The sequence below is a fragment of the Acinetobacter sp. CY17 genome (genome assembly GCF_059515825.1).
In genome coordinates, this window is the sequence record NZ_JCAKMX010000007.1 from 1 (window position 1) to 114,609 (window position 114,609).

General features: G+C 41.3%; 116 protein-coding genes, 1 rRNA gene, 2 pseudogenes and 1 riboswitch (1 of these 120 only partly in view). Of the genes and pseudogenes, 57 read left to right on the top strand and 62 right to left on the bottom strand.

The features are described 5' to 3' along the window. The first annotated feature begins 192 nt into the window (after positions 1–192). The 3 genes from rrf (at position 193) to AC5YCI_RS06575 (ending at position 3,705) form a co-directional block, all read left to right on the top strand. Positions 193–307: ribosomal RNA gene (gene rrf, locus AC5YCI_RS06565) — 5S ribosomal RNA — on the top strand. A 373-nt stretch (positions 308–680) separates the two neighbouring features. Then, the gene (locus AC5YCI_RS06570) at positions 681–2,030 is read left to right on the top strand and encodes an MFS transporter (RefSeq protein ID WP_496175304.1); all 1,350 of its coding nucleotides are present in this window, start codon (positions 681–683) and stop codon (positions 2,028–2,030) included. A gap of 397 nt (positions 2,031–2,427) precedes the next feature. Continuing rightward, the gene (locus AC5YCI_RS06575; RefSeq protein WP_496175305.1) at positions 2,428–3,705 is read left to right on the top strand and encodes a glutamate carboxypeptidase; all 1,278 of its coding nucleotides are present in this window, start codon (positions 2,428–2,430) and stop codon (positions 3,703–3,705) included. Between the two features lie 358 nt (positions 3,706–4,063). Here AC5YCI_RS06575 and AC5YCI_RS06580 read toward each other — a convergent pair whose 3' ends face one another. The 5 genes from AC5YCI_RS06580 to ribF all read right to left on the bottom strand — a co-directional run bounded on the left by AC5YCI_RS06580 (position 4,064) and on the right by ribF (position 9,611). Beyond that, complete coding sequence (locus tag AC5YCI_RS06580) at positions 4,064–4,600, bottom strand: NADPH-dependent FMN reductase (RefSeq protein ID WP_496175306.1); 537 nt, start codon at positions 4,598–4,600, stop codon at positions 4,064–4,066. A 93-nt stretch (positions 4,601–4,693) separates the two neighbouring features. Next, positions 4,694–5,176: an FKBP-type peptidyl-prolyl cis-trans isomerase gene (locus tag AC5YCI_RS06585; protein WP_168400716.1), complete on the bottom strand. Its 483-nt coding sequence runs from the start codon at positions 5,174–5,176 to the stop codon at positions 4,694–4,696. Then, on the bottom strand, positions 5,169–5,708 hold the full coding sequence (gene lspA / locus AC5YCI_RS06590) for a signal peptidase II (protein ID WP_496130220.1): 540 nt from the start codon (positions 5,706–5,708) through the stop codon (positions 5,169–5,171). The genes AC5YCI_RS06585 and lspA overlap by 8 nt, the downstream gene beginning before the upstream one ends. Beyond that, positions 5,701–8,547, bottom strand: a complete 2,847-nt coding sequence (gene ileS / locus AC5YCI_RS06595) for an isoleucine--tRNA ligase (protein WP_496175307.1) — start codon at positions 8,545–8,547, stop codon at positions 5,701–5,703. Before ileS ends, lspA begins: the two co-directional genes overlap by 8 nt. Before the next feature lie 62 nt (positions 8,548–8,609). Beyond that, positions 8,610–9,611, bottom strand: coding sequence for a bifunctional riboflavin kinase/FAD synthetase (gene ribF / locus AC5YCI_RS06600; protein WP_496175308.1), 1,002 nt, complete (start codon positions 9,609–9,611; stop codon positions 8,610–8,612). A gap of 202 nt (positions 9,612–9,813) precedes the next feature. Here ribF and AC5YCI_RS06605 point away from each other — a divergent pair, with 202 nt between their 5' ends. Continuing rightward, on the top strand, positions 9,814–10,389 hold the full coding sequence (locus tag AC5YCI_RS06605; RefSeq protein WP_496175309.1) for a 5'-methylthioadenosine/S-adenosylhomocysteine nucleosidase family protein: 576 nt from the start codon (positions 9,814–9,816) through the stop codon (positions 10,387–10,389). 39 nt (positions 10,390–10,428) lie between these two features. On the opposite strand, the gene AC5YCI_RS06610 is transcribed toward AC5YCI_RS06605, so the two are convergent. The 14 genes from AC5YCI_RS06610 to ubiG form a co-directional block, all read right to left on the bottom strand. Continuing rightward, complete coding sequence (locus AC5YCI_RS06610) at positions 10,429–11,082, bottom strand: TetR/AcrR family transcriptional regulator (RefSeq protein WP_496130216.1); 654 nt, start codon at positions 11,080–11,082, stop codon at positions 10,429–10,431. Positions 11,083–11,434: 352 nt separating this feature from the next. Next, the gene (locus AC5YCI_RS06615) at positions 11,435–12,226 is read right to left on the bottom strand and encodes an ABC transporter ATP-binding protein (protein WP_496175310.1); all 792 of its coding nucleotides are present in this window, start codon (positions 12,224–12,226) and stop codon (positions 11,435–11,437) included. Positions 12,227–12,236: 10 nt separating this feature from the next. Further along, positions 12,237–13,052, bottom strand: a complete 816-nt coding sequence (gene ssuC / locus AC5YCI_RS06620; protein WP_496130214.1) for an aliphatic sulfonate ABC transporter permease SsuC — start codon at positions 13,050–13,052, stop codon at positions 12,237–12,239. Further along, positions 13,052–14,227 carry an FMNH2-dependent alkanesulfonate monooxygenase gene (gene ssuD / locus AC5YCI_RS06625; RefSeq protein ID WP_496175311.1) on the bottom strand — a complete coding sequence of 392 codons (1,176 nt, stop codon included), beginning with the start codon at positions 14,225–14,227 and terminating at the stop codon, positions 13,052–13,054. The genes ssuC and ssuD overlap by 1 nt, the downstream gene beginning before the upstream one ends. Positions 14,228–14,242: 15 nt before the next feature. Further along, positions 14,243–15,190, bottom strand: a complete 948-nt coding sequence (locus AC5YCI_RS06630) for a sulfonate ABC transporter substrate-binding protein (protein WP_496175346.1) — start codon at positions 15,188–15,190, stop codon at positions 14,243–14,245. A 49-nt stretch (positions 15,191–15,239) separates the two neighbouring features. Continuing rightward, positions 15,240–16,193 carry a sulfonate ABC transporter substrate-binding protein gene (locus tag AC5YCI_RS06635; RefSeq protein WP_496175312.1) on the bottom strand — a complete coding sequence of 318 codons (954 nt, stop codon included), beginning with the start codon at positions 16,191–16,193 and terminating at the stop codon, positions 15,240–15,242. A 329-nt stretch (positions 16,194–16,522) separates the two neighbouring features. Next, entirely contained in the window at positions 16,523–17,875 is a 1,353-nt protein-coding gene (gene argA / locus AC5YCI_RS06640; RefSeq protein WP_496175313.1) for an amino-acid N-acetyltransferase, read from the bottom strand. Positions 17,876–17,984: 109 nt separating this feature from the next. Continuing rightward, the gene (locus tag AC5YCI_RS06645; RefSeq protein WP_496175314.1) at positions 17,985–18,383 is read right to left on the bottom strand and encodes an RcnB family protein; all 399 of its coding nucleotides are present in this window, start codon (positions 18,381–18,383) and stop codon (positions 17,985–17,987) included. A 194-nt stretch (positions 18,384–18,577) separates the two neighbouring features. After that, positions 18,578–18,952, bottom strand: coding sequence for an RcnB family protein (locus AC5YCI_RS06650; RefSeq protein ID WP_496130209.1), 375 nt, complete (start codon positions 18,950–18,952; stop codon positions 18,578–18,580). 202 nt (positions 18,953–19,154) lie between these two features. Beyond that, the gene (locus tag AC5YCI_RS06655; protein WP_496130208.1) at positions 19,155–19,310 is read right to left on the bottom strand and encodes a hypothetical protein; all 156 of its coding nucleotides are present in this window, start codon (positions 19,308–19,310) and stop codon (positions 19,155–19,157) included. A 157-nt stretch (positions 19,311–19,467) separates the two neighbouring features. Continuing rightward, positions 19,468–19,887, bottom strand: coding sequence for a hypothetical protein (locus tag AC5YCI_RS06660; RefSeq protein WP_496175315.1), 420 nt, complete (start codon positions 19,885–19,887; stop codon positions 19,468–19,470). Between the two features lie 96 nt (positions 19,888–19,983). After that, positions 19,984–20,730, bottom strand: a complete 747-nt coding sequence (locus tag AC5YCI_RS06665; protein WP_496130206.1) for a YciK family oxidoreductase — start codon at positions 20,728–20,730, stop codon at positions 19,984–19,986. A 36-nt stretch (positions 20,731–20,766) separates the two neighbouring features. Next, positions 20,767–21,447, bottom strand: a complete 681-nt coding sequence (locus AC5YCI_RS06670) for an HAD family hydrolase (RefSeq protein WP_496175316.1) — start codon at positions 21,445–21,447, stop codon at positions 20,767–20,769. Further along, positions 21,448–22,161, bottom strand: a complete 714-nt coding sequence (ubiG, locus tag AC5YCI_RS06675; RefSeq protein WP_496175317.1) for a bifunctional 2-polyprenyl-6-hydroxyphenol methylase/3-demethylubiquinol 3-O-methyltransferase UbiG — start codon at positions 22,159–22,161, stop codon at positions 21,448–21,450. Positions 22,162–22,332: 171 nt separating this feature from the next. Between ubiG and AC5YCI_RS06680 the strand changes: the two genes are divergently transcribed. Then, a complete protein-coding gene (locus AC5YCI_RS06680; RefSeq protein ID WP_122900782.1) occupies positions 22,333–22,950 on the top strand; it encodes a thiol:disulfide interchange protein DsbA/DsbL in 618 nt (205 codons plus the stop codon). 36 nt (positions 22,951–22,986) lie between these two features. Here the strand turns inward: AC5YCI_RS06680 and AC5YCI_RS06685 are convergent, their stop codons facing one another. After that, positions 22,987–23,619 (bottom strand): TetR family transcriptional regulator, encoded by a 633-nt coding sequence (locus AC5YCI_RS06685; protein WP_496130203.1) that lies wholly within the window; start codon positions 23,617–23,619, stop codon positions 22,987–22,989. A gap of 125 nt (positions 23,620–23,744) precedes the next feature. On the opposite strand from AC5YCI_RS06685, the gene rph reads away from it, so the two are divergent. Both rph and AC5YCI_RS06695 read left to right on the top strand, forming a co-directional pair. Further along, positions 23,745–24,461, top strand: coding sequence for a ribonuclease PH (gene rph, locus AC5YCI_RS06690; RefSeq protein WP_496130227.1), 717 nt, complete (start codon positions 23,745–23,747; stop codon positions 24,459–24,461). A 122-nt stretch (positions 24,462–24,583) separates the two neighbouring features. Continuing rightward, the gene (locus AC5YCI_RS06695) at positions 24,584–24,787 is read left to right on the top strand and encodes a hypothetical protein (protein ID WP_496175318.1); all 204 of its coding nucleotides are present in this window, start codon (positions 24,584–24,586) and stop codon (positions 24,785–24,787) included. Positions 24,788–24,828: 41 nt separating this feature from the next. On the opposite strand, the gene nadC is transcribed toward AC5YCI_RS06695, so the two are convergent. After that, the gene (nadC, locus tag AC5YCI_RS06700) at positions 24,829–25,674 is read right to left on the bottom strand and encodes a carboxylating nicotinate-nucleotide diphosphorylase (protein WP_496175319.1); all 846 of its coding nucleotides are present in this window, start codon (positions 25,672–25,674) and stop codon (positions 24,829–24,831) included. Between the two features lie 172 nt (positions 25,675–25,846). Here nadC and ampD point away from each other — a divergent pair, with 172 nt between their 5' ends. Further along, positions 25,847–26,437: a 1,6-anhydro-N-acetylmuramyl-L-alanine amidase AmpD gene (gene ampD / locus AC5YCI_RS06705; RefSeq protein ID WP_496130200.1), complete on the top strand. Its 591-nt coding sequence runs from the start codon at positions 25,847–25,849 to the stop codon at positions 26,435–26,437. 69 nt (positions 26,438–26,506) lie between these two features. After that, positions 26,507–28,048, top strand: a complete 1,542-nt coding sequence (gene murJ / locus AC5YCI_RS06710; RefSeq protein WP_496130199.1) for a murein biosynthesis integral membrane protein MurJ — start codon at positions 26,507–26,509, stop codon at positions 28,046–28,048. 30 nt (positions 28,049–28,078) lie between these two features. On the opposite strand, the gene AC5YCI_RS06715 is transcribed toward murJ, so the two are convergent. The 9 genes from AC5YCI_RS06715 to AC5YCI_RS06755 all read right to left on the bottom strand — a co-directional run bounded on the left by AC5YCI_RS06715 (position 28,079) and on the right by AC5YCI_RS06755 (position 33,657). Continuing rightward, the gene (locus AC5YCI_RS06715) at positions 28,079–28,771 is read right to left on the bottom strand and encodes an FKBP-type peptidyl-prolyl cis-trans isomerase (protein WP_496175320.1); all 693 of its coding nucleotides are present in this window, start codon (positions 28,769–28,771) and stop codon (positions 28,079–28,081) included. Between the two features lie 60 nt (positions 28,772–28,831). Continuing rightward, entirely contained in the window at positions 28,832–29,536 is a 705-nt protein-coding gene (gene bamJ, locus AC5YCI_RS06720; RefSeq protein WP_496130197.1) for a BamJ family beta-barrel-assembly machinery protein, read from the bottom strand. A 178-nt stretch (positions 29,537–29,714) separates the two neighbouring features. Beyond that, complete coding sequence (locus tag AC5YCI_RS06725; RefSeq protein WP_496175321.1) at positions 29,715–30,290, bottom strand: DNA-3-methyladenine glycosylase I; 576 nt, start codon at positions 30,288–30,290, stop codon at positions 29,715–29,717. A 24-nt stretch (positions 30,291–30,314) separates the two neighbouring features. Next, positions 30,315–30,560, bottom strand: coding sequence for a hypothetical protein (locus AC5YCI_RS06730; RefSeq protein WP_496175322.1), 246 nt, complete (start codon positions 30,558–30,560; stop codon positions 30,315–30,317). A 15-nt stretch (positions 30,561–30,575) separates the two neighbouring features. Next, positions 30,576–31,106, bottom strand: coding sequence for a M23 family metallopeptidase (locus tag AC5YCI_RS06735; RefSeq protein WP_496175323.1), 531 nt, complete (start codon positions 31,104–31,106; stop codon positions 30,576–30,578). A gap of 39 nt (positions 31,107–31,145) precedes the next feature. Beyond that, positions 31,146–32,180, bottom strand: coding sequence for an A/G-specific adenine glycosylase (mutY, locus tag AC5YCI_RS06740; RefSeq protein ID WP_496175324.1), 1,035 nt, complete (start codon positions 32,178–32,180; stop codon positions 31,146–31,148). A gap of 95 nt (positions 32,181–32,275) precedes the next feature. After that, on the bottom strand, positions 32,276–32,629 hold the full coding sequence (locus AC5YCI_RS06745; protein ID WP_496130192.1) for an HIT family protein: 354 nt from the start codon (positions 32,627–32,629) through the stop codon (positions 32,276–32,278). Between the two features lie 28 nt (positions 32,630–32,657). Then, positions 32,658–33,395 carry a dienelactone hydrolase family protein gene (locus AC5YCI_RS06750; RefSeq protein WP_496175325.1) on the bottom strand — a complete coding sequence of 246 codons (738 nt, stop codon included), beginning with the start codon at positions 33,393–33,395 and terminating at the stop codon, positions 32,658–32,660. A 106-nt stretch (positions 33,396–33,501) separates the two neighbouring features. Then, positions 33,502–33,657, bottom strand: coding sequence for a DUF1328 domain-containing protein (locus tag AC5YCI_RS06755; RefSeq protein WP_122900757.1), 156 nt, complete (start codon positions 33,655–33,657; stop codon positions 33,502–33,504). A 190-nt stretch (positions 33,658–33,847) separates the two neighbouring features. Here AC5YCI_RS06755 and AC5YCI_RS06760 point away from each other — a divergent pair, with 190 nt between their 5' ends. Beyond that, the gene (locus AC5YCI_RS06760) at positions 33,848–34,300 is read left to right on the top strand and encodes a YcgN family cysteine cluster protein (protein WP_496130190.1); all 453 of its coding nucleotides are present in this window, start codon (positions 33,848–33,850) and stop codon (positions 34,298–34,300) included. On the opposite strand, the gene AC5YCI_RS06765 is transcribed toward AC5YCI_RS06760, so the two are convergent. Continuing rightward, on the bottom strand, positions 34,297–36,336 hold the full coding sequence (locus tag AC5YCI_RS06765; protein WP_496130189.1) for a sensor domain-containing protein: 2,040 nt from the start codon (positions 36,334–36,336) through the stop codon (positions 34,297–34,299). The two genes, AC5YCI_RS06760 and AC5YCI_RS06765, sit on opposite strands and share 4 nt — an antisense overlap. Before the next feature lie 323 nt (positions 36,337–36,659). Here AC5YCI_RS06765 and AC5YCI_RS06770 point away from each other — a divergent pair, with 323 nt between their 5' ends. Beyond that, complete coding sequence (locus AC5YCI_RS06770) at positions 36,660–37,931, top strand: replication-associated recombination protein A (RefSeq protein WP_496130188.1); 1,272 nt, start codon at positions 36,660–36,662, stop codon at positions 37,929–37,931. A 202-nt stretch (positions 37,932–38,133) separates the two neighbouring features. On the opposite strand, the gene purC is transcribed toward AC5YCI_RS06770, so the two are convergent. From purC to dapA, 3 genes are read right to left on the bottom strand one after another with little or no spacing between them, the layout of a single operon-like run. Further along, a complete protein-coding gene (gene purC, locus AC5YCI_RS06775; RefSeq protein WP_496175326.1) occupies positions 38,134–38,853 on the bottom strand; it encodes a phosphoribosylaminoimidazolesuccinocarboxamide synthase in 720 nt (239 codons plus the stop codon). A 45-nt stretch (positions 38,854–38,898) separates the two neighbouring features. Continuing rightward, positions 38,899–39,492 carry a lipoprotein-34 precursor (NlpB) gene (locus tag AC5YCI_RS06780; RefSeq protein WP_496175347.1) on the bottom strand — a complete coding sequence of 198 codons (594 nt, stop codon included), beginning with the start codon at positions 39,490–39,492 and terminating at the stop codon, positions 38,899–38,901. A 15-nt stretch (positions 39,493–39,507) separates the two neighbouring features. Then, positions 39,508–40,404, bottom strand: coding sequence for a 4-hydroxy-tetrahydrodipicolinate synthase (gene dapA / locus AC5YCI_RS06785; RefSeq protein WP_496175327.1), 897 nt, complete (start codon positions 40,402–40,404; stop codon positions 39,508–39,510). A gap of 696 nt (positions 40,405–41,100) precedes the next feature. Between dapA and mhpT the strand changes: the two genes are divergently transcribed. From mhpT to AC5YCI_RS06800, 3 genes are all read left to right on the top strand, one after another. Next, on the top strand, positions 41,101–42,366 hold the full coding sequence (gene mhpT, locus AC5YCI_RS06790; protein ID WP_496130225.1) for a 3-(3-hydroxy-phenyl)propionate transporter MhpT: 1,266 nt from the start codon (positions 41,101–41,103) through the stop codon (positions 42,364–42,366). Positions 42,367–42,487: 121 nt separating this feature from the next. Then, complete coding sequence (pncA, locus tag AC5YCI_RS06795; protein WP_496175328.1) at positions 42,488–43,135, top strand: bifunctional nicotinamidase/pyrazinamidase; 648 nt, start codon at positions 42,488–42,490, stop codon at positions 43,133–43,135. Continuing rightward, positions 43,132–44,067 carry a bile acid:sodium symporter family protein gene (locus AC5YCI_RS06800; RefSeq protein ID WP_496130184.1) on the top strand — a complete coding sequence of 312 codons (936 nt, stop codon included), beginning with the start codon at positions 43,132–43,134 and terminating at the stop codon, positions 44,065–44,067. The genes pncA and AC5YCI_RS06800 overlap by 4 nt, the downstream gene beginning before the upstream one ends. 40 nt (positions 44,068–44,107) lie before the next feature. On the opposite strand, the gene AC5YCI_RS06805 is transcribed toward AC5YCI_RS06800, so the two are convergent. After that, a complete protein-coding gene (locus tag AC5YCI_RS06805; RefSeq protein WP_496130183.1) occupies positions 44,108–45,379 on the bottom strand; it encodes a hypothetical protein in 1,272 nt (423 codons plus the stop codon). A 58-nt stretch (positions 45,380–45,437) separates the two neighbouring features. Here AC5YCI_RS06805 and serB point away from each other — a divergent pair. The 3 genes and pseudogenes from serB to AC5YCI_RS06820 all read left to right on the top strand — a co-directional run bounded on the left by serB (position 45,438) and on the right by AC5YCI_RS06820 (position 47,711). After that, a pseudogene (serB, locus tag AC5YCI_RS06810) lies at positions 45,438–46,655 on the top strand (phosphoserine phosphatase SerB). Positions 46,656–46,805: 150 nt separating this feature from the next. Continuing rightward, positions 46,806–47,132, top strand: coding sequence for a hypothetical protein (locus tag AC5YCI_RS06815; RefSeq protein WP_496175329.1), 327 nt, complete (start codon positions 46,806–46,808; stop codon positions 47,130–47,132). Between the two features lie 108 nt (positions 47,133–47,240). Beyond that, the gene (locus AC5YCI_RS06820) at positions 47,241–47,711 is read left to right on the top strand and encodes an SCP-2 sterol transfer family protein (protein WP_496175330.1); all 471 of its coding nucleotides are present in this window, start codon (positions 47,241–47,243) and stop codon (positions 47,709–47,711) included. 35 nt (positions 47,712–47,746) lie between these two features. Here AC5YCI_RS06820 and dtd read toward each other — a convergent pair whose 3' ends face one another. Next, positions 47,747–48,187 carry a D-aminoacyl-tRNA deacylase gene (gene dtd, locus AC5YCI_RS06825; RefSeq protein WP_496175331.1) on the bottom strand — a complete coding sequence of 147 codons (441 nt, stop codon included), beginning with the start codon at positions 48,185–48,187 and terminating at the stop codon, positions 47,747–47,749. Positions 48,188–48,420: 233 nt separating this feature from the next. On the opposite strand from dtd, the gene AC5YCI_RS06830 reads away from it, so the two are divergent. The 3 genes from AC5YCI_RS06830 to AC5YCI_RS06840 all read left to right on the top strand — a co-directional run bounded on the left by AC5YCI_RS06830 (position 48,421) and on the right by AC5YCI_RS06840 (position 50,896). After that, positions 48,421–49,938, top strand: a complete 1,518-nt coding sequence (locus tag AC5YCI_RS06830) for a catalase (protein ID WP_496175332.1) — start codon at positions 48,421–48,423, stop codon at positions 49,936–49,938. Between the two features lie 151 nt (positions 49,939–50,089). Beyond that, on the top strand, positions 50,090–50,560 hold the full coding sequence (locus AC5YCI_RS06835) for an ankyrin repeat domain-containing protein (protein ID WP_496130178.1): 471 nt from the start codon (positions 50,090–50,092) through the stop codon (positions 50,558–50,560). A 138-nt stretch (positions 50,561–50,698) separates the two neighbouring features. Further along, positions 50,699–50,896 (top strand): ribbon-helix-helix protein, encoded by a 198-nt coding sequence (locus tag AC5YCI_RS06840; RefSeq protein WP_496130177.1) that lies wholly within the window; start codon positions 50,699–50,701, stop codon positions 50,894–50,896. A gap of 59 nt (positions 50,897–50,955) precedes the next feature. Here the strand turns inward: AC5YCI_RS06840 and AC5YCI_RS06845 are convergent, their stop codons facing one another. Next, positions 50,956–51,312 (bottom strand): roadblock/LC7 domain-containing protein, encoded by a 357-nt coding sequence (locus tag AC5YCI_RS06845; protein WP_496130176.1) that lies wholly within the window; start codon positions 51,310–51,312, stop codon positions 50,956–50,958. Positions 51,313–51,683: 371 nt separating this feature from the next. On the opposite strand from AC5YCI_RS06845, the gene pncB reads away from it, so the two are divergent. From pncB to asd, 3 genes are all read left to right on the top strand, one after another. After that, the gene (gene pncB, locus AC5YCI_RS06850; protein ID WP_496130175.1) at positions 51,684–52,892 is read left to right on the top strand and encodes a nicotinate phosphoribosyltransferase; all 1,209 of its coding nucleotides are present in this window, start codon (positions 51,684–51,686) and stop codon (positions 52,890–52,892) included. 109 nt (positions 52,893–53,001) lie between these two features. Continuing rightward, a complete protein-coding gene (locus tag AC5YCI_RS06855) occupies positions 53,002–53,838 on the top strand; it encodes a sulfurtransferase (protein WP_496130174.1) in 837 nt (278 codons plus the stop codon). Then, positions 53,835–54,686, top strand: coding sequence for an archaetidylserine decarboxylase (asd, locus tag AC5YCI_RS06860; RefSeq protein ID WP_496130173.1), 852 nt, complete (start codon positions 53,835–53,837; stop codon positions 54,684–54,686). Before AC5YCI_RS06855 ends, asd begins: the two co-directional genes overlap by 4 nt. A gap of 34 nt (positions 54,687–54,720) precedes the next feature. Here asd and phoR read toward each other — a convergent pair whose 3' ends face one another. The 3 genes from phoR to AC5YCI_RS06875 form a co-directional block, all read right to left on the bottom strand. Next, the gene (gene phoR / locus AC5YCI_RS06865; RefSeq protein WP_496130172.1) at positions 54,721–56,079 is read right to left on the bottom strand and encodes a phosphate regulon sensor histidine kinase PhoR; all 1,359 of its coding nucleotides are present in this window, start codon (positions 56,077–56,079) and stop codon (positions 54,721–54,723) included. A 2-nt stretch (positions 56,080–56,081) separates the two neighbouring features. Then, positions 56,082–56,792 (bottom strand): phosphate regulon transcriptional regulator PhoB, encoded by a 711-nt coding sequence (gene phoB / locus AC5YCI_RS06870; RefSeq protein WP_496130171.1) that lies wholly within the window; start codon positions 56,790–56,792, stop codon positions 56,082–56,084. A 159-nt stretch (positions 56,793–56,951) separates the two neighbouring features. Further along, the gene (locus tag AC5YCI_RS06875) at positions 56,952–57,578 is read right to left on the bottom strand and encodes a TetR/AcrR family transcriptional regulator (protein ID WP_496175333.1); all 627 of its coding nucleotides are present in this window, start codon (positions 57,576–57,578) and stop codon (positions 56,952–56,954) included. Positions 57,579–57,695: 117 nt separating this feature from the next. On the opposite strand from AC5YCI_RS06875, the gene AC5YCI_RS06880 reads away from it, so the two are divergent. Further along, complete coding sequence (locus AC5YCI_RS06880) at positions 57,696–58,532, top strand: SDR family NAD(P)-dependent oxidoreductase (protein WP_496130169.1); 837 nt, start codon at positions 57,696–57,698, stop codon at positions 58,530–58,532. Positions 58,533–58,557: 25 nt separating this feature from the next. Here the strand turns inward: AC5YCI_RS06880 and AC5YCI_RS06885 are convergent, their stop codons facing one another. From AC5YCI_RS06885 to AC5YCI_RS06910, 6 genes are all read right to left on the bottom strand, one after another. Then, positions 58,558–59,919 carry an LLM class flavin-dependent oxidoreductase gene (locus AC5YCI_RS06885; RefSeq protein ID WP_496130168.1) on the bottom strand — a complete coding sequence of 454 codons (1,362 nt, stop codon included), beginning with the start codon at positions 59,917–59,919 and terminating at the stop codon, positions 58,558–58,560. A gap of 110 nt (positions 59,920–60,029) precedes the next feature. Continuing rightward, positions 60,030–61,397 carry an MATE family efflux transporter gene (locus AC5YCI_RS06890; protein WP_496130167.1) on the bottom strand — a complete coding sequence of 456 codons (1,368 nt, stop codon included), beginning with the start codon at positions 61,395–61,397 and terminating at the stop codon, positions 60,030–60,032. Positions 61,398–61,482: 85 nt separating this feature from the next. Next, a complete protein-coding gene (locus AC5YCI_RS06895) occupies positions 61,483–62,637 on the bottom strand; it encodes a methionine aminotransferase (protein WP_496175334.1) in 1,155 nt (384 codons plus the stop codon). 71 nt (positions 62,638–62,708) lie between these two features. Next, positions 62,709–64,013 (bottom strand): DUF445 domain-containing protein, encoded by a 1,305-nt coding sequence (locus tag AC5YCI_RS06900; RefSeq protein ID WP_496130165.1) that lies wholly within the window; start codon positions 64,011–64,013, stop codon positions 62,709–62,711. A 13-nt stretch (positions 64,014–64,026) separates the two neighbouring features. Then, a complete protein-coding gene (locus tag AC5YCI_RS06905) occupies positions 64,027–64,584 on the bottom strand; it encodes a CC0125/CC1285 family lipoprotein (RefSeq protein WP_496130164.1) in 558 nt (185 codons plus the stop codon). A gap of 35 nt (positions 64,585–64,619) precedes the next feature. Beyond that, positions 64,620–65,159: a DUF924 family protein gene (locus AC5YCI_RS06910; RefSeq protein ID WP_496175335.1), complete on the bottom strand. Its 540-nt coding sequence runs from the start codon at positions 65,157–65,159 to the stop codon at positions 64,620–64,622. A gap of 211 nt (positions 65,160–65,370) precedes the next feature. Between AC5YCI_RS06910 and gshA the strand changes: the two genes are divergently transcribed. Both gshA and AC5YCI_RS06920 read left to right on the top strand, forming a co-directional pair. Then, on the top strand, positions 65,371–66,948 hold the full coding sequence (gene gshA, locus AC5YCI_RS06915) for a glutamate--cysteine ligase (protein WP_496175336.1): 1,578 nt from the start codon (positions 65,371–65,373) through the stop codon (positions 66,946–66,948). Positions 66,949–66,960: 12 nt separating this feature from the next. Then, on the top strand, positions 66,961–67,461 hold the full coding sequence (locus AC5YCI_RS06920; protein ID WP_496175337.1) for a disulfide bond formation protein B: 501 nt from the start codon (positions 66,961–66,963) through the stop codon (positions 67,459–67,461). Positions 67,462–67,489: 28 nt separating this feature from the next. Here the strand turns inward: AC5YCI_RS06920 and AC5YCI_RS06925 are convergent, their stop codons facing one another. Next, on the bottom strand, positions 67,490–68,821 hold the full coding sequence (locus AC5YCI_RS06925; RefSeq protein WP_496175338.1) for a PGAP1-like alpha/beta domain-containing protein: 1,332 nt from the start codon (positions 68,819–68,821) through the stop codon (positions 67,490–67,492). A 139-nt stretch (positions 68,822–68,960) separates the two neighbouring features. Between AC5YCI_RS06925 and AC5YCI_RS06930 the strand changes: the two are divergent. Continuing rightward, positions 68,961–69,546, top strand: a pseudogene (locus AC5YCI_RS06930) (YqiA/YcfP family alpha/beta fold hydrolase). A gap of 12 nt (positions 69,547–69,558) precedes the next feature. Further along, entirely contained in the window at positions 69,559–71,439 is a 1,881-nt protein-coding gene (parE, locus tag AC5YCI_RS06935; RefSeq protein WP_496130728.1) for a DNA topoisomerase IV subunit B, read from the top strand. A gap of 43 nt (positions 71,440–71,482) precedes the next feature. Here parE and AC5YCI_RS06940 read toward each other — a convergent pair whose 3' ends face one another. The 4 genes from AC5YCI_RS06940 to alc all read right to left on the bottom strand — a co-directional run bounded on the left by AC5YCI_RS06940 (position 71,483) and on the right by alc (position 75,304). Then, a complete protein-coding gene (locus AC5YCI_RS06940; RefSeq protein WP_496130727.1) occupies positions 71,483–72,898 on the bottom strand; it encodes an SLC13 family permease in 1,416 nt (471 codons plus the stop codon). Positions 72,899–72,964: 66 nt separating this feature from the next. Next, positions 72,965–73,702 (bottom strand): sulfite exporter TauE/SafE family protein, encoded by a 738-nt coding sequence (locus AC5YCI_RS06945; protein ID WP_496130726.1) that lies wholly within the window; start codon positions 73,700–73,702, stop codon positions 72,965–72,967. Between the two features lie 42 nt (positions 73,703–73,744). Continuing rightward, complete coding sequence (locus AC5YCI_RS06950; protein ID WP_496130732.1) at positions 73,745–74,251, bottom strand: ureidoglycolate lyase; 507 nt, start codon at positions 74,249–74,251, stop codon at positions 73,745–73,747. Positions 74,252–74,302: 51 nt separating this feature from the next. Next, positions 74,303–75,304 (bottom strand): allantoicase, encoded by a 1,002-nt coding sequence (alc, locus tag AC5YCI_RS06955; protein ID WP_496130725.1) that lies wholly within the window; start codon positions 75,302–75,304, stop codon positions 74,303–74,305. A 196-nt stretch (positions 75,305–75,500) separates the two neighbouring features. On the opposite strand from alc, the gene hpxO reads away from it, so the two are divergent. After that, positions 75,501–76,658 (top strand): FAD-dependent urate hydroxylase HpxO, encoded by a 1,158-nt coding sequence (gene hpxO, locus AC5YCI_RS06960; protein WP_496130724.1) that lies wholly within the window; start codon positions 75,501–75,503, stop codon positions 76,656–76,658. Between the two features lie 150 nt (positions 76,659–76,808). Continuing rightward, positions 76,809–77,288: a DUF1877 family protein gene (locus tag AC5YCI_RS06965; RefSeq protein ID WP_496130723.1), complete on the top strand. Its 480-nt coding sequence runs from the start codon at positions 76,809–76,811 to the stop codon at positions 77,286–77,288. On the opposite strand, the gene AC5YCI_RS06970 is transcribed toward AC5YCI_RS06965, so the two are convergent. The 5 genes from AC5YCI_RS06970 to puuE all read right to left on the bottom strand — a co-directional run bounded on the left by AC5YCI_RS06970 (position 77,265) and on the right by puuE (position 80,594). After that, a complete protein-coding gene (locus AC5YCI_RS06970; protein ID WP_496130731.1) occupies positions 77,265–77,783 on the bottom strand; it encodes a GNAT family N-acetyltransferase in 519 nt (172 codons plus the stop codon). The genes AC5YCI_RS06965 and AC5YCI_RS06970 overlap by 24 nt on opposite strands. Before the next feature lie 94 nt (positions 77,784–77,877). Next, positions 77,878–78,618 carry an outer membrane protein OmpK gene (locus AC5YCI_RS06975; protein WP_168400629.1) on the bottom strand — a complete coding sequence of 247 codons (741 nt, stop codon included), beginning with the start codon at positions 78,616–78,618 and terminating at the stop codon, positions 77,878–77,880. Between the two features lie 99 nt (positions 78,619–78,717). Continuing rightward, on the bottom strand, positions 78,718–79,044 hold the full coding sequence (gene uraH / locus AC5YCI_RS06980) for a hydroxyisourate hydrolase (protein ID WP_496130722.1): 327 nt from the start codon (positions 79,042–79,044) through the stop codon (positions 78,718–78,720). Next, entirely contained in the window at positions 79,037–79,534 is a 498-nt protein-coding gene (gene uraD, locus AC5YCI_RS06985; protein ID WP_496130730.1) for a 2-oxo-4-hydroxy-4-carboxy-5-ureidoimidazoline decarboxylase, read from the bottom strand. The genes uraH and uraD overlap by 8 nt, the downstream gene beginning before the upstream one ends. 94 nt (positions 79,535–79,628) lie before the next feature. Then, positions 79,629–80,594, bottom strand: a complete 966-nt coding sequence (gene puuE / locus AC5YCI_RS06990; protein WP_496130721.1) for an allantoinase PuuE — start codon at positions 80,592–80,594, stop codon at positions 79,629–79,631. A gap of 240 nt (positions 80,595–80,834) precedes the next feature. Here puuE and AC5YCI_RS06995 point away from each other — a divergent pair, with 240 nt between their 5' ends. The 4 genes from AC5YCI_RS06995 to AC5YCI_RS07010 all read left to right on the top strand — a co-directional run bounded on the left by AC5YCI_RS06995 (position 80,835) and on the right by AC5YCI_RS07010 (position 83,446). Then, the gene (locus tag AC5YCI_RS06995) at positions 80,835–81,218 is read left to right on the top strand and encodes an HPF/RaiA family ribosome-associated protein (protein ID WP_496130720.1); all 384 of its coding nucleotides are present in this window, start codon (positions 80,835–80,837) and stop codon (positions 81,216–81,218) included. Positions 81,219–81,331: 113 nt separating this feature from the next. Beyond that, positions 81,332–81,877, top strand: coding sequence for an ankyrin repeat domain-containing protein (locus tag AC5YCI_RS07000; RefSeq protein WP_496130719.1), 546 nt, complete (start codon positions 81,332–81,334; stop codon positions 81,875–81,877). 13 nt (positions 81,878–81,890) lie between these two features. Further along, a complete protein-coding gene (locus tag AC5YCI_RS07005) occupies positions 81,891–82,661 on the top strand; it encodes a transporter (RefSeq protein ID WP_496130718.1) in 771 nt (256 codons plus the stop codon). A gap of 218 nt (positions 82,662–82,879) precedes the next feature. Next, on the top strand, positions 82,880–83,446 hold the full coding sequence (locus AC5YCI_RS07010) for an FMN-dependent NADH-azoreductase (RefSeq protein WP_496130717.1): 567 nt from the start codon (positions 82,880–82,882) through the stop codon (positions 83,444–83,446). Positions 83,447–83,479: 33 nt separating this feature from the next. Here the strand turns inward: AC5YCI_RS07010 and AC5YCI_RS07015 are convergent, their stop codons facing one another. Then, positions 83,480–84,391: an alpha/beta hydrolase gene (locus AC5YCI_RS07015; RefSeq protein ID WP_496130716.1), complete on the bottom strand. Its 912-nt coding sequence runs from the start codon at positions 84,389–84,391 to the stop codon at positions 83,480–83,482. Between the two features lie 151 nt (positions 84,392–84,542). On the opposite strand from AC5YCI_RS07015, the gene AC5YCI_RS07020 reads away from it, so the two are divergent. Then, positions 84,543–84,974 carry a DUF2147 domain-containing protein gene (locus AC5YCI_RS07020; protein ID WP_496130715.1) on the top strand — a complete coding sequence of 144 codons (432 nt, stop codon included), beginning with the start codon at positions 84,543–84,545 and terminating at the stop codon, positions 84,972–84,974. A 38-nt stretch (positions 84,975–85,012) separates the two neighbouring features. Here the strand turns inward: AC5YCI_RS07020 and AC5YCI_RS07025 are convergent, their stop codons facing one another. Both AC5YCI_RS07025 and AC5YCI_RS07030 read right to left on the bottom strand, forming a co-directional pair. Then, positions 85,013–85,369: a Spx/MgsR family RNA polymerase-binding regulatory protein gene (locus AC5YCI_RS07025; protein WP_496130714.1), complete on the bottom strand. Its 357-nt coding sequence runs from the start codon at positions 85,367–85,369 to the stop codon at positions 85,013–85,015. Between the two features lie 401 nt (positions 85,370–85,770). After that, the gene (locus tag AC5YCI_RS07030; RefSeq protein WP_496130713.1) at positions 85,771–86,589 is read right to left on the bottom strand and encodes an exodeoxyribonuclease III; all 819 of its coding nucleotides are present in this window, start codon (positions 86,587–86,589) and stop codon (positions 85,771–85,773) included. A 39-nt stretch (positions 86,590–86,628) separates the two neighbouring features. On the opposite strand from AC5YCI_RS07030, the gene pyrE reads away from it, so the two are divergent. Continuing rightward, positions 86,629–87,279 carry an orotate phosphoribosyltransferase gene (pyrE, locus tag AC5YCI_RS07035; protein ID WP_496130712.1) on the top strand — a complete coding sequence of 217 codons (651 nt, stop codon included), beginning with the start codon at positions 86,629–86,631 and terminating at the stop codon, positions 87,277–87,279. A gap of 73 nt (positions 87,280–87,352) precedes the next feature. Further along, positions 87,353–88,135 carry a DUF8453 domain-containing protein gene (locus AC5YCI_RS07040; RefSeq protein WP_496175339.1) on the top strand — a complete coding sequence of 261 codons (783 nt, stop codon included), beginning with the start codon at positions 87,353–87,355 and terminating at the stop codon, positions 88,133–88,135. Between the two features lie 6 nt (positions 88,136–88,141). On the opposite strand, the gene AC5YCI_RS07045 is transcribed toward AC5YCI_RS07040, so the two are convergent. Then, positions 88,142–88,336: a DUF3565 domain-containing protein gene (locus AC5YCI_RS07045; protein WP_496130231.1), complete on the bottom strand. Its 195-nt coding sequence runs from the start codon at positions 88,334–88,336 to the stop codon at positions 88,142–88,144. Between the two features lie 113 nt (positions 88,337–88,449). Here AC5YCI_RS07045 and gshB point away from each other — a divergent pair, with 113 nt between their 5' ends. The 8 genes from gshB to lpxC all read left to right on the top strand — a co-directional run bounded on the left by gshB (position 88,450) and on the right by lpxC (position 97,824). Continuing rightward, positions 88,450–89,394: a glutathione synthase gene (gshB, locus tag AC5YCI_RS07050; protein ID WP_496130232.1), complete on the top strand. Its 945-nt coding sequence runs from the start codon at positions 88,450–88,452 to the stop codon at positions 89,392–89,394. 322 nt (positions 89,395–89,716) lie between these two features. After that, a complete protein-coding gene (gene murG, locus AC5YCI_RS07055) occupies positions 89,717–90,814 on the top strand; it encodes an undecaprenyldiphospho-muramoylpentapeptide beta-N-acetylglucosaminyltransferase (RefSeq protein ID WP_496130233.1) in 1,098 nt (365 codons plus the stop codon). Positions 90,815–90,826: 12 nt separating this feature from the next. Next, complete coding sequence (gene murC, locus AC5YCI_RS07060; protein WP_496130234.1) at positions 90,827–92,275, top strand: UDP-N-acetylmuramate--L-alanine ligase; 1,449 nt, start codon at positions 90,827–90,829, stop codon at positions 92,273–92,275. A 53-nt stretch (positions 92,276–92,328) separates the two neighbouring features. Further along, a complete protein-coding gene (locus AC5YCI_RS07065) occupies positions 92,329–93,258 on the top strand; it encodes a D-alanine--D-alanine ligase (protein WP_496130235.1) in 930 nt (309 codons plus the stop codon). 3 nt (positions 93,259–93,261) lie between these two features. Then, positions 93,262–94,116 (top strand): cell division protein FtsQ/DivIB, encoded by an 855-nt coding sequence (locus AC5YCI_RS07070; protein WP_496130236.1) that lies wholly within the window; start codon positions 93,262–93,264, stop codon positions 94,114–94,116. A 63-nt stretch (positions 94,117–94,179) separates the two neighbouring features. Beyond that, entirely contained in the window at positions 94,180–95,442 is a 1,263-nt protein-coding gene (gene ftsA / locus AC5YCI_RS07075) for a cell division protein FtsA (protein ID WP_496130237.1), read from the top strand. A gap of 165 nt (positions 95,443–95,607) precedes the next feature. Then, complete coding sequence (gene ftsZ / locus AC5YCI_RS07080) at positions 95,608–96,798, top strand: cell division protein FtsZ (RefSeq protein ID WP_496130238.1); 1,191 nt, start codon at positions 95,608–95,610, stop codon at positions 96,796–96,798. A gap of 123 nt (positions 96,799–96,921) precedes the next feature. Continuing rightward, complete coding sequence (gene lpxC / locus AC5YCI_RS07085; RefSeq protein WP_496130239.1) at positions 96,922–97,824, top strand: UDP-3-O-acyl-N-acetylglucosamine deacetylase; 903 nt, start codon at positions 96,922–96,924, stop codon at positions 97,822–97,824. 97 nt (positions 97,825–97,921) lie between these two features. Here the strand turns inward: lpxC and AC5YCI_RS07090 are convergent, their stop codons facing one another. Beyond that, positions 97,922–98,362 carry a DciA family protein gene (locus AC5YCI_RS07090; protein WP_496130240.1) on the bottom strand — a complete coding sequence of 147 codons (441 nt, stop codon included), beginning with the start codon at positions 98,360–98,362 and terminating at the stop codon, positions 97,922–97,924. Between the two features lie 111 nt (positions 98,363–98,473). Between AC5YCI_RS07090 and AC5YCI_RS07095 the strand changes: the two genes are divergently transcribed. The 10 genes from AC5YCI_RS07095 to recJ all read left to right on the top strand — a co-directional run bounded on the left by AC5YCI_RS07095 (position 98,474) and on the right by recJ (position 111,968). Beyond that, positions 98,474–99,211 carry a M23 family metallopeptidase gene (locus AC5YCI_RS07095; RefSeq protein ID WP_496130241.1) on the top strand — a complete coding sequence of 246 codons (738 nt, stop codon included), beginning with the start codon at positions 98,474–98,476 and terminating at the stop codon, positions 99,209–99,211. Between the two features lie 294 nt (positions 99,212–99,505). Beyond that, positions 99,506–102,208, top strand: coding sequence for a pyruvate dehydrogenase (acetyl-transferring), homodimeric type (gene aceE / locus AC5YCI_RS07100; protein WP_496130242.1), 2,703 nt, complete (start codon positions 99,506–99,508; stop codon positions 102,206–102,208). A gap of 2 nt (positions 102,209–102,210) precedes the next feature. Continuing rightward, positions 102,211–104,160: a 2-oxo acid dehydrogenase subunit E2 gene (locus tag AC5YCI_RS07105; RefSeq protein WP_496130243.1), complete on the top strand. Its 1,950-nt coding sequence runs from the start codon at positions 102,211–102,213 to the stop codon at positions 104,158–104,160. Positions 104,161–104,245: 85 nt separating this feature from the next. Continuing rightward, a riboswitch (yybP-ykoY riboswitch) is annotated at positions 104,246–104,389 on the top strand. 73 nt (positions 104,390–104,462) lie between these two features. Continuing rightward, positions 104,463–105,038 carry a TMEM165/GDT1 family protein gene (locus AC5YCI_RS07110; RefSeq protein WP_496130244.1) on the top strand — a complete coding sequence of 192 codons (576 nt, stop codon included), beginning with the start codon at positions 104,463–104,465 and terminating at the stop codon, positions 105,036–105,038. A 164-nt stretch (positions 105,039–105,202) separates the two neighbouring features. Beyond that, positions 105,203–106,000, top strand: a complete 798-nt coding sequence (locus AC5YCI_RS07115; protein ID WP_496130245.1) for an oxygen-binding di-iron domain-containing protein — start codon at positions 105,203–105,205, stop codon at positions 105,998–106,000. Positions 106,001–106,090: 90 nt separating this feature from the next. Then, positions 106,091–106,456: a YkgJ family cysteine cluster protein gene (locus AC5YCI_RS07120; RefSeq protein ID WP_496130246.1), complete on the top strand. Its 366-nt coding sequence runs from the start codon at positions 106,091–106,093 to the stop codon at positions 106,454–106,456. Positions 106,457–106,673: 217 nt separating this feature from the next. Then, positions 106,674–108,140, top strand: a complete 1,467-nt coding sequence (guaB, locus tag AC5YCI_RS07125; RefSeq protein WP_496130247.1) for an IMP dehydrogenase — start codon at positions 106,674–106,676, stop codon at positions 108,138–108,140. A 126-nt stretch (positions 108,141–108,266) separates the two neighbouring features. Next, entirely contained in the window at positions 108,267–109,598 is a 1,332-nt protein-coding gene (glmM, locus tag AC5YCI_RS07130; protein WP_496130248.1) for a phosphoglucosamine mutase, read from the top strand. Between the two features lie 9 nt (positions 109,599–109,607). Next, the gene (gene pdxH, locus AC5YCI_RS07135) at positions 109,608–110,264 is read left to right on the top strand and encodes a pyridoxamine 5'-phosphate oxidase (protein ID WP_496130249.1); all 657 of its coding nucleotides are present in this window, start codon (positions 109,608–109,610) and stop codon (positions 110,262–110,264) included. Beyond that, positions 110,265–111,968: a single-stranded-DNA-specific exonuclease RecJ gene (recJ, locus tag AC5YCI_RS07140; protein WP_496175340.1), complete on the top strand. Its 1,704-nt coding sequence runs from the start codon at positions 110,265–110,267 to the stop codon at positions 111,966–111,968. 50 nt (positions 111,969–112,018) lie between these two features. Here recJ and AC5YCI_RS07145 read toward each other — a convergent pair whose 3' ends face one another. Beyond that, positions 112,019–112,807 carry a putative porin gene (locus AC5YCI_RS07145; RefSeq protein WP_496130251.1) on the bottom strand — a complete coding sequence of 263 codons (789 nt, stop codon included), beginning with the start codon at positions 112,805–112,807 and terminating at the stop codon, positions 112,019–112,021. Between the two features lie 375 nt (positions 112,808–113,182). Between AC5YCI_RS07145 and prfB the strand changes: the two genes are divergently transcribed. Further along, positions 113,183–114,278, top strand: a protein-coding gene (prfB, locus tag AC5YCI_RS07150; protein ID WP_496175341.1) for a peptide chain release factor 2 whose coding sequence is annotated in 2 segments (ribosomal slippage) — positions 113,183–113,254 and positions 113,256–114,278 — 1,095 coding nt in all. Because the reading frame shifts where the segments join, the coding sequence is not laid out codon by codon here. A 131-nt stretch (positions 114,279–114,409) separates the two neighbouring features. After that, positions 114,410–114,609 carry the 5' portion of an ArsR/SmtB family transcription factor gene (locus AC5YCI_RS07155; RefSeq protein WP_496130286.1) on the top strand. 100 nt of this gene lie beyond the right edge of the window, so only the first 200 of its 300 coding nucleotides appear in the window; its start codon is at positions 114,410–114,412; the stop codon falls past the right edge of the window.

The following is a 114,609-nucleotide window of genomic DNA, read 5'->3' on the forward strand; positions in this document are numbered from 1 at the left end:
GACCAATACTAATTGCTCGTGAGGCTTGACTATACAACACCCAAACAGTTGGTGTGGTAGTCAAAATCACTACAAACAACTTGATTTAGTTAACGTTAACGAACAAAATATACGACTCAGATATACCTGTTAATAACTCATTTGACGAAAGTTAGGCATCTGTAAGACCTGATAAGTAAGCATCCAAGTTGTGCTGGCGACAATAGCAAGAGTGAACCACCTGATCCCTTCCCGAACTCAGAAGTGAAACCTCTTAGCGCTGATGGTAGTGTGGGGTTACCCATGTGAGAGTAAGTCATCGCCAGCTCATTATTCTAAAAATCCCCCGATCAACGATCGGGGGATTTTTTTAGTTTTGAGAATACTTTTATAGAACTCTTAAGTCATTTATTTATATAACATTTTTTATCTCAAGCTATCTATGGTCTTATTGTTTAGTTTTATTTCTATAACAATATGATTTTTATTATTTTTTTATTTAATTTACTTTAAATTTCACTTAAATTTTCAGTTTCATTAAATTTAATCCTATTTTTAAGTTAAAAATCTCTTATTTTAAAGTCTAAAAATACCATAAAGGTATACATATATATTTATAAGGTTTTGGACAAAACTTCAGCTAAAAATCATTGTATGGCCAGAATTTGTATTATACATCCCACAGTTGGAGGTGAGGATTAATGACAGCGCAAACAATGAATGTCAATGCTGTAGTTGATAAAGCTAAATTTAATAAGTTTCATCTGAACGTTTTGTTTTGGTGCTTACTGATTATTTTATTTGATGGCTATGATCTCGCAATTAATGGTGTCGCTTTACCTTTACTGATGCAAGAGTGGGGCTTAACAGCAGTACAGGCAGGTATGCTTGCTAGTACCGCACTGGCGGGGATGATGTTTGGTGCCATGTTATTTGGCTCTTTGGCCGACAAAATTGGTCGTAAAAATGTCATCATGATTTGTATTGTGTTGTTCAGTGGTTTTACTTTTTGGGGTGGTTTTGCTGATACGCCAACAGAATTTGGTGTGCTACGCTTTTTGGCTGGCTTAGGGATTGGTGGGGTAATGCCTAATTTAGTGGCATTAACCTCTGAATATGCGCCACAAAAAATTCGTAGTACCTTAGTGACCACCATGTTTAGTGGTTATGCTGTAGGTGGTGTGATGGCTGCCTTACTAGGTGCATGGTTTACGCCAACTTATGGCTGGCAAATCATGTTTTGGATCGCAGGTATTCCTTTACTTCTATTACCAATTATTTGGAAGTTCTTACCTGAATCCATTATTTTTATGGTAAAGGCGGATAAGCAGGATGCTGCGCGTCAGGTTTTAACTCGTTTAGCACCAGAAGCTGCAGTTACTGCAACTACACAGTTGGAATTGAGTAAGGCCGAAGTACCTGAGTCTGCTACTGTAGCGAGCTTATTTAAAAAAGGTCGTGCTCCAAATACATTGTTGTTTTGGTTAGCATTCTTCATGTGCTTACTGACCATGTATGCGCTAGGAAGTTGGATGCCAAAACTCATGATGGCAGCTGGTTATTCGATGGGTAGCAGTTTATTGTTCTTATTGGCTATGAATGTCGGTGCAGTAATTGGTACGGTGTGTGGCGGTATTTTAGCAGATCGTTTCCATCTTAAGCCTGTATTGATGGTATTAGGCGTGGTAGGTGCAGTAGTACTCAGTTTACTAGGTTTCGAACCACCACAAATTCTACTTTATCTCATGATCGCATTAGCGGGTGCAGCATCTATTGGTTCACAGATCCTATTATACAGCTATGTTGCGCAGTACTATCCACTTGCGGTACGTTCAACCGGCATTGGCTGGGCATCTGCTGTAGGGCGTAGTGGTGCAATCATTGGGCCTATCTTAATTGGTATGTTATTAGGCATGGATTTACCTCATCAATATAACTTTATTGCTGTAGGCTTACCGTTGTTGGTTGTAGCACTTGCAGTAACTTTAATTGCTAAGCAAGATAAAGCTGAAGATGTAGTGGTCAAAGATACTGCTGTAGCACAAAACTAAACTCGCTTGAATAAGTAAAGCCTCAACACTGTTGGGGCTTTTTTTTCGTAAATTAGAATTTTTTGATAAAAGTTTCTGTGTCTTACTTTAGCCAAGTTTTACTTTCAAAAGTAGTCTCATAAAAAAGCCCCGATATCCTATCGGGGCTTTGGGTATGCGGTTGTGTGAGGTATAACTCCTGTCGTACCTATTTATTGCGTCCTGCCAATTCAGTTTTTATTTTTATTTAAGGAAATATCCTATCTCCTGTTACGACTAGAATATGTCATTTCCTGATGGGTCAAAAGAGTCAAAAGACCATAGTCTTTGTACGTAAAAACCTACATGATTTTGGCGTTAATTTTGCTAGATTGAGTCTGTCAAAAATTAAAACTCAAAATCACTAAGGAAAACAAGAATGTTGAGCAAGCGTTACTTAAACCCGCATGTTGTATTGTCATTAGTCTTATTAGGCTGCATGACCAGTACAGTTTATGCTGCAACACCCATGCAAATTAAACAGGCAGCTGAGCAGCAACAGACAGGTTATTTAAAAACTTTAGAAAGCTTAGTCAATATTGAATCGGGCAGTCGAGATTTAGAAGGTTTAAATCAAATGGTCAAGCTTGTAGCAACACGTCTGAAGCAAACGGGTGCAGAGGTCAGTATCTTAAGCGCCAACGATATTTATCGTATGGATGACACGCCTGAGCAAGTCGGGCCTATGCTCAAAGCTGTATTAAAAGGGCAGGGCAAGGGTAAAATTATGCTGATTGCGCATATGGATACCGTTTATCAAAAAGGTCAACTCAAAGATCAGCCCTTTAAAATTGTAGGCGATAAAGTCTTTGGTTTAGGAATTTTAGATGATAAACAAGGTGTTGCTGCAATTATTCACGTATTGGAAACCTTACAGAAATTAAAATTTAAAGATTACGCCAGCATCACAGTACTGATGAATTCTGATGAAGAAATTAGTTCACCGGGTTCACGTAAAATCATTACAGAAACAGCACGTGATCAAGACCTTGTATTGTCATTTGAGGGTGGCGGTAAAGATGGCAATTTACGTTTGGCGACCAGTGGCATTGGTGCGGCATATTTAACTGTTAAAGGGAAAGCCTCGCATGCCGGTGCTAAACCAGAAGATGGTGTTAATGCGCTGACTGAATTGAGTCATCAAATTGCTCAACTACAAGATTTATCCAATCCTAAAACCGGACTAAAATTGAATTGGACTGTGGCTTCAGCCGGAAAAACACGTAATGTGATTCCAGATCTTGCCACTGCACAGGCAGATGCACGCGCATTAAGAGTTGAAGATTTTAATCAGCTCGAGAAAACTTTACAGGCTCGAGTTAAAAATAAAAAACTCCAAGACAGTCAGGTAGATGTGAAATTCGAGCTGCGTCGCCCACCTTTGGCGAGTAATGATAAAGCCATCGCTGTTGCGGCTAAAGCACAAGACATTTATAAAACTGAACTTAATTTACCATTGAATGTGCTTAAAACGGCCACAGGTGGCGGTACAGACGCAGCTTTTGCGGGTCTGAACTCTAAAGCCGCAGTGATTGAAGGTATGGGGTTATCGGGTGAGGGCGCGCATTCTAACGATGCTGAATATGTACTCAAAGACAGTATTGTGCCGCGTTTATATTTAGCAACGCGTTTAATTGTCGAAGCGACAAAAGAGTAGCTTACAAATAAGTAACCCCCGATGTCCTATCGGGGGTTATAGATATTTCATTCGAGACAAGCAACTTTCCTGTCACCATGTTATTTAAATCCTTTTTTATTATTTAGTTTTTAACAATCTGTTGTTCTTTTTAAGTCTTGGAAACTTCCTGTTCCCTATGACTAAAGAATACTGAATAAATGTTAATGCTTATAGCCGTTATCGCCACTAGGCTATGTAAGCATAAGATTACAAAAAATACTTAAGTTGATGTTTTAGCAAAGATCTATATTTTTAGCTATGTAATCTATTGAGATTAAGCTGTAACCGATCTGTATCTATTAAAAAAGCCCTTAACAATTGAAGGGCTTTTTAGTGATTATTTTGCGTATTTCACCAGTTTATCGACTGCAGCATGTAAGGCTTTTTGGTCAAACTCATTGCCTTCGAACACTTCTGCTTTACTACGCGCAAAAATGTCACGAATTTCAATGGTTGCATTGCTATCAATTAAACCTAAGTAAGTTGCAACTTGGCGGATTTGATCGACAGAACGTGAGCCATTGGTCGCGCCATAGCTAATATAAGCGGCAGGTTTGCCTTGCCATTCTTTGCCCAAGTAGTCGAGCGCGTTTTTAAGCGCGGGACTATAACCGTGGTTGTATTCAGGGCTGATGATAATAAAAGCATCACCTTGGGCAATTTTGTCCGCCCACTCTTGTTGTTTTGGTTGATCATAGATTCCCATCATTGGCGGATTTGCACCAGCAAAAATAGGTAAATCCCAAGTTTTTAAATCGACGATTTCGATAGTTAATTCAGGTTGATAAGCTGTAACGGCTTGTTTTGCCCATTCAGCGAGTTTAATTGCAGTACGACCTTCGCGGATACTGCCGACAATAATTTGAATATTCATACTATTTTCCTAAAGTGATAGATAAATGAGAATGGCAAAAATTCTACGCAAATAAAAAGCGCCTGAGCGGCGCTTTTTATAGTAATTTTGCAATTACATGATTTTAATGCCTTGTTGACCGGCAGGCGTGACTTTGAAGATTTCCACTTCAAAAGTAATATTTTTACCTGCTAATGGGTGGTTAAAATCAACTTCAGTGATGTCATCACCAACAGTTTTAACTACGCCATACAGGCTTTGTTTGGCTTTGTCTTCAAATTCGATCATGTGACCTTCAGTTGGACGTTGCTCAAACTTCACCGTATCAAATTTTTGTACGTTTTCAGGATTCCACGGACCAAAAGCATCTTCAGGTGGAAGACTTACGGTACGGCGGTCACCTGCGCGTAAACCAAACAAGGCTTTTTCAAAGCCTGGCAATAAGCTGCCGTCGCCGATTACAAGGCTCACCGGGTTTTCACGGCTACGCGTGTTGTCAATTTCAACACCATCTTCAATCGCAACAGAGAAATGCAGTTCTACTTTAGAACCGTCTTCAATGCGCGTGTCTTCATTGGGATTAATAAAATCAGTCATGTTGTTGTTCCGCAGCTTGAATACGCTTTTTCTCTAGGAAAAAGCTATCAATCAGGAGCAAAATAGTGCCTAAAGTAATGGCACTATCTGCAATATTAAAAGCAGGAAAGTGACTGTTATTGTAATAGACATGAATAAAATCAACCACATAACCTAAAATTACGCGGTCAATTAAGTTACCTACAGCACCGCCCAAAATTAAGGCGATGGCAAGAGGCAATACTTTCAAGTCTTTTGGCATTCGCATCAGCCAAAATACAAAAACAATCGAGACAATTCCTGCCAGCGAGGTAAAGAAATAACGTTGCCATCCACCGGCATCGGACAAGAAACTAAAAGCAGCGCCATAGTTATGTAGCAATGTCCAATTTAAAAAGGGCAGTACAGGGACAGGATCGGCATAATTTAAATGTGCCACCGCAATCCATTTGGTCCATTGATCTAAAATAATCGCAATCACCGCCAAGCCAAGCCACACAAGATTGTGTGCCTTGAATTGGAATAAGCCCTTTTTGTTGTGGGGATTAGGCATATTTTCTCTCTTCGCCTTGGCCTGTAGGAAGGTTGATGATACAACGACCACATAAACCTGGATGTTCAAGATGTGTATTTACATCTGGTAATACATGCCAGCAACGTACGCATTTTTCACCGTCAGCTGCTGAAACTTTTACGTTCAAACCTTCAAGGTCAGATGCTTCACCTTGTGCCGCATCAAATGCATTTACCATCACTTGAGACGTAATCAGAACAAAACGCAGCTCATCGCCTAATTTATCGAGAACAGATTTAAGTTCGTCATTCGCCCAAAGTTCAACTTTCGCTGACAAGTTAGAGCCGACGGTTTTCGCACCACGTGCCGCTTCGATGAATTTATTCACCGCAGATTTCACGTTGATGAGCGTTTGCCATTCAGCTTCAGACACTAAATTCGCAGTTGAAGCGACTGGAATGTCATACCATTCAGCAGTGAACACGTATTTCTCTGATTGCTCAGGAATTAACGGCCAAGCTTCTTGCGCGGTAAAGCTCAAGATTGGTGCCATCCAACGTACAAATGCTTGTACCAAGTGATACAACGCAGTTTGCGCAGAATGACGGGCTGCCGAGTCCGCTTTGGTGGTGTACTGACGGTCTTTGATGATGTCTAAGTAGAAACCACCTAAGTCGTTGATACAGAAGTTGGTTAAAGCGCTAGTGACGATATGGAAGTTCATATCTTCATAAGCTTTCTTAATGGTGTCTTGCACTTCAGACGCACGTTGCAAGATGTATTGATCCAATGCAATCAATTGATCAACTGGCAATGCATCTGTTGATGGTTTGAAGCCATTTAAGTTCGCAAGTAAGAATCGAAGCGTGTTACGGATACGACGGTAACCGTCAGACGCACGGCTAAAGATTTCTTTACCCGCTGTCATTTCATAACGGTAATCCGCAGATGCGATCCAGAAACGTAAACCATCTGCACCCATATCTTTAATGATGTCTTGTGGCGTGATCACGTTACCGATGGATTTTGACATCTTACGACCTTTTTCATCGACCACGAAGCCGTGTGTCAATAAGCCTTTGTAAGGTGCACGTTCATTGATGGCAATCGACGTTAACAATGACGATTGGAACCAACCACGGTGTTGGTCTGAACCTTCAAGGTACAAATCAGCAGGATCAGTTAACTCTTCACGTTCACGCAGCACTGCATAGTGCGTTGTACCTGAGTCGAACCATACGTCTAGCGTGTCACGTACAGCATTGTAGTGTTCTGCATCAGCACCGATGAACTCAGCAGCATCACGGTTATACCAACCATCAATCCCTTCTTGCTCGATCAGCTTAGCCACTTCTTCGATCAACTCAGGCGTACGTGGGTGCAATTCGTTGGTGTCTTTGTGTACGAAGAATGGAATTGGCACGCCCCAAGTACGTTGACGTGAAATACACCAGTCAGGACGACCTTCAATCATTGCTTGAATACGGTTTTTACCCCAATCTGGAACAAATTGGATGTCGTTTTCAATCGCGTTTAATGCACCTTGGCGTAAACCTTTGGCATCCATGCTAATGAACCATTGTGGTGTCGCACGGAAGATAATTGGTGTTTTATGGCGCCAGCAGTGTGGGTAGCTATGTTTGATTGGCTTATGCGCCCAAAGCTTGCCTGACTCGCTTAATGTTTCAATGATTTGCGGATTGGCTTTGTAGATATGTACGCCCGGTAAAATTGGTGATGTTGGTAAATACACACCGTTACCGCCAACAGGGTTATCGACTTTTAAGTTGTACTGTAAGCCAACCTTATAGTCGTCTACACCATGACCTGGTGCGGTATGTACTGCACCTGTACCGCTAGCATCTGTAACGTGTTCGCCCAAAATCACAGGCACTTGGCGTTCAGCGATTAAAGGATGTTGCAGAACAAGATTCTCAAGTTTAGAACCCGTGAATTCAGCAATGACTTCTACATTGTTAAAGCCATAACGTTCAGTTGCAGATTCAACCAGTGATTTGGCAAGAATAAAGTTTTGCGCGGTTTTTTCTTCGCCCGTTGCTTTAACCAGTTGATACTCAAGCTCTGCATGTAGTGCAACCGCTTGGTTAGCAGGCAATGTCCAAGGGGTGGTTGTCCAGATCACGATGTCAGTAGATTCTGAAACAGTCACGCCTAAACGGTTCGATAAATCTGCAAGGTCGACAACCGTAAAACCTACATCAATTGCGTCAGATTTTTTATCTTCGTATTCAACTTCAGCTTCAGCCAATGATGAACCACAGTCTAAACACCAGTTTACAGGTTTTAAACCCGGCTCAATATGACCGGCTTTGGCAATCGCACCCAATGAACGCACGATGTCGGCTTCTTGTTTGAAGTTCATCGTTAAGTACGGATTGTCCCAATCACCGAACACACCCATACGCACGAAGTCTTTCTTTTGCAGCTCAACTTGGGTGTAGGCATATTCACGGCAGGCTTTACGGAAGGTTGATGCATCAACTTTTACGCCCACTTTACCGACTTTTTCTTCGACTTTAAGTTCAATTGGCAGACCGTGACAGTCCCAGCCCGGTACATATGGCGCATCATAGCCATCCATCACACGGCTTTTAATAATGATGTCTTTTAAAACTTTATTGACTGCATGACCTAAGTGGATTTGACCGTTTGCGTACGGAGGGCCATCGTGCAGGACATATTTTTTCTTGCCAATACGCGACGCACGAATCTGCTGATAAATGTTGTCGGCATACCACTCTTCTAACCATTTAGCTTCACGTACTGCGAGATTTGCTTTCATCGCAAATTCAGTACCTGGGAGGTTTAGCGTGGCTTTATAGTCCACTGCATTTTCAGGAGTTTGCTTATCGCTCATGCAAGTTGTCTTCCAATTTTCATTCAGCAAAGCTGAGGCGTTTTTACAATAAATTTAGGGGCTTAAAACGGTAAAGTGGCGTTGCTGCGGCGAAACTCAAGGAGTTTTTCCACATCGTCATCAATGCCCGCCTTGAGTGCTTGTAGCGAAGGATAATCTTTTTCGCCGTGTAAGTAATTCAAGAATGTCACCCGCATTAACAGGCCATACAGATTAGCAGAAACATCGGGAAAATGTACCTCTAAACGCCATTCTGGATGGGCTTGTTTAATCGCTGGTCGGGTACCCACATGGCCTGCACCAAATAGAGCAGTTGGTGCATAACCTTGAATACCCAATTGGCTTGGGTTGTGTTGTTGCACACGTTGTTGCAAGGATTCGGTTTCACACACCACATCCACGCCATAAATTCCGTTTAAGCACGGTTTATGACGATTTAGACGCACGTTAATGGTTGGGAAATCAATGGTACGACCAATTTGATCGCCATACACCACACGTCCAGTAATGCTATAAGGTCGACCAAGTAGTTTGGCGGCTAAGGCCAAGTCACCTTGTTGCAAGGTTTGTCGAATACGAGTTGAACTGACCCGATCACCTTCTAATTGAATAGTCTCTAAATTGGTGATGTCGAAGCCATAACTTTGTAAAAACTCGCTGTCGCCTTGGCGATTTTTACCAAAGTGAAAATCATCTCCTAACACTAAGTGTTGGGAATTCAGTTGAGTTTTAAGTAAATTGGCAAAATCTTCGGCGCTTAAACTACGGAAACGTTCATCAAATTTGGCAATGGCAATGTAGTCCACACCAAGTTCGCTTAAGTACTCAACTTTTTCACGTAAAGATGAAATACGCGGCGGGGCGTCGTAGCCTTTAAAAAATTCAAGCGGTTGAGGTTCAAAGATCATCACCAAACTTTTTAAGTTTTTATTGTGGGCAATTGTTTTTAATTGGCGAATCATTGCCTGATGACCAAGATGTACACCGTCAAAATTACCAATCGTGACGGCAGTTTTTGGCAATTCAGTTGTAGGCGCTAAAGCATTCAGGCGGAGCAGCTTCATGGGCGAATCGTTGAGTTAAAGTAATCTCGCAATATATTGCCATATTCTCACAATTTCGTCTTGTTGTTGTGTTTTTACTCAAAAAATATTTTTTAATTCTATATTTAGCACTACTTGCAATCAACTAAAGTGCTCAAAAGCAAATTTACAGCGCAGTATTTTTTCCATTTAATAAGCGCTCTATCATTAATGAGGAATGCGCATGTCTGATTTGGCATTAATTATGGCTCTACCGAATGAGTCACAAGGTTTATTTGAACAAGCAGGCATTGAGGTGCATTACAGTGGTATTGGCAAAGTCAATGCCGCCTTTAAAGCCTTTGAAGTGATTCAAAATACTGGTTGCAAAACTTTACTCAATTTAGGCACCGCAGGCAGCTCGCATTTTCAAGCCCATGAATTGGTTGAAGTGCTGCAATTTGTACAACGTGATATGGATGTTTCGCCTCTGGGCTTTGACATTGGGGTGACGCCAATGGATACACATTGTCCTGCTGCTATTGAGCTTGAGCCTTATTTCCAAGATTTAAGCCAAGGTATTTGTGGGACAGGGGATAGTTTTGAAACGGGTACGCCAAAGGTGGCTTGTAATTTGGTGGATATGGAAGGTTATGCATTAGCCAAAGTATGTAGCAAGTTAGATGTGCGTTTAATTTCGGTCAAATATATTACTGACGGGGCAGATGGCACTGCGCACCTTGATTGGCAAGAAAATTTATTATTGGGTGCTCAGAAGTTATTGACGTTGTATCAAACCATCGCGTTTCGGCGACCATAGAAGGCTATGGTCGTATGCCAAAAATTATCTGATCGATTATTAATTTTCAGCTGTTGGAAGAGCTGCAATTGGCGCTTGACCATCACGTGGCAAGATACCGTATAGCATCATATGCACAGTGTGTTGAATAATACGCTGCTGCATGCTGCGGTTACGTAAAGTCTTACCCGTCACCATTTCCATTTGCGTCGCAAAATCTGCATAGTTTTGTGTTAAAGCCCAAATATTTAAAATTAACAATTCAGCGTCAATATCTGCAGAGATTTTGCCTTGTTCTTGCCAATTTGAAATCACTTTAGCTTTGCGTTTCACCAGTTTTTTCAGTGGGCCTTTTAAAATGGATAAAATATGTGGTGCACCTTGAATCACTTCTAAAGCAAATAAACGTGATGCTTTAGGTTGCGTACGTGACACTTCAATTTTTTGCATTAAATAATTGGTCAAGGCTTCATCAGGCTCTAAATCTGCCTCAAGCATTTGCAGTGGCGCCAACCATTTTTGCAAGACTGTCGTCAATACTTCGACATACAACGCTTCTTTATTTTCGTAGTAATAAAAAATATTTGATTTGTGCATTTCTGCAAGCTGAGCAATCTCGTCAAGGCTCGCCCCATTAAAACCATATAGGGAGAAAACATCTAAGGCTGCATTAAGCAGTTGATGGCGTTTTTGCGTACTCTTTTTTTGTTCCATTGGCAAATTTAAAGCTTAGAAAAGGGGATAGGAAATTGTACGGCAAATCAGCAAATATTGGCAGACGAATTGTTTATTTATTATACATTTTTGACCGTTTATTATAAAAAAATTGATTTAATATGCGACTTATTCGCCAATGTGAAAATTTTACTCAGAAACGCGGTTAAAAATCTGTCGATTAAATTTATTAGTTTTTTCAATAAGATTAAAAAATACTTTTGCCGAAAATATCAATAATTTTTTGCAATGATATTTAAAGCAGCAAAAGTATTCTAAAGATTCATCGCTTTTAATAAACTTTTACAGCGGATTTGAGTCCGCTATGATTTACAGTAAAAACACTAAAAATTTAGGTGGCTAGCACAGCATTTAAAACTTGTTGTTCAAGTTCAGTAAAGGCCATATTTTTTTGACGTGGGCGCGGTAAGTCGACCTTAAACTGCGCTGAGATATGACCTTTATCTAGCAAAATAATGCGATCAGCGAGTTGCACCGCTTCACTAACATCGTGAGTCACTAAAATCGCGGTAAAGCCTTGCTCATGCCATAGTTTTTCAATCAAATTCTGCATGTCTAAGCGGGTTAAGGCATCGAGTGCGCCGAGCGGTTCATCGAGTAATAAAATACGTGGTTTATGTGATAAGGCACGTGCTAAAGCAGTACGCTGACGTTGACCACCAGAGAGCTGAGTTGGCCACAATGCTGCTTTTTCTTTGAGTCCAACTTTTTCTAACATACTCGATGCATTGGCATGTTGCTCAGCAGGTAAGCCCAATTGCACATTTTTCTCTACGCTACGCCATGGCAATAAACGTGGATCTTGGAACATGACACGAATGTCATCTGAGGTAATACCTTCACGTAAATGACGCGCTGATTTAAACTTGATTTCACCATAGCTTTGCTGTTCCAGATCGGCAATTAAGCGTAGTAAGGTACTTTTACCACAGCCACTACGACCCACAATAGCGATGAATTCACCGGCCTGAATGTGTAAATCTAAATCTTCTAAAACTTTAACGTCGCCATAATATTTATATAGCTGTTCAATTAAAATCTCAGCACCAATCACGGCATTCGGATTAATATCAGGATTTGTCTCTGCATCCGTCACATGACGGCCTAAGCTTAAATCAGTCATCATTTATTCCTTATTTTTGGTAGCCGGCATGCCAGCGCAGTAAATATTTTTCTAAAGCAACAGCCAGTACATCTGCTAACTTACCCAGTAAGGCGTAAAGTAAGATCCCGACTAAAACCACATCTGTTTGTAAGAACTCACGTGCATTCATGGTCATATAACCAATACCAGATTGCGCTGAAATCGTTTCTGCTACGATTAAAAGTACCCAAACCAAACCCAGTGAAAAACGTAGACCAACTAAAATCGAGGGCATTGCGCCGGGTAAAATAATTTCTTTATACAATTGCCAACGTGTTAATCCGTAGCTTTTGCCCATTTCAATGAGCTGTGGATCGACTGAACGAATACCGTGATAAGTATTAATATAAATAGGGAAAAACACCCCAATGGCTACCAAAAATAGCTTGGCCGATTCATCAATACCAAACCACAAAATAACCAGTGGAATTAAAGCAAGGGCAGGGATGTTACGTACCATCTGTAAGGTGGTGTCGAGTAAGGTAGACGCAATTTTTGATGAGCCATTGAGTAGGCCGAGCAGTAAGCCTAGACCACCACCAATTAGTAAGCCCAGTAAAGCACGCCCAGCACTCACTTGTACGTGTTGCCACAGTTCACCGCTGACCAGTAAAGTCCAAAAAGCGCTCACTACAGCAGTTGGTGCAGGTAAGATGCGACTTTCAAGTAAACCAGTACTTGAGGCAAGCTGCCAAATTGCAATGAGGATGACGGGAACCAACCAAGGCAGCAGACGCTGCCCGAGTTGTGTTCCACGTGAAACTTTAGCTTGAGTAAAGCTCGTAGGTGAAACCTTAGTAGACATTAAGCCGGCTCCTGAGTTTTAACCTCTTTCTTGGCCTCATCTGCCACGTAGTTATTTGCTACGATTTCACCAAATGGACCAGTAAGATTAGGTTGAGCTAGTTTTTTACGTGTTTCTAGTGGCAATAATGGGAATACTAATTCTGCAAAACGAATTGACTCTTCAAGATGTGGATAGCCTGAGAAAATAAAGGTATCGATACCTAAATCAGCATATTCTTGAATACGTGCGGCTACGGTTTCAGGGTCACCTACAAGTGCTGTACCTGCACCACCACGCACTAAGCCTACGCCTGCCCAAAGGTTAGGTGATACCTCAAGTTTAGTGCGGTCGCCATTATGCAATTCTGCCATACGACGCTGACCAACCGAATCCATTTGCTTGAATTTTGCCTGTGCTGCGGCAATGGTTGCGTCATCAATATGTTGAATTAACTGCTCCGCTGCTGCCCATGCTTCTTCATTAGTTTCGCGTACAATCACATGTAAACGAATACCATAAGTTAACGTACGACCACGTGCCGCAGCTTTTTGACGTACCACTTCTAATTTTTCTTTCACTGCAGCAGGTGGCTCGCCCCAAGTTAGGTAAGTGTCCACTTGTTCTGCAGCAAGCTCGACTGCATCATCCGATGAGCCACCAAACCAAAGGGGTGGATATGGTTTTTGTACAGGTGGATAAAGTAGTTTGGCATCTTCAACTTGTAAACGTTCACCCTTAAAACTAAAGCTTTCGCCAGTATGCGAACGGCTTAAAATTTCACGCCAAATGGTGGTGTATTCAGCGGCAGTTTTGTAACGTGTTTTATGGTCTTCATATACGCCATCGCCTTTTAATTCTTGCTCATCACCACCTGTGACCAGATTAAGTAACACACGACCACCTGATAAACGGTCCATGGTGGCTGCCATACGGGCAGTCAATGCGGGTGTCGTCACGCCCGGACGTAATGCAACTAAAAACTTAAGATTTTTAGTGGCATCAATCAAACTTGCAGCGGTAATCCAAGGATCTTCACATGAACGACCAGTTGGAATCAAAACACCTTCATAACCTAAATTATCGACTGCAACTGCAATCTGCTTCATGTAGGCATGATCCACTTGACGCGCACCTTTACTGGTACCTAAATAACGACTGTCACCATGTGTTGGAATAAACCAGAAGATTTTCATAATGTTGATCCTTAATTATTGATTTGTCCAAACAGCGTTTTGAATACTGATCGGTTTAGGGATGATATTTAGCGCGCTAAAACGGTCAGCGAGCTCCTGTTGATCACGAATCACCTGTTGATTGAGAGGCTCGGCACCTGATGGATTCGGACGACGTTGAATAAATTTGAGACTTACCTCGGGCGCAAGTCCTGTCGTTTTAGCAAAAATCTCTGCAGTTTCTGGGATGTGTTGTTGTACCCATGCATCGGCAGCATTGACTTGTTGAATAATGCCGCTAATCGCACTCGGGTGATTTTTAAGGAACTCACCTGAAGCTAAATAAAAGGTATAGTTGGGGCTTAAGCCTGTACCTGAACTCAGTACCTTAGCGTGGTCTTCTACTTCTGCTGCTGCGTAGTAAGGATCCCAAATTGCCCAAGCATCAACAGCACCTTTTTGGAAGGCAGCACGTGCATCAGCAGGGCTCAGCCATACCACATTAATATCATTCCAGTTAAGTCCAGCCTTGGTGATGGCCTGTACCAACAAATAATGTGAGCTTGAGCCACGATGTACCGCAACACGTTTGCCTTTTAATTCTGTTAACGCATTAATTTTAGAATCCTTAGGCACCAATATTGCCGACGATTCTGGTTTAGCAGCTTCATAGGCCACATAATGTAATGGCTTGCCACCTGCTTGTGCGTAAACGGGTGGTGTATCACCTGTCGCGCCAATATCAATCGAGCCAACCGCCAACGCTTCTAAAATCTGTGGTCCACCTGGAAATTCATTCCATTTAATGGTTGCATTGGGAAATTGCTGCTCAAGTAATTTTTGTTGCTGGGCAATCACTAAATTAACGGACGCTTTTTGATAACCCACACTAATGGTCTTCACTTCAAGGTCGGTTGCTGCAGTTGCTGTGTGTTGCTGATCAGATTTTTGGCAAGCAGTTAAACCCAGACTTGCGATCCCCATCCCCACAATGGCTAATTTTTTAAATACACCCATGATCATGTCCTAATTTTTATTGACCTTGATTTAAAATCGCGGCTTGAATATTGAGTTTATTTGGAATTAATTTTTGCTGATAAAATGCATCAGCAACATATTGTTGTTCTTGTGCCACTTCTGGCGAGATTGGGCTTACCCCAAAGCCCATACGCCCAATGGAAGTGTTGAGTACTTCAAACTCAAGCCCTGTAGGTTTTTCTAGCAATTTAGCGGCATCGGCTTGATGATCTTTGACCCATTGTGTGGTGGTATTTAAGGTATTCACCACAGTTTTCAAAACGTCAGGATGTTGTTGGGCAAATTCACGATCAGCTAAATAGAATTGATGATTGCTGACTAAGTTTTCACCTGAGACTAAAGTACGTGCGCCAATTTGATGCTCTGCTGCGGCTAAGAAGGGATCCCAAATCACCCATGCATCGACTGAGCCACGCTCAAAAGCGGCACGTGCATCAGATGGAGGTAAGTAAACAACATCGATGTCTTGTAGGCTGAGATTATTTTTTTCTAAAATTTTAAGCAGTAAATAATGAACGTTGGAACCTTTATTCAAGGCAATACGTTTACCTTTTAAATCTTGCACACTTTGAATATCAGAATCTTTTTGCACAATGAGCGCTTCACCCAACGGTGAGGCAGGTTGATTGGCAACATAAACTAAATCTGAATTGGCAGCTTGGGCAAAAATGGGAGGTGCTTCACCTGCTTCGCCAAACACAACACTGCCCACATTTAAGCCTTCTAATAATTGTGGACCAGCTGGAAACTCAACCCATTTGACCTGTACACCTTGTGCTTTTAAGGCGTCTTCTAATACACCTTGCGCTTTCACAATGGGTAAGACACCATATTTTTGAAAGCCAATATTTAAGGTGACATCGTCTTGTTGAGAACCACAGGCACTTAACATCATGGCTGTTGCTACAGCTGAACTAAGAACTAAGCTTTTCGCAATACGGCGTGACATAAAGTGCTCCTGAATTTAGATAATGAACTTGGGCTTAAGCGCATAAACTAAACAAAAGTACTTTTCGAAAAAAATAACTATTCAGGAATTCAACATGAAGAAAAAAGATAAATAAAAAAGTGCAAAACTTATGCAAAAAACTGCTGAATTAAAAAACAAATAATAGATCTTTAAAATTTTATCTATATGAAAAATATAGTAAAAAATTGATATGCAGATAATAAGCTAAGTATATATGGTGGCGAGATAACCAAAGTGAGCTAATTTTTAGGTTTTTTAAGATATAGATATCTCAAATTTAGCTATAGAAAAATTAAAAAAAGCCACATTTAAAGTGGCTTTTTACAAACAATAGAATTGCGCTGGTAGTTATATAAAGCTTGGCGTGCATTTGGTAAATCGTCTACACTGGCATTTTCAAAACCTTGTTCTAAGAACCAGTGCGCGGTGCGCGTGGTTAAAATAAACAACTGGCGAATCCCCATGCTACGTGCTTTTTGTTCGAGGTATTCTAGAATTTGGCTACCACGATTAGATTTACGATAGCTTGGGTGGACTGCAACACAGGCAATCTCTGCCGATGGAATCTCACCGTCTTGAGTGGGAATAGGGTATAAAGCTGCACAGGCCAAAATGGTGCCATCACGTTCAATTACCGCAAATTGATCGATCTCATTTTCTAAACGTTCACGCGAACGATAGACCAAAATACCTTGCTGCTCTAAAGGACGTAACAAGCTAATTAAACCACCCACGTCTTGAATATTAGCAGTACGCACCTCTTCATAATGCGCATCGGTCAGCATGGTGCCAGAACCATCACGAGTGAATAATTCTTCCACCAAAGCACCGTCATAAGCATAAGAAATAAGATGCACACGATGTACACCCTGTGTGGAAGCGGTTTTGGCGCCGCGTAAGTGTAAAGCGAGCTCTGGCTGCGATTGCTGATATTGCTCAATATATTGATCGAGCTGAGTGGTATTAATTTCGCGTTGTAGCTGACCTGATGGATTAATTAAACCGTGTTGTTTACCCAAGAAAATTAGCTTGTCAGCTTTTAAATGAATCGCGGTTTTTGTGGCGACTTCTTCCGCAAGCAAATTAAACACTTCACCTGTAGTGGAATAACCGGTTGGGCCAAGTAACACAATATTATGATTATCTAAATGGCGCTGAATGGCATCATTGTCAATACTACGCACTTCACCCGTGAGCTGAAAATCAATACCGTCATGAATACCATAAGGTTTAGCGGTCACAAAATTACCCGATACCACATCAATTCGCGCACCATACATTGGCGAGTTCGCCAAGCCCATAGAAAGCAAAGCTTCAATTTGCAAACGAATCGAACCGACTGCACCCATAACTGCATTTAAAGAGTTACGTGTGGTAATACGACGTTGCTTATAAAAAGGGGTTTCAATATTGGCTAAATTTAACTGATGATTGATTTGTGGACGTGCGCCATGCACTAAAATTAAGCGAATACCTAGGGAATGCAGTAGGGCAATATCATGAATAATATGCTGAAAATTATCATGCTGAACGGCTTCGCCATCAAACATTAAAACAAATGTTTTGCCACGGTGCGCATTAATATACGGCGCCGAATGACGAAACCAATGCACATACTGCAATGTGGTACTTGGTGTTGGATCAGACGCAGGGTTCGACATAATGAGCTCGTAAAAATCGCAATGAATTATTTTAATGGATTCACACAACAAAAAACACCTGAGTAGGGGGCTCAGGTGTTGAGTTCAGGCTTGAGAGATGAGCTCTAGTTTAGATTACACGCAGAATACGATTGTTCTTTTCGTTGACTAATAAGTAGTCACCATTTACCTTGTACCATTGCTGATTTCTGCCAGCTTTGGCTAAGCCACGCGCATCACGAGAGCTCACTTCAAAGCGTTTTGAGTCATAAGCACGTGATAGGGTTTGACCAACACGGAAGTTGCTCTGATTAAAATGACGCTTGTCATTAAAACGGCGATCATCTTTGTATTTCGCATGCATAGGCGGTGGCGTATGCTTAAACTGCGGACCATGTTTTACCACATGTGCAGGCGGTGGTGCTTTGCGTGGATCAAAACGATGATCAGGGCCTGGACCTGCCATTGCTGCTGAAGTTGCCATTAAAGCGCCTAATGATAGAGCAACTGTTGTTAGAAGTTTTTTCATTGCTTTCACCAAAAATCTATGAGGTTGTATTCCGATGAGTTCAATTTAGAGTAAAAAACTAGATAAACGATGTGGGAAATTTAGGTGAAATGTGAAATATGTGGAGAAAAAAAGAAGAACTGTAACAGTGTAATAAAAACACGCATAAAAAAGCCTAAATGTACAATTTAGGCTAATGGTATTTAAGCGCAATTTTACTGAATTTTGACAATACTATTGGTGTCTGCATTGAGCAAAATATAGTGATTATTAATTTTGTACCACTGCTGATTACGTGCGGGTTTAGGTAGATTATTATCTTTATATTCAACCTTATAACCATCACTACGATAATGTTGTGGCATGACATAACCTGTTTGCCATTTCATATGTTGTAAACGTTTCATACCGCGTTGTTCGCGGGAACGATGTTCAGGCTCATGAACATCACGCTTTTCACGCATTTTTTTCATTTGTGTTTGAGGTGTTTCAGCATAGGATTCGGTGTCAAATTGAGGAGCAGCAGTGAGTGCACTGCTTGCCATCAATGCACTGAAAGAGATGGCGATACCAGCCAATATCTTTTTCATGTTTTGAACCCTCATTTAAAATCTTTTTCAATGCTGCTTACTCTACGCAAAAAATGCAGAGAAACTGTGAAGAATACAGATGAGTTAGTTAAATAAAATAGAGAAACTCAGGATATTATGCGGTAAAAATTGTTGTTTTAGTAGTCGATTGCAAAACTTACATAAAAAATGGCCTCACAGTGGAGGCCATTAGAAGCTGAGCTTAGTTCCAGTGCTCACTAAGCGATTGCAATGAATAAACCGCGCTAAATACATCTTCTGCTTGAATTTGGTCATCTAAGGCAGAAATTAGGTGCTGAGATAATTGTAAATTTTCAATTGAACGAATTGTTTCGATTTTACGTTTTAGATCAGCCATGTGAATGTCCTATCTGTTATTTATGTCTTGCAATGCCATGCACTATAGAATGTAAGTTTTAATTTGAAAAACCGAATATTTTTATAAAAACTATTTAATAAAACGATTAATAGGTGTTAAAAAAAGACCGCGTACGGTCTTTTAAAAGCAAATCTGCTTAGTAAGCATATTTGAGGTCAGTATATTCAGTCAGTGATTTTTGAATATGCGCGTTGATAAATTCAGATACATCAGCTTCAGTCATGGGTTGACCTTGCTTAGTAATCACATGTTCAATCTCAGGTTGACCGTCAATTTTAATGATATAAGTAAAGTTTTTAGCAACTTTATAAGCATCATCTTGCTTCAAAATATGGGTAATATGTTTATAAATATGCTCAAAGTTTAAATCAGTATGTGAAAATATAAACTGATCGAACAGTTTCATATTTTGTCCATTTTCTAAAGCGTGTAATTCATCGACAATGCTGGCTTCAAACTTCATGCCATATTTTTCTGAAATAGGCTGGCCATCAATTAAAAGAGACACCATACCGTCATCTAGGGGAGTGACTGTAATATTACTAAAGTCAGACATATCGATCTCAACGTGTAAATTTAGCCTTTAAGTATGGTGTAAATTGTCTGAAATACAATGCATAAGGCATAGATTTGTTTAAATTTTCTCTGATACTTAGTCCTGTGCATCAATACTGGCGCCATTTAAATGCAGACTATCTTCACCCATTAAATACAAATAAGCGGGCATAATCGATTCAGGGGTGGCTAAAGTTTTTGGGTCTTCATCTGGATAGGCTTTGGCACGCATAGCTGTACGCGTTGCACCTGGATTAATACAGTTAAAGCGCACATTTGGATAGCTATTTTCTTTAGCAAACAGTTGATTGACGGCTTCAATGGCAATTTTTGATACTGAGTACGCACCCCAACGCTCACGTGCTTCACGCCCTACACCAGAACTGGCAAATACCACCGAAGCATTATTCGAACGTTCTAGTAATGGCAAAAGTTCTTGGGTAAGTAAAAATGGCGCACGTAAATTGACTGCCATCACATCATCCCATGCTTCAATTGGGTAGTTAGCAAGTTCAGTGCGTTCACCTAAAATACCTGCATTATGTAAAATACCATCTAATCGCCCAAACTGTTGTTCGAGTGTATCGTAAAGCAGTTCGTAATCTCGCGGTGAAGCACTTGATAATTGCAAAGGTAAAATCGCTGGCTGCGGTGCACCTAAGCTTTCAATTTCATCATAAATAACTTCTAATTTATTAAGGGTGCGACCATGTAATACTACTGTTGCGCCGTGTAAGGCATAACTTAAAGCTGCCGCGCGGCCAATTCCATCACCCGCACCGGTAATTAAAATAATGCGGTCTTTGAGTAAATCTGGACGCGGCTGATACTCTGAATATTTCATGGCAACACCTCCGAGCTATTTATTATCAATCTATTATTAAGTATGCGTTGTTAATACCAATTGGCGGATCTGTTGCTGTAATTCAGCAACATTGTTCACTATACAGTCTGCTTGCCAAGCTGTTAAGTCATCTTTGTGCGCCAATGGTAAATAGCCATAAGCTGCTAAAATGGTGTACATCTGGGCCGCACGTCCTGCATCAATATCACGTGGGTGATCACCCACATAGATACACTCTTCAGGGGCGATCGCAATCTGCTTGGCAGCTAAATACATTGGTTCCGGATCAGGTTTGGTATTGCTTACATCCTCAGGGCAGACCAAGACACTACAACGCTCAGTCAGATTTAAGGCTTGGAGTAAAGCTTCACTTAACCAACGAGGTTTATTGGTGACAATTCCCCAAGGAATCTGTGCCGCTTCTAACTCCTCTAACAGCGGATACATCCCCTCAAATAGGTCAGTATCTACAGCAATATCAGCGCCATAAATGTCTAAAAAACGCTGACGATGTGCCAAAAATACTTCATCAGTCACGTCGAGCTCTGGATAGACCAATTTGACCATGGCACGTGCGCCTTCAGAAACCTGAGTACGAATTAAATCGCCAGCGACAATCTCGCAGCCTTTTTCACGGCACATATTTTGAATAATACGAATAAAGTCGGCTGCGGTATCAATCAAAGTACCGTCTAAATCAAATAAAACCGCTTTCATTTAGGCTTCTTCTTTTACCGTATACACCATGTAGTTCACATCTACATTCGGTGCTAACCAATAGTTTTTGGTCAGTGGGTTATAATGCAAACCAGTCATATCTTTAAGTTTCAAATTGGCAGCTCGAATGTCACGCGCCAGTTCTGATGGCTTAATAAATTTACTGTAATCATGTGTGCCTTTCGCCAGCATACGTAAAATATATTCAGCACCAATAATGGCAAATAAATACGATTTTGGATTACGGTTGATGGTTGAGAAGAACACATGACCGCCCGGCTTAACCAATTTTTGACAAGCTAAAATAATGGATGCTGGATCTGGAACATGTTCTAGCATTTCCATACATGTAACCACGTCATATTGACCAGCTTGTTCTTCAGCCAGTTGCTCTACTGGTAATTGGCGATATTCAATATTGCTGACATTTTCCTGTTCGGCATGTAAACGCGCCACATTTAGTGGTGCTTCACCCATATCAATGCCTAAAACATCTGCGCCACGACGCGCCATGCTTTCTGCCAAAATACCGCCACCACAGCCAACATCGAGCACCTTTTTGCCACTTAAACCGCCTGAGTGTTCATCAATCCAATTGAGACGTAATGGGTTAATCATATGCAGCGGGCGGAACTCAGAATGCTGATCCCACCATATAGCTGCGAATGCTTCAAATTTAGCAATTTCTTGCGGGTCAACATTCAGTTGCGACATGGGTGCCACCTCAATTTAAGTCTTTATAATTTAAACAATCTAGTGTAGCGACTATTTGGAAAAAAGCGATAAAAGCACTAAAAAACTTCACACAATCAAAACTAAATTTGCATAATTGTTTTATAGTATTTGCATAAACTAAGCAGAATTATTTCGAGGATAAATAACTCAATGAAAAAATTTATTTTAGGCAGTATTGCTACAGCAATGTTTGCTATTTCAGGCAGTGCAATGGCTGCTAATTTTGTCGCGGGGAAAGACTATACAGTCGTGCCAAATCCGGGCGTAGTCGATGTAAAAGGTAAAATCGAAGTTCGTGAATTCTTCTGGTATGGCTGTGGTCACTGCTTTACCTTAGAACCACATATGCAAGCTTGGTTACGCAAATTACCCAAAGATGTGAACTTTGTGCGTACACCTGCAGCCATGAACCCAGTATGGGAGCAAAATGCGCGCGGTTATTATGTCGCAGAAGCACTGCAAATTCGTCGTAAAATTCATTTGCCTTTATTCCATGCGATTCATGATAAAGGTCAGCAGATTTTTGACCAAAAGTCTCAAGCACAATTCTTTGTTAAATATGGCGTGCCTGAAGCGAAGTTTAACAGCTTGTATAACTCATTCCCGATTACTGCTAAGGTGAGCAAAGCCAATCAGTTGGCCAAACATTACCAGTTAACTGGTGTACCAGCGGTAGTGGTTAATGGTAAATATATTGTCCAAGGTGATGATGGTAAAGTGGTTCAAGTGGTGAATTACTTAATTGAAAAAGAACGTAAAGCCAAATAAAGCCAAGCGCTAAAAAAGCTGCCTTAAGGCAGCTTTTTATTGCCAATTTTGAATACCACTATAAAGCAATTGAAGCTGTAATAAGGCTTTTTCTCTAAAGGCTTGTTCGGCAAGGTCTCGCTCGGGGGTATCTTCTTCATAACTAAGATCAAGCCATTGCATGGCCCAGCAAAAACTCAAATGAATAAACATTTCAGCAAAGATGTTTAAATTTTTACTGTCCTGAATATGTTTGAAATCTTGCATTTGTTGCATAGTACTTGCGGTGTATTCAACTAAAAATACCACTTCACGTTGCAGTGCTTTACGAATAACCACAGAGCCACTACTACGTTCATGAATAAAAAAAGACCAATAGGCAGGACGCTGTTTCACTGTTTCTAATAATAAGTCGAGACGTGCTTGATGCTCATGTGGATTTTGTAAAGCCAGCTTATAGATCTGACTAAAACTTCCCTTCAAGTAAATCGCCAAATGATCGATTAGCTCTAGACCCAGTTGATCCATATTTTGAAAATGACGATAAAAAGTGGCGGGTGCTAAATTCACCTCACCTGTGATTTCGCGCAAGCTCATACTACTGAAAGTACGACCGCGTTCGCTCAAGCTCAAAACGGCATTAATTAAAGCTTGATGCGTTTGTTGTTTTTGCTCGTCACGAATAGGCATCCACTTAACTCTACAAAATTTAAGCTTAGTCTAGCAAAAAACTGGAAATATTTTGCATCACAAACCGGCAGTTTTAATCTGTTATACTTAAGCGCTAAATTTTTATCCTTAGGACAGCTTCTATGATGCGTATCGACCAACGAACAGCAGATCAATTACGTGACGTTAAAATTACCCGTAACTATACACGTTACGCGGAAGGTTCAGTATTGGTTGAATTTGGTCATACAAAAGTCCTGTGTACTGCAAGTATTGATAATTCAGTACCACGCTTCTTAAAAGGTCAGGGACAAGGCTGGGTAACAGCTGAATACGGTATGTTGCCACGTTCAACCCACACGCGTAGTGACCGTGAAGCAGCACGTGGTAAACAAAGTGGTCGTACTCAAGAGATTCAACGTCTGATTGGTCGTAGCTTACGCGCCATGGTTGATCTTAAAAAGCTAGGTGAACATACGATTACCATCGATTGTGACGTAATTCAGGCTGATGGTGGTACACGTACGGCATCAATTACCGGTGCTGCAGTGGCTTTAATTGATGCAATGAATGTCTTGCTTGAGAAAAAACGCATTAAACAAGATCCACTAAAAGGTTTAGTTGCGGCAATTTCTGTCGGTATTTACCAAGATGAAGTGTTGCTTGATCTTTGCTATGAAGAAGATTCAAACTGTCAAACAGATTTAAACGTAGTCATGACGCAAGCTGGTGAATTTATTGAAATTCAAGGTACAGCAGAAGAAAAACCATTTACCCGTGCTCAATCGAATGCCATGTTAGAAATGGCTGAAAAAGGTATTCAAGAGCTAGTGAAAAAACAACAGCAGGCTTTAGGCTGGTAAGTTAAGCCGATAGCTTAAATCTTTTAAAACGCATCTTCGGATGCGTTTTTTTACATATTTATGCTTAGCATTTTTAAAAAATCTGCTCTAATAAAGTTAAATCACAATAAATAGTCACGCATATGAAAACCATTTTAATTGCTTTAATGGCCATAGCTTTGGCATTTAGTATGACTGCTTGCATGGATCGTGGTGAGGATCGCGATGATGAGCGCACCAGTAGCTTAAATGATCGTCAGGACCACGACCGTGATGATGACAATGATGACGATCGCCGTGATGGTGATCGGAAAGATCGAGATCGTGATGACGACGATGACGATTAAAAAAAGGGTGCTGAGAGCACCCTTTTGATTACAATACGTTTTTATGCATTAAAACGCATAGATAGATCAATGGCTTTGACATCTTTGGTCAGTACACCCATCGAAATATAATCTACGCCTGTACTGGCAACTTCACGTAAATTTTCAATGGTGATATTGCCCGAAGCTTCTAGCTTACAACGACCATTAACATGTTTAACGGCATCAATCATTTGTTGCTGACTAAAGTTGTCTAACATGACAATATCTGCTTGCGCAGCAAGGGCTTGATTGAGTTCGTCCCAAGTTTCAACTTCGACTTCTACTAATTTGCCTGGTGCAATTTGATGCGCTTGAGCAATCGCCTCTGTAATACCACCGGCTGCCATAATGTGATTTTCTTTAATCAAAAAGGCATCAAATAAACCTAAACGGTGGTTTTGACCACCACCAATCGCCACAGCATATTTTTGCGCAATTCGTAAACCTGGTAAGGTTTTGCGGGTATCGAGTAATTTAGTCTTTAAGCCATCGAGCTGTTTGACATAATGCGCAGTTTTGGTCGCTACAGCAGATAAGGTTTGTACAAAATTCAGCGCAGGGCGTTCAACCGTGAGTAAGCTACGCGCAGAGCCGGCTAAGGTTAAAAATACCTCATTGGCTGCAACTTTTTCGCCTTCTTGTTTCAGCCAAGTCACTTGTACATTGGCATCGTAGGCTTGGATTAAAGCATCTACCCAAGGGCGACCTGCAAGAATCATGTCTTCACGGCTAATAATTGTTGCTGTAGCTTGTTCAGCTTCAGGCGTTAGAAGCGCAGTAATATCGCCATCACCAATATCTTCTTGTAAGGCTTGCTGAATGTTGACTTGAATCGCTTGTCGTAACAAAGATTGAGAGATGCTCATGCGAAGTTCCGTATCTTATAACGTCTATCAAAAATTGCGGCTTATATTAGCACTCTTCACTGAAAATGAATGATTTTTTGTACAATTTCTTTGTCATGTTTGAGATTTAAGTCAGAAAGTTTTAGCATGAGCACAGATTTTATTTTCTTGATTTCGCTTTAAAGGACTTTATATGTCACAAGCTGTCAGTTTTGCTGTGCAACATGGTCAGCTCGTAGGCGCACGGCAAGTTCCTTCACCGAATTATAATCAACGCCCTGAAGGCACTGAAATTCAGTTGTTGGTGATTCATAATATTAGCTTGCCGCCCTCCCAATTTGGTGGGGGCTATATTGAACAATTCTTCCAAAACAAATTAGATTGGTCAGTGCATCCCTATTTTCAAAGCATTGAAGGTATGCAGGTTTCAGCGCATTTATTGATTTTGCGTACAGGTGAAGTACTACAATTTGTTAATTTTAATGATCGTGCGTGGCATGCAGGGCGTTCTAGTTATTTGGCCAAAGCAGAATGTAATGATTATTCAATTGGCATTGAGCTTGAAGGTTCGGATGATCAAGCCTTTACTGAGGCGCAATATCAGATCTTAGCTCAAGTCAGCCATGCTATTCGGTTAGCCTACCCAAAAATTGGCCCGCATATCGCAGGACATTCAGATATTGCCCCAAAACGTAAAACCGATCCAGGACCATATTTTGAGTGGCATAAGTTTCGCGAGTTATTAGCCAATCAAGTAACCAATGAATTGGCTGTGAATGACTGATTTTAACCATGCAATTTGAGCATGAGTTTCTTTACAATAGCCTTTCAATTTTATCACTAGGTGGTTCCGATGGCGCTGTGGCGATCGACCTTTATTGTTAGTGCAATGACCATGTTGTCGCGGGTGATGGGTCTAGTCCGTGATGTGGTATTGCTGGGTGTATTTGGTGCAGGCAAAGATTTTGACACCTTTGTTATTGCCTTTCGAATTCCTAACTTTTTTCGACGTTTATTTGCCGAAGGGGCATTTTCACAGGCCTTTATTCCGGTTTTAACTGAATATAAAACTACGCGTACCCATGCCGAAGTACAAATTTTAATTAGCCGAGTGTTTGGTTGCTTAGCCTCGGTCATGAGTTTGCTGACGATTTTTGCCATGGTGGCAGCACCTGCGATTATGTATGTCTATGCACCGGGTTTCCATGACGATCCTGCTAAATTTGCGCTAGCGACGGATATGTTCCGCCTGACGATTCCCTATTTACTGTTTATGTCATTAACCGCATTTGCCAGCAGTATCTTAAATAGTTATGGCTCATTTACCACGCCTGCTTTTGCACCGGTGCTGCTGAATTTGTCTATGATTGCCGGCGCGCTTTGGCTCACCCCCTATATGGCAACCCCAATTATGGCACTCGGTTGGGCCGTGATTGTGGCGGGCTTTTTGCAACTTGCGCTACAAATTCCGGAACTATGGCGTAAAAAATTACTTATTCCACCTAAAATTGACTTTAAACATGAAGGTGTTGAACGCATTTTAAAACTCATGCTGCCAGCATTGTTTGGTGTATCTGTCACCCAAATTAACTTGTTGCTGAATTCGATTTGGGCATCATTTATGCAAGATGGTTCAGTGTCTTGGTTATATAGTGCTGAGCGTATGACGGAGTTACCCCTAGGTTTAATTGGTGTTGCGATTGGTACGGTGATTTTACCGGCTTTATCTGCGCGTCATGCCGAGCAAGACCAAACCAAATACCGCAACATGATGGATTGGGCTGCGAAAATTATTGTGCTTGCTGGTGTACCGGCCAGTATTGCTTTATTTATGCTGTCAACGCCAATTATTCAAACCTTATTCCAGCGCGGGCAATTTACTTTACAAGATACCCAAATGACTGCTTTGGCGCTGCAATGTATGAGCGCAGGTGTACTGTCATTTATGTTAATTAAAGTTTTTGCACCAGGTTTTTATGCGCAGCAAGATACCAAAACGCCAGTACGTGTAGGTCTAATTACGGTGGCTACCAACGCGGTATTAAACGTGGTATTTATTGGCTTATTTAAGTTTATGGGCTGGCAAGAAGAGCATATGGCTTTAGCCTTAGCTTCTTCAGGTTCGGCTTTAGTCAATGCCGGTTTATTGTATTTCTTTTTACATAAGCGCGATATTTTCCGCTTTGGTGCACATTGGAAAAAATTAACCCTGCAATTTGTGATTGCCAATATCGCGATGATTTTAGCGCTGAGCTATGCCCTAACTTGGTATAACGGTGATGTATCGGAATGGCTGCGTGTTGTGCAAGTGATTATTCTATGTGCAGTAGGTGCTATAGCCTATGCTGCAGGCTTATTGATCAGTGGGGTACGTCCACGCCACTTACGTCCATAAACTAAAAAGACCGCTGAGGCGGTCTTTTTTTTAATCTAAAATTTCCAGTAATTCAATATCAAAAATTAAAGTACTGTTGGGTCCAATCACATCGCCTGAACCAATATCGCCATAGGCAAGTTTGGCCGGAATAAAGAAGCGATATTGACTGCCCACTGGCATGAGTTGTACGCCTTCAGTCCAACCAGGAATGACCTGTGAAAGCTTAAACTCGGCTGGCTGTTGACGGGCAATAGAGCTGTCAAAAATGGTGTTATCGAGTAAGCGACCTTCATAATGTACGCGTACAGTCGATGATGCTTTAGGCTTTTGACCCTGAGCACTTTTCAGGACTTGATACTGTAAACCGGATTGGGTGACTTTCACATGGGCTGCTTTGGCATTTTGCGCAAGGAAGTTTTGTCCCACTTGTAAATTTTTGGCAGCTTGCTGTTGGAATTCGACCAAAGCTTTACTTTCTGTTTGCTGGCGATATTGGCTTAATGCTGTTCCCATTTCGGCTGGGGTTAAACTTGGTTTTTTACCGGCAATGGCAGCTTTAAAACCATTTAAAAAGGCGTCAATATCAACGTCTTTAAATACGTCGCCATTATTGCTGGCCATGTTATAGCCAAGACTATAACCAACTTGTTTTTCTAAGCTACTTTTAGGACTAATATCAGCGGCAAAGCTAGGGACGCTCATAACAGCGCTGAGCAAAGCCATGGATAAGATTTTTTTCATTGTTTTATCTCTAAATAAATTAAGGAGAGCGCTAGGCTCTCCTTAAGATGCTGGATTGAATTATTTCACTTCAATCAGTTCAACATCAAAAATTAGGGTACTGTTTGGCGGAATCATGCCTGAAGCACCTTGCTCGCCATAACCTAAGTTACTTGGAATATAAAGCGTGGCTTTAGAACCTTCTTTCATGAGTTGTAAACCTTCAGTCCAGCCTGCAATCACTTGATTAAGCGGGAATTCAATCGGCTCGCCACGTTCAACTGAGCTGTCAAATACTGTACCGTCGACCAATTTACCCGTGTAATGTACCTTCACCACAGAGTTGGCAGTAGGTGATTTACCTGTACCTTCTTGGGTAATTTTGTACTGTAAACCTGAAGCTGTGGTTTGTACGCCTGGCTTGGTTTTATTTTCAGTTAAGAACGCATCGCTTGATGTTTTTGCTTCAGTTGATGCAGCCGCTTGCTGTTCTTGCATCTCTTTTTGGAATTGCTCGTAGGCTTGTTGTAATTGTTCTTCTGTGTATGCCGGTTGAGTACGGGCATGACCATCACGAATACCTGCAACAAAGCTATTTACATCCAACTCAGGTGGAGTTTGATGGGCAACTTCATAACCTAAAGCGTAGCTAATTTTAGCAATCGGTTTAGCATTAGGGTCGGCTTTAGCGCTTAAAGTCGCTGGATTTTGTGATGCATAGTAAACAGGTACTAGAGCAGCACCGCCTAAAAGCACTGCAACAGCGATGGGTAAGGCTTTACTCATAAGTTTTCTCAAAAATTCTCAAGATCAATACGCCTTAATCAGCGTATTTTTATAACGTAACCTAAACAGGTTTACTGATTGAACAATAGCATTAAATATATGCTGATCAAATTAAATAAGCTAGAAGGTTCTGAAATTTAAACACATTTTTTATACATATTATTTTTAAATCAAAGGATTAGCTAGATGGGTGCCGTGACGGATATTTAAAGTGACAGTCGTCGTCGTGGTCATTTACCATCCCTACCGCCTGCATAAAAGCATAACAAATAGTAGGGCCAATAAATTTAAACCCATGGCGCTTTAATGCGTTTGACATTGCAACGCTGGCTTGCGTTTGCGTAACGACAGCTTGTTTGGGATTGACTGCATGATGAGTCGTGTGTTCAGCCGAAAATTGCCATAACCACTCAGGTAAAAAAAAGCCTTTTTTGGACATCGCTTCCCATGCAATGGCATTATCACGAATAGCCGTCAGCTTGGCCAAATGACGAATTAAATTTGGATCTTGTGCTTTAATCGCTAATTCTTGATCTGAGATATTGGCAATATAAGCAATAGGATATTGAAAAAAATGCTGTCGATAGCTGCTACGTTTTTTAAGAACAGTAAGCCATGAAAGTCCCGCTTGTTGACCTTCTAGACACAGTATTTCAAATAGCAGTGGTTCTTGATGGACAGGATGTCCCCATTCAAAGTCATGATAATGTTGATATAAGGGGTCGGTGGAGCACCATGAACAGCGTTTTAACATAGTTGCTCCTCCCAAATGAGCCAACTAGAGTTTAAACTCAACCCACTGATCTTGTTGATTATCCCAAAACCATAGCTGAGCATGTTTTAAATCATTAAAGTCAATCCAAACATCTTTACCGGTTTTTTCGGCAAAACCTGTACTAATTTGTAATGCTTCTTCGCTAATTTCCATGATCCAGCCTTGGTAGCTTTGACCTGCCAATACAATTTTTTGTTGATTGCCTGACTCAGCAAACTCTACCAGACGATTGATCAACGCTTCTGACATGAAAACTTCCTAAAATTAACGTAAATACAAAAATGGATTAACCGCACCACGCCCTTTAGCGTCTAGATAAATGCCGTAATGCAAATGCGGGGCAGTATATTTGGCATTGCCCGTGTTACCTACAAAACCAATGTGTTCACCACAGCGAACATAATCACCAACTTTTAAGTCACGACGATGTCCATCTAAATGAGCATAGTAATGCCAACTTGAACTTGGCCCCAATATCCAAATTACTTTACCACCCAAATTGTTATTACGTAAGTCGGCAATTACGCCTTCAGTCGCACTGAACACTTTTGTGCCACGAGGTGCCATGATATCAATCCCTTCATGGCGACGTCCTTGGCCACGTGCAGCACCCCAGGTATCACGTAGCTGCCCAGTTTGCACCCCCATAACAGGAATAGGGAGTTTTTTTGGCAAAGGCGTATTTTTTAAGTATGCCGCTGGGTCAGCAGGTAGTGCAGGAGGGGCGGGCGGGCGATTACTACAAGCCGCAAATAAAATACTTAAAGCCAATATAGCTAAGGTTTTATACAGCACAGCGCTTCCCTGATTATTATTTTGTCTGTGCTGAATATGTCATAGATTTACTGCATTAATCAATTTCTTCATTGCAGTTGGAATACCCATTTCAGTGGCTGTTTCCGGCTTAAACCAATCACCACCTAACTCAATAGAAAGATGTTCGTGTTGATCAGCATCCACTTCAAAACATATTGCTTCAAGTTGCCAAGTGAAATGCGTAAAGCTATGGCTAATTTCGGTACGCTTGAGGACTTTTTTTAGACCCAGAGATTGGCATAACTGCTGAAACTGCTCTGGCTGTTCAATAATCGGCAAGCACCATAAACCACCCCATAAACCAGTATTGGGACGTTGCTGCCATAACCACTGGTGCTGATTTTTGAGTAATAAGACTTGTGCTGTTTTCACTGGTACTGGCTTCTTGGCTTTTTTAAATGGCAACTGTTGTTCCAAGCCTTGTTGATGTGCCTGACAATGCGCTTGCATTGGACAATATAAACAAAGCGGTTTTTTAGGTGTACATACAGTGGCACCTAGATCCATAATTGCTTGAGTATAATCATGATTTCTTGTGGTTGGGCACAATTGTTCAGCAAGTTGCCACATCTGACGTTCATGCACCGGCTTGGATAAATCATCTTCAATGGCAAAAAAGCGAGCCAGTACGCGTTTTACATTGCCATCCATAATCACGCCATATTGACGTAAACCGAGTGACATTAACGCCCCAGCTGTAGAACGACCAATACCCGGTAGAGCAATCCATTCTTCTAAACTGTTTGGGAAATGCCCTTGGCTGGCCACAATGCCTGCAGCTTTATGTAAATTACGCGCCCGTGCGTAATAGCCTAAACCTGCCCAGTAGGGTGCCACATCATCCCAACTGGCGCTGCCTAAGTCTTGCACAGTTGGAAAGCGGTTCATAAAGCGATCAAAATATTGCAACACTGTTTTGACTTGAGTTTGTTGCAACATAATTTCTGATACCCAAACTTTGTAGGGATCATCTGCCACTTGCCACGGCAAATCGTGCCGGCCATGCACATCAAACCATGCTAATAAGGCATCAGAAAAACTAAATTGACTCATACTGGCTCAAGTTAAAAAATAGCCGCTAAGTATATCGCATAAAAAAAGATGATGCCGAAGCATCATCTGGTTTGCGTCAGATTAAGACGTTGGCTTTAAGCACTCATACCCCATCGCTCATCAAGCTGCAAAGGTTTACCTTGATAGCGTGGAATAATATGTACATGTAAATGCTCAGCTTGTTGCCCAAAGACCGCACCATCATTAAAACCCACATGAAAACCAGCCGGTTGATGACGTAACACCAATTCATTACGCGCTAGTTCTAACAATGACATTAAGCTCTTTCGCTCTTTATCTGTTACTTCAAAAAAAGATGACACATGGCGTAATGGAATAATCACACAATGACCTGGTGAAAGAGGTTTCGGCTCGGGTAAAACAACCCCAAAGTCATTTTTTGCAATCACATCATAATCATCGAAGTCGCAATAGATACAATCTGTCATGGTGATTCTCCTTATATTGGTGTTGGTTTTAAGCTAAACGACGAGCGAGTAAAGCGTACATGGCAGCTAAACTTTCAGCCTCAGCTTGTGCGTTATAGCCTAAATCGACACCATTGGCTTTGGCGCGTTCATCTGCTTGCGGATTGCTAAAGCCATGTTTGGCATCTTCAAATACAATCACTTCATGCTCAACTTTAGCATTGTGCATTTCTGCTCTAAATTTTGCCACATCATCTAAAGTCACCATGCTATCGAGTTCGCCGTGCAAGACTAAAATTTCCGCTTGAACTTGACCTTCTTCGGCAGGGCTTTGTGCACCAAGTGCAGCATGGAACGTAGCAACAGCATGTACAGGTGCACCTGAGCGAGCTAAATCAAGCACCACTTTACCGCCATAACAAAAGCCAATTGCGCCAATTTTATCGGCATTGACTTCAGCTTGTGCGGCTAAAGTGTCGAGTGCCGCAGTTGCACGTTGCACAATGGTTTCAGGTTGAGCAAAGGTTTGTGTCATCCATTCATTGGCTTGATTTGCTGCTGTAGTTGATTTTTTATCGCCATACATATCAATGGCTAAAGCAGCATAACCTTGCTCGGCCAATTCACGTGCGCGTTGTTCGGTATAACTATTGCGTCCCCACCACTCTGGTGCCACTAACACACCGGCAACATTTTGCGCATTTTCTGGAGCGGCAAAATAACCAATTAATTGGGTACCATCTGGCGCAGTATAGTTAATCTCACGTGTCTTGATCGTTAAAGCCATGAAAGTTTTCCTTTTTTCTATATGTTTATCTTTAACTTTAGTTGTACAACATTACACAAAAAAAAAGAAGAAGCAGGCTTCTTCTTTTTTATACTGATTTTGTTGCTTAGACCTTGCGGGAAAAGAAACCAACAATAGCCAAAATTACAGCTACTACCAATAGAATCACGGCAAAATCTTTAGATAAACCGGCAACACCACCAAAGCCAAGCAAGCTGGCAATTAAAGCGATGACGGCAAAAATAATCGCCCAACGAAACATATCTTTTTCCCTCATGTTGTTGTTATCAGATATTTAGTATAGAGAGGCAAAACCGGCTGCATTGTTAGGCTTTTGTTGATTAAATGTTCGATTTACAGGCTTTTTCAAGTTTATTTGCTGCCAATGTAAAGCAATAACTTTATAAGGGATACTGTTATAATAGCATCTACTTTATTCATTTTTTACTTCTATGAGCACTCAACTGCGTCCAGAGTTTTGGAAAAATTATAGCCTTGAGCAACTAAATCCTGCTGAATGGGAAGCGCTGTGTGATGGCTGTGGTTTATGCTGCTTAATTAAATTAGAAGATGAAGAAAGCAATGAGGTGGCCTACACCAAAGTCGCGTGTAAACTACTCGACTGTAGTACAGGGCATTGTAGTGATTATGCAGATCGTTTGAACTATGTGCCAGATTGTATTCAATTAACACCTGAAAAATTACAGCACATCAATTGGTTACCGAGTAGCTGTGCTTATCGGCGTTTAAACGAAAATAAGCCTTTACCTAGCTGGCATTATCTAAAAACTGGTTCGCGTGATAATGTCATTAAGGCGCGTAAATCAGTTGCTGGACGTTGTATTTCAGAACTTGATATAGATGAAGATGAGATTGATGAATATATTGTGCGTTGGGTACGCTAAGGAGCACGCATTATTTTTTCAATGTCTTGAATGGGCATCGGTCTATAAAAATAGAAGCCTTGTCCGGTGGCACATTGGCACTCTTGTAAGGTGCTAACATGTTCAAGCGCTTCAATTCCTTCAGCTAAAATTTCAATTTTAAGTTTTGGGCCAAGCTGAGCAATGGCACTCACAATGGCTAAAATAGCTGGATCGGCATGCATCTTTTCAATAAAACTACGATCAATTTTTAAAATATCAATGGGGTAGTCTTTTAAGCGTGTCAGCGATGAATGACCGGTACCAAAGTCATCTAGTGCAATGCGAATCCCTACCTGTTTAAGCTGTTCTAAAGCACGTAATACATAAGCTGCGCCACGTACTTCTAAGCTTTGCTCAGTAATTTCAATTTCAATCAGGCGTGGATCAATGTCATATTCAGCTAGGCGACTTAAAAGTGATTCTGCATAATTATCGCGTAAGAATTCAACAGGCGCGGCATTAATAGCCACAGGATGTAAAGCAATATTATGACGCAGACAATGCTTTACATCGCTAAACACTTTGCGCTGCATGGTTTCGCTTAAGCGTGTGGCTAACTCATAGTCTTGAAATGCTTCTTCTATATGTGCTGGGGTATGCGTAGATTGTTTGTCATCATGCCAGCGCAAGAGTGCTTCAAAACCAATGATTTTACCTGTGTGTAGATTCACCTTGGGTTGATAATACGGCACAATAGCGTCATTACGTAAAATCTCACGTGCTAAATTAAGCTGCTGTGCGGTATGTTGTAAGCTATGTAACATATGTTCATTAAATAGCAAAATACCACCACGGCCACTTTGCTTTAAATCATTTAAAGCGGTATCCGCACAACGAACTAAATGACATAAAGTACTGGCATCTTCTGGATAGCTGGCACAGCCAATACTGATGCCACCATTAATATATTGCCCTGCATAATAAATAGGGGCATCTAATTGTGCTGCAGCGCGCTGTGCATAATGAATTAAATCTTGTTTAGACGGCAATTCAGGAATAATCAGAGCAAATTCGTCATTACCAAAGCGAGATACAATCAAAGGCTTGGGAAAAGCTTTTCTTAGGCGATATGCAAACACTTTAAGCAGATGATCACCTGCCAAATGCCCAAGTGTGTCATTTAAATTTTTAAAATAATCCAAATCCAACATAATCAGTCCCACAGAAGTGGCATTCATATGGGCTTGATTAAGTGTATTTTCTAATAAACTATTAAATGCTCTACGATTATAAAGCTTGGTGAGATCATCAAAAGTATAGGCATCTTCGAGACGTTTTTCAGTCAAGGTCTGCTGACTCATATCACGAGAAATACATAATATTTCTTTCACCTGACCATCTTCATTGAGCATGGGCGTGAGCAAATTATCCCAATAATAAGGTGCACGACCAAAACGTTGCGTTATAGTGGAAAAACGTGCCTGATAACCTTTTTGTGCTTGAGAGAGGGCTCTTTTGGCTTGCGGCTGAATCTCTTGATCAAGAAGGTTTAACCAAGATAAATTAGATGTTTCTTGATGGGGCATAAGTAAAGCTTCACGCCCAAAGCGATTGATATAATTTAAACGTCCATCTGGGCTAAGCACCTTAATGCAATCAGCACTACTATCTAGGCATTTTTGTTGAGCAATTAATTGCTGTTGTTGTTGTTCTTTTTGCACGATATATTCATGAATATTATCACAACTAATGATCCACTCTAAATCCTGATGTGGGTGTAATTTCACATGAATTTTAAACCATTGATAAGAGTTTTCAATATGGCGAATACGGCACTCACAATCAAAATCTTGATCTAAGAGATGAGATTGCTGCCATAGGCAACGTAAATTTTGCTGATCCTCAGGATGAACAAAATTTTCCCAATTATCATTAGACAACAGATCGACGTCTTGGCCTATATATTGGTAAAGTGTTTGATTACAAAAGTTTTTTTGCGATTTAGTTTTTATCCAAAGCATTTGCGGGACTAAATCTAAGGTTTGTAACATACGCTGCAGTTGATTTTGTAACACATGTAAAGAAGCTTGAGGCTTTGCTGTGAAATCCTGAGAGGGAGAGAGAGCACGCTTGTTAGTGAGCGAGGATTTCATTTTTTTGTTGGTTACACTCTTAAAAAATGGCAAAAATTTGATCACAATATGGACCAAAGTATAACAATAAATGGTTAAATTCTAAATATTGGTATGCTGCTTTTTTACGTATAGCTAACAAAAAAAATCTTATTTTATGATCATAAAATTAAAGTGTTTATCTGATTTATGCGCAATGTAATTTATAGCTATGTATTGAGCTAACATAGTAGACTTTAGCTTAAGTCTACTACAACAATATTGCTATGTCTGACCATATTATTCCTTTACCTGAACGCTTAAGACCACGTGATTTGTCGCAAATTATTGGACAGGATCATTTACTCGCTGAGCATGCGCCACTAAGACAAATGATTGATCAGGGGCATTTACCTTCAATTATTTTTTGGGGCCCACCCGGAGTGGGTAAAACCACCATTGCTTTGTTGTTGGCTCAAGCAGTAGATCGTCCTTTTATTAGTTTATCTGCTCTAAATACTGGGGTTAAAGAATTAAGAGAAGTCATTGCTGATAGTAATGATTTAAGCACTCCTGTGGTGTTTATTGATGAGATTCATCGTTTTAATAAGTCACAACAAGATGCACTTTTGGGCGCGGTTGAAAAAGGTAAGATTACCTTAATTGGTGCAACTACCGAAAATCCGTCTTTTGAAGTGAATAATGCATTATTGTCGCGCTGTCAGGTATACCGGTTAAATAGTTTAGATGACACAGCTATTGAAAACTTGTTACGTCATGCCATTCGTTGTGATGAGTTTCTAAAACAGCGTTTGATTAAAATCGGGGAATTGGATGCCCTGATTCAATTTGCTGCAGGTGATGCACGTAAGGCATTAAATTTACTGGATTTGATTGCTAGCACTTTTGAGCCTGATGTTGAAAATATAATTGATAATGCTGTAGTGATTCGCGTCGCCCAGCAAAATATTGCCCGTTATGATAAGTCGGGTGAGCAGCATTACGATTTGGTGTCCGCCTTAATTAAGTCGATTCGGGGGAGTGATCCTGATGCGAGTCTGTATTGGCTTGCGCGTATGTTAAAAGGCGGTGAAGACCCTGTGTTTATTGCCCGTCGTATGTTGATTGCCGCATCCGAAGATATTGGTAACTCTAATCCAAATGCATTGTTATTGGCCGGTGAGTGTTTCCGTTCGGTGCAGGTCATTGGTATGCCTGAAGCCAGAATTATTTTAGGCCAAACTGTGGTCTATTTAGCCACCAGTGCGAAAAGTAATAGTACCTATTTAGCGATTAATCGTGCGATGGAGTTAGCTGAAAAAACTGCAAACTTAGCTGTGCCGTTGCATTTGCGCAATGCACCAACCAAACTGATGCAAGATGAAGGTTATGGCATCAATTATTTATATCCGCATGACTACCCTGAACATTTTGTCACACAGGACTATTTGCCGCCTGAGTTAAAAGGCACTAAGTTATATCAATCAGCACGTAATAAACGTGAAGTAGAAGCAGAGCGTTTGCAACAGCGCCGCTGGAGCGAAGAACAACAACAATAGAAAACTTAGGTGACACGGATGTCCAAGAACCGCACAGGTATGTCCTGTTTTAGTGTGATAACGCGTTTAATTTTACTTTTTGTGATCTGTTTATGGATTGCGATTTTATATGGTAAGTATGTTGGTTATCAGCCAGGAACGGTGTTTTTATAATCAAAAAAACCGAAGCCAAAGCTTCGGTTTTTTTAGTAAAACTTAATAATTAGATGTCAGATAAGTCGATACCAATACGAGTTGCAACTTCTTCATAAGCTTCAACCACACCGCCTAGGCCTTGACGGAAACGGTCTTTATCTAATTTCTTCTTGGTGTCTTTGTCCCATAAACGGCAGCCGTCTGGAGAGAATTCATCACCAAGAACAATACGGTCGTGGAACACACCAAATTCAAGTTTAAAGTCTACAAGTAGCATATTGCCTTCAGCAAATAATGCTTTAAGTACTTCATTGACTTGATAAGTCAGTTCTTTCATGCGTGCAAGTTGTTCTGCAGTTGCCCAGCCCAATGCAATGGCTTGTGATTCATTCACCATTGGATCGCCAAGCGCATCGTCTTTAAAGAACAATTCGAAAGTTGGTGGAGTTAACTCTTTACCTTCTTCTACGCCTAAACGACGGCATAGAGAACCTGCTGCATAGTTACGAATTACACATTCCACAGGGATCATGTCTAACTTTTTCACTAAAACTTCAGTTGGAGTTAGAAGTTTTTCAAAGTGAGTTTCAATGCCGGCAGCAGCAAGTTTTTCCATGATAAAGGCGTTAAAACGGTTGTTCACCTTACCTTTACGCGCGAGCTGTTCAATCTTTTCACCATTGAATGCCGAAGCATCATCGCGGAAGACTAATACTAAATGATCTGCATTATCTGTTTCATAAACAGATTTAGCTTTACCAGTATAGAGCAAGGTTTGTTTTAACATGAGGGGGAACCTTTTACTTGCAAAAAAAAAGCCTAGACAATCCGACTAGGCTGGCCAATTTTGGTAAATTTGAGTTAACAACTGAGCCGCAACGTCTTTATCGGCAAAACTGCTATCGGCATTGAACACAGCCAGTGTTTGCGTTGAACCAAGAGAGGTGAGTTTAAGTAACAAAGTTTGTCCATCGACTTTAATACTCACTTCATAACGGTCTTTGCTTTGATTGACCACGCTATAGTTAAGGCTGCTTAAAGTGGCAAGGGTATATTGCCAAATCTCGCTTGCTTCGCCTTCCATTTTAAGCAATGGATTTTGATTTCCATCAACAAGTGGGCTTGGGCGTGGTGTAGTTGCAGTTACTGTTGTGTTGGTAGGCTGCGCTGACTGTGGGCGAGGAAGGGCAAAGCGATTGCCTTTAGCATTGGTCAGTACAGGTGCATGCTCTAATGCTAAAGGGTCTACCGCTGGAGCAGGATACAACGGCGTTGCAGGTCGTACCATTGAACCTTCAGGATATTGCAAGGCATTGAGCTCTGTCGCTTCTTTATAGTCTAATGAACCATTTTTAATCGCAACTGAACTACAGCCTGTTAAGCTGATCGCAGAAAGTGCAAGGATAAAACCAAAACGTAATTGCATCATAATTTGCTCTTATTAAATGAGGCCCACTTCTTTAAGTGCTTCACGAAGTGGTGCGCGATATGCTTGAGCCAGTGGTGTAAGAGGTAAACGAATACCTGCTTCTACTAGACCCATTTCATGAAGTGCCCATTTCACAGGAATTGGGTTCGATTCACAAAATAAAATATTGTGAAGATTTGCAATTTTAGCATTTAAAGCTGCAGCCTGTTCATGTTCACCATTTAAAGCTGCTGCGCAGATTTCACTCATGGCTTGAGGGGCAATATTGGCAGTCACTGAAATATTACCACGAGCGCCTTTTTCAAACAGTTGATACGCTGTTGCATCATCACCTGAGTACACGGTCATATTTTTACCTTGTAAACCAGCGATTAATTCTGCACCTCGAGCGACATCACCTGTGGCATCTTTAATCCCCACAATTTGTGGTAGATCAGCAAGACGAATCACTGTGTCATTCTGCATATCTACTCCAGTACGACCTGGCACGTTATACAAAATTTGGGGTAGGTCAACTGCTTCAGCAACTGCCTTATAGTGTTGATATAAACCTTCTTGGGTTGGTTTGTTATAATAAGGTGTTACCAGTAAAGCGGCATCTGCACCAAGCTCTTTGGCTTCTTTGGTCAGTTGAATCGCTTCGTGTGTTGAATTGGCGCCAGTGCCGGCAATAATAGGAATGCGTTTATTGGCAACACGAATGATTTCTTTGATCACTTGTGTGTGTTCCGCCATGCTAAGCGTAGAGGCTTCGCCCGTTGTACCCACTGCAACGATACTATTGGTACCTTGTTCAATGTGCCACTCAACGAGCTTCTCAAGACCCTTCCAATCTACGCTGCCATCTTCAAACATAGGGGTGACGATTGCGACAATTGAACCCTGAATGGTCTGTGCTTGCTGAGTCATTTGCAAAAATATCCTATTTGTCCATCCGAGTACGGTTAGAAAAACATGAATTTGGATGGATTTATTTGTGATTTCTAAGTAAATCAACGTTCTTTTTTGAACGAGTGGCTTACTTAGCTAAATTATGACTGATGAAACGCATAAGAACAATATACTTTTTTCATCGGTGATAAAAACAATGTCTAAAGCGAAAGAAAAAACGAGTTTTTCTACAAATTAAAAGAGTGTGCTTGTTTGACCCCATCAAATTAAAGCAAATTTTGTGGAAAAACTAGGGATTTTCACAATATTTATTACTTGATGATAACGGCAAAAATAGCTGTAACGCTTGCTAGGAGCAGCGTAGCGGCAATTTTAATCTGTTTTTAAGACGAAATAAAGATCAATATAGATATTAAAAATATATATATTGATCTTTATCAATAAACCCTAAATCGCTGTTTAATCTTTCTTAATAATTGATTTTAACTCTTAAACTTTTTTTAGATTTAAGCTAGCTATAGCGCTGTCTTAAACAAAACAGACTAAATTGCTTGGAATCGCTGCTTAATTTTTTGCCCAGATTAATTGCTTTTAAGACTATATAAGAAATTCATAAAAACGATAAATTTCCAATAAATGAGTGAATATACAAGATAAATTTGCTGGGATCTTACACTTATTGATAGCTCGTATCCGCTTGCAGTCTTCGCCATGATGGCGCACGTAAGTTGGCCACTGATTGCAATTAAGGAGTATCCAATGCAAAGATCAGATAACAAACATGCGGTGATTACCGTGGCGATTTGTTTCCTTATTGCCGTAATTGAAGGGCTAGATATTCAGGCTGCAGGTATTGCTGCAGCAGGAATTCGCGAAAGCTTTGGCTTGAATAGCTCTCAACTCGGTGTATTTTTTAGTGCAGGGATTTTGGGTCTACTGCCCGGCGCACTAGTCGGTGGTCGACTTGCAGATCGGATTGGACGTAAAAAGGTTTTAATTCTATCGACTGCAATCTTTGCTGTATTTACGCTCTGCACAGTGTGGGTAAATAGCTTTAACAGCTTATTGGCCGTGCGTTTCTTAGCGGGTGCAGGTTTAGGTGCAGCAATGCCAATTCTGATTACGCTAGCATCTGAAGCGGTAACGCCACAAAATCGTGGTCGTGCGGTAGGTTTGATGTACTGCGGTATGCCAGTAGGTGCAGCCATCTTGTCTCTAATTGCAACTACAGAGTTTGGTTCAGACTGGAAAAACATTTTCTATTTGGGTGGTTTATTACCGATTATTGTGATTCCAATCATGATGTGGTTATTACCTGAATCTAAAGAATTCTTAAAAGCGCAAGACAAAACTGCCACTCAAGCGCAGCCACAAGCATCTTTTAAAGATTTATTTAATACTGAAAACCGTTTACGTACCTGCTTAATTTGGGTGAGCTACTTCTTTACCCTGATGGTGGTTTACATCATGCTAAGCTGGTTGCCATCACTGTTTACTGAGCTTGGCTTTACTCGTCAAGAAGGTGCTACAGCACAGTTCTACTTCATGGTTAGTGCAACGATTGGTACTATTATCTTAGGTATGCTGACTGATCGTTGGAAAAAAGCCTACGTAATTTTACTGATGTACGGCGGTATTTTAGCGGGTTTATTTGCGCTAAATGCAGCCAATGCTTTAACGCAAATGTATTTAGCTTCTGCCTTGGTTGGCGCGTTTGTGATTGGTTGCCAAGGTGTATTGTACGCTTTTGGTGGTATCGTTTACCCAACTGAAGTACGTGCTACAGGTGTGGGTGTAGCTTCTGCAGTAGGTCGTGTTGGCGCAATGCTTGGGCCTGCAATTGCGGGGCAATTATTGGTAGCAGGTTTTGGTGCAGCGGGTGTTATCTCAGCCGCTATTCCATGTATCGTGATTTCAGCGATCTTTATGTTGATCTTAGTTAAACGCATGCAACCGCAACAGGTTTCAGCAAAAGTTTAAAAGCTTTCAACCTTGATATAGCTCACAGCGATGTGGGCTATTTTTTTGCCTAAAAAATTGATAGCGTGTTTACCCTTAGATCAGCTACATTTTGGCAAACATCAATTGCAAGGGATCTGACATGAACCACAACAGCGTATTGTTGGTTGTCGATGTACAAAATGGCTTTACTCCGGGTGGCAACTTAGCTGTGGCGCAAGCCGATCACATTATTCCGATCATTAATCAACTGGCCCAGCAATTTAGCAATGTGGTGCTGACCCAAGATTGGCATCCGCACAATCATATCTCTTTTGCCGAAAATCATGCGGGTAAGCAAGCCTATCAACACATTGAGTTAGATTATGGCACTCAAGTGTTATGGCCGAGTCACTGCGTACAAGGCACACACGATGCAGAGTTGCATCCCGATCTCAATATTCAACATGCTCAGTTGATTATCCGTAAAGGATTTAATGCGCAGATTGATAGCTACTCTGCTTTTCAAGAGGCAGATCGTCAAACTAAAATGGGCCTTGCCAGTTACTTAAAAGAGCGAGGAATTGAGCAGGTATTTGTAGTTGGAATTGCCACAGATTTTTGTGTAGCTTGGAGCGCTATAGATAGTGCGGAGTTAGGTTTTAACACATATGTGATTGAAGATGCTTGCCAAGCGATTGATTTAAACGGTTCATTACAACAGGCATGGCAAGCGATGCAGCACGCTGGAGTAAAGCGTATTCAAGCTGCTGACGTGGCGAGTCAATTGAGCCTAGGTCAACAGCTATGAATGGATTTTTAAGATTTTCTAATATAGTGCAAAAAAGCTTTGCACTTTGGGTGTTGTTATTTGCGGGGCTAGCCATGCTCAGTCCCAATAGCTTTATCTGGCTCAAAAGCTATATTCCATGGATGCTCGGTATCATTATGTTTGGTATGGGCATGACCATGACGCTAGATGACTTTAAAAGCGTGTTGCAAAATCCCAAAGCGGTGGCAATTGGAGTGGCTGCTCAATTTATAATCATGCCAGGTTTGGCATTCCTTCTCTGTAAGCTCTTTAGCTTGCCGCCAGAAATTGCCATTGGCGTGATCTTGGTAGGGTGTTGTCCAGGCGGGACAGCCTCAAATGTGATTACTTATATGGCCAAGGGTAATACTGCGCTGTCGGTGGCTTGTACTTCGGTTTCGACCTTATTAGCACCACTACTCACACCTGCAATTTTTTATCTGTTGGCAAGCCAGTGGATTGAAATTAACGCACTGTCAATGCTGACTTCGATTTTACAAGTAGTGTTATTGCCGATTATTTTAGGCTTGGTGGTGCGGGCAATTTTAAAACAAAAGATTCAATACTATATGCCCGCCATGCCGCTGATTTCTGTAGTGGCGATTGTGGCAATTGTGGCGGCGATTATTGCTGGGAGTAAAGGACAGATTTTGGAATCAGGTTTACTGATTTTAGGCGTGGTGATATTACATAATGGTTTGGGCTATTTAATTGGTTTTTGGATCAGTCGTGTATTAAAACTACCTTATGCTGACAGTAAAGCTGTGGCAATTGAAGTGGGTATGCAAAATTCAGGTTTGGGTGTAGCCCTGGCTGCTGTACATTTTGCTGCTTCCCCTATGACTGCGCTACCTAGTGCTATTTTTAGCTTATGGCACAATATTTCGGGTCCGGCATTGGCCACCTATTGGGCTAGTCGCAAACACAACTAAATCATGAATATAAAAAAGGGATGCAGTGCATCCCTTTTATTTAAGCACCACTCGACTGCTTGCTCTTTAAGATTTCGCTGCGAATATCTTGGGCAATTTGAGCAGTTTCTGCATCCATGCCGCTAATCATAAAGGCATGACGAGTCAGGGCATTACTTGGATTAGGCAGTGCCACTAATTCATAATGGTCACTCAATTCTTTTAGTAATTCATTGGCCAACTGTAAGGCGCTTTCTTTGGCAACCAATTGCTGTACCAAACGTTCTGCGGCTTGTGGGGCTGACAGATGCATAGATGCCACTGCCGTCGACAAAGCAGTACGGGTTTGTAACACAAAGCGTTTATCTTCACGGTAGCGCTTATACAATACTTCTGATAATAACTGGAACACGTTACTAATCATCACCAAGCATTTAACTGCATCTATTTTCTCAGAAGAAACACTCAGCACAGCGCCGTGTTCATTAAAACTTTGTAAAAGCGTGATATCAGGGCTATTGAGCTTGTAGTGTTGTAAACACAAATCAATACTTTTATTTAAAAACAATTGGCATAAATTAAAATAGGGTACAGCAACAGTCGGGCTCACCGAATTGAGTAATTGTTTTGGATCATAAAATTGAATACTCAACGCTACAGCAGAATGATCTAGGGCTAAAGAACGCACTTCTTTGGATTTGGCTTTATTAGGTGTTTGGCTGTTCACTTGGGCTAGGGCTAAAGCTGTATTATGTTTTTCCTGCTCTAAGGCTTGGCTTAAGCTTTGCAATTCGTGTTTTAAGCGCGCTTCATTATTAATGCGCTCTAAATACTCTTTGCGGCTTGGACGCGCAATCGCACGATAAATAAACCACAACAGCGCATGTACCAGCAGTGAAGCTAAAATCGCCAGCCACTGATTACGTAAAATTTCGCCCATACTTGGCTGAATTAAAGTGATTTCAATGCTACCGACCTTCTTCTCATTTTGTAGCGCATCGCGTACAAAAACCTGACCATCACGGGTTTTGGATAAACCACCTGTGGCTAGAACTTGTTGATTAGCATCTAAAATACGAATCGAAGCAACACTTGGATTGGTTGCATAGCGATTAGCAAGCAAGGCCAATGATACGGTATTGGCAGGTTCAAGCTCAGTTAAGCTGTCTGTGACCAATTGACTGGTCATCAGCTGACCCTGATTGGCACGGTTTTCATTGAGCTGATGAGTTGTGGCTAACACCAATAGAAAGGTGTGTAGGGCAAAACTTACAATGAGTAGGCTAGCAAATAGCCCTTGTCTAGGCGCATTCAAGGTAAACTTCCAAGGCAATTCGATTCAATTTCGATGATGATTGTAACAACAGTTGTCTGTTAGACCCGAGTAATTCATGCGAGAAATCATTCTTTTATCATTGTTAGGGTCCGTCCAACTGCCTCAGTTTACTCGATTCAGATAGTGATTGTCCGCTCATTACTGACAAATTCTTACTCTTCGATAAACTGTTATTTACAAATCACTGAATTTAAGCATTATAGTCGCTCTAGAAAATCGAATGACCAAGCACTTGGTGATGAGAAATTCTAATCTAGCACATGAAATAGACCTAACTGTGAGCTTTAAAACCATGTCTCTAATCCCCTCTGAACAGTGGCTAAGTGAAGTACAAAACGCACACTATATTGTCACCGTATTAGCACCAGAATTAACTACTGCTGATGTAGACGCTGTTTCTCAATTGCTTGCTGAACAAGGTTTAACGATTAAAAATAAGGCCCGTTTGACGGGTCTTCCTGTATCTGTAGTCCAAGAAAATCTAGCAGCACGCGCGTGTGTACAATTGACATTAACTGGTCAATTGGCAGATGCACAACTCACCCGTCAAGCCATCTTAGCTTTGTCACAGCAACGTCAGATTGATATTGCCTTGCAAACCAGCGCAGTGTATTGCCAACCCCGTGGTTTAATCTGTTTTGATATGGATTCAACCTTAATTGGTCAAGAAGTCATTGATGAATTGGCAAAAGAAGCAGGTGTAGGCGAAAAAGTTGCTGAAATTACAGAACGTGCTATGCAAGGCGAGCTTGATTTCCAAGCTAGCTTCCGTGCGCGCGTGGCATTATTAAAAGGTATGGATGCTTCTGTACTGGCCAGTATTGCTGAGCGCCTGACTATTAATGAAGGCGCAGCACACTTAATTTCAACTTTAAAAGCCAAGGGTTATCGTACCGCAATCTTATCCGGTGGTTTCCAGTATTTTGCTGAATACCTACAAGCCAAGTTAGGCCTAGATGAAGTACATGCCAATGTTTTAGATATTCAAGATGGCCGAGTGACTGGTGAAGTCACAGGCGATATTATGGATGGTGCACGTAAAGCATTATTCTTAGGTAAAATTGCTGAACAAATGGGCCTTAGCCTTGAGCAGACTGTGGCTGTAGGTGATGGTGCCAACGACTTGCCAATGCTCGGCTTAGCAGGCTTAGGCGTGGCTTACCATGCGAAACCTTTGGTGCGCCAAACTGCACAACAGGCCATTTCTAATGTTGGCTTAGATGGTGTGCTTTACTTACTCGGCATTCATGCTCAAGAAATTCATGCCCTTTAAGTTAGATACAATGAGTAAAAAATGCAGCCTTCTGGTTGCATTTTTTTTGACGACAGATTGTGTCGTAGCAATGCTTTTTTTAGATTTTTTTTAGCGTTGAATTACGCATAATGACCCCAGACCAACGTGTCAACCTTGGTCGAGGAGGTCATGATGATAATTATGCTGTTATTGGCAAGCGCTGTAGTACTGTATTTTTGCACCACAGATCGACGTTACTTATTGTTGGTCTTGGTGGCATTGTGCATTGAGGCGCTGACTTTATGCTTAATGTGGTGGTTGAATCTGCCAAGTACACTGGGTTATATCTTAGGTATAGCAATGTTGGCAGTTGCTATAGTGGCTTTGCTGTGGCGTGAAGATCGCAAAGTACAGCAGCAGGTTAAGCCCAGTCCGATTTATAGGGAACATACCCCTGTTTACGAGGACCAACAGCAGGGCTATTTTGCGCAAGATTTAAAAGATGCTTCCAATTAAGGCATCTTTTAAACACGAAAAATATGAGATTAGCGCTTGTTATACAGAACTTTTTTACAATTGTGCTAGCATGCATAATTTATAAACAATTAAAAATAGGCTGCTTAGATGAAATTTCCAACCCTTCCTGTGGTGAAATTACCGCTTGTTGATGTCAGTACTGACCCATTAGATCTGCTTGTTGCTGGATTAGTACTACGTATGAAGCAAATGTCACGTGGTAATCCAAAGTTTATTGAGCTGATTCAAGAACGCCAATTTCGTTTAGAGATTGCGACAGACAATGGCATGGCACGTCAAATTGTGGTGAATCACGGTGAGATTTCTACCGTTTCAGGACGTGCAGAAGCAGCAGATTTTGTCTTGCAATTTGAAAGCAGTGAACAAGCGGTAAAAACCTTACTTAAAGGTGATACGTCGGCGATTATGACTGGGGTACAAAATGGCTCGATTAAAATGGAAGGTGATTTTAGTTTATTGGTTTGGCTAAATCGCGCAGCGCAGTTAGTTGTTCCTAAACAGGTCAAAAGCAAATACAAACACGTCCGTCGTTTGATTAAAGAAAAAATTGGTCGTTAAACAATAGCCCGCAATTGCGGGCTTAATGTTTAAATTTATTCGATTTCTAGATTAAAGGTCACTGGCCCATCATTAACCAAATGTACTTTCATATCGGCAGCAAAAATACCGGTTTGTACATTTGTGAATTGGCTTTGTGCATAAGCCACCAATTGTTCATAAAGCGCTTTAGCGTCGCTTGGTGGCATTGCAGGGCCAAAGTCTGGCCGTAAGCCTTTTTGGGTGTGTGCCATTAAGGTAAATTGTGACACCAACAATAAACCGCCACCCGATTGACTCACATTCCAGCCCATTTTGCCTTGTTCGTCATCAAAAAAACGATACTTTAGAATCTTATCAATCAGCTTTTTGCCTTTATCTAAATTATCATCTTTACCTAAGCCTAAAAAAACCACAATCCCATGTTCAATTTGGCCGGTGATTTCACCGTCTACCACGACTTTTGCTTCTAAAACTCGCTGTAATAATGCGCGCATAATTCAACCAAAATCATATACTTCTCAACTTGAGCATCATTGTAGCAAAAGCTCATAATCGCCCCTAATGATAAAAAATATTAGTCTTTAAAATTTTGATAAAAACTTGATTTCGCAATTTATTTTGCATTTAAGAAAACGATGAAGCTGATAAAAATTATCATTTTTACCTCTAACTTAAATTTTAGTACCTTATGCCGTGCAGGAAAGGTATTTATTGAGAGATGACATTCATGTTTAAGCGTTCTTTGCTCGTCGCGATGCTTGCAGCAGTGACTGCTGGCACACAAGCTGCGCCATTAACTAAAGATAATGGTGCGCCAGTTGGTGATAACCAAAATTCAATCACCGCAGGTCCAAATGGTTCTGTATTACTTCAAGACGTACAATTAATCCAAAAACTTCAACGTTTTGGCCGTGAGCGTATTCCTGAGCGTGTTGTACACGCACGCGGTACTGGTGCATATGGTGAGTTTGTCGCAACAAAAGACTTATCTGATTTAACCATCGCTTCACTATTTAAAGCAGGGACAAAAACACCTGTATTCTTGCGCTTCTCTACAGTGATTCATGGTAAACACTCGCCTGAAACTTTACGTGACCCACATGGTTTTGCCATCAAGTTCTATACCCAAGAAGGTAACTGGGACTTAGTTGGTAACCAAACGCCTGTCTTCTTTATCCGTGATGCCATCAAATTCCCAGATTTCATCCATGCAATGAAACCAAGTCCAATTGACAACGTTCAAGACGCCAACCGCGTATTTGATTTCTTGTCGAGCCAGCCATGGGCAACTAACATGTTGACTTATGTGTATGGTAACCAAGGTGTGCCAACCAGCTACCGCGAACAAGATGGTTTTGGTGTGCATGCATTCAAATTGTATAACGCCAAAGGTGAATACAAATACGTGAAGTTCAACTTCCGCTCGAAACAAGGCGTGAAAGGTCTAAACGTAAAAGAAGCGGCTGAGTTACAAGGTAAAGACTTCAACCACTTAACTAACGATCTTTACAAAAACATCAACGCGGGTAATTTCCCGAAATGGGATCTTTATATCCAAGTGTTAGATCCTAAAGATCTAGGCAAGTTTGAGTTTGATCCACTAGATCCAACAAAAATCTGGCCAACGAACCTAGTTCCAGAAACCAAAGTCGGTACGTTAACGCTTAACCGTATGCCGAAAAACTTCTTCCAAGAAACCGAACAAGTGGCATTGGCTCCAGGTAACTTGGTTCCAGGTATCGAGCCATCAGAAGACCGTCTACTTCAAGGCCGTATCTTCTCTTACTCAGATACACAAATGTACCGTTTAGGTGCCAACCACCAGCAAATTCCAGTGAACCGTCCATTGGTGAATGTGAATAACAATAACCAAGATGGCTACATGAATGTGGGTGCGACTTCATCTAACGTGAACTACGAACCAAGCCGTATTGAGCCAAAACCATCTACGCCAAAAGCGCGTGCGGTTGAAACGCCACTGTCAGGCACAGTGCAACAACGTGGTGTGAAGGAGCAAAACTTCAAACAAGCAGGTGAATTGTATCGTTCATACTCTGCTAAAGAGAAAGACGACTTAATCATGAACTTGGCAGCTGACCTTGGTAACGTGAAGGATTCAGAAACCAAACACATTATGTTGTCTTACTTCTACAAAGCAGATGCAGACTACGGTACACGTATGACTAAAGCAGTCAACGGTAACCTCGCTACAGTTAAAGCAAAAGCTGCGGCTTTAAAAGACTAATTTCGATTGGTCTAAAGATTGGTGATTGGGGCGCCACATAGGCAATCACCTCCGAAAAGTCCTGTAAAACTCAATTCCTTTCCTGCACCCTAGGGGAGTTTTACAGGCACTTGTTTTTGTTTTATCACTCAAGTTATCTATAGGAACGATCATGAAATTTTTAAAAAGCATGCTGCTGACTGTAGCTTTAGGCTTGGCTGTAGGACAAACGCTAGCACAAACCTCTCAACCTGCTTCACCAGCAGCGCAACAAGAAGTGATTGATTTATTCTTTGCTGCGGCGCGTACGGGGAATCATGAAGTCATTCATGAATTTTTAAAGCATGGTTTTCCTGTTGATGTTAGAAATAAAGATGGTTATACCGCGCTGATGATGGCCACCTATTATGGTCATCAAGACATTGTCACCAGTTTATTAAATCAAGGTGCAGATCGTTGCTTACGTGACAACAAAGGCAATACAGCCTTAATGGGCGCGATTTTTAAATTAGAGTGGTCAATTGCCAAACAGTTGAAAAGTGTAGATTGTGATGTCAATGCCAAACAAACAGGACAAAAAACTGTAGCTGAATTTGCCAAAGTGATAGGCCAAGATCAAAAGCTTAAACAATTGCTAGATTAAACAGTGAATATACTACAAATCAGGTCGATGAAAATTCGGCCTTTTTTAATTTAAATTAAAAAATCTATAAGAAGTACTTGAGAAAGTTAAATGTTAATCTTATTATAATTTAATTATTACTTTTTAGTGTTTATAAATATGGAAAATAAGACAGCAAGATTAACAGTGCTCATTGATCCTGTAAAAAAACATGCATTTGAAGAGTTGTGTGCACGTCAGGATCTTAAACCTTCACAAGTGGTACGCCAACTCATTCGTGAATACTTAAAACAGCATGGTGTTGACTATGCAACGCAAATGCAGGGCAGTACACAGCATGAAGCTAAAGATGCTTAATGCCAAGTAGGCTAAAAAAATCTGTCTTAAAAGACAGATTTTTTTTAGCTGATTTAGACTTAAGCGAAATCTAAACCTTTTTCAAAGCTACGTAATTCGTGACGTGCCATTGCAAGGTTAGATTTTTGACGATCAAGCACCAAGTACAAGAACAATTCGTCATTGCGATCAAGAGGACGCATTAAGTGGTATTGCTTACCTAACGTGATTAAAATATCTTCAATCTTGTCGTTTAATTGCAATGCTCGTGCTGTTTTTACTTTAGCGCGAATCACTTCAGTATTACCTGCAGCTGCTAATTCTAAATCGATGCCACTACCTAAAGTTGCTAGTGCAAGACCACTTGAGCTGTCTACCAGCGCAGCAGCTACGAAACCGTCAATTTCTGCCAAGTCGTCTAATGTAAGTTTAGCCATGTGGATTCCCCTAGGTATTACAAAGAATAAATGATGAAAATATTGCAAAAAAAATGATCATTTTTTTGCTTAAAGCCATGCTAAATAAAAAGAAAAATGATTGCAATCAAATATCATAAAAAAATATTTAATAATTATTAAATTATCATAATATGTTAATATTTTGTGATGTGGTTAGCATAAATCCAATTATACCATCCTTAAGCCGAACTTAAGTTAAACCTATATCGGCTTAAGCAAAATGGCTTTTTACACCAAATTACGCATCTGGCGTATAAAAAGCCAAAAAAATAGCGCAAAATCGTTTTTTTTCATTTGCAACTCAAAATTAAGTTTTTATAGTGAGAGAAGGACTTTTTCATGAGCAGAACATGCAACCGATAATTCGATCATTGTTGGATACCGACCTGTATAAATTCACCATGCTGCAGGTGGTATTACACAAATTTCCACAAACGCATAGTGTGTACCATTTCCGCTGCCGTAATTTGGAACAGACTGAATATCCATTGGTTGATATTTTACCGGAATTGCAACAGCAACTCGATTACTTATGTGAGCTAAAATTTAAAGAAGATGAGCTCACTTATTTACGTAGCTTACGTTTTATTAAAAGTGACTTTGTTGATTATTTAGAATTATTCCAATTAAAGCGTCGCTTTATTAAAGCAGGCGTTGATAGTGAAGGTCGTTTGGACATTTGGGTGGAAGGTCCAATGGTGCAAGCGATGATGTTTGAAATCTTTGTGCTTGCCATTGTTAATGAACTGTACTTTAGCAAAATCCGTTCTGAAGCTGTCCTTGAAGAAGGCGAGCGTCGTCTAAAAGCCAAAATTGCCCTCATGCAAGAGTATCAGCGTCAACAAGATCCAGAAGATCCACCATTTTTGGTATCTGATTTTGGTACGCGTCGTCGTTATAGCTTTGAATGGCAAAAGCATGTGGTACAAGAATTTCATAAAGCCGTACCGGATATTTTCCGTGGTACTAGCAATGTGCTCTTAGCCAAAGAGCTTAATATTATTCCAATTGGTACCATGGCTCATGAGTTCTTACAAGCCTTTCAAGCACTTGATGTACGTCTACGTGATTTCCAAAAGTCTGCCTTAGAAACGTGGGTACAAGAATACCGTGGTGATTTAGGGATTGCTTTAACGGACGTGGTGGGGATGGATGCCTTCTTGCGTGACTTTGATTTGTACTTTGCCAAATTGTTTGATGGTTTACGTCATGATAGTGGTGACCCTTATGAATGGGGTGATAAAGCCTATGAACATTATAAAAAGCTCAAAATTGACAGCAAAACCAAGATGCTCACTTTTAGTGATGGCTTAAATGTCGAAAAAGCATGGAAATTGCATCAATACTTTAAAGACCGTTTCCAAGTCAGCTTTGGTATTGGTACCAACTTGACCAATGACATGGGACAAACGCCGCTGAATATTGTTTTAAAGTTAGTTGAGTGTAATCGTCAGTCAGTGGCTAAAATTTCCGATAGTCCGGGTAAAACCATGACCGATAATGACACTTTCTTGGCTTATTTACGTCAAGTCTTTGATATTCAAGAACCTGACGAATAACAGACTGCTATAGCTGATTTTTTGCTAAGTTTTGGCAAAAAATCAGCATTATCATAATAAACAGCTATGCTAAGATTTTGACAGTACTGCTGTAATAACGACCATAACGATGACAAATTTAAATTTTGATTTACTCATAGAAGCTGAAGATTTAGTGCCATTTTTAGCGCATCCCCAACTGCGTATTGTCGACCTAAGCCGTCGTTCGGTCTATGAGCAACTTCATATTCCAGGTGCGGTACATCTAGCACCTAAGTTATTGGTGCGCCAGGAAGAATATGCTTCAGGTTTTTTACCCGAAGCTGAGCAATTGCAACAATTGGTTGAATTTTTACAGATTTCGCCTGAGCATCATGTTGTGGTTTATGATGATGAAGGTGGCGCATGGGCAGGGCGCTTCATTTGGAATTTGCATTGCTTAGGATTTGAAAATACCAGCCTAATCAATGGCGGCATTCATGCTTGGCTCGCAGCTGACTTACCGACCTCTTCTGAAAGCACACAAATTATACCTGTTGAAAACTTAGTTTGTGTAGAAAGTAATTTGCAGTATCAAGTCAATTACGCTGAGTTGTTACAATTGGTGCAAAATAATCAAACCCAAATCTGGGATTGCCGTACTGAAGATGAATATACTGGACTACGTTTAGCTGCGCGTCGCGGTGGACATATTCCGGGTGCATTGCATTTTGAATGGAGTACTGCCCTTAATCGGCAAAATCATCTAAAATTGCATCCTTTAGAACGCACCCAACAACGCTTAGAACATTTGGGTTTTAATCTCAATGAGCCTGTGGTGGTGTATTGTCAGTCGCATCATCGTTCTGGGTTGGCTTATATTTTAGGGCGTTTGTTAGGTTGGAATATTCGCGCCTATGATGGTGCATGGAGTGAATGGGGCAATCGCCTCGACAGTCCGATTATTACTGGAGAGTTGCCGTCTTGAGCCTCACATCACGTTTAAAACAACAGATTTTTATTAAAGCGCAAAACGTTGTACCACAGCATCAATTGTCTCGTATTGTTGGGAAATTGGCTGCTGCTGAGCATCCGTTGGTAAAAAATGCCGTGATTAGTGCTTTTAAAGCCCAATACGGTATTGATATGTCGATTGCTGAACAAAGCAATGCTTTAAAATATAAATCATTTAATGAATTCTTTACTCGTGCATTAAAAGATGGTGTGCGTGAAGTCGATCAAGATCCTCGTAGTATTGTTTCACCTGCCGATGGCGCGATTTCACAAATTGGTACTATTGTTGAAGGCGAAGTCTTCCAAGCTAAGGGGCAAAGTTTCTCAGTTGAAAAACTGATTGCTGATCCACAGTTGGCTGAACCCTTTAAAAACGGTCAATTTGCCACCGTATACTTATCGCCTAAAGATTATCACCGTGTACATATGCCATTTGCGGGGACTTTAACTGAGACCTTGTACGTGCCGGGCGAGTTATTCTCTGTCAATCAAACCACTGCAGAGAACATTCCGGGCTTATTTGCGCGTAATGAACGTATGGTGTGTTTGTTTGATACTGAGCTTGGTCGTATGGCAGTGGTGTTAGTTGGGGCCATGATTGTGGCAGGTATTGAAACTGTCGCTACCGGTAAAGTGAAACCAACAGGTCGCCTCGAGCTCAATCAGCATAATTTATTCTTAGATAAAGGCGCGGAATTGGGGCGTTTTTATTTAGGTTCAACCGCTGTAGTATTATTTGAAAAAGATAAGATGCAGTGGGATGCAGCATTTACTGCAAACTCTGCGGTAGAAATGGGCAAGCCTTTAGGGCATCGCCTCTAAAGAACTAAAAATCCCTCAATGTGAGGGATTTTTTTTAAAGCATTTTATAAAGACGATCTTTAGGGAAAACCACTTTAAATAATGAGCCTTTATTCTCTTTAGATTCAATTTCTAAATGCGCGTTATGTTGCATCAGTACATGTTTAACAATCGCTAGACCTAAACCTGTACCACCTGTTTGGCGGCTACGAGCACTATCCACGCGATAGAAACGTTCCGTTAGGCGTGGTAAATGTTTAGGGTCAATACCAATACCGGTATCTTGCACGCTAAAGTAGCCATTTTCGCCATCATCATGCCAACCAATAGTCACCGTGCCACCTTTAGGTGTGTATTTAATGGCATTGGTAATAAGGTTGGTAAAAGCGCTGGCCAGCTCCATATCTGAGCCTAATAAGTCGCAATGACTGTCGATGTCTAAATTTAGAGTATGTCCATAATCTACATTGTAAGCTTGAGCATCATCAAACAATTGATTCATTAAATTAGGCATATCAATAATTTGATTTTTCACAATATTTTTATCATTTTCTAAACGTGATAATAACAACAAATCATTGACTAGAGCATTCATTCGTCGTGTTTGTGATTGCATTTGCTCAAAGGCACGTTTCCAACGCGGATTAATATCTTCTTGGTCGGTAAAGGTTTCGATATAGCCACTGAGCACTGTTAAAGGGGTGCGTAATTCATGTGAAATATTATCGACAAAGTCTTTACGCATTTGCTCAAGATTATGCATTCGCGTCACATCATAGGCCACCAATAAACGACTTTCACCACCAAAACGGGTCATTTTGACTTGAACATAATGATCTTCAAATACTGATGATTTCATTTTTAGACCATCAGGTGCATCGTCAATATGATGAAAATATTCAATAAATACCGGTTGGCGCAAAATCGTTAAAATATTACGTCCACGATCTAGACTTTGAATCCCTAATAATTTTTCTGCAGCAGGGTTCCACCATTCAATCTGATGACTTTCATCAATTAACACCACCGCTTCTTGTAGAGCAACCAGTGAGGATTGAGCACGATCAATTAAACCTACCATTTCAGCTTGTACAATACGCTCTTGGCGCTGGGCACGGTAGACATTAAATAATAATGCACCCCAAATTCCATCTAGGTTTGGTGGTACATCATAAGGATGATTGGAAATCCAATCATTGACCAAATACAGTGAGCGCATTTGTAAGGCAAAAAATAGCCCAAATGCGACCAATAAACACGGACCTAAATATCCCGTACCAAAGCCAATAAATGCGGCAATAATTAAGAAAAATGCCAACAAACGTAAATCTTGTTTGGCAAATGCCCATAAGCTGCTATAGCGGAATTTTCTATGTTCGCGCGCAATCTCAGGGACAGGATAGGGTTCGTACATAATTAACCTGCAGCAGCATCTGCACGAGTAGAAAAGCGATAGCCTGTGCCGCGTACAGTTTGTACATAACGATCGGCAGCGAATGGCTCTAAAATTTTACGCAAACGACGGATATGCACATCAATGGTACGGTCTTCGATATAGACGTTACCGCCCCATACTTGATCAAGGAGCTGAGCACGTGTGTAAGCACGCTCTGGGTGCGTCATAAAGAAGGCCAATAAACGATATTCTGTTGGCCCCATCTCCAAAATCGCGTCACCAAAGCTCACACGTTGGCTCACCGGATCAAGGACTAAACCATTGGCATCAATTGGCTTTTCACCGCTTAAGGCATTGGCACGGCGTAGTACGGCTTTAATGCGTGATACCAATTCTCGGGTAGAAAAAGGTTTGGTCATATAGTCATCAGCGCCAGCATCTAAACCTTGCACTTTATGATCTTCTTCACCACGTGCGGTGAGCATAATGACAGGAATTTCTGCCAAGCTTTCATCACGTTTTAAACGACGACATAGGTCTACACCGCTGACACCACCTGGCATCATCCAATCTAATAGGATGAGCGCGGGACGTTGATCGACAATCATTTGATGAGCTTGTTTGGCATCTTCTGCTTGTAAGCACTGGAAGCCTGCCATATCTAAAGCCGTATGGAGCATTTCGCGAATAGGCAATTCATCGTCGACAATTAAAATGTAGTCATCTTTCACAGCGCAATATCCTATTTTTTGATCACGGTTTATGACAGGCTTATTACAAAGACTAATTATGACAGTATCATTGCAAAAAGATAGGCTGCCATGTTTTTAGTAAAAAAATGTGACAGTTTTTTGACGCTTTTTGAATACAATAGAGTTATTTTACGCGCCCTAAAGGGTCTGCATCGGACGGCTAAATTGTCGAAAGCCCAGTTCGCAGCTGCTAAGTACATCATCTAAAGTTGCTTTAAAATCAGTCATTACCCAACGAATAGCAATATGGGTAACGTAACCGTTAATCCCCGTGGCAATCCATGAGAATTCTTGTTCATTAAAATTGTAATCTGGCTGTAATACACGTAACAAGCGTTGCACGATAGTTTCAAAACGTTGCATGGTTTGGCGGATATTGGCTTGTTGATGGAGCTCTTGTACCAACATGGCATCAATATAAATAATACGTGCCATAGTAGGACGTTGTTTTAAACAAGATAAAAAGGCCAGTAACCCGGCACGTAGCATTTTTTCCGCTTCAACTTCTTGCTCAATGGCTTGGATCACATTGTTTTGCAATTCAGAAATGAGTTGCACAAAGATGGCTTGAAACAAAGCATCACTTTTTTTAAAAGACTCATAAAAATAACGTTCGCTCAGGCCAGCGGCCACGCAAATATCTTTGACTGTGACTGCAAAAAAACCAGATTGACCATAACAATCAATGCCGGCTTGAATCAGTTTTTGGCGACGTAAGGCTTTACGTTCAAGAAGAGGTAAGCCTTTAAATTGACTGCTTGGCATAGTGAACTGTGTGACTAGAAGTAAATGGAGTGTGTCATTGAAGTTTACAAGCTGCAGTAAGCAATTGTAAGAAAAATGCGATTTCTTATAAGATGAGACTTATTTACGGCACATTACATGAAAACATTTCATAATAAAGTAGCAGCCATTACAGGAGCGGGTTCTGGGATCGGTCAGCAACTGGCCATTCTATTGGCCAAGCAAGGCTGTCATTTGGCCTTAAGCGATATTCATTTATCAGCTTTAGAGGCAACACGTCAGCAGATTGAAGCCAAAGTCAAAGTTACTCTAGCGCAGGTAGATGTTTCACAACAAAGTGAAGTGGCAGCTTGGGCAGATCAGGTAGAAAAGCAGCATGGCAAAGTGAACCTGATTTTTAATAATGCTGGTGTGGCACTCGGTTCAACGATTGAAGGTGCCAGCTACGAAGAACTCGAATGGATTATGGGGATTAATTTTTGGGGAGTAGTGTATGGCACCAAAAGTTTTTTACCATTAATTAAAAAAACGCATGATGGACATGTGATTAATCTGTCGAGTGTATTTGGTTTAACCGCGCAGCCCACCCAAGCAGGCTACAACGCGAGTAAATTTGCGGTACGTGGTTTTACCGAAGCTTTACGCCAAGAATTGGATTTACAAGATTGTGGTGTCAGTGCCTTATGTGTCCATCCTGGTGGAATTAAAACCAATATTGCCAATGCAGCACGCATGAATGCAAGCCTGGCCACATTGGGTATACATGTAGATGACGCCAGCCGTTCTTTTAATGACTTTTTACGTTATCCACCTGAAAAAGCAGCAGAAAAGATTTTAGAGGCAGTACTTCAGAATAAACGCCGTGTCTTAATTGGTAATGATGCTAAAGCTTTAGATTTGATACAGCGCTTACTGCCCAGTGCTTATCAACGCCTAATGCAAATTGGCAGTCAATTACGCGATAAATTCAAATAAAACCGCCCGCGGTTGCGGGCTTTTTTTATGAAGCCTGTGCTGCTTTGGCTTTGACATATTGATTTTCAGGTCGTGCTAAACCCAAGTTATCACGTAAAGTGGTACCTTCATATTGGGTTCGGAATAAGCCACGGCGTTGTAATTCAGGCACAATAAAATTGACAAAATCATCTAAACCTTCAGGTGTGCTCGGAGGTAAGACGTTAAAGCCATCAGCAGCTTCATTCTCAAACCAGTGTTGCAGTTGGTCAACTACTTGCTCAGCTGTACCAATTAAAGTCCAGTGGCCACGTGCAGCAGCAATATGCTCATAAAGTTGACGAATACTAAATTTATGCTTACGCGCAATATCAACCATCATCTGTTGACGACTGCTGCTGATTAAACTTGGATCAAGATCAGGGAAAGGTGCATCTAAATCATATTGGCTTAAATCAGTACTACCCGCTAAGCCTGAAAGTAGTCCTAAGCCCACTTGTGGATGAATTAAGCGATTAAGCAGCGCATACTTTTCTTGGGCTTCTTGTTCCGTTTTGGCAACAAAAACGGAAACACCTGGCATAATTTTTAAATCTTCAGCTTGACGACCATACTTGGTTAAGCGGCGCTTTACATCACGATAAAAGGCTTGAGCATCTTGTAAATCTTGCTGTGCAGTAAAAATGACTTCTGCATATTTAGCAGCCAATTCACGGCCATCTTCAGATTGTCCCGCTTGCACAATCACTGGGTAGCCTTGCGGTGGGCGTGGTACATTCAGCGCGCCTTCAACATGGAAAAATTCACCATGATGCAGTGGTTCATGCTGTTTGCTGGCTTCAAAGAAACGACCACTGTGCTTGTCGTAAATAAAAGCATCATCTTGCCAAGAATCCCACAGTTTTTGTGTGACTTGAATAAACTCATCGGCACGTTGATAACGCAATTTGGCATCCGGATGCACTGTACCAAAATTACGTGCTGCATCACTGGCGACTGTGGTGACCACATTCCATGCCGCACGACCTTTACTAATGTGGTCAAGAGAGGCAAATTTACGTGCTAATAAGTAGGGTTCTTCATAAGTTGTTGATGCAGTAGCAATAAAACCAATATGTTGAGTGACTGCTGAAATAGCAGCAAACAGCGTGATGGGTTCAAACCCTACGGCTTTATCGCTTAAGCCTAAACTTTTCGGATCTTTTGAGGCAGCATGGCTCCAATTTACCGATAAACCATCGGCAAGAAAGTAGGCATCAAACAAACCGCGCTCAGCAGTTTTTGCTAATTCAATGGCATAGTCAATACTTAAATGTTGCTCAGGGCGGGCATTGGGTAAGCGCCAACCTGCTGCATGTTGTGATGTCAGTGGAATAAATGCACCTAATTTAATCTGTCGTTGTGCCATGCCCTGATCCAAATTTTTGCTGTTTTTAATGGCTAAAATTTATAGCAAGGAATCAGCCATCTGAAAAATACAATTAAATTCAATCTTTATGCATATTTTAGGATAAGCAGTTAAATTAAGGCTTCTACCGTCTTTTTCTTCCATACAAATTGATAGTACAACCCTTGCATGATGCATAAGCTAAAAAAAGCCAATGCATAGGCATACCAAATACCTTGTAAGCCCCACCATGCACTAAATAGATAAGCACACGGCACTTCAATCAACAAAATTGCCACAATGTTAATGATCATTGGGACCGTCACAGTGCCACTCGCACGCATAATAGAGGCAAAAATTGCGCTAGCCCCAAAGAATAAAATCGACCACAACACAATAAATAACAGCTGCTGACCCAGTTCCACCACATGCGGGTCAGTAATAAATAGTGCCATTAAATATTTAGAGCCCAGATAACCCAAGCTCACTAAAATACCTGTAATCACCAAATTCATAACTAAAGCGGTACGTGTGACTTTATTGAGTAACTCAGATTTACCCGCGCCAATGGCTTGCGCGGCAAAAATAGAAGCAGCAATGGCAATCGAAAGTGCTGGAAATTGAATGTAATTGAGGACTTGATTGACTGCACCATAAGCTGCAGTGGCATCAGAACCATAACGATTGACCAGACCCACAATCACTAAACCTGCCACAGATGTAGTGACCATTTGAATGCCAGTTGGAATCCCCAAACGTAAAATAATTTTACTTAAATTGGGTTGATGGCGAATATGACTCAGCATCGCGCGATCAGGTTTTAAGGGATGATTACGTTTATTTAAATACACGGCTAAAAAGCCCAATACCGCGATATAACCGACAATCGTGGCAATAGCTGGGGCAATAATGCCAAGCTTTGGAAAACCAAAATAACCGGCAATTAAAACAGGCGTAATCACTAAACCCATAGCACTAGTGAGGCTTAAGGCAATGAGGGGGGTGATGCTATCGCCCACACCACGTAAAATAGAGGTGTAAATAATATAAACAAATAATAAGGGACTACCTGCCAGCATCCACTGTACATAAGGTAAAGACAGATGCATCACATTGGGATCTGTACCTAATAACAATAAAATTTGTTCAGCAAAAATTACCCCTAAGGCCGCAATGACACTGCCGCCAATTAAAGTCATAAACAGGGTAGAGCCGACCACACAACGTACTTTTTCGACGTTTTGTGCGCCCCAAGCTTGCCCAACTAGCACCGTGGCACCCGCCGACAAACCAATCACAAAGGCCATTAAGCAAAATAAAATAGGGAAGAACACCGCAACTGCCGCAATCGCATCCACCCCCATCATTTGTCCAACAAAGATGGTATTAATGGTACCTGATAAGTTTTGTAAAATATTAGTGGCAATTAGCGGCAATAAAAAAATTAAAAAGGTCTTCCATAATTTACGTTCGCCCATCAAAGTGTGTTGCTGTGGCATACGTCATCCTGTTGTTGTGTTTATACAGAGTTATCTATGCCAAGCTTAATCAAGATTGATAGAGAAAGTATGTAGAAGTTTTGCATTAACAGCGAGTTAAAATCTCAGCAGCACGTACTAAGGTTTGATCTTGTTTAGCAAAACAAAAACGAATTAAACGTAAATCTTGCGGCGCAGTTTGATAAAACACCGAAATTGGAATGGCCACAATGCCATGTTCATGTGCTAACCACTGACACATTGCTACATCATCTAAATCAGCACGAATTGCTGAATAATCTAAATTTTGGAAATAAGTACCTTCAGATGGGGTAAATTTAAAACGTGACGCTTGTAAACCTGCATTAAATAAATCGCGTTTTTGCTGATAGAACCTGCTTAAGTTTTGAATATGTTCAGGATGCTGCAACATAAACTCGGCTAGTGCAGTTTGTACTGGGGTCACTCCACAAAAATTGGCAAATTGATACACTTGACGGAACAGCTGCATCAGCTGCGGTGCTGCGACACAATAGCCAGTTTTCCAACCTGTGACATGAAAGGTCTTACCAAAAGAACCAACCACAATGCTACGTTCACGTAGTTCTGGGAAAGACAGTGCAGAGTAATGCCGCTTGCCGTCATAAATCAGATGTTCATAAACTTCATCAGACAACACCACAATATTAGTGTTTTGGACTAACTCAATCAGCTGGCGCCAATCTTGCTTAGACCAAATATGACCAGTGGGATTATGTGGCGTATTGACAATGATCATACGAGTTTTGGAATTAATGACAGCTTTAACTTGATTCCAATCAACAGAAAAATCAGCTTGTTGTAACGCAAGATGTACCGCTTTTGCCCCAACCAATTGCACGCTAGGTGCATAGCTGTCGTAGCTTGGGTCAAATATGATCACTTCATCGCCCGCATGGACCAACGCTTGAATGGCAGTAAAAATGCCAATGGTTGCCCCTGGGGTGATGGTGATTTCTGTAACAGGATCAATTTTAATCTGATCACGTTGCAAAAACAGCTGTGCCACTTGTTCTCGTAGGCTGAGTAAACCATCACCCGGTGCATATTGGTTGCTACCCTGTAAGGTGGCACGGCTTAAGCTTTCTAATAATGGTTGTGGCGGGGCAAAGTCTGGAAAACCTTGGGATAAATTCAGCGCGCCAAGTTGCTGGGCCAATTGACTCATGGTGCTAAAAATAGTCACCCCTTGGTTGGCTAATTTAGAGTAAAGCTCTAGCATGGCGCGCTCTTATTAGAAGGAAATTGCAGATAAAAATAGCATAGCTTTAAGGCATTGTTGCAGGGTTTTGCTTAAATTGCATATTCTACAATGGCACGAATAATCCCTAGCGCTAAACCAATAAATGCACCCACTACCACGCCATTGACCCGAATCATATGTAAATCACCACCGACTTCATTTTCGATCTTGTCGATCATCTCGCGCGAATCCCATTCGTGAATCCGCTCGCTAATAAAGCGAATCACTTTTTCGCTGTATTGATCCGACAAAGTTACTGCCATGGTGGCAATACGGGTATTTAAAAGCTGGCGCACTTGGCTGTTCTCGGCAATATTTTCTCCCACTTGAATAATGGCAAGACGTAAGTTTTCGGCGATACCAGAATTTTCTTGCTGCAAATCATTCTTAATGGCATCAAATAAAATCACCACCGCGCCGCTCATAAAATTAAGCACTTGTGGACTATCTAATAAGGCATCCTTGGCATGATTCAGACTTAAACTGGCTTTTGATGCAGGGTCGCTTAAATCCTGCATATAACGCCGTGCGCTCTCTTCAATTTTTAAGCGCCAAGGATGATCAGGATCAGCCAGCATTGCTTCTAAACGCTCCACCATTGAGTCAATACTGCGCTGTTTAACATCAATACCAATTAAACTTGCACCTTTGGCAAACTTAGACACGCCTAATTCTTTAAACAATTTACGCATCATTTCACGCGTGTCATCAGGATGAGTCAGCATCCAATGATGAACCAAGTCTAAACCGCGTTGTAACACGTCTTGATGGAAATCGTTATCTAATACAGCATGTAGCATTTCGCTGGCTAAGGTATTCACTTGGGTGTTTTTAACCCATTGCACACTGTTGTTTTGAATGAAACCGGCAATTTGTTGTTGTCCAACAAAATCAAAAACTTTAGGCAGGGTTTGCTGAATCACTTGAGTCACTTGGCGACTATTTTCTGGTTTTGCCAACCATCGACCCGCAGCTAAACTTAAGTCACTATTGGCCAAGCTTTTTTCGACCACTTGTGGAGATAAAAAGTTTTCTTGGACAAAACGCCCCATAGATTGGGCAATACGGGCTTTGTTACGGGGAATAATTTCGGTGTGATCACGTAAAAAATTTGGAATGGGTAAGCGCCCAAATGGATTACGAAATAGCACGGTAATGGCATACCAATCGGCTAAACCACCGACCACACCTGCTTCTGCCGATAGCATTAAAATATGAATGAGCCAAACATAGTCGGGCAATAATTTAGCCACAATCATCAAGCTAATCCAAATCAGCACTGCAACCACTAAAGCAATGGTAGCAAGGCGTTTACTGCGTTCTAGACTCGGTGAAACAGGCGTTGGTTTACTCATATACAATCCCAAATTAAGATGTGGCTACTGGAGTTAAAACCTGACCACTCGGGCTTAATCCATATTTTGCTGCTAATGATTGTAAGATTAATGTGGCATCAAAAGCATCATTTGGTTTGTTGGATTGATCCTTATAACATTCAATCGTATAGGACACTTGAGCTGGCTCTATATTCACGATGCGAGGTTGATCAAAAAATGGATCGCGCCAATAGTAAGGATGACGATTATAAAAGCCGTATGGGTAATATGAATACATAGGGCTTGAATAGACCACTGCTTGGCGCGGTGCTTGTTGACTACGGTTGCTCGGGTCATCTAAGACCTTAAAATAGCGAAAACCTTGTTGCACAGTGGTTTGAGCGGCTTTAAGTAAAGCAATTTCTTCCGCAGTGCCATAGCTGATATTGCTGCGCGCCTGAAAGCTAATGCGATAGCTCTGCTTATTTAATGGATACGCACTAAATTGACCGAGTTGATCAAATGTGAGTGGTTTAGGCGGTGTTGTGGCACAGCCTGTAAATACCAGACTGGCAACTAAGACACTGGCAAAACTGAGTTGACGTAACATACCAAGCTCCTAGATTGAAGGCTTAGGGAAATAACTTAGAAGCCGCTATTGGGCTGTTGTAAAAATTTGAGTTCTTCAGGCGTTGAAGGACGACCTAAAATGGCATTACGGTGTGGATAACGGCCAAAATGGTCAATGATCTGTTTATGTTGTAATTCATAATTTAAACTGTTGGCATCACCAAGTGCGCTAAACAATGTCAAAGCCTGTTCATGAATCAGCTTAGATTCACTATGCATAAAGGGTAGATATAAAAAGCAGCGTTGTTTGGGATCTAATTGCTGATCGAGTCCTTGTTGAATCGCCTCTTGTGCCAAAGCCAATGCTTGTCCATCTTGGGCAAATGCAGCAGCTGTATTTCGATAGATATTACGTGAAAATTGGTCCAACACAATGATTTCTGCGAGGCGACCTTGGGCGCTATTGCGCCATGAAAAAAGCTCATTTTGCTTCGCGTGTTGTAGGCTGTTTTGAAAAAGATTTGTCAGCTTTTGGTCAAAATCAATGCGCTTGGCAAACCAAAATGGCTCGGTGTCGTGAGCAAACCAAAAATCTAAAATATCTTGGTATTTCATTTAATTGACCTAGGCTTAGCATGGATTAAGTTATATTAATCACAAAATAGTCATGTCTTGTAGAGTAAGTTTGTGATAAAAATTTGCCGAAAATAAAACAACAGTTTGCTTTTGCTTGAAACAGGGCATAAGGTTGGCGCCTGAATTCAGGTTATAATGCGTAAACTGAAAATTTTATTTTGGTAGTTTCTTTCTAATAAGCGAGATAAGAATGAGTCAACCCGAATCGACCTCTCAAGCTACACTTCCGACTTGGGTAGAGGCTTCTTTATTTAAAGGTATGTTGCGTGGCATCGAACGTGAATGCCTACGTATGCAAGCGGATGGCTTTATTGCCCAGACCGATCACCCTAAAGCCTTAGGTTCAGCCCTGACTCATCCGCATATTACAACTGACTATTCAGAAGCATTACTGGAATTTATTACTCCACCACAAACCAGTATTCAAAAAGCTTTAACTTACTTAATGGATATTCACGCGGTCGCTTATCGCGGTTTACCTGAAGGTGAGCATATGTGGCCGATGTCGATGCCATGTATGTTAGAGTCAGATGAAGAGACGATTCGTTTGGCGCAATACGGGTCATCAAATATTGGTCGTTTTAAAACCCTGTATCGCCGTGGTTTAGGGGTACGTTATGGTCGTCGTATGCAAACCATTGCTGGCGTGCATTACAACTTATCTTTCCCCGATACTGTATTTACTGCGTTGCAGCAACAAGAAACAGATGAAGAATTAAAAAATTTAAGCTTACAAGATTATCGTAGCCATCGTTACTTGGGCTTGATTCGTAATTTTATTCGTTTAACCCCATTGGTGATGTTTCTATTGGGTGCCAGTCCAACGGTGAATCCATGCTTTATGCAAGGCCGTGATCATCATATGTTGCCGTTAACCCGTGGTACTTTATATGTACCTTATTCAACGGCCCTACGTATGGGGAACTTTGGCTATCAAAATTCCGCACAAAAACAACTCGGTATTCAATATAACAACTTAAAAGATTATCTCACTGGCTTACAAAAAGCAGTGAAAACCCCTTATCCGGCGTTTACGCGTTTAGGTTTAGATGATCAATCGGCTGAGCCATTACAAATTAATGATCATGTTTTACAAATTGAAAATGAATACTACAGCTTAGTGCGTCCCAAACAGGTACCAGAAGCTGGTGAAACACCATCTCAAGCGCTCGCCAATCGTGGTATTGGTTATGTTGAACTACGTGCTGTAGACATCAACCCGTATAGCCCCATTGGGATTGATGAAAATACCGCAGGTTTCTTAGAAACTTTAGCCACCTATTGTTTATTACAAGACAGCCCAGAATTATTTGATGCTGAATTGGCAGTGATTGAGAAAAACCAAGCTGAAGTAGTTAATCGTGGTCGGGCGGAAAATGCGGTGATTATGGTCAATGGACAAGCGGTATTGATTGAAGAATGGGCTCAAGGGTATTTAGATGCCATGCAGCCTATTAGTCAACTCTTAGATAAAACCTATAATAATGCGGTTTACACTGATGCGATGGCAGTGATGCAACAACGTATTGATGAAGTGAATGACACCTTATCCGCCATGATTGTAGGGGATACCCGTGATGCAGGTGGTATGTGGCAGTTGGGCTATTCACTACTACAAGATCATGAAGAGTTATTTAGCCAATATCCAATGAGTGACGACACACAACGTTATTTTACCACTTTGGCAACCCAATCATTACAACAACAGCAGCAACTTGAACAAGACAACAGTACTAGTTTTAGCGACTATTTAGCCGCTTACCGATAAGAGGAATAACCCATGCGCTATAGTTACCGCATGTTCAGTGGCATATTGTTTTTAGCCAGTGTGATTGGCATGAGTTTTGCGCTATATCTTGAGCATGTTCAAGGTTTAAACCCATGCCCGCTCTGTGTTTTTCAGCGTGTGGGTTTAATTGCTTTAGGCTTTTTTTCATTGTTGGGCTTTTTGCATAATCCGCGAAGTACGCTGACCAAACGTATCTATAGCTTCTTGGCCAGCGTTGGTATTGTATGGTCGTTAGGCGTTGCTGCGCGGCATGTGTGGTTGCAAAATTTACCACCAGATCAAGTGCCTAGCTGTGGCCCAGGTCTAGATTACTTGGTTGAGGCACTGCCGCTAAAAAGCGTGTTACAGCAAGTGTTATCTGGTTCAGGTGAGTGTGCCACGATTGATTGGACTTTCTTGGGACAATCTTTGCCTGTGTGGTCTTTACTCTTTTTTGCCGTACTTACGCTGTTAAGTCTTTGGCAATTATTTAAACCTTCTGTTGAAAATTGAAAAGAATCCCGCTTTAAAGCGGGATTTTTTAACTCAAAACAATACTCTTAGTATTGTCTAAATCCACTCTATGTTCATGAATATTATCACCCTCTACTTCATCGGCAGCAGGATAGAGCCAATGGGCAATTTGTTCTGCGACGCTGGGATGATATTGAATTTCAAAATGGTTTAAACCGTAAAAAACTGCTTTATGTGCATCAGGTACTTTGAGGTAAAAGCGTGGATTAGGATGTTCGCCTAAAGCGCTCTCTACACTGACCAAATAGTCACCTAAAATTTTCAGTGCCCGATAGGTTCTATTTTGATGCTCTAGGGTACCGGCCACTAAAAAGGCATTCACATGCGAAGGAATGGGAGCAGGTTTACGGTTGTCATCCAGGGAACCTATACGCAGATCATGATGTTCCCAGTCGTCATCACGTACGCTGCCATGGCGTAAATCTAAAATGCCATTACTACGGATATTGACCAAGTGCCCAAACAATTTCACGATGGGCAAATTGCCTAACTTTTGTTGAATGGTAAAGCTAAAACGCTCTAAACCAGCGCCATGGTGTGGTGAGCCTAAACAGACTAGATTTTCGGTCATATATAGCCAGTCTTGTAGTTCTTGTTTGCCATAAAACAACGCACTACGTGCCACCAGACCACCCATGCTGTGGCCAATCAAATCAATACTGCTAATCCTTGGGTTGCGTGCCACTAAATCAGCCAATAAATTAGACAAGCTGCGACCGTTAGCAGAAATGCGGCGCCCAGAATTATAATTCAAATATAACAGGGTCTTATTGCCACGCTGTGCCATTAATTTATCGGGAATCCCGCCGTGACGAGCGCCTGTCCAGTCCACATGGCTCATACAAACGCCATGCAAAAAAATCACAATTTTGCCAGCCAAATCGCCTTGTTGTACTTCACCATAATGGTCATAGAGCAACATGGGAACCGCCAAAGGATTATGATGATGGAGTAAATAATTACCTAAAACACCATTTAAAATACCCACCAAAAAATGCAAGGAAGGATTGAGCTTTTTTTGATGCAATTTAGGAAAGGCATCCACTACATGGCGTAGCCCAGGTGCCAGTAAAAACTTACCATAGTGTTGACTGGTTTCTGAGGCCATTCGATAGAGCTTTTTAACATAGGGCAAGCGCATGAGCTTTTGACTTTGTAGGTCATTAATGCCCAGAAAATTAAGTAAAATTTCGCGCTGAATTGCAAACACTAAATGATGCACAGCCCCACCTAAGCGTGAGCTTAATAACTGTGCTAAACCTTCTAGCACATCGGCTTGGCTTAAGGGACGATCATCGATGCGGCAATAGGTTTCATGTAACGGTGTTAAACTTGGCATAGGGACAATCCCTCATGGCGATTTTTACTGCGTTGTTATAATGAGAATTGTGATGCAGTTAACATATCTTGCTTTGTCTTACCACAAATGCATTATTGTCCAACAATAAACCCAAAAATGTTGCATTGGAGTAAAGCAGATGCAGCTGATTTATCTATATGGATTTTTAAGCAATTCTCATTCCATTAAATGCTCGCAATTAGGCTGTTATTGTAAACAGCATATGCCGCATATACAGGTGCACACCAGATTTAAACTGTTCACCGCAGCAGGTGATAGAAAAATGACAACAGTTGATTGAAAGCTTAAATCAAGTGGTTTTAGTGGGGAGTAGCTTGCGTGGCTTTTATGCGACATATCTTGTCGCCAAATATAATCTGCCGACTGTACTGATCAATCCGGCTATGCAACCATGGGCGTTGGTTCAACAACGTTTTCAAGCCGCCAAATTAGCTGTGTGGATTCATCCCCAATGGTCGACTGACCAAGCTCAACTTGACGATTTACGGACACTTGCCTTGCCAGTTGTTCAGCATGCAAACAAAATTTTACTATTGCTGCAACAAGGCGATGAAGTTTTGGATTATCGTAACGCACAGCGTTATTATACGCAGGCAGCTCATGGTGCTTTGCAGATGCTCGAGGCGGGCGGCAACCATGCCATGGATAATTTCATAGAAAAAATACCCATGCTGTTGCAATTTTTATCCGATTGTATCGATTAAGGAAAACTGACTTTGTCTCAATATACGGCTCAATCACTTGAAGTTTTATCTGGTTTAGATCCGGTACGTCGCCGTCCGGGCATGTATACCGACACTTCACGTCCTAACCATTTAGCGCAAGAAGTTATTGACAATGCTGTAGATGAAGCATTAGCGGGCCATGCCAATAAAATTACGGTAAAAGTCTATAAAGATGGCTCTTTATCGGTTGAAGATAACGGCCGTGGTATGCCAGTCGATATCCATCCCGAATACGGACAAAGCGGGATTGAAATTATTTTAACCAAGCTACATGCCGGTGGTAAGTTCAGTACCGATAACTACCAATTCTCAGGTGGTTTACACGGTGTTGGTATTTCGGTGGTCAACGCTTTATCAACACGTGTGGAAGTCAGCGTACAGCGCCAAGGCAATCTGTATCAAATGGCCTTTGAGCAAGGTGAACCCGTTGCACCTTTAGCGGTATTAGAAGGTAAAGCACCTAAACGCGCTTCGGGGACCACTGTACATTTTTGGCCGGAAGCCAAGTATTTTGATTCACCTAAATTTGCCTTAAAAGCTTTAAAACATAATTTAAAAGCTAAAGCAGTACTGGCTGCGGGTTTGCAAATTAACTATGTCGATGAAATCAATGATGAAAAAATCACATGGCAATTTGAAAATGGTTTAGTCGATTATTTAATGGATGAATTGCAGGATCGTGAGATTTTGCCTCATCCAGCTTTTGTTGCCACTGGTGAGGGCGAACGTGCCAGTGCTGAATTTGCCATTTGCTGGAATGTTGAAGGTGGTGAGCAAGTTCAAGAAAGTTATGTCAACTTAATTCCAACCGCGCAAGGCGGTACGCATGTGAATGGTTTACGTGCTGGTGTGACCGATGCCATGCGTGAATTTTGTGAATTACGTAATTTATTGCCACGCAACTTAAAGCTATCTGCTGAAGATGTATGGGATGGCGTCAACTATATCTTATCGCTGAAATTACAAGAGCCACAATTCTCGGGCCAAACCAAAGAGCGTTTATCCAGCCGTGAAGCAGTCAGCATTGTGCAAAATATTGCCAAAGATGCTTTTGCCTTATGGCTGAATCAAAACTCTGAAATTGCCATGCAATTGGCAGAGATGGCGATTGCCAAAGCAGGTCGTCGTTTAAAAGCGGCTAAAAAAGTTGAACGTAAACGCATTGTTTCAGGGCCTGCTTTGCCGGGTAAACTTGCTGATTGCGTTGGGCATACTTTGGAAGAATCAGAACTGTTTATTGTTGAAGGTGACTCAGCAGGTGGTTCAGCGAAACAAGCGCGCGATAAAAACTTCCAAGCCATCATGCCAATTCGCGGTAAGATTTTAAATACTTGGGAAGTCTCTTCAGATGAAGTGCTGGCTTCACAGGAAGTCCATGATATCGCCATCGCGATTGGGGTCGATCCGGGTAGTGATGATTTATCAGAATTACGTTACGGTAAGATTTGTATTTTAGCCGATGCCGATTCGGATGGTTTACATATTGCCACCTTACTTTGCGCCCTATTTGTGAAGCATTTTAGAAGTTTGGTCGAAGAAGGGCATTTATATGTTGCCATGCCGCCACTATTTCGTATTGATGACGGTAAAGATGTGCATTACGCGCTAGATGATGCTGAACTTGAAGGTGTATTAAGTAAAGCCAAAACCAAAGCGCCACAAATCACACGCTTTAAAGGTTTAGGTGAAATGAATGCCAGTCAGTTGCGTGAAACCACGATGGATCCGAATACCCGTCGTTTGGTGCAATTAGATTTAGATGATATGCAACTCACTGCAAGTTTATTGGATAAATTATTAGCCAAAAAACGCTCAGGCGACCGTAAACAATGGTTAGAGCAAAAAGGTAATTTAGCCGATATTGCGGTGTAAACCACTTATTAAAATTAAAAAGCCCCCTTTGAGGGGGCTTTTTTTACATAAAAAATGCATACACAAAAAATGCGATAATAAAGATACACAAGATATTGAGCACCATCCCTACGGTCATCATTTCACGTTGTTGAATATGACCCGTACCAAATACAATCGCATTGGGTGGCGTGGCCACAGGTAACATAAAGGCACACGATGCACCAATACCAATCACAATCACTAACACTTCTTTGGGCATTCCCATTTGATCGGCAATCACCGCAAAGACAGGGACTAACAGTGCCGCAGACGCGGTATTACTGGTAAATTCAGTCAAGAAGATAATAAAGATTGTCACTACAAAAATAATCATCAGTGGCGAAGTATCACCAAAGGTATTGGCAATGGTTTGACCTAACACCAAAGACGCGCCGGAATCTTTGAGTACCGCGCTTAAGGTTAAACCCCCGCCAAACAAGAGCAACACGCCCCAATCAGTATTTTCGGACACTTGTTTCCATGTGGCTGTGCCTAAAATCACTACTAAACAGGCAGCAAGCAAAGCGGTCCATGTGTCAGGTTGGGAAATACCAAAGTTTTCTGAGAGCTTTTTACCCAAAATCCAAGCAATTGCCGTACAGATAAATAAAATCATGGTAGCAATACGGGTTTTAGTCCATGCAATATTTTCGGCTTGAAAATCAATTTTATGATTCAGTTTAGGCCGTAAAACCACATATAAACTCAGCAGCATGGCAGGCAATAAGATCAGCATCATGGGTAAACCAATTTTCATCCAATCGGCAAAATCATAATCTAAAGCTTTGGCTGCAATGGCATTAGGAGGGGAGCCGACTAAGGTGCCTAGCCCACCAATACTGGCAGAATAGGCAATACCCAGTAAAATAAACACTAAGGTTTTACGATCTTTTTGCGCATCTAAATGTGAGGCTAAACCCAGTGCCAGCGGTAACATCATGGCTGCGGTAGCAGTATTGGAAATCCACATTGACAATAAAGCAGTGACTAAAAAAATCGCGAAAATTGATATACCTAAATGGCCGCCACTCAGGGAAATAATTTTCATGGCAATTTTTTTATCGAGCTTTTGAATATGCAGCGCCGTGGCTAAAGCAAAACCGCCAAAGAATAAAAAAATCACGGGGTCGGCAAATAAACTTAAGGCTTTACTCGTGGTTAAAGGTTGCAGTGTTTTGTCGGCTGCTTCAAAGGGCAATTGTAAAATCACGGCCAACACAGGAATAAGAAGCGCAGTGATGGTAATATGAATAGCTTCGGTCAGCCATAAAATCCCAATAAATAACAGTAAGGCTAGCCCCTTATTGGCATTGCTGTCGTAGGGTAAGGCTTGATAACAGAGGTAAGATAAAATTGCCGCAATGACAATAATCACACCACCTTTGATTAAGCGTTTGGGTTCAATTTGACCTGAACCTGTGCTCAGGGTTGTAGACATAATTGATTTCCTTTATGTGAGTATTTTTATTATTGAGCACCCCTTGCGCTATGCTGGGGCACATTTTTAAAACATGGCTTGATATAGTGCTTGTAGGCCGAGCAAAGTCATTAAGATTAAAATAAGGTAACGAAAATGGCGTTGTGATATTTTTTGCCGAAAGCGATTGGCAAGCAACACCCCAATTACAGCACTGATGCTCAGCCATAGGATCAAGCTGCTATTGTAAGCAAGCTGTTGTTCTAATATAGGCCATAGTAAAAATAGTTGTACAATTTTACTGATCAAAAAGATCAGGTTACTGATGATCACCACATCATTTTTCTGATGTTGACTGGCCATTAAATATAAAATCAATAATGGAGCCATCGCATTACTGGCCCCACCAACCACACCTGCGGCACAACCAAATATGGCCATATTGCGCTGTGATGCGGCTAAATTTAACGGGCGAGCACTGAATTGATCGAACACATAAGCCAGTAAAATCACCCCAAGCATGATTTTTAAATGTTGTTCTGAGAGATAAAGTAATAAAGCGACACCAAGCCAAGTGCCCAGCATACTGCTTAGAATGAGTACCAAATAGCGGTGTATATAGTGCCTTAAGTGGCGCGCTGTCGAAAACAGCACCAAGATATTGAGTAATAAACAGGGAATAATAACAACAGCAATACTGATGGAGAGCGGATAAAAGCTCGCAATAAGAGCGGTGCTTAGCATCGGAAAGCCAAAACCGCTTAAGCCATGTAATAATGCCGCTAAAGCACATAAGACTAAAATAATAAGCTGCTGCTGATCCATCGTATTGTTATGTTATGCGATAAAGCATTAGCTTAACTGAGTTTAGGGTTGGGTTGTAACCTCAATAGGATGAAAGGTCCACACATCACAGTTAGGCCCTTTACCAATCCGATCCACCACAGCAAAATCACTCGGGGCTTCAAAAGTGAGTAAGGGATGATGCCATGTACCCGCGCGATAATTCACGCCTTGGGAGCCATCTGTAATAAAGGCATAAATTTGATTTAAGTCAGGTGCATGCTCATTTAAAGCTTTGGCCACTACCAGCAAAAATGCTTGCCCTTGCATGGGAATAAAGGCTTGAGAACCGTTTGGATGGCGCTCTAACATCTGAATTGTAAACGGCAACTGCGTGGCTTTTATATTACGAAAAATACTAATTCCCGCTTTGGCTTCGCCTATAATTTCAGTTTCTACTAAGGCATGATAGCGTTCGGTATGTGCATCGTTAATATGGAAAAATTCATTGCCTTGGCAACTAATGACTTCACCAAAAGGCGCGAAATTTTCAGGGCTTAACTTTTGAATTTGAATACTTTGCATAAGAATTCTTTTTAAATTGAAAACGCTTAAGTCAACTTAAGCGTTAGGGCGAGAACATTAAATTTTGCCAAATAAACGAATACGGCTAATACCACCATCTGGAATCATATTGACACGAATATGACTGATTTTTTCATGCGCTAAAATCTCATTCACGTAACTATGAATATGATCCATTTGCGTGTCTTGAGCCTCCAATAAATACGGCCAGAACATACTTTGCGGAATCAACTGTGGATCAGTGGCATCTTCTACATAAATCGCTTGAATCGACACTTGAGCCGGATAGTTACCTTTAAAATGTGCAGTATCGATGTCAATTTTTTCGATATGACCGGCTTGGCCTAGAGCTAAAATACACCAATCAAATCCTGGGGCACGGCGGCGTTTGGTTTCCCAACCATCACCCATGTTAATACCGCGATTAGGCTTAATTAAGTTACGTGGGTGACCAAAATGCGCATCACTGTAGGCAACCACACGCCCCCCATTTTGTAGGGCCAATAAATCTAAGCTTTGACTGGCATCAGAGATTTGAATTTGCACTTCACCATACACTTTAAAGCGTGCTACACCACCGTCAGGGAAAATATTTAAACGGACATGGGTGTAGGTGCTTTGGTCCTGAATATCAAACAGATGATGTTGGCCCGGACCTAAAATACTATTCGGTAAGATATTGCACCATGTTGCAGCATCAACATCGCCATTTGGTGCATAACAAGCCTCAACCAAAGCGGAAGCAGGGTAGTTACCGGTAAAAAAAGTAGTATCAATATCTAGCGCTTTGATTTTTCCAGCCACACCCAGTTTGATTATGGCCCAGTCATAGCCAGCATGGCGTTTACGACGCGTTTCCCAACCATCCATCCATTTGCCATGATCATCAAATTTATCTTCGACAAAGATTGGTGCTGCAAACTGTAGCATGCGTTTGGCTTCAGCAAAAAACTCATCTGAACACGCGAGCACTTGGGCGCCAATTTCAGCATCGGCAAGATTAGTGAGCTGTTGTAGCTGGTTAGGAAGTTCAAAAACAGGTGCGGTCAAAGTCGCCATATTATTTTCCATTGCTATGATTATTGGTGTTGCAAGATTGGGCAGCTCAAATCACAAAACAGCCCAAAACAATGCAAATTTGTGCTTTAAGAAGCACAGCCTGTGCCAACTTTGCCTTTTTTTTCAGCACATTTTTTAAAATGGCATAGTTTTCGCTTTAAAGCTGATCAATAAACAAGGATAAGCGGAGAATAAGATGGATATCGTCATTATTGGTGCAGGCATGGGTGGTTTAACCACAGGTATTGCGCTCAAAAAATTTGGTCACCAAGTACGAATCTATGAACAAGCCGAGCAAATTTTGCCAGTTGGGGCGGCAATTTCACTTTGGTCCAATGGGGTAAAATGCTTAAATTACTTAGGTTTAACCGATAAAGTTGCGGCCTTAGGTGGTCAGATGGACCATCTGGCTTATATTGATGGCTTAAATGGCGAAGTGATGACGCAATTTAGCCTGCAGCCGCTGATTGAAGAAGTGGGTCAACGTCCATACCCTGTATCGCGTGCTGAATTACAAGACATGTTAATGCAGGAGTTTGGCAAGGCAGACATTCATTTAGGCAAACGAATGACAGGACTAGAAGATCTTGGTGATCAGGTCAAAGTACAGTTTGCCGACGGCAGCACAGTTGAAGCTGATCTGTTGATCGGTGCAGATGGGACTCATTCAATTACCCGTTCTTATGTATTAGGTGAAAAAGTTGAACGCCGCTATGCAGGTTATGTCAACTGGAATGGTTTAGTCGAGATCTCACCACAGCTTGCTCCTGCGGATCAATGGACAACTTTTGTAGGTGAGGGCAAACGTGCTTCACTGATGCCAGTTGCCGATAACCGTTTTTATTTTTTCTTTGATGTCCCATTGCCTTTAGGCTTAGATAATGATCGTAGTCAGTATAAAAATTTATTAAAACAATATTTTAAAGGTTGGTGTCAGCCAGTACAGCATTTAATAGATGCGATTGATGAGCAGCGTACCAATCGGGTAGAAATTCATGATATTGAACCGTTTACCCAGTTCTATAGAGGTCGTGTAGTAATTATGGGGGATGCAGCACACAGCACGACACCAGATATTGGCCAAGGGGGGTGTCAAGCTATGGAAGATGCGATTTACTTGGCACGCGCTTTGCAAATTAATACTTTAGGCATTGAAGACGCGCTCAAGCGTTATCAAAACAAACGGAATGCGCGTGCTAACGAGTTGGTATTACGTGCGCGTAAACGTTGTGATGTGACACACATGAAAGATCAAAAAGTCACAGAAGATTGGTATGCCGATTTACGTAAGGAGCAGGGGCCGCATATCATGCAAGGTATTATTAGCAACATTGTTGATAATCCATTGGACTAAGTTAGTCATTGAATAATAAATAGAAAAAATAAAAATAACAGATTACAGCGAAAGGGCATTCAGCCCTTTTTTTTACATATTCACAGCCCAATGCACCACAAAAAGGCGTTAAGCTAGCCAAGAGCGCATCCACAATAAGGAACAACAACGATGCAAATACTACTTTTAGCACTAGACGCCAACAGCCTTGAGCAGCTGATTTTAAATGCACAGAGCACAGAAGATATTGTGACGTGCCCCGCGATCCAATACCGTTTGCAACTGACAGATTGGCAAGCCTTAGATTATTTACTACAGAGTGATGCAATTTTAAAGGAGGCTTTGCACCCTATTCACCCACTTAGCATACATCCTATCCCAGGAGCACGTGTGCATTATAATACTGTGGTTAGAGTCTCAGACGTATATGCAGCATTGAATGATTTAGAGGTCACGGAGTTTATTCAAGCCAAACACGTTCAGCAGATTCAAACAGCGAATATTGCGTCCCAACTCTCCTCAGATGAGTTATTAGGAGCTTTGCGGGTGAGCTTTAATCAGCTACAAAGTTTTTATTACCATGCAGCAGATCACAACTTGGTGATTGTCGCGCTGCAAGGTGAACAGCTATTCGCCGCGAGCTATTTTTAAATTCAGTTGCATATACACCAAATCACGCCAAGTCCCAAATTTAAACCCCATTTGTGGTAAATAACCAGTTTGTACAAAGCCAAGCTTTTGATGCAGATGAATAGAACCAACATTCTCTGCATCAATGGCAGCCACCATCATATGTAGTTTTTGAGTATGTGCATGTTCAATTAAGGCGTGCATTAAACGTTTGCCTAAACCATGACCTTGATATTCAGGTTTAACAAAGACCGAGTGTTCAACCGTATAGATATAACCGCTATTTTGACTAAAAAATGAATAATCGGCATAAGCCGCAATGTGTTGTGTGGCATCTTCCACCGCCACAACCAATGGAAAGCCATGTTGTTGTAAGTCGGCAAAGAAATTTTGCATATAGTCGAGGTCAAAAGTCTGGGTATTCCAGTTTGCTGTATTGTGTTCAATTTCGTGATTGTAGATTGCCAAAATCGCAGTAAGATCATCTTTGGTGGCAGCACGTAAACTAAAAGACATCATAAAAATGTACTCAAAAATTCATTGTATCTAAGAAAAATCTATAAAAAAAAGCAAGACCGAAGTCTTGCCTTTTTAACATCAAATGATGTGCTTAGAAGTGGTATTTTACTAAAGCGCTGACATCATTTTGATCTACACCTTTAATACCGTATTTGTTATTCCAAACAGAGTGCTCTACACCCACATATAGCTTAGTGCTTGGTGAAATGTGTTTACCTACATTCCATTTATATTGGCTAGTCCAGTTTAATTCGCTAGCATGAGTATCTTCAGCAGTTGACCAATCAAGGAATGCGTCCACTAAGAAATCTTCATTACCCAATTTAAACGGTACAGCATAAGTGATGGTCATTTGATAATCATCATCTTTATTAGATTTGCTGTCGTTATCTGCTTTATAAAAGTTGATATTGGCATAGTTGGTATACGGAACATCTAAGGCAAAACCAACACCATAAAGGAAGTTGTTAAAACCACGATTGTTATCGTAGTCAGCATTATGTTCCCAAGTGGTTGCGACCAATACATCTTTAACTGGGCCAAAGCTTAAGTCTTTACCTGAAACATCACCTAGGCTTAAACGTGGTGCAAGCTCAAAGTAGGTGCTTTGCTCATTTTCGTCATCCCATTGATGATCGACAAAGAAAAACACATCAGAGTATTTGTATTTAGCCGCATATTCACCAGTAAGCGTAGTGCGTTGATCTGTACCTACTTCGTAGTTTTCGCCGTAAAGCGCAGTAAGGCTAAAGTCTTGCCAAACTGGTTTAGCTTGAGCCAACACAGCAGCGGAAGAGAGTGCACACAGTGCAGCAAGTTGTGTAAGTTTCATGAAAAAATCTCAGAGCCCATAAAAAGCGTAGTTAGAATACAGTGAATCAAATAAAAATAAAGCTAAAAAAGACAAACGGATAATTTAACCGTTACTTTTTTAGCTCCCACGATAAGTTGAATAAGAAAAAGCACTAATTAAAAGAGGAATATGATAATGCTGGTTGGCATCTTCAACAGTAAAATGAATCACAGCTTTAGGAAAAAAAGTACTGATATATAAAGACTTAAAATAATCAGCAACTGCAAAATCTAAACTGTAATTGCCCGCTTGAATTTCGCTTAAACCAAAAGCATCGGCAGTAATACGTCCATCTGTGTTGGTTGTGGCTGTCGCTAAAATAGAACCACTTTCATCTAACAATTGCACCACAACATTGGCTGCTGGTCGACCTAAATGGGTATCTAAAATATGAGTACTAATCATGATCTAATTCCTGTTCTAAACGTAAAAGGGCAATACCAATCAGTTGTTGTTTTACAATCTGTTGTTCTATAAGAGGGTCGTGCTGTAAACGTTGTTGTAAGGCTGTTAAAATTTCTGTACTGCTTAAACCTGCTGCTTTAATTAAAAAGATATAACCAAAGCGCGCCTCATAGTCGAGATTGCCTTGCAAAATTAAATCTAACGTTGCTTGATCGGCTTGTGCGCTGGCTTGTTCACGCGCAGAAAATTGTTGTTCTTTGGCGCTTAAATCGGCTTGGGCTTTTTTTTCTCCAATCCTTGGGTGAGTATTTAAAGCCTGTAAGATTTCATCCCAAGTCCAGGTTTGTGCCGCATCTTCGGCAAAATCAAGGACGGCTTGGCGTGAGGCAAAGGGGCGTTGGGCGCTGATGTCACTGGCCCAGCGTGGAATCTTGACACAGTGTTGCAATACCTCTTGGATGGGTTGCTGGTTAAACTGGCTCAATTGCATAATCTTTTGAATATTTGTCATGTATACGCCTAATTAGCAATAACAATGCCAAAATTGGGCATGAAAAACGCGCCTTTTTAGCGCGCTTTAAAGTTTATGGGGCGGGATGGTGCTGTTGCCAATGTCGGGCAATATCGCCACGACGACAAATCCAGACCTTTTCATGACTTTGTACATAATCTAAGAAACGTTGTAGGGCTTTAAAGCGACCAGGACGCCCTAAAAGGCGGCAATGCATGCCAATAGATAACATTTTTGGTGCAGTTTCACCCTCGGCATACAACACATCAAAAGCGTCTTTTAAATATTGATAAAAATCATCGCCCGTATTAAACCCACCTGCTGAGCTAAATTTCATGTCATTGGTGTCTAAGGTATAAGGAATAATAAGATGTGGACGAGTTGTTTGCTCTGCGTTAGTGAGTGTAGTCCAAAATGGCAAATCATCACCATAATAGTCACAGTCATATTCAATTTGCGGAAACTCTGCCAATAATTGACGAGTATTGGGGCTATCACGTCCGGTATACCAACCAATCGGTGCTTGCCCAAATAGGGCTTCAAGCACTGTAATGGCTTGATGCATATGCTGGCGTTCAGTCTCAAGATCAATATGTTGGTAATGCAACCAACGCTGACCATGTGAAACCACATCGTAATTGGCGCTCTTAATAGCCTCCACAATGGCTGGATGACGCGCCAAAGCCATGCCCACCCCAAAAATCGTCATTGTTAAGCCACGTTTTTGAAACTCTTGGTGAATACGCCAAAAACCTACGCGTGAACCATATTCGTACATCGAATCCATCGACATATGTTTAGCATCAAAGCTAGCAGCACCCACAATTTCCGATAAAAACTGTTCTGAGCCTGCATCACCATGTTCAATATGATTCTCACCGCCCTCCTCATAATTTAAAACAAATTGTACTGCAATACGTGCTTGATTCGGCCAATGGGCATGTGGCGGTGTGCCTTGATAGCCAACGAGATCACGTGAATATTCTGAATTTTGAATAGAATCAATAAGTTCTTGACCAGTTAAGTAAGAAGTTGTCACGTTTGGTATCCTTTTGATAATTTTTTTCAAATACCTCTTGCATATTTTAAATAGAAGCCCGATATTCAAAGAATAGAAGGACGCTTCTTAAGACTCAAAATAGTGCATCAATAAGGGGAGGTTGTCTTCCAAAACAATACAGATGTAGTGCTATAGCAACAGCTAAGCGACAAGCGTGCCAAGATAGTCAAGTTTTGCACAAAAAAGATTCAGATAAAGATACGAAAAGAGGATGAGATTATGAACATTGAAATCCGTACAGATAAAAATATTCAAAATAGTGATCGTTTAATTGGTTATGTACGTGCAGAACTAACAGAAGAATTCCAACGCCATAGTGAGCGTATTACGCACTTCTCCGTGCATTTGAGTGATGAAAATGGGGACAAAGGCGGCGATGATGACATTAAATGTATGATTGAGGCGCGCCCTGCAGGACTGAAACCTGTGGTGGTCAATCACCGTGGTCCAAATGTCGATACCGCAATTACCGGTGCGATTGACCGTTTAAAACGTAGTCTAGAACACGTGATTGAGAAAAAAGATAAGCCGCGTGCGCAGCAACCTAGTTATGTTGATCCAGATGCAGGTAAAGCTGATTTACTAGATGATGAAGACGACTAAAGTTCGTATTTTAATAAGCCCCTTTGGGGGCTTTTTTATTGGCTGTTAAATTTGTCATCGCAAATCTAAGTAGATTGGGCATAATAGTCCTTAGATAAAAGAGAGAAAGTTTTATGTTAAGCACACAACAACAAGCCCTAGCTGCTGCCATCTCCGCTTTAGATGTTGCTGAAGTTGAAAGTCTGTTGGCTCAAGGGGTCGATCCAAACTTTATTATTGATAGTGAAACCGGTCCTTTAATTTCACTTTGGTCAGACACTTTATTTGCTTGGTGGGAACAAGTCTGCGAAGCACACGAAGCAGGCCAACCATTATCAGATGAGCAAAAAGCTGCTTACTTAAAGCCGTATATGCAAATTTTAGACGCTTTGATTAAAGCGAAAGTCAATTTACATTTATGGGATTCAGAAGAAATCTATGGTCCACTTTGGGATGTAGCAAGTGCAGCATGTGTACCTGCGGTTGAACGTTTATTGGCAGAAAAAGTCAATCCAAATACCAAGGATGAAGATGATTTAACCATTCTCTCTTCAATTAGCCATTTGTTCTTCGATTGTGATTTTGATGAGATTGATTGGTCACAAGCGCTACCTGAAGAACAACAAGTATTAGAGTTACTACGTGCCCATGGCGCAAAAATGTCAAAAGAGCTCGCTTAACTTTGGAAAATATATGACAACACAACAAACCTTTGTTGCACTGGCAACGCTTGGCTTAACTTCTTTGAGTTTTGCTGCTGACTATAGTTTTGATCGTCCAGGTACTGGTTTTAGCACGTCTACTGTACCAGTGGGACAGTTGGCATGGGAACAAAGCTTGGCCAATGCTCATTATCTTGAATATCAAAATGATGCAGGTCAAACAGTTAAACATACTCAAATCTACGCAGATACTTTACTCCGTACAGGGTTAAGTGATGATCTTGAGTTACAGTTGGGTTGGCAAGGACCTGCATGGTCAAAAACCAAAGTTGCAGGTCAGTCAGTTGAAGATGATGGTTTGGGTGATGTCAGTATTGGTCTAAAAAAAGCCATCAATTTAGATGATGAGCAGTTATCCATGGCTTTACTCGCTCAAGCTGTGCTTGCCACAGGTGATGACCAGTTTAGTCTACAAGATGACGTGTATAGCATTGGGTCGACGGTTTCGTTTGCCTATAATCAAGATGTGACCACGGCAATGAGCATGTTTTATGCAGTGCAAGATGGCCGCTGGCGTGTGACTGCTGTACCTACGCTAGAATATAACTTTAGCCCTAAACTTGGTGGCTATTCTGAATTGGTTTACTCCAAAGCAGAAGGGCAGGATTACGAATATGGTTTAGGCTCTGGCCTGCTGTATCAAGTGAATTCACGCTTGCAATTAGACGCAAGTGTTGGGTTAGCTTTAAATGGTCAGCATGACCATTATCAAGCGGCTTTAGGTTTTACTTACGCTTTTTAACCATGTGTGACAGATACAACAGCAGTCTTGTTCTTTAGATCAGGACTGCTTTTTTTATGTCCTTTTCTCTGTATTGCTTAAAACACATGATTTTATACAAATCAGTACCCCAAGCCTTTGTTCTAAATTTAAAACATAGTGTGCTATATGTGGTGATTAAATCATATTTATAGGACGTTATAATGGCCTCATCATATAAACATAAATTTAGGCTAGTTATGAAAGTTTTACATATTGATTCAAGTATTTTAGGCGCAGCATCTGTTTCACGTCAGTTAAGTCAAGCAGTGATTGAGCAGCTTAAAAGCAAACATGTTGATTTAGACATTGAATATCTAGATTTAAATACAGTCAATATTCCGCATTTAACTGGCGCGATTTTAATGGGCCAGGATGATGAGCAAAGTGCTTTAGGCGAGAAGTTGTTAAATCAATATTTAGCAGCCGATATCGTAGTCGTGGGTGCTTCGATGTATAACTTTGGCTTATCATCAAACTTAAAAGCATGGATTGACCGTATTAGCGTGGCAGGTCGTACCTTTAAATATACAGAAAATGGTCCTGTCGGTTTAGCAGGCAATAAAACTGCATACATCTTAAGTAGCCGTGGTGGTGTCTATGGCGATAACAGCCCAGTCGACTTCCAAGAGGGTTTATTAAAAGCAGTATTTAACTTCACTGGAGTGACTGATGTTAACGTCATTCGCGCTGAAGGCGTGAACATGGGCGAAGACATTAAAACTCAAGCCATTAATGTAGCATTAGCAAAAATTACCCAAATCTAATCATAAAAAGGTCAGCTCATACTGACCTTTTTTTTAATCAAGATCGACACTATGTGCAAACTCAGCCAGATCTGCTAAGGCTTGCTGACCTTCCTCAAACCAAGCATGAAACAGTTGGAAGTTGTGCCACATCCCAGTATAGATTTTTAAACTGGTTTTAACCCCAGCTGCTTCAGCACGTTGGTGCAAACGTTTGGCGTCATCTAGTAACAGGGCTTTAGAACCCACCTGAATAAATAGCGGTGGTAAGTCTGTTAAATCTGCAAATAATGGTGAAATTTTTTCGTCGCCAAGTTCATAACCACGCGGTACATAATATTCAATGCCAGTTTTTAACGCTTTAGGGCTGAGCATAGCATCCAGTTTAGCGTTGTAACGAATCGATTCACTGGTTAAGGTTAAGTCTACAAATGGTGAAGCCAACATTAAGCCACTAACTTGTTGTAATTTTTCTTCACGGATACGCAGTGCAAGGGCTAAGGCCAAATTAGCACCTGAACAATCGCCGGCTAAAATAATATCTTTTGCTTGAACACCTTGAGCTAATAAATCTTTATACAAACGCAATAAGGCTTCAATGGCATCTGGAAATTGATACTCCGGTGCTAGAGGATATTGTACATGCAAGACTTGCATTTGGGTGCGGGCGGCCAGTTGGGTCAGATAAGCACGGTGAGTGGTTAATGAACCGACAAAGAACGCACCTCCATGAATGTAAAAAATTAATTGCGTGGCTTCATCTTGGGCTTTGATTTCTTCTACTTTTAAACCGGTTAAGTTTAGCTCACGAATACTGACTTGATGACTTTGGGGAAAAACACGACTCATTTGCTCTAAAGCAAAACGTAGAGTATTAGGCGGCAAATTCAGGCGGCTTGGTGCACGAATCGCGGTTTTCAGCAGTTTTTCAGTGGCTAGCTGCTTAAAAAGTGGATCAATTTTCATCATAGTCCTATTTATTTTTAATATACTTATAGTTGTATTTTTCACAACCAATTTTACAAGCTTACACTAAATAGTCACATTCAAAAATTGCAAATTTGTTGCCAATTTTGAATACTAAGCATGTCGTTTCGACCCAAGGAAATTTATAACAATGAAAAAATTATTTGTCGCATTAGGATTATTCGGCTTTGTCAGTCTTGCGAGTGCAGCGGATCCTTTAAATGGTACAGTATGGAAGACTGTAGACGATAAAACCAAGCAAGCCAAAGCTTTGGTTAAATTTACCCAACAAAAAAATGGCACTTTATCCGCTTCTATTCAGCAGGTTTTAACGCCGGGTGAAGAAAACGCGTGTAGTAAATGCGAAGGACCTTACAAAAATAAATCCTTAAAAGGTTTAACAATTGTGCATGGTCTAAAAAATGTGGGTAACAACAAATACGAGGGAGGGTCTATTGTAGATCCAAACTCAGGCAAAACGTATAAGCTAAAAAGTCAGTTAAAAGGCGATAGCCTAGATATGCATGGCTTTATTGGTGTATCTGTATTGGGACGTACCCAAACTTGGCAACGTGCCAACTAAAATTGAGTTTAAAAAGCCTGCATGTTGCAGGCTTTTTATCATGAATTAGCAGCCAATGCTCGGTAAGCTGCTTCATCAAAACCGACAATATAGCCCTGTTGGGTCGCTAACACTGGACGCTTAATCAAGCTACTGTGTGTGATTAAAGCGGTAATTAAATTTTGTGGTGAACTGAGTGCATCTTGTTGTTCTTGTTCAGAAAGATTACGCCAAGTTGTTCCTTTTTTGTTTAAGATCACTTCTTGACCTTTAGCTGCTAGCCAAGCTTGGACGGTGGCTGCTTCTGGTGCTTGTTTTTTGTAGTCATAAAACTCATAATCCAACCCTAACTCATTAAGTAGGTCAAAGGCTTTTTTCATTGAACTACAGTTTTTAATACCATAAATTTTTAACATCAAAGATCTCTAAGCTGATTTTTCTTTAGCTTAAACCATTCGACGCTAAAGTTTAATCCTATGGTCACGTGGCTGTCATATTCAGGTCTTAACCTAGTTTTATAGTAAAAATAATTAAGTATAGATCAAAAAGATAGGCTCAAGATGTTGAAAACCCGCATCTAATCATCCTGATTATGCGGGTCTCATTGCAACGTCCGTTGTCTAATCCTTGAAAACAAGCGCTTTGTAAGTACTTATTTATTTTCATCCTACAGCATCCAATCCATATGTGGTCATCCTGACCGCTTCCCTGTGCTGTGGCAACATAATGCCCTGAATAAGCTTATGAAAAAAGCTACAAAGACGACAGTGTGTGTAGGAGATAGACGCTGTTTAAGTAAACAAGTGTTTACTGAGTTTTACAATTTGTAGTCAATAATCACTGGGGCATGGTCACTAAACCATGTTTCTTTATACACCCATGCATTGACAGTACGCGCTTTCCAATCGGGTGAACAGGCTTGGTAGTCAATCCGCCAACCCACATTTTTGGCACGGGCTTGACCACGGTTGGACCACCAAGAATAGACCTCAGCTTCTTTAATCACTTCACGGAAAGTATCCACATAGCCTAAATCATCATAGATATGATCAAGCCATGCACGTTCGTGTGGCAGACAGCCTGAGGCTTTTTGATTGCCCGACCAGTTTTTAATATCAATGCGTTTATGCACAATATTGTAGTCACCACACACAATGACTGATTTGTCTTCATCACGCCATTGTTTTAAAATTTTCTTATATTCATCTAAAAAGTGATCTTTACGCGCTTGTGCTTCTTCACCTGATGAGCCTGATGGTAAATACAATGAGCAAATATGGGCGGTTTTATCTAAACCTAAATCAAACTCTGCTGATATAAAGCGACCTTGTGAATCAGCGAGTTCAAACCCCAAACCATCAGTCACGGACACAAAGGGCAAACGGCTATAAATAGCAGTGCCTGCATAGCCTGGACGTTCAGCAGGGAACAGATGCGTGTACCAACCTTCAGGTTTAAATTTGTCCGTCCATTGTTCATGGGTAATACGTGACTCTTGCATGCAGATGACATCGGCATCTGAAGTTGCCATCCAGTCAAAAATCCCTTTTTTTTCCGCTGAACGTAATCCATTTACGTTGATTGATACGACACGTAAAATTTTTTGATCACTTGGATAGCTACTCTTTGGTATCATGCTTAGGTTTAACCTCAAACTTAAAAAATGGAGCACCTCATGACAACGCAAGCGGCATTTAACCCACAAGCTTTTATCGAACTCGCATTATCACGTGGTGTGCTTAAATTTGGTGAGTTTACTTTAAAATCGGGTCGTGTGAGCCCTTATTTTTTTAATGCAGGTTTACTCAATGATGGCGAAGCATTAACAGGTTTAGCATCTGGCTATGCGGCAAAATTGACTGAATGCGATAACGTAGAAGTGATTTTTGGCCCTGCCTATAAAGGTATTCCATTTGTTGCAGCGACTGCTGTGGCATTGTCACAAAACCATGGCGTAAGCGTGCCTTGGGGCTTTAACCGTAAAGAAGCCAAAGATCACGGTGAAGGTGGTGTGTTGGTAGGTGCTTCAGTTGAAGGCAAAAAGGTTTGGATCATTGATGATGTAATCACGGCAGGTACTGCAATTCGTGAAGTGGTAACCATTTTAAAGAATGCTGGTGCACAAATTGCGGGTGTTTTAGTTGCGCTTGACCGTCAAGAAAAAGGTCAAGGTGAATTGTCTGCGATTCAAGAAGTCCAAAAAGAATTAGAAATTCCAGTACATGCTTTAATTACCATGAAAGATTTAATGGATTATTTAGCTGCTAAAGGCAATAAAGAAGCTTTGGCTAAAATGGAAGCGTACCGTGTCAAATATGGTATCTAATTTTTAATACAAGATATTGATTTTTAATAAAGCTCTATCCATGATAGGGCTTTATTTATTCTTAATAAAAATTATGGAACAGCCAATTTTAGACTTTTTAAAATTACATATTTCTCACCAAACTACGTTGACTGATTGGTTCTCTGTGATCGTCTATGCTTTTACATTAGGGGTAGCTTTTTGGGCAGCATTTACAGCAAAACAAGCATTAAAAGAAAATCAAAAAATTACTAGAGTGCATATAGAGCCTTTTATTACTGTGAAAATTGATCATATGAATGAGTCTATTAATTGGTTTCGATTAAAAATTACTAATGAGGGTTTAGGACATGCATTTAATATCAAGTTAGATATAGAAAATGATAATAAAGATAAATATAGCGAACTATCTAATAAAATACTGGCAAGGATTAGTGGTCCTACCTTTATGGTAAAAGGACTAAAACATTTATCTCCATCTGAGATGAAATTTAGTAATTTGTTTAGTGTGGATAGGGTTACAGGACAAGAACAGCAAAGTATAGATATGTTTTTTAATTTAATTTTCAGGGTGAAAGTTACATATCAAGATAAAAATGCAAGTAATTTTGAGCGAGAATATATTTTAGACTTTTCAGAATATAAAGATATTGAACGTATAAGTATGAAAAGTGTACATGAAAACCAATTAGAAGAATTTAAAAAAATAAATAAGAATTTAAGAGATCTCAATGTGGAGCAGCGCCAGTTTAAAAATGAATATGAGAAAGCACATCGTGATTGGAATGAGGACGAACTTAGAGCAAAAGTACGGGAGCTCGATAGACAGAAAAAGCTTCATCAAACAAAAAATATTAAGGCATCTGTAGAAGATTGAATTAATTTAAAGAGCTGTTTCATCACACAACTTGCATTCCAATATCACCCCCAACTTTTCTTTCCGTCCTTGTTCAGTCATCACCCAAGGACGATTTTGCCACGGTGGATTATGCCTTACATGTTGAGAATGCCCACAGGCAAGCTTTGCCACCCAATGACCCTCAGCATCTAAATAAAAATCTACAATCGCTTGTAACATTAGTCTAAAAATCCTTTGCAGCAAAAAGCCTAACCACAGCATAAAATAGCCATGCACATGCTGTAATCTCCGCTATACTTTTGCCAATTTAAATCGTAATTGAGCACAATAATATGCGCGTACTTGTGGTGATGGATCCCATCGAAAATGTAAACCTAAAAAAAGATTCAACTATGGCAATGCTTTGGGCTGCATCGCGTCGTGGACACGAATTAGGTTATGCATTACAACAAGATTTATATATTGATCAAGGTAAAGCTTTTGGTTTAATTGCACCTTTAAAAGTGTTTGAAGACTACAATCATTACTATGAACTGGGCGAAAAACAAAAAGAATCTATCGCAGCGTACGACGTTGTACTTATGCGTAAAGATCCACCGTTTGATATGAACTTTGTTTATAGCACTTATATTTTAGAACAAGCAGAACGCGAAGGCGCATGGATTATTAACAAACCACAAAGCCTACGTGACTGTAACGAAAAATTATTTGCCACACAGTTTCCAGAATTACAAGTTCCGACTTTAGTGACTTCACAAGATGCTCTGATTCGTGAATTTATTGTTCAACATCAAGACGTGATTGTAAAACCACTTGATGGTATGGGGGGTATGGGCATTTTCCGTTTAACTGCCGATGGTGCCAATATTGGTTCTACACTAGAAATGCTCACTCAAATGGGGCAGCAGCCTATTATGGCACAGCGTTATATTCCAGAAATTGTCGATGGTGATAAGCGTATCCTGATGATTAATGGTGAAGCTGTACCTTATTGCTTAGCACGTATTCCACAAAATGGTGAAACACGCGGTAATTTAGCTGCGGGTGGTCGTGGTGAAGCGCGCCCATTGACTGAAAATGACAAAGCGATTGCTGCAAAAGTTGGACCTTTCTTAAAAGAAAAAGGTTTAGTCTTTGTCGGTTTAGATGTGATTGGAAACTATGTGACAGAAATTAATGTCACCAGCCCAACCTGTATTCGTGAGATTGACGCGCAATTTGCAACTTCAATTGCTGACGATCTTTTTGATGTATTAGAGCAAGGTCTAAAAGCTTAAAGAATTGACCATAAATTCAAAAAAGAGCCATTTGCTGGCTCTTTTTTTTGCTTATTATTGTGATGTGTTTCACAAATTTAAAAAACACGATAAAATAAAAATCTAAGTTACAGCAAAGCAAGTTGGTATAATATGTATATAATTTATGAACTTATTTGCTGTTAATAATAAAACTAGTTTAAAGTTATCAATCTAAGGAAAAAAACCAATAAAATGCCGAGTGAAAAAAAGTAAATAAACTTTCAAGCCTGCATTTTTGTGATTACAATTGTCCGCTTATTAAGATCTTTCATTAGCCATATCTGAATTGAAGAAATAGACCGTGAGCCAAGTGCAGAAACAACAACCTAAACATGTCATGATGATGGCCGCAGGTACAGGTGGACATGTGTTCCCCGCCTTAGCCGTGGCTAAAGAATTAAAACAACAAGGGGTTGAAGTATCTTGGTTGGCAACGCCATCAGGTATGGAAAATCGCTTATTACAAAACCAAAATATTCCAATTTATCAAATTGATATCCAAGGTGTACGTGGTAATGGGGTAGTGCGTAAGCTACTGGCACCATTTAAAATTTTAAAAGCCACGTTAAGCGCCATGAAATATATGAAGCAGCTGAATGTAGACGCTGTAGCAGGCTTTGGTGGTTATGTGGCAGGCCCCGGTGGCTTAGCTGCACGTGCTTTAGGTATTCCTGTGATTATTCATGAGCAAAATGCGGTAGCAGGCTTTACCAATACCCAATTATCGCGTGTAGCAAAAACCGTCTGCGAAGCATTTCCAAATACCTTTGCTAAAAGCACTAAAGTTGTAGCAACAGGTAATCCGGTACGTAAAGAAATTACCGAGATTTTAAGTCCAGCTTGGCGTTATGAGCAGCGTGAAAAAGCAGGTTTAGCACTACGTGTGTTAATTGTAGGTGGTTCGCTCGGTGCGCAAGCCTTAAATGAACGTGTGCCAGCGGCATTAATGCAACTGGGTGTGCCTTTAGATATTTATCATCAATGTGGTCAAAAAAACCAAGACAGCACTGCTGCACGTTATGCCAATGCACCAAGTCATGTCAAAGTAGAGGTACAAGCCTTTATTGAAGATATGGCCAAAGCCTATAGCGATGCCGATTTAATTATTTGCCGCGCGGGTGCTTTAACAGTTACCGAAATTGCCACAGCAGGTGTGGCTGCGATTTTTGTGCCACTCCCAAGTGCGGTGGATGATCACCAAACTGCAAATGCTAAATTTTTGGCCAATGCCGGTGCAGCTAAAATTTGTCCACAAGGCACGATGACCTCTGAAAGTTTAACAGAACTCTTAGCACCGTTGATGAATCGCCAAACCCTGTCGAAAATGGCAGTGAAAGCCCGTCAACATGCCCAACCTGATGCAACCCAACATGTGGTTCGTTTAATTCAAGAATTGTAATCCGAGTAATTTATGTCTCCATCTACACCTGCTGAACAAGCGAAAAAGTTAATTAAAGTGCCAGAAATGCGCCGTATCAAACACATTCACTTTGTGGGTATTGGTGGGGCCGGAATGTGTGGTATTGCCGAAGTACTTAAAAACCAAGGTTATCAAGTTTCAGGCTCAGATATTAAAGCCTCTAAAACCACGGCTCAGCTTGAAGAAAATGGCATTCAGGTGTATTTAGGTCACGCGGCTGAAAATATTGTCAATGCTGATGTGTTGGTGGTGTCTACCGCGATTGACCCTGAAAACCCAGAAGTAAAAGCAGCTTTAGAAAACCGTATTCCTGTGGTGCGCCGTGCCGAAATGTTAGGCGAATTGATGCGTTACCGTCACGGTATTGCGGTTGCAGGTACGCATGGTAAAACGACAACCACAAGTCTTGTAACTTGTATGTTGGCAGAAGAAAATCTTGATCCAACTTATGTCATTGGTGGTTTGCTCAATCGCACCGGTGTCAATGCAGCACTAGGTGCAAGCCGTTATATCGTGGCTGAAGCAGACGAATCAGATGCATCCTTCTTGCATTTACAGCCGATGGCAACCATTGTGACCAACATTGATGCTGACCATATGGATACCTATGGCGGTAGCTTTGATGTGCTCAAAGATACTTTTGTTCAGTTCTTACAAAAACTTCCATTCTATGGTTTAGCTGTGGTGTGTGGTGACGATGCCAATATCCGCGAAATTATGCCGCGTATTGGTCGTCCATTGTTAACCTATGGTTTTAATGAAGATAACGACATTCGTGCAGTAGATGTGGCACAAGATGGTATGCAATCACACTTTACCGTGTTGCGTAAAGACCGTGAGCCACTACGCGTGACCATTAATATGCCGGGCGCGCACAACATTTTAAATGCATTGGCTGCAATTGGTATTGCAACCGATGAAGGTGTATCCGACGGTGCAATTTGCCGTGCTTTAGAGAGCTTTAGTGGTGTTGGTCGTCGTTTCCAAATTCAAGGTCAATTTGAAGTGGAAGGTGGTGACGTAAAATTAGTGGATGACTACGGCCACCATCCAAAAGAAGTGGAAGCCACCATTAAGGCTGCGCGTCAGAGCCATCCTGATCGTCGTTTAGTGATGATGTTCCAACCACACCGTTTTAGCCGTACCCGTGACTGCTTTGATGACTTCGTAGATGTATTGTCACAAGTCGATCAATTATTGTTATTAGAAGTGTATCCTGCAGGTGAAAAACCAATTGTCGGTGCAGATAGTCGTGCGCTTGCACGCAGTATCCGTTTACGTGGTGACGTCGAACCGATTTTGATCGATCCAGTAGAAGGCAATCTGCAAAATGCTATGCAAAAAGTGTTACAAGCGAATGACTTGTTATTAACGCAAGGCGCAGGTAATGTGGGTGGAATCTCAGTTGAATTAGCACAAAATCATTTATATTTAAAATAAGCATGTGATTGTGAATTTGATTGAAAATCATAACAACTTTTAAGGATATTAGCGTGTCAGATGTTTCAAAATTCGGCAAAGTTGCCGTGTTATTAGGTGGTAAGTCAGCAGAGCGTCAGGTGTCTCTCGATAGCGGGACAGCAGTACTTGAAGCATTAGTACGTTCAGGGGTAAATGCCGAAGCTTTTGATCCGCAAGAACGTAGTGTCACTGAGCTAGTTGGCTACGACCGTGCCTTTATTGTGTTGCATGGTCGTGGTGGTGAAGATGGTCAAATTCAAGGCACATTAGAATGGTTAAATATCCCGTATACCGGTACCGGTGTACAGGGTTCAGCGATTGGTATGGATAAGGTCAAAACCAAGCAAGTATGGCAAGGTTCTGAGTTGCCAACTGCACCCTATCGAATCGTAACAAAAGATTCTGATTTAGAAGAAATTGTTGCATCCATTGGTCTGCCGTTTATTATCAAACCTGTGCATGAAGGCTCAAGCATTGGCATGAGTAAAGTCGAAAAGATTGAAGACTTTGCTGAAGCTATTGCCAAAGCAACCGAACATGATGCAGTGGTTATGGCAGAAAAATGGATTAGCGGTCGTGAATTTACCATTGTGATTTTAAATGGTCAGGCACTGCCTGTGATTCGTTTACAGCCGCCGGCTGACGTCGCATTCTATGACTTTGAAGCCAAGTATAATCGTAATGATGTGCAATACGGTATTCCATGCGGTTTAACTGAAGATGAAGAAAAACGCTTACAAGCGCTTTGCTTACGTGCTTTTCAAGCAGTAGGTGCGAGTGGGTGGGGACGTATTGATGCCATGCAGGATGAGCAAGGTAATTTTTGGTTACTAGAAGTCAATACTGTGCCGGGAATGACCAGTCATTCTTTAGTGCCCAAAGCTGCAGCAGCAGTTGGCTATAGCTTTGAGCAGTTATGTGTTGCCATCTTAGAGCAAACCTTAACGGATGCGGCTTACTAAGTCATGGTACAACTTCCTGCTACAATGCGGCGTAAACGCAAAGCGATTACCTCGATTCATGAAAAACCACCGACCAAGCAAGAAAAACTGGCTAATGCGGGTGGATGGCTGCTTTTGGTAATTGCCTGTGCTGTATTGGCAGTAGGAATTTATGCACTGTATAAACTCATGACAGATGCACATGTTGCTGAACTTGACGTAGTCGGGACACGTTCTAGTACCGAAAGCGCTAAAGTCGTGCAGCATGTAGCACCTGTGATTAAAGAAAATTACTTCACTTCAGATTTAGAAGTTATACGCGATCGTACACTTGAACTTTCTTGGGTGGATCGCGTGGTGGTTTCACGTGCATGGCCCAATGCGATTCGTGTACGTGTTATGCCGCGTCATCCAATTGCACGTTGGGGTACAGGACGTCTGTTAAGTGACAATGGCGTGGTGTTTAGCGAAGTGGATGCCAAAAATTATCAGCATTTACCACTATTGCATGGCCCTGTACATCAATCTGAAATGATGATGCGCCGTTACAATGAAATCAACCAACTATTTTTACCAGTGAATTTGCGTCTCAAAGAATTATATTTAACTGACCGAATGACCTGGTTTATGCAGTTTGATTCGGGTCTGCGTGTTATCGTAGATCAAGATCAAACCATGAGTAAGCTGCAACGCTTAAGTCACTTAGCACAAACTGACTTTAAACCGGTGTGGAATAAAATGTCATCAATTGATTTACGCTACCGCAATGGGTTAGCCATTCAATGGATACATTCAGCTGCACCTGCAATTGCTAATGGTCACTTTGTTGTAAGCAAAAATGACACAAGCATTGCAACAGAAATACAGGCAAAGCCATAATTTGGCTTTATAAATAGAGGCTTAAGGCCAGAAATTAAACCAACATAATGGTAGTAGTGAATAATGAGTGAAGCTGTTCCCTCGGTTGTTGCGATTGACATTGGGACGCACAAAGTTTCGGTTTTGATTGGTAAGGTACACGCGCCAGATAAAATCCAAGTCATTGGTATGGCAACAGCTCGTAACCGAGGCATGAATAAAGGGAAAATTGTTAGTCTCGATAAAGTTATCACTGCAATCAAAAATGCTGTGCAAGAAGCAGAAGATATGGCTGAATGTCGTGTGCATTCGGCTTGGGTATCTATTCCAAGTGCAGAGCTAAAAAGTTGCTACGCCTTTGGTTCAACTGCAATTACCAGTGCTGATAAAACCATTACCACTAGCGAAGTGGTACGGGCACTCGAACTTGCCAAAGCCAGTCAAGTGACGCCTGATCATTACTTGGTCAGTGCCGTACCTTTAGGATTTGACCTGGATGAGTCAGGTGAGTGGGTACACAATCCAATTCGTATGTCGGCTACCAATATGACTGGGCATTATCAGCTCATGCAGTTGCCAATCAGCACCATGCAAAATTTGGATCGAGCCATGAAAGGCGCCAATATTGGCGTCGAAAAAATGGTGATTTCGACCCTTGCCACATCAGAAGCTTGCCTGTTAAAAGATGAAAAAGAGTATGGGGTATGCTTAATTGATATTGGCGCAGGGACCACCAATATTGCTATGTATATTGAAGGTCGTTTAGCACTGACCCATACCCTACAACGTGGTGGTGAACATGTAACGCGTGATATCGCAGCCGTGTTACAGACCACCACTGAAGAAGCTGAGCGTATTAAATTGCGTTATGGCTGTGTGGACCAAAAAGTGGTCAAACCCGATCATATGATTCAAATTCAAGGGATTGATGGTCCACAAACCATTAGTCGTATTGAATTGACTGATATCATTATTGCACGTTATGAAGAGATTTTTGGGCAAATTCGCCAACAACTTGAAGAGACAGGTGCTTTACAAGGTTTGTATCATGGTGTGGTGTTAGCAGGTGATGCTTGCCAAATTGAAGGTATGGTGACCTTTGTACGTCGCATGTTGGGGGTGTCTGCACATTTAGCCAATCCGCCAACTGCAGTATATAGCGATGAAGAACATCAAGCAGCCTTACATCGTTCACAGTACGCAACAGCAGCTGGTCTACTGATGTTTAGCCAAAGTGAATTGCCAGAGGCGATTGCTGAGGAAGAAGAAACCCACGAGGTTTCTATTTGGAAGCGTGCTGGCCGCGCTTGGTCTGGTTTGAACGATAAGTTGAAATCATTCTTTTAATGGTGAATCTGCGGTAAAAGCGTTAACAATAAGGGTAGAAGTCAAGCTTAGACTTGACAAGCCCGAACTTGAACAGCATGCTTTAAAGCAATTTTTGTTTATTAAATATAAGGCAGTGTACGGGCTTAAGTGGCTGCCAATTATGAATTAGGAAATCTCAAGGTCATGGCCTCATTTGAATTTTTTGAAGATGATCAAACCGATAGCAACGGTCAAGCCCGTTTTACTGTGTTTGGTGTAGGTGGTGCTGGTGGTAACGCTGTGCAACACATGTTGGAATCTGACATTCAAGGCGTAAAATTTGTCTGTGCAAATACAGACCGTCAAGCTTTAGACCGTATGAATGCGCAGTTTAAAATCCAATTGGGCGAGCAAAGTACACGTGGACTTGGCGCTGGTGCTAATCCACAAGTGGGTCAAGCAGCGGCTGAAGAAAGCCGTGAAATCATTCGTCAGCATTTAGAAGGCACCGATATGGTGTTTGTTACTGCTGGTATGGGTGGTGGTACAGGTACAGGTGCTGCACCAGTGGTTGCTGAAATTGCTAAAGAAATGGGCATCTTAACCGTTGGCGTTGTAACGACACCGTTTAACTTTGAAGGTAAACGTCGTCTACTGTCTGCAGAAAAAGGCATTGAAGCTTTAGAGCAACATGTTGATTCGTTAATAATTATTCCAAACCAACGCTTACTTAAAGTTTTCCGTGACATCTCAATGAAAGATGCTTACAAGAAAGCCGATGATGTATTGTTAAATGCGGTACGCAGTATCTTTGATCTTGTGGTACGTCCAGGTCATATCAACCTTGACTTCGCCGATCTAAAAACTGCTATGAGTACACGCGGTTACGCGATGATGGGTGCGGGTCTTGGTCGTGGTGAAAATCGTGCGCGTCAAGCAGCAGAGCAAGCGATTCGTAGTCCACTGCTTGATAACGTGACCATTATGAATGCCAAAGGTATCTTAATTAACGTGACCGGTGGTGACGATGTGACTTTCGGTGAAATCGAAGAAATTACCGATGTTGTTAACCAAATTGTTGATCTAGACGAAGGTCAAGTATTCTACGGTACAGTATTTGATCCAGATGCGCGTGATGAAATTAGCGTCACCGTTATTGCAACAGGTTTAACACGTAACTCTGCGGATTCTGCTGATGTAGTCAAACGTCCAGCTGCTAATGCACAGGTACCTAATGCATCTGCTGCACAGCAAACGGCAGTTGATGATGATGATGTTCCTGCTATTCAACGTCAGAATACGGATGCAGCGAGTACACCAGTTGCGCCTACAGCAAGTGGTCGTCCAACGCCAATGAGTATTCAAGATTATCTTAAAAATCAACAGCGTAAGTAATATGTAACAAAATATGTTTACATTGTTACAACGTAAAAGGTAGCTCAAGGGCTACCTTTTTGTTTTGGTACAATGGCGAAATATGCTAACGTATAGCGGTTTAAGCGAAATGATTGAACTGATATGTTGAAACAACGAACCCTAAAACGTGTCGTGAAAGCGAGCGGGATTGGTCTGCACAGTGGTCAAAAAGTATTTATGAACTTTGTACCCCACCATGCGGATGGAGGGATTGTGTTTCGTCGTATTGATCTTGATCCAGTGGTCGACATTCCAGCCGATGCAATGTTGATTCAAGAAGCGTTTATGTGCTCCAACTTGGTCCAAGAAAATGCCAAAGTCGGCACCATTGAACATGTGATGAGTGCTATTGCGGGATTAGGTATTGATAATCTTATTGTCGAAGTCTCTGCTTCAGAGTTACCGATTATGGATGGCAGTGCGGGTCCATTTATTTACCTATTAATGCAAGGTGGTTTGCTTGAGCAAGACGCGCCGAAAAAATTTATTAAAATTTTAAAACCTGTCGAAGCGCTGATTCAAGACAAAAAAGCCATTTTTACCCCGCATGATGGTTTTCAACTCAATTTCACTATCGACTTTGATCATCCAGCCTTTCAAAAAGAATATCAGTCAGCCACCATCGACTTTTCCACAGAAACATTTGTCTATGAAGTGAGTGAAGCGCGAACTTTTGGCTTTATGAAAGATTTGGACTATCTTAAAGCCAATAATTTAGCGCTCGGTGCGAGTCTTGAAAACGCCATTGGCGTGGATGACACTGGCGTGGTCAATGAAGAAGGTTTACGTTTTTCAGACGAATTTGTAAGACATAAAATCTTAGATGCAGTGGGTGACTTATACCTCATGGGTCATCAAATTATTGCAAAATTCGATGGTTACAAATCAGGTCATGCGCTCAACAATCAACTGCTACGCAATGTGCAAAGTGATCCAAGTAGCTATGAAATTGTAACATTTGATGACGTTGCAAAATGTCCGATTAGTTATGTAACAATTGCATAAGTTATTGTCTTTTCGTGTAAATGTTATAATGTAACACCTGCATTTGTGATTTAAGTCACGAATTTAATTCATCATTTCTAATACAGAGAAATGAGAATTACTTTTTTTTGCTTGCCAAACGTAGCATCGCTTGGCTAAGCTTAGGGTCGTTCACAAAGCAAGCGGCATCACGTAACAAATCTTGTGTTTCAGCTTGTAATTGCCTAGAACAATTTTCATTTTTTACAGGTGTTTGAGCTTTGATTCTCAGGCGCACTTGGATTTTCTGTAAATTTTCTAGACCACTAATTTGTGACAATTGTTGTATGTATTGCTTTTGAAGATAACCGAGTTGGCTAATCATGGCCTGATTTTCACCGGTAATTGTCAAAACGCCATTTTGATAACACACAACTTGCCATTGCTCCGGTTGGGGCAGGAGCGGTTGGATAAGTTTGCTAAGTTTCTGCCATGCAGCAACTTGCGTTGAGAGAAACGTTAAGTTTCCTGTTTTTAGATGTTTACTTGTTTGCCCAAAAACGTTTACAGGTTCAGACATACATCATTCCTTCATGTTTATGTCCTAATCTTATGCGCTTCTTTTGGTAGATATCAAGGACGAGATTCAGACAAGGGAACTTTGCTAAAAACAGTTTAAAGAGGTTTTTTTATGCATTTGCGACGTATTTTTGTAGCGTGTACTTTAGCAGCTTCAGCTTCAACCGTAGCTTTAGCTGAGTTAGTTGATCTAAAAGCCAATCAGGCACAAGTTTTAGATTTAAAAGCGGATTCTAATCCAGACCGTCTTGAACAACTCACCAAAACTTTAGCACAAGGGTCTTATTCAGAGTTTAAAACAGCAACAGAAGTTGCAGCACTTAAACCGACTGAAATCAACGTTACAATTCGTGGTGCAGAAAAAACCACTGTATTAAATAACGAGTCGCTTGAGAAAAAATATCCAAGCACTAAGTCAACTGATTATTCAGCATCTTCTGTATCAAGTAGCCCATATTCTTGGTTATTAGCCCATCCCTTACCCAATGGACGCGTAAGCTCAAATTACGGTGGTCGTACTATGGGGGGGCGTGCTGAAAACCATTCAGGTTTAGATCTCGCTGCACCTACAGGTACACCAATTTATGCTACAGGTCCTGGTGTAGTCACTAAATCAGGTTGGGGTACAGGTTATGGTCAATACGTTGAAATTAACCACGGTAATGGCTATGTCACCCGTTATGCACATGCTTCACGTTTAATTGCCCGTGTCGGTGAGCGTGTGAAAGCAGGTCAGCATATTGCTAATGTAGGCTGTACAGGTCGTTGTACTGGACCACATTTACACTATGAAGTGGTTAAAAACGGTCAGCGTAAGAACCCATCACCTTATTTGGCCATGTTGCGCTAATTTGGGGTAGATTTATACATTTAATGTATGAATTGTCAGCAAACGATTTAGTACGATCAGAGATGCTTTAAACGACTGACTTTATTTTAAACAGGGCTATTATTTAAAAAAGTAGCTTTGTTGTATGATAAACCGCCTATTTGGGCGGTTTTTTGTTGTTTTAAGGTGCTATAAAGCGGCCAGTATTTAGCTATGAAATACACCTCTGTAACTATATTCAGCTGCAACGATAACTTAATACGTCTAAAGTATGATACATATACATCCTAATATAGGTATATGGAATGGTAGATTATGGCGTTTTATGGTGATACTGACGCGCAAGAAACCCAAGAATGGCAAGAAGCGTTCGACTCTGTGGTTGAACACATGGGCACAGAACGTGCAGCCTTTTTATTAGAAAAATTGTATCAACGCGCGATTGCAAAGCATGTTCCCATTCAGCGCTTAAATACACCTTACTTAAATACGATTTCTGTAGCAGAACAGCCAGCGTTGCCGGGTGATCCAGACATGGAGCGCCGTATTCGTGCTTTAATCCGTTGGAATGCTTTGGCGATGGTACTGCGTGCCAATAAAACAGGTGATGACCTAGGTGGTCACTTAGCCAGCTTCGCGTCTTCTGCAACTTTATATGATGTTGGTTTTAACCACTTCTTCCGTGCCAATAGCGATAACTTTGGCGGCGACATGATTTACTACCAAGGTCACTGTGCCCCAGGTATTTATGCACGTTCGTTCTTAGAAGGTCGTTTAACTGAAGATCACTTAAACAACTTCCGTCGTGAAGTAGACGGTGTTGGCTTACCGTCATATCCACACCCATACTTAATGCCAGATTACTGGCAGTTCCCAACAGTATCGATGGGTCTTGGTCCAATCATGTCGATTTACCAAGCACACATTCAAAAATACTTAATGAACCGTGGCTTAATCAAAGAAGAAGACCGTAAAGTTTGGGCTTATCTTGGTGATGGCGAGATGGACGAACCAGAAAGTACAGGTGCGATTGCCCTTGCTGGTCGTGAAAAGCTAGATAACCTTGTGTGGGTGGTCAACTGTAACTTACAGCGTCTCGATGGTCCGGTACGTGGTAACGGCAAAATTATTCAAGAATTAGAATCTCTATTCCGTGGTGCAGGCTGGCGTGTGATTAAAGTGGTATGGGGTCGTCATTGGGATCCGCTACTTGATAAAGATAAATCTGGCGCTTTAAAAGCGATTATGGAAGAAGCTGTAGATGGCGACTACCAACGTTACCAAGTAAAAGGTGGTGCTTATACTCGTGCGCACTTCTTTGGTAAATATCCAGAAGCTGAAGAGTTAGTTAAAAACTTAAGCGACGAAGACATCGATAACTTAAACCGTGGTGGTCATGACCCGTACAAGGTTTATGCTGCCTATGCAGAAGCGATGAAATCGACAGGTCAACCAACAGTCATCTTAGCAAAAACTGTGAAAGGTTATGGTTTATCTGAAGAAATCGAAGCGGTGAACAAAACGCATCAAATCAAGAAAATGCAGCTTGAATCGCTTAAATATGTACGTAACCGTTTTAACTTGCCATTTACCGATGAGCAATTAGAAGAAGTTCCGTTCTACCGTCCAAGCGAAAACTCGCCTGAAATTAAATATATGAAGGCACGTCGTGAAGCGTTAGGTGGTTACTTACCTGCACGTCGTAAAGAAAGCGAATTACTTGCGATTCCAGAATTATCTGTATTTGATGCGGTACTTGCAGGTTCTAACGGTAAGCAACAATCTACAACGATGGTGATGGTGCGTTTAATTTCTTCTTTATTGAAAGAAAAAGCCATCAAAGACCGTGTTGTGCCAATTGTTCCAGATGAAGCACGTACATTTGGTTTAGAGGGGATGTTCCGTCAGTTGGGTATTTATGCCGCGCACGGTCAAAAGTACACCCCAGAAGACCAAGAACAATTGATGCATTACCGTGAAGCCAAAGACGGTCACATGCTACAAGAAGGAATTAACGAAGCAGGTGCGATGAGCGCGTGGGCTGCGTTGGCGACCAGTTATTCAACCAATAACTTGCCAATGATTCCAATGTACATGTACTACTCGATGTTTGGTTTCCAACGTATTGGTGACATTGCATGGGCAGCAGGCGACGCACAAGCACAAGGCTTCTTATTGGGTGCAACTGCAGGTCGTACAACCCTCAACGGTGAAGGTTTACAGCATCAAGACGGTCACTCACACATCTTAGCCAACACCATTCCAAACTGTATCTCTTATGATCCATGTTTCGGCTATGAGCTTGCTGTAATTGTGCATGACGGTTTAAAACGTATGTATGTGAACCAAGAGCGCGTGTTCTACTACTTAACAGTCATGAACGAAAACTACGAGCATCCTGCAATGCCACAAGGTGTTGAAGAAGGCATCAAACGTGGTATGTATTTACTTGAAGAAGATGAAAAAGCCACTGTTCAGCTGATGGGTTCAGGGGTGATTCTGCGTGAAGTGATTAAAGCGGCGCAAATCCTACGTGATGAATACCAAATCCATTCCAACGTATTTAGCGTAACCAGCTTCAACGAACTTGCGCGTGATGGTATGGCGTGTGAAGAATACAACCGCCTACACCCACTTGCAGAAGAAGTGAAAGAAGCTTGGGTATCTCAGCAATTACGTGGCACTAAAGGGATCGTGGTTTCAGCAACCGACCATATGCGTGCATACAGCGAACAAATTCGTGCCTATCTTCCAGACAACCGTCCATTTGTAGCGCTTGGTACTGATGGTTATGGTCGTTCAGATACACGTGCCAAATTACGTAGCTACTTTGGTGTAGATGCAGCACACATCGTTGTAGCAACGCTTAAAAAACTTGCTGATGAAGGCGAAGTAGATGCACGTTTAGTCAAAGATGCCATCTCTAGCTTTGAATTAGATACAGACCGTCCAGTGGCTTGGGCACCACAAGCAACACCATCAGTACACGCTGTTGCAGACTACAAAGAGGAGAAATAAGCATGCAAATTACGACTCCCGATATTGGTGTAGACAAAGCAACAGTCGCTGAAATTTTAGTGAAAGTGGGCGATACCATTGCTGTAGATGACAGCATTGTATTGCTTGAATCTGATAAAGCCTCTGTCGAAGTGCCAAGCACTTCGGCGGGTATGGTAAAAAGCATTTTAGTCAGCCTTGGTGATGAAGTTGCTGAAGGTGCGGTTTTGGTTGAACTTGAAGCAGAAGGTCAGGCAGCGCCTGCACCTGCTGCTGAAGCACCAAAAGCTGAAGCGCCAAAGGCAGAAGCTCAAGCGGCAGCTCCTGTTGCAGAACAAGCTGCGCCTGTAGCGGCAGCAGCATCACAAGTGGTTGATGTGCAAGTACCTGACATTGGCGTAGAAAAAGCCCTTGTGGGTGAAATTTTGGTTGCCGTAGGCGATGAAATTGATGTCGATCAAAGCATTGTTGTGGTTGAATCAGATAAAGCCACTGTAGAAGTGCCAAGTACGGTATCGGGTACAGTTGAAGCAATTGAAATTGCAGTGGGTGACAATGTCAAAGAAGGCGTTGTGATTCTGAAAGTAAAAACTGCAGGCGCAGCAGCACCTGCGGCAGCAGAACAAGCACCTGTGGCAACTAAACCTGCTGTAGAGACAGCAAAAGCCGAAGCAGCACCTGTTACCGCTGCACCAGCTGGCAAAATTGAAATTGCTGTACCTGATTTAGGTGTAGATAAGGCGGCTGTAGCTGAAATTTTAGTGGCTGTAGGCGACAAAGTTGAAAAAGACCAAAGCATCATTGTGGTTGAATCTGACAAAGCAACAGTTGAAGTGCCAAGCACCACAGCGGGTGTAATTACCGCGATTCATGTTGAACTGGGTCAAAACGTCTCTGAGGGCGTGGCTTTAGTTACAATCGAAGCTGAAGGTCAAGCGGCACCAGTTGCTGCTGCGCCTGTACAAGCACCAGCAAAAGCTGAAGTGCCGAAAGCAGCAGCTGCACCTGTACAAGCGGCAGCACCTTCGGCAGATAAACTGACCAAAGAGCAAAATGCGGCAAACGCGAAAGTCTATGCAGGTCCTGCGGTTCGTAAGCTTGCACGTGAATTAGGTGTGGTCTTGGCAGAAGTCAAAGCATCTGGTCCTCATGCACGTTTAATGAAAGAAGACTTATTTGCTTACGTGAAAACACGCTTAACTGCGCCAGCACCTGTTGCTGCTCCAGTAGCGGCTGCGGTTGCTGCAGGTTTACCAAAACTTCCAAGTTTTGATGCCTTTGGTGGTGTGGAAGAAAAAGCATTAACACGTTTACAGCAAGTGTCAATTCCGCAGTTGTCTTTAAACAACTATATTCCACAAGTCACACAGTTTGATTTAGCTGACATCACTGAGCTTGAAGCATGGCGTAATGATCTTAAAGGCAACTTTAAGAAAGAAGGTATCAGCCTGACCATTATGGCATTCATTATCAAAGCAGTGGCACACCTTCTTAAAGAAGAGCGTGAGTTTGCTGGTCACTTGGCGGATGATGGTAAATCGGTATTGTTACGTAACGAAATCCATATGGGGATCGCGGTCGCAACTCCAGATGGCTTAACCGTACCTGTACTGCGTAACCCAGACCAAAAATCAATTAAGCAAATTGCAGTTGAACTCGGTGAGTTAGGTCAAAAAGCACGTGATAAGAAATTGTCACCTAAAGACCTACAAGGTGCGAACTTCACCATTTCTAGCCTTGGTGCGATTGGTGGTACAGCGTTTACGCCACTGGTCAACTGGCCACAAGTAGCAATCTTAGGGATCTCACCTGCCACCATGCAGCCTGTTTGGAATGGTGAAGGCTTTGATCCACGCCTAATGCTTCCGCTTTCATTGTCATACGATCACCGTGTGATTAATGGTGCAGACGCAGCGCGCTTTACCAATAAGCTGACTAAACTGCTAAAAGACATTCGTACCTTGCTCATCTAATCAGATGAATTAAGGTGATTAAAGACCCTGCTACGGCAGGGTTTTTATTTTGGTTTGTAAATAAATTTTGAGTTGACTATAATGAGCTTACTTCATTGGGGAGTAGCCGCTTTTTACGCAAGGTAAAAAGGTGATGGTCAACATATTTGCTCTAAATTGAGCATGGTCATCATAGCAAAGAACCAAATGAGCTCAAATGAGCTTTGTTTTGTTGGCAAGACCTTTGATTTATCACTCTGCAGATTTTGGCTAGCAGGAGGGATAAGTCATTGGTATATATATGCTAGCCAGAGAAACACATCATGCATGAGTTCCTACTCTCAACTGCCATTGTTGCCTTGGCTGAAATGGGCGATAAGACCCAACTCTTAGCTTTATTACTGGCCGCGCGTTATCAAAAACCTGTACCTATTTTAATTGCCATCTTACTGGCTACCATCATTAATCACGGTCTATCCGCAGCTTTAGGGCAATGGGTGACAACTGTTATTGGACCTGAAATTCTACTTTGGATTGTGTCGATTGGTTTTATTGCTATGGCATTATGGATGCTAGTGCCAGATGAATTAGACGATGAAAGTGAAAGCATTAACAAGTGGCAACGCTATGGTGTTTTTGGTGCAACATTCATCTTATTTTTCTTGGCTGAAATTGGTGATAAAACCCAAATTGCAACAGTGGCTTTAGCAGCACGTTTTGATAGCTTAATTTGGGTCACTGCCGGAACCACCCTAGGAATGATGATTGCCAATGCCCCAGCGGTATTTGTTGGTAATAAACTGGCGGATAAGTTGCCCATCGCACTCATTCATAAAATTAGCGCAATTATTTTCTTAAGCATTGGGGTATGGACCTTAGCGCAGCATTACTTTTTTTAAAATTTAAGTTAAAAAGGCCCAATCCGTGATTGGGTTTTTTTATGTCCATTAAATTGTGTGATAAGTCACTTTATAGGTGTAATTGTTGTAAGTTGCAATAAAACCATATATTTTGTAAGGAATTGAACACTTTATTGAAAAAAATATTGGCTAAGGGGCATGGTATGGCGTTAGACCGCACCACATCACAAGTGTTATTTGATAACGGTACACATAAATGCATCAGCTTTACCAGTTTGGTAAAGGGCGAGGGGATTCAAGCCAATCAATTTTTAATTATCGACCATGGACGTGCTGCAGTACTTGATCCGGGTGGTGATCTCACTTATGTACCACTCACCATGGAACTGAGTAAATATACCAAGCTGAGTCATTTAGATTATGTCATGGCTTCACACCAAGACCCAGATATTATTACTTCTATGCCACGCTGGTTAGTATATACCGATGCCAAAATTGTCGCGTCCAAACTATGGGCGCGTTTTCTACCGCATCTGAATTCATCATTTACCAGTGAACGTATGAAGGGCAGTTGGCTTGATCGTCTGATTGAGTTGCCAGACCCAGGTCAAGTGATTCCTTTAGGTCAATCTTCAATTGTGGCCGTGCCAGCACACTTCTTACATTCGGTAGGTAATTTTCAATTTTATGACCCGATTGCCAAAATCTTATTTTCAGGTGATATGGGCGCTTCTATTGTGGAAGATGCCAATCAAATCGTCGATGACTTTGAGTTACATACGCGTAAGATGAAAGGCTTTCATCAGCGTTATATGTGTAATAATAAAGTGATTCGGCTGTGGGTTAATATGGTACGCACCATGGATGTAGACATGATTGTGCCGCAACATGGCTTACCATTTGTGGGCAAAGCCAAAATTAAACAATTCTTAGATTGGATTGAAACCTTGCAGTGCGGTACTGATTTAATGGATGAAAGCATTTTTAGTTACCCACATTAATATTCGCCATTAGTCACAAGAATCTTGCGTGAAAAAAACAGTTTTTTTAGAATTTTCGCTCCAAAAAATGCTGATGAAAAGAGCTAAAAAATGTTATCGCAGTTGGTGACTCAAGATTCGTGTTTAACCTGTGGCGCGTGCTGTGCCCACTTTCGGGTATCCTTTTACTGGGCAGAGGGTTTACATCTGCCGGAACATTATACTGAGCCTGTCACTGCGGTTTATAGTTGTATGACAGGTACCAATCAGGCCAATCCACGTTGCATTGCCTTAGAAGGTGAAGTGGGGGTAAATGTCAGTTGTTCAGTCTACGCAGCACGGAGTACGAGTTGTAAAGAAGTGCAAGCCGGTGACACTCAATGCAATAAAGCCCGTGCTCGCTACAACATGATTCCTTTGGTGCAAATTGAACCTGTCACTGCCGACAATGACGAGGACTTTGATCGCGTCAGTTAAATCTTGGGCAAAGTTCGCTTTGCCCAAATCTATAAGAAAAAGATGAATTTTTTATAAAAATTAAAAAAAATTTATTATAAATAAGATCTTGGTTTTAACTAAACTTATAAAATATTCAGCAAGATAGCTTTATTTTTGTGGTGTTTGCTTAAATTTAAATGAATAAAACTTAAAATTTTGTTTATAATGGCGCACGGAAATTACCAGTGAGACTGTTATGTTGACCATCGTTCAAGACGCGTTAACCTTCGATGATGTCCTATTACTCCCTGCCTACTCTACTGTCCTCCCAAAAGATGTCTCTTTAAAGACACGTTTAACTCGCGGCATTGAATTAAATATCCCACTTGTTTCAGCAGCGATGGATACTGTTACTGAATCTCGTATGGCGATTGCAATGGCGCAAAATGGCGGTATCGGTATTTTGCATAAAAACATGGATATTGCTGCACAAGCTGCAGAAGTACGCCGTGTGAAAAAATTTGAAGCGGGTATGGTGAAAGACCCTATTACGGTCAGCCCTGAAACAACTGTACGTGAATTGATGGCATTGACTCAAGCCAACAATATCAGTGGTGTACCTGTTGTCAAAGATGGCAAAGTGGTGGGTATTGTAACCGGTCGTGATACACGTTTTGAGACCAATCTTGAGCAACCAGTGAGTAACATCATGACTGGTCAAGATCGTCTTGTGACAGTACGTGAGGGTGAATCAAAAGAAAACATCCAAGCGTTATTGCAACAGCACCGTATTGAAAAAGTCATCGTTGTTGGTGAAAACAACGAACTGAAAGGTTTAATTACCGTGACTGACTTCCGCAAAGCGGAATTGTATCCAAATAGCTGTAAAGATGACTTAGGTCGTCTGCGTGTGGGTGCAGCGGTTGGTACAGGTGCAGAAACTCCAAGCCGTGTAGAAGCACTGGTTGAAGCTGGTGTAGATGCGATTGTTGTAGATACAGCACATGGTCACTCAGCAGGTGTCATTGAACGTGTACGTTGGGTTAAAGCCAACTATCCACAAGTTCAAGTGATTGGCGGTAACATTGCCACTGGTGATGCAGCGCTTGCACTCCTTGATGCTGGTGCAGATGCGGTGAAAGTAGGTATTGGTCCTGGTTCTATTTGTACTACGCGTATTGTTGCGGGTATTGGTATGCCACAAATCTCGGCCATTGATGCTGTTGCCAATGCACTAAAAGAGCAAATTCCATTAATCGCAGATGGTGGTATTCGTTTCTCTGGTGACATGGCTAAAGCCATTGGCGCAGGTGCAAGCACCATTATGGTGGGTTCACTTATGGCAGGTACTGAAGAAGCACCAGGCGAAGTTGAATTCTTCCAAGGTCGTTACTACAAAGCATACCGCGGTATGGGTTCATTAGGTGCGATGGCTGGTTCTACAGGTTCTGCGGACCGTTATTTCCAAGACGCAAAAGCGGGCGCGGAAAAACTAGTACCAGAAGGGATTGAAGGTCGCGTACCATACAAAGGCCCAATGGGTAACATCGTGCATCAAATGATGGGTGGTTTACGTTCATCTATGGGTTATACCGGTTCTGCAACAATTAACGATCTTCGTCAAAACGCGAAATTCGTGAAAATTACTGCAGCAGGTATGTCTGAATCACACGTACATGATGTAACGATTACCAAAGAAGCACCAAACTATCGCGTTGGTTAATTCTTAAGAGTTACTCAAAAAAGCCGTCATAAAATGACGGCTTTTTTGTGGTTTGGTGATAAAGTATTTGCGGTTTAAAACAATGCGCTGTTTACAAGGCAGCAATAAAAATACAGTGAGCAAAGTATGAGTTATTTTGGTACCGACGGTATTCGTGGCAAGTTTGGTGTGTTGCCAATCACACCAGAGTTCGCATTAAAATTAGGGTTCGCCGCGGGTAAGGTATTAAAACGCAATAGCAAAAAGAAAAAGCCAATTGTGGTGATGGGGAAAGATACACGTTTATCTGGCTACATTTTAGAATCTGCTTTACAAGCAGGTTTAAATGCAGCAGGGGTGTATGTGCATTTATTAGGGCCACTACCAACCCCTGCAATTGCCCATTTAACCCGTGCTTTGCATGCTAGCCTTGGGATTGTGATTTCAGCATCCCATAACCCATACTTTGATAACGGCATTAAATTCTTCTCTGCTGAAGGTAAAAAACTTCCGGATAGCTTACAAGATGAAATCAACCAAGAACTTGAAAATGACTTAGTCATTGAAGACACAGCGAACTTGGGTAAAAGCGTTCGTGTAAATGATGCCAATGGTCGTTATATCGAATTCTGTAAATCAACCTTCCCATACCATTTAGATCTTAATGATTTAAAAATTGTGGTGGATTGTGCTAATGGTTCAGCCTACAGCGTTGGTCCTGCAGTTTTCCGTGAATTGGGTGCCAAAGTCATTGCCATCTTTAATGAGCCAGATGGTTTAAATATTAATGAAGGTTGTGGCTCAACCCACCCGGAAAACCTGAAACAAGCTGTGCTTGAGCATCAAGCCGATTTAGGGATTGCTTTTGATGGTGATGCAGACCGAGTGATTATGATTGATCAACATGGTCAAGAAATCACAGGCGATCATATTCTGTATATTTTAGCTACGAAAGCTGCACAAAAACCTGCAGGGATTGTGGGGACATTGATGAGCAATATGGCGCTTGAATTAGCGCTACAACAAGCGGATGTGCCGTTTTTCCGTGCCAAAGTGGGTGATCGTTATGTTCTACAAGGTTTAGAGCAAAACGGTTGGGTAACCGGTGGTGAGCCATCGGGTCATATCTTAACTTTAGATAAGAGCACCACAGGTGATGCCATTATTGCGGCATTGCAAGTGTTAACCGTGATGGTTGAGCGTAATCAAAGCTTAGCTGAATTGGTTGCAGATTTTAAATTACTACCAAATGTCTTGGTCAATGTGCGTTTAGAGGCTATGTTTGATCCATACGCAGTACCTGCATTGGTGACTGAATTTGAAAAAGCTGAAGCACAGCTCAAAGGTCGTGGTCGTTTACTCATTCGTAAATCAGGCACTGAGCCTGTGATTCGCGTGATGGTCGAAGGTAATGACTTAGCAGAAGTGACTGCGTTAGCTCATCACTTGGCTGATGCGGTACGTGCCAACGCCGTTTAAGGAGCAAGCATGACAGATGTTGTTAAAGATTTAAGCGAACTGCGTTTAACGTATCAAAAAGGTGAGTTACATGAAGATCAAGTCAATGCTGATCCGCATGAACAGTTTTTAAATTGGTTTAACCACGCCTTAGAGGCGCGTTTACATGAACCCTATGCCATGTCGATTGCTACTGCAGATGGCAAAGGTCGTCCACATGTGCGTACGGTCTTGTTACGTGGTGCTCAAGCAACGGGTTATGATTTTTATACCAATTATGACAGTCAAAAAGGCCTAGATTTAGCCGCTAATCCGTATGCAGAAATTTTATTTTATTGGCCAGAGCTTGAACGCCAAGTGCGGATCTTTGGCCGTGTCGATAAAATTTCTGAGCAAGAGTCGACCGACTACTATCATAAGCGCCCACGTGAGAGCCAAATTGCAGCGCATATTAGTACCCCGCAAAGTGGTGTGATTGCTAGTCGTGAAGAATTGCAAAGTCGTTTCCAAGCTTTACAGGATCAAGTAGCCAGTCAAGATGACTTAGCTAAGCCAGAGTTTTGGGGCGGCTACCGCCTTGTGCCAGAGCATTACGAGTTTTGGCAAGGCCGACCAAATCGCTTACATGATCGGCTCATTTATGAAAGAATTGAAGCTCACTGGAAGCTACAACGTCTGATGCCTTAAATGACCAAGATCATTGTTCAACAACGTCCCTTTATCACACGCCCTGAAAATTTTCAGGGCGTGTCACCTTTGCTCGCCAACATCCTCGCGCGTCGTGGCGTGCAATCGATACAAGAATTAGAACTCAAACTTAAGCATCTACTCGCACCTAATATGCTGGGCTTGCCTCAAGCGATTGAACTCATTGATCAAGCCATTGATCAGGACAAAAAAATCGTGATTGTTGGTGATTATGATGCTGATGGCGCAACCAGTACCAGCTTAATGCTGCTCGCTCTACGCGCTATGGGTGCAGATGTCGATTATCTGGTACCAGATCGTTTTAAATATGGTTACGGTCTAACTCCAGCGATTGCAGATTTAGCTTTTGCACAATTTACCCCTGATTTACTGATTACGGTAGATAACGGTATTTCGAGCCATGAAGGGGTTCAACAAGCGCAAGACCATGGTATGCAAGTGATTATCACTGATCATCACTTGACCACCAAGCCTACACCCAAAGCTGAAGCGGTGGTCAATCCCAATCAACTCGGTTGTCCGTTTCCAAGTAAAGCCTTGGCTGGCGTTGGGGTGGCATTTTATGTGCTGGCCAATGTATCGAGTCAACGCAAAAAACACGGTAAAAGCCATGTCAATATGGTGCAATATCTAGATTTAGTGGCTCTAGGTACCTATGCCGATGTGGCCAGTCTTGATTACAACAACCGAATTTTAATTGATGCAGGTTTGCAGCGCATTCGTCAGCAGCAATGTCGCCCCGGTATACTTGCCTTACTCGATATTGCAAAGCGCGATACAGCAAGCCTTACAGCCTCTGATTTAGGTTTTGTGCTTGGGCCACGCATCAACGCTGCAGGACGCATGGAAACCATGGATATTGGCATTGAATGTCTATTGGCTGAAAGTTTAGAACACGCTTACCCAATTGCTGAACAATTGACCCAACTCAATGCCGAACGTCGCCAAGTCGAAGGCCAAATTAAACAAGATGCTTTAAATGAGTTAGAGAAAATTCAACTTGATCAGAATAACTTACCACATGCATTAGTATTATTTGAACCACATTGGCATCAAGGCGTTATTGGAATTGTGGCAGGGCGCTTAAAAGAACAATTCCATCGCCCAAGTATTGTTTTCGCGCGTGATGAAGATGGCATTCATATTAAAGGTTCAGCACGTTCTATTGATGGCATTCATATTCGTGATGCGATTGAAATGCTGGCCGAGCAATATCCACATTTAGTGAGTCATTTTGGCGGACATGCCGCCGCCGCAGGTCTAACCATTAAAAAACAACATTTTGCTGAGTTTAAAACTAAATTTGAGCAATTGATTGCCACAATGGATCCAGATTTATTCCAGGCAGTTTTATGGACGGATGGTGAATTGGCTGCCGATGAATTAAATCTAAATATGGTTGCACTGCTTAAAGATTTAAGTCCTTGGGGCCAAAAATTCCCAAGTCCTGTATTTGAGGGACGTTTTAAAATTGTGGATTTTCGCTGGCTTAAAGATGTGCACCTGAAATTGCGTTTAGCCTTAGATAATGCTCAAGTCGTGGAGGCTATCGCTTTTAATGCAGCCAGTAAATATGATTTTAATCCAATGCTAGATTATGTTGATTTAGTTTATGAACTAGACCGCAATGAATTTAATGGTAATGTCAGTCTACAACTTAAAGTTAATTATTTAAGCCAATAAAAAAAACCGCGCAGTCGCGCGGTTTTTATTTTCAGTATTTGGCTTAGTGCTTAGAAACGATATTTCGCTGCAATACCAAATTTGTTGTAATCATTGGTGAAATGTTCACCAAAGCCAATACGACCTTCAACACTTAGTTGTGGATTGAAGAATTTACGTGCATTGATACCAAACTCGCTTTTCTCTTCTAGATCATTGTCGTAGTAATCTGCACCAATACTTAAGGTTTTATCGATGTAGTAATCACCAGCAATGTTGTATTCATCTAGATCACCAAATGCAGCACCTGCTTCTACGTTAATGTCTTTACCATTACTTAAAGTCGTTACATATTTAGCGCGTAAAGTTGGGTCTGTACCATCGTTATTGTCATTGTCGTAGCCTTTAAGACCTGCGGCAACCAATAAGCCTGGGGCAAAGAAATAACCGACTTCTGCACCATAAGTTGTGGTTTCATTGTCAAATGTACCAATTGGGGTCTTAAGTTCAGCTTCGGTACGACCGACATTCGCACTTACATAGAAGTCAGAGTTAGGTACAAAGTACTCACCACCAATACCATAGCTGGTATATTCAGTTGCGCCAGTATCTTCAAAACCGACGTTTGCATTGACATTACTCGCACGGTCTAAATAAGCAGCTTCAGCCAGTGGGGCATTACGAGTTTGTACTGGATTAAAGTAGTACGTACCATTTAAACCGTAAGCTTCGCCTGAACTGCCACGATCTGGATCTGTATAGGCGAATGAACCGCCAACTTCAGCTTGGTATGCATGTGCTGCGGTACCTGTTAGTGCCACGGTCGTTAGAAGCGCAGATGCAATTGCTAATTTTTTCATGGAATTCCTCCCCCTATAAACTGTCTTAAAATAATACATTTCTTGTTACAACTTTCAGTCTAGAGTAATTTCAACTTTGGTCAATCACTGCAAAGTTACCGTTTTGTGACTTTGGTAATGTTATGTAAAGTAATTTTTATAAGTGATTGATTATAAATGACAGTTTTTTTGTGAGGCTTTTTATTTAGATATGTAAATTTAGCATATAAAAGTCAAAATGAAGTCTATTTTGTATGCATAGTCATCTATTGGGTTGGAATTTCAACTGCATAGAGTGAGTGATTTTAAAGGCTTAAAATTGGCATTCAGAATCTAAATAAGCACTGTGATATAATATTGGGCTATTTAAAGCTTACATTTGTTTGAGAGACGAACGTGGAAATTAATCCTTATCTATTACAGCTAAAAGACTTAAACGACCGTGGTCAAACACTACGGGGGTATCTTTGACTACGATCTAAAGAAAGAGCGTTTAGAAGAGGTTCTACGCGAGTTAGAAGATCCTGCGATTTGGAATGATCAAAGCCGTGCCCAAGCGATGGCCAAAGAAAAAGGCGAACTTGAAAACGTATTAAACGTATTAGATGGTCTTGCCACGCAGCTTGAAGATGCCCAAGCGATGCTTGATTTAGCAGTTGAAGCTGAAGAAGAAGAAATGTTAGCGGATGTGCAAGCTGAGCTTGATTCAGCAGAAGCAGAATTGGCTAAACTTGAATTTCGTCGTATGTTCAGCAATCCAATGGATCGAAATCCATGCTATGTGGAAATTCAAGCGGGTTCTGGTGGTACAGAGGCGCAAGACTGGGCATCGATGTTACTGCGTATGTACTTACGTTGGATCGAACGTCATGGCTTTAAAGTTGAAGTGATGGAAGAATCAGACGGTGATGTTGCAGGGATTAAATCTGCAACCATTCGTGTCGAAGGTGAGTATGCCTACGGTTGGTTACGTACCGAATCTGGTGTGCATCGTTTAGTCCGTAAATCTCCATTTGACTCAGGTAACCGTCGTCATACCTCATTCTCTGCGGTGTTTGTGTCACCTGAAGTGGATGACAATATCGAAATTGATATTAACCCAGCAGATGTGCGTACCGATACTTACCGTGCCTCAGGCGCGGGTGGTCAGCACATTAACAAAACTGACTCTGCGGTACGTTTAACCCACGCACCAACCGGGATTGTAGTGGCATGTCAGAACCAACGTTCACAACACGCCAACCGTGACCATGCATGGAAACAATTACGTGCCAAACTCTATGAATTAGAGATGAAGAAACGTAATGAAGCCGCACAAGCCTTAGAAGATACTAAATCTGATATTGGTTGGGGTAGCCAAATCCGTTCTTATGTGTTGGATGACTCACGTATTAAAGACCTACGTACTAGTGTTGAAAGCTCAAACACAGGTGCGGTACTTGATGGTGATCTAGATAAATTTATTGAAGCCAGCTTAAAGCAAGGTTTATAAGTTTTAATAAGGGCCTTGATTCGGGTTTTGGTTGTTTATCGTAAAAAATAGATATTAATATCTAAAAAATACGATATATTAAGCTAAATGCTGAATCAGGCCTTTGTGCAATTTGAAGAGTGTCTATGTCTATGGATATTGATTTAATCTTTAAAGCCTTAGCGAATCCTACGCGTCGGCAGATTTTGATGTGGCTCAAAGATCCTGCAGCGTATTTAGCTGCTGAAGAGTGCGGCAACTTTGAACGTGGCGTATGTGCTGGACAAATTGAACGTTTAGGTAATGTGTCGCAATCTACCATGTCTAATCATTTGTCTGTGTTACAGCAAGC

Excerpts from the sequence above, each read along its gene's own strand:
- AC5YCI_RS06630 (WP_496175346.1), bottom strand. The coding sequence starts at position 15,190 with ATGGGGATCGCAAGTCTGGGTTTAACTGCTTGCCAAAAATCTGATCAG.
- AC5YCI_RS06905 (WP_496130164.1), bottom strand. The coding sequence starts at position 64,584 with ATGTTACGTCAACTCAGTTTTGCCAGTGTCTTAGTTGCCAGTCTGGTA.
- dapA (WP_496175327.1), bottom strand. The coding sequence starts at position 40,404 with ATGACTCAGCAAGCACAGACCATTCAGGGTTCAATTGTCGCAATCGTC.
- AC5YCI_RS06900 (WP_496130165.1), bottom strand. The coding sequence starts at position 64,013 with ATGAGTAAACCAACGCCTGTTTCACCGAGTCTAGAACGCAGTAAACGC.
- AC5YCI_RS06855 (WP_496130174.1), top strand. The coding sequence starts at position 53,002 with ATGACAAATTTAAATTTTGATTTACTCATAGAAGCTGAAGATTTAGTG.
- AC5YCI_RS06800 (WP_496130184.1), top strand. The coding sequence starts at position 43,132 with ATGAATGGATTTTTAAGATTTTCTAATATAGTGCAAAAAAGCTTTGCA.
- mutY (WP_496175324.1), bottom strand. The coding sequence starts at position 32,180 with ATGAGTCAATTTAGTTTTTCTGATGCCTTATTAGCATGGTTTGATGTG.
- AC5YCI_RS06910 (WP_496175335.1), bottom strand. The coding sequence starts at position 65,159 with ATGAAATACCAAGATATTTTAGATTTTTGGTTTGCTCACGACACCGAG.
- AC5YCI_RS07045 (WP_496130231.1), bottom strand. The coding sequence starts at position 88,336 with ATGTTACAAGCGATTGTAGATTTTTATTTAGATGCTGAGGGTCATTGG.
- uraH (WP_496130722.1), bottom strand. The coding sequence starts at position 79,044 with ATGATTAGTACTCATATTTTAGATACCCATTTAGGTCGACCAGCAGCC.
- AC5YCI_RS06605 (WP_496175309.1), top strand. The coding sequence starts at position 9,814 with ATGTCTGATTTGGCATTAATTATGGCTCTACCGAATGAGTCACAAGGT.
- AC5YCI_RS06610 (WP_496130216.1), bottom strand. The coding sequence starts at position 11,082 with ATGGAACAAAAAAAGAGTACGCAAAAACGCCATCAACTGCTTAATGCA.
- ubiG (WP_496175317.1), bottom strand. The coding sequence starts at position 22,161 with ATGTCGCAACTGAATGTTGACCCGCAAGAAATTGCTAAATTTGAAGCA.
- glmM (WP_496130248.1), top strand. The coding sequence starts at position 108,267 with ATGAGTTATTTTGGTACCGACGGTATTCGTGGCAAGTTTGGTGTGTTG.
- AC5YCI_RS06895 (WP_496175334.1), bottom strand. The coding sequence starts at position 62,637 with ATGCTAGAGCTTTACTCTAAATTAGCCAACCAAGGGGTGACTATTTTT.
- AC5YCI_RS07020 (WP_496130715.1), top strand. The coding sequence starts at position 84,543 with ATGAAAAAATTATTTGTCGCATTAGGATTATTCGGCTTTGTCAGTCTT.
- AC5YCI_RS06660 (WP_496175315.1), bottom strand. The coding sequence starts at position 19,887 with ATGTCTGACTTTAGTAATATTACAGTCACTCCCCTAGATGACGGTATG.
- murJ (WP_496130199.1), top strand. The coding sequence starts at position 26,507 with ATGGCGCTGTGGCGATCGACCTTTATTGTTAGTGCAATGACCATGTTG.
- pncA (WP_496175328.1), top strand. The coding sequence starts at position 42,488 with ATGAACCACAACAGCGTATTGTTGGTTGTCGATGTACAAAATGGCTTT.
- AC5YCI_RS06920 (WP_496175337.1), top strand. The coding sequence starts at position 66,961 with ATGCGCTATAGTTACCGCATGTTCAGTGGCATATTGTTTTTAGCCAGT.
- AC5YCI_RS06780 (WP_496175347.1), bottom strand. The coding sequence starts at position 39,492 with ATGCAATTACGTTTTGGTTTTATCCTTGCACTTTCTGCGATCAGCTTA.
- lpxC (WP_496130239.1), top strand. The coding sequence starts at position 96,922 with ATGTTGAAACAACGAACCCTAAAACGTGTCGTGAAAGCGAGCGGGATT.
- AC5YCI_RS06730 (WP_496175322.1), bottom strand. The coding sequence starts at position 30,560 with ATGTCAGAAGCGTTGATCAATCGTCTGGTAGAGTTTGCTGAGTCAGGC.
- AC5YCI_RS06995 (WP_496130720.1), top strand. The coding sequence starts at position 80,835 with ATGAACATTGAAATCCGTACAGATAAAAATATTCAAAATAGTGATCGT.
- AC5YCI_RS06650 (WP_496130209.1), bottom strand. The coding sequence starts at position 18,952 with ATGAAAAAGATATTGGCTGGTATCGCCATCTCTTTCAGTGCATTGATG.
- ftsZ (WP_496130238.1), top strand. The coding sequence starts at position 95,608 with ATGGCCTCATTTGAATTTTTTGAAGATGATCAAACCGATAGCAACGGT.
- AC5YCI_RS06975 (WP_168400629.1), bottom strand. The coding sequence starts at position 78,618 with ATGAAACTTACACAACTTGCTGCACTGTGTGCACTCTCTTCCGCTGCT.
- AC5YCI_RS06585 (WP_168400716.1), bottom strand. The coding sequence starts at position 5,176 with ATGACTGATTTTATTAATCCCAATGAAGACACGCGCATTGAAGACGGT.
- ssuC (WP_496130214.1), bottom strand. The coding sequence starts at position 13,052 with ATGTCTACTAAGGTTTCACCTACGAGCTTTACTCAAGCTAAAGTTTCA.
- AC5YCI_RS07145 (WP_496130251.1), bottom strand. The coding sequence starts at position 112,807 with ATGAAAAAATTAGCAATTGCATCTGCGCTTCTAACGACCGTGGCACTA.
- AC5YCI_RS06945 (WP_496130726.1), bottom strand. The coding sequence starts at position 73,702 with ATGGATCAGCAGCAGCTTATTATTTTAGTCTTATGTGCTTTAGCGGCA.
- AC5YCI_RS06770 (WP_496130188.1), top strand. The coding sequence starts at position 36,660 with ATGTCTGACCATATTATTCCTTTACCTGAACGCTTAAGACCACGTGAT.
- AC5YCI_RS06760 (WP_496130190.1), top strand. The coding sequence starts at position 33,848 with ATGAGCACTCAACTGCGTCCAGAGTTTTGGAAAAATTATAGCCTTGAG.
- gshA (WP_496175336.1), top strand. The coding sequence starts at position 65,371 with ATGAGTCAACCCGAATCGACCTCTCAAGCTACACTTCCGACTTGGGTA.
- AC5YCI_RS07005 (WP_496130718.1), top strand. The coding sequence starts at position 81,891 with ATGACAACACAACAAACCTTTGTTGCACTGGCAACGCTTGGCTTAACT.
- AC5YCI_RS06925 (WP_496175338.1), bottom strand. The coding sequence starts at position 68,821 with ATGCCAAGTTTAACACCGTTACATGAAACCTATTGCCGCATCGATGAT.
- rph (WP_496130227.1), top strand. The coding sequence starts at position 23,745 with ATGCGTATCGACCAACGAACAGCAGATCAATTACGTGACGTTAAAATT.
- AC5YCI_RS06725 (WP_496175321.1), bottom strand. The coding sequence starts at position 30,290 with ATGTTAAAACGCTGTTCATGGTGCTCCACCGACCCCTTATATCAACAT.
- AC5YCI_RS06715 (WP_496175320.1), bottom strand. The coding sequence starts at position 28,771 with ATGAAAAAAATCTTATCCATGGCTTTGCTCAGCGCTGTTATGAGCGTC.
- recJ (WP_496175340.1), top strand. The coding sequence starts at position 110,265 with ATGACCAAGATCATTGTTCAACAACGTCCCTTTATCACACGCCCTGAA.
- pncB (WP_496130175.1), top strand. The coding sequence starts at position 51,684 with ATGCAACCGATAATTCGATCATTGTTGGATACCGACCTGTATAAATTC.
- aceE (WP_496130242.1), top strand. The coding sequence starts at position 99,506 with ATGGCGTTTTATGGTGATACTGACGCGCAAGAAACCCAAGAATGGCAA.
- AC5YCI_RS07025 (WP_496130714.1), bottom strand. The coding sequence starts at position 85,369 with ATGTTAAAAATTTATGGTATTAAAAACTGTAGTTCAATGAAAAAAGCC.
- uraD (WP_496130730.1), bottom strand. The coding sequence starts at position 79,534 with ATGCAATTGAGCCAGTTTAACCAGCAACCCATCCAAGAGGTATTGCAA.
- pdxH (WP_496130249.1), top strand. The coding sequence starts at position 109,608 with ATGACAGATGTTGTTAAAGATTTAAGCGAACTGCGTTTAACGTATCAA.
- AC5YCI_RS06615 (WP_496175310.1), bottom strand. The coding sequence starts at position 12,226 with ATGACTGATTTAAGCTTAGGCCGTCATGTGACGGATGCAGAGACAAAT.
- AC5YCI_RS06645 (WP_496175314.1), bottom strand. The coding sequence starts at position 18,383 with ATGAAAAAACTTCTAACAACAGTTGCTCTATCATTAGGCGCTTTAATG.
- AC5YCI_RS06570 (WP_496175304.1), top strand. The coding sequence starts at position 681 with ATGACAGCGCAAACAATGAATGTCAATGCTGTAGTTGATAAAGCTAAA.
- AC5YCI_RS06820 (WP_496175330.1), top strand. The coding sequence starts at position 47,241 with ATGAAATTTCCAACCCTTCCTGTGGTGAAATTACCGCTTGTTGATGTC.
- AC5YCI_RS07120 (WP_496130246.1), top strand. The coding sequence starts at position 106,091 with ATGTTATCGCAGTTGGTGACTCAAGATTCGTGTTTAACCTGTGGCGCG.
- AC5YCI_RS07000 (WP_496130719.1), top strand. The coding sequence starts at position 81,332 with ATGTTAAGCACACAACAACAAGCCCTAGCTGCTGCCATCTCCGCTTTA.
- guaB (WP_496130247.1), top strand. The coding sequence starts at position 106,674 with ATGTTGACCATCGTTCAAGACGCGTTAACCTTCGATGATGTCCTATTA.
- AC5YCI_RS06575 (WP_496175305.1), top strand. The coding sequence starts at position 2,428 with ATGTTGAGCAAGCGTTACTTAAACCCGCATGTTGTATTGTCATTAGTC.
- mhpT (WP_496130225.1), top strand. The coding sequence starts at position 41,101 with ATGGCGCACGTAAGTTGGCCACTGATTGCAATTAAGGAGTATCCAATG.
- AC5YCI_RS06880 (WP_496130169.1), top strand. The coding sequence starts at position 57,696 with ATGAAAACATTTCATAATAAAGTAGCAGCCATTACAGGAGCGGGTTCT.
- AC5YCI_RS06875 (WP_496175333.1), bottom strand. The coding sequence starts at position 57,578 with ATGCCAAGCAGTCAATTTAAAGGCTTACCTCTTCTTGAACGTAAAGCC.
- AC5YCI_RS06580 (WP_496175306.1), bottom strand. The coding sequence starts at position 4,600 with ATGAATATTCAAATTATTGTCGGCAGTATCCGCGAAGGTCGTACTGCA.
- AC5YCI_RS06745 (WP_496130192.1), bottom strand. The coding sequence starts at position 32,629 with ATGACAGATTGTATCTATTGCGACTTCGATGATTATGATGTGATTGCA.
- dtd (WP_496175331.1), bottom strand. The coding sequence starts at position 48,187 with ATGCGCGCATTATTACAGCGAGTTTTAGAAGCAAAAGTCGTGGTAGAC.
- AC5YCI_RS06670 (WP_496175316.1), bottom strand. The coding sequence starts at position 21,447 with ATGAAAGCGGTTTTATTTGATTTAGACGGTACTTTGATTGATACCGCA.
- AC5YCI_RS06695 (WP_496175318.1), top strand. The coding sequence starts at position 24,584 with ATGAAAACCATTTTAATTGCTTTAATGGCCATAGCTTTGGCATTTAGT.
- purC (WP_496175326.1), bottom strand. The coding sequence starts at position 38,853 with ATGTTAAAACAAACCTTGCTCTATACTGGTAAAGCTAAATCTGTTTAT.
- alc (WP_496130725.1), bottom strand. The coding sequence starts at position 75,304 with ATGGCGACTTTGACCGCACCTGTTTTTGAACTTCCTAACCAGCTACAA.
- AC5YCI_RS06635 (WP_496175312.1), bottom strand. The coding sequence starts at position 16,193 with ATGTCACGCCGTATTGCGAAAAGCTTAGTTCTTAGTTCAGCTGTAGCA.
- ssuD (WP_496175311.1), bottom strand. The coding sequence starts at position 14,227 with ATGAAAATCTTCTGGTTTATTCCAACACATGGTGACAGTCGTTATTTA.
- AC5YCI_RS06680 (WP_122900782.1), top strand. The coding sequence starts at position 22,333 with ATGAAAAAATTTATTTTAGGCAGTATTGCTACAGCAATGTTTGCTATT.
- AC5YCI_RS07095 (WP_496130241.1), top strand. The coding sequence starts at position 98,474 with ATGCATTTGCGACGTATTTTTGTAGCGTGTACTTTAGCAGCTTCAGCT.
- ftsA (WP_496130237.1), top strand. The coding sequence starts at position 94,180 with ATGAGTGAAGCTGTTCCCTCGGTTGTTGCGATTGACATTGGGACGCAC.
- AC5YCI_RS06815 (WP_496175329.1), top strand. The coding sequence starts at position 46,806 with ATGATGATAATTATGCTGTTATTGGCAAGCGCTGTAGTACTGTATTTT.
- AC5YCI_RS06970 (WP_496130731.1), bottom strand. The coding sequence starts at position 77,783 with ATGTCTTTTAGTTTACGTGCTGCCACCAAAGATGATCTTACTGCGATT.
- AC5YCI_RS06885 (WP_496130168.1), bottom strand. The coding sequence starts at position 59,919 with ATGGCACAACGACAGATTAAATTAGGTGCATTTATTCCACTGACATCA.
- AC5YCI_RS06665 (WP_496130206.1), bottom strand. The coding sequence starts at position 20,730 with ATGAAATATTCAGAGTATCAGCCGCGTCCAGATTTACTCAAAGACCGC.
- AC5YCI_RS07030 (WP_496130713.1), bottom strand. The coding sequence starts at position 86,589 with ATGATACCAAAGAGTAGCTATCCAAGTGATCAAAAAATTTTACGTGTC.
- AC5YCI_RS07090 (WP_496130240.1), bottom strand. The coding sequence starts at position 98,362 with ATGTCTGAACCTGTAAACGTTTTTGGGCAAACAAGTAAACATCTAAAA.
- AC5YCI_RS06685 (WP_496130203.1), bottom strand. The coding sequence starts at position 23,619 with ATGCCTATTCGTGACGAGCAAAAACAACAAACGCATCAAGCTTTAATT.
- AC5YCI_RS06750 (WP_496175325.1), bottom strand. The coding sequence starts at position 33,395 with ATGGCTTTAACGATCAAGACACGTGAGATTAACTATACTGCGCCAGAT.
- AC5YCI_RS06940 (WP_496130727.1), bottom strand. The coding sequence starts at position 72,898 with ATGTCTACAACCCTGAGCACAGGTTCAGGTCAAATTGAACCCAAACGC.
- ampD (WP_496130200.1), top strand. The coding sequence starts at position 25,847 with ATGTCACAAGCTGTCAGTTTTGCTGTGCAACATGGTCAGCTCGTAGGC.
- AC5YCI_RS07070 (WP_496130236.1), top strand. The coding sequence starts at position 93,262 with ATGGTACAACTTCCTGCTACAATGCGGCGTAAACGCAAAGCGATTACC.
- AC5YCI_RS07110 (WP_496130244.1), top strand. The coding sequence starts at position 104,463 with ATGCATGAGTTCCTACTCTCAACTGCCATTGTTGCCTTGGCTGAAATG.
- AC5YCI_RS07015 (WP_496130716.1), bottom strand. The coding sequence starts at position 84,391 with ATGAAAATTGATCCACTTTTTAAGCAGCTAGCCACTGAAAAACTGCTG.
- phoR (WP_496130172.1), bottom strand. The coding sequence starts at position 56,079 with ATGTACGAACCCTATCCTGTCCCTGAGATTGCGCGCGAACATAGAAAA.
- nadC (WP_496175319.1), bottom strand. The coding sequence starts at position 25,674 with ATGAGCATCTCTCAATCTTTGTTACGACAAGCGATTCAAGTCAACATT.
- pyrE (WP_496130712.1), top strand. The coding sequence starts at position 86,629 with ATGACAACGCAAGCGGCATTTAACCCACAAGCTTTTATCGAACTCGCA.
- AC5YCI_RS07010 (WP_496130717.1), top strand. The coding sequence starts at position 82,880 with ATGAAAGTTTTACATATTGATTCAAGTATTTTAGGCGCAGCATCTGTT.
- AC5YCI_RS06845 (WP_496130176.1), bottom strand. The coding sequence starts at position 51,312 with ATGGCTAAACTTACATTAGACGACTTGGCAGAAATTGACGGTTTCGTA.
- ileS (WP_496175307.1), bottom strand. The coding sequence starts at position 8,547 with ATGAGCGATAAGCAAACTCCTGAAAATGCAGTGGACTATAAAGCCACG.
- hpxO (WP_496130724.1), top strand. The coding sequence starts at position 75,501 with ATGGATATCGTCATTATTGGTGCAGGCATGGGTGGTTTAACCACAGGT.
- AC5YCI_RS06840 (WP_496130177.1), top strand. The coding sequence starts at position 50,699 with ATGGAAAATAAGACAGCAAGATTAACAGTGCTCATTGATCCTGTAAAA.
- AC5YCI_RS06890 (WP_496130167.1), bottom strand. The coding sequence starts at position 61,397 with ATGCCACAGCAACACACTTTGATGGGCGAACGTAAATTATGGAAGACC.
- AC5YCI_RS07040 (WP_496175339.1), top strand. The coding sequence starts at position 87,353 with ATGGAACAGCCAATTTTAGACTTTTTAAAATTACATATTTCTCACCAA.
- AC5YCI_RS07105 (WP_496130243.1), top strand. The coding sequence starts at position 102,211 with ATGCAAATTACGACTCCCGATATTGGTGTAGACAAAGCAACAGTCGCT.
- bamJ (WP_496130197.1), bottom strand. The coding sequence starts at position 29,536 with ATGAGTAAAGCCTTACCCATCGCTGTTGCAGTGCTTTTAGGCGGTGCT.
- AC5YCI_RS07115 (WP_496130245.1), top strand. The coding sequence starts at position 105,203 with ATGGCGTTAGACCGCACCACATCACAAGTGTTATTTGATAACGGTACA.
- AC5YCI_RS06755 (WP_122900757.1), bottom strand. The coding sequence starts at position 33,657 with ATGTTTCGTTGGGCGATTATTTTTGCCGTCATCGCTTTAATTGCCAGC.
- gshB (WP_496130232.1), top strand. The coding sequence starts at position 88,450 with ATGCGCGTACTTGTGGTGATGGATCCCATCGAAAATGTAAACCTAAAA.
- ribF (WP_496175308.1), bottom strand. The coding sequence starts at position 9,611 with ATGAAGCTGCTCCGCCTGAATGCTTTAGCGCCTACAACTGAATTGCCA.
- murC (WP_496130234.1), top strand. The coding sequence starts at position 90,827 with ATGTCTCCATCTACACCTGCTGAACAAGCGAAAAAGTTAATTAAAGTG.
- lspA (WP_496130220.1), bottom strand. The coding sequence starts at position 5,708 with ATGCCTAATCCCCACAACAAAAAGGGCTTATTCCAATTCAAGGCACAC.
- AC5YCI_RS06830 (WP_496175332.1), top strand. The coding sequence starts at position 48,421 with ATGTTTAAGCGTTCTTTGCTCGTCGCGATGCTTGCAGCAGTGACTGCT.
- AC5YCI_RS06655 (WP_496130208.1), bottom strand. The coding sequence starts at position 19,310 with ATGGCTGATCTAAAACGTAAAATCGAAACAATTCGTTCAATTGAAAAT.
- AC5YCI_RS06965 (WP_496130723.1), top strand. The coding sequence starts at position 76,809 with ATGCAAATACTACTTTTAGCACTAGACGCCAACAGCCTTGAGCAGCTG.
- AC5YCI_RS06835 (WP_496130178.1), top strand. The coding sequence starts at position 50,090 with ATGAAATTTTTAAAAAGCATGCTGCTGACTGTAGCTTTAGGCTTGGCT.
- argA (WP_496175313.1), bottom strand. The coding sequence starts at position 17,875 with ATGTCGAACCCTGCGTCTGATCCAACACCAAGTACCACATTGCAGTAT.